Raw genomic sequence first — 89,842 nt, 5'->3', positions numbered from 1 at the left:
CCCAAGTCCGAGACCGGTTCCTTCTCCCTGATCCTTTGTGGTAAAAAAGGGATCCCAAATCCGATCTTGAATTCTAATCCCGGTAAAACCGTATTCCGTGTGGAATTGCCGATCGATCCGGAAAAAATCGCGTCTACAAATACTCAAGACTAGATCATGCCTCGAACATCCAAAATCCAACAAAGACCGCATAACGTAAAAAAGAAGGAAGACAACTCCGAAATCTCCTTCTTTAAAAACGTCTACACACTCGTTAAAAAAGTTCCGAGAGGAAAGGTTACTTCGTACGGAAGAATCGCCGCGCTTCTCGGAAAACCCAGAGCCGCGCGCGCGGTAGGTTACGCGTTAAACGCTCTTTCCAAAGATCAGGAACAAAAAGTTCCTTGGCAAAGAGTGATCAACAGTCAGGGGAAAATTTCCTTCCGCGGAGATACCGGCCGATCCATTCTTCAAAAAAAAATACTCGAAGACGAAGGAATCAAATTCAATTCGGCGGAAACGATAGACTTGAAAATATTCGGATGGCCCGATACGATATCGGATAAGGTTCCCCGCAAAAAAAGAAGATAAGAATTCTTATCTCCGATCGAATCAATCTCCTTTGGTAAAACGTTATGACTGAAAAAATAAAACCGGTTACTCTTACAATCGCAGGCTCAGACTCGGGCGGGGGCGCGGGAATTCAAGCCGACTTAAAAACATTTACCGCTTTAGGTACTTTCGGAACCTCTGCGATCACTTGTTTGACTTCCCAAAATCCATCCGGCGTTACCGGAATCTTAGAAGTCGACGCCGAATTTTTAGAAAAACAAATTTTAGCCGTTCTCGATTATTTTCCGGTTCAAGCGATCAAAACGGGAATGTTGTTTTCTACGGCGATCATCGAAAAGACGAGTTCGCTTTTATCCGCTCGAAAAAAATCGGAAAAAACATTTTCACTCGTGATCGATCCCGTTATGGTTGCGACAAGCGGAGCAAAACTTTTACAAGACTCGGCGATCGAAGCGTTGTTGTTTAAGCTGATTCCGATCGCGGATTTGATCACTCCCAATTTGGACGAAGCGGAAATTCTTTCCGGAAAAAAAATCGGAAAGGCTGATGAAATGCCCGATCTCGCAAAAGAAATATTCGAAAAATTTAAAGTTCCCGTTTTATTAAAAGGCGGTCATTTGCAGAACGAAAAGATCGCGCTCGACATTCTTTACGACGGAAAGGCTTTGTATAAATTCGAAAAACCGTTCGTAAGCGGATTCTATCCACACGGAACGGGTTGTACGTATTCCTCGGCGATTACTTCTTATCTGGCTCTGGGAGAATCACTTCCAAAAGCCGTATTACACGCAAAAGAATATCTTCACGCGGCGATCGAACAAGCCTACACGGCCGGAAAAGACAAAACCTTAAATCATACTCCGAAATTTTGAACGGGAGAATTTCCCGTTTTCATTTCTTGTCGCTTAACAATTCTTCGTTTACGAGACGTTCTAAAATCGTAAGGGGTAAGGAGCCGCTATCCAAAACGACCGAGTGAAATTTCCGAATATCGAATTTGTCTTTTTGTTTTTCCCGAACCTTTTCTCTCATTTCGAGAATCTTCAACATACCGAGTTTATAAGAACAAGCCTGTCCCGGATAAACGATATATCTTTCAATTTCCGAGGTGACATCCTTCGGCGCCATTCCGGTATTCTGCATCATATAAGAAATCGCTTGTTCCCTGCTCCACCGTTTGTAATGCAAACCCGTATCGACCACAAGACGAACTGCGCGAAAAAGCTCCGCTTGAAGTCTTCCCAGATCCGAGTAAGGATCTTGAAAGAATGCGTAATCCTTCGCCAAACGTTCCGAATATAAGGCCCAGCCTTCTACGTACGCCGTAAACGTGATCGTATTTCTAAATCGAGGCAAACCCTTGAGTTCCTGCATGATCGCGATCTGGAGATGATGACCCGGAATCGCTTCGTGATACGTTAGTGTAAACATACCGAATTTCGGAATCTCCTTCGTGTCGCGAAGATTGGCGTAAAAAATTCCCGGTCTTGAACCGTCTAACGCGGGTTCGTCGTAATACGCACCCGGTGCCGTCTTTTCCTTAAAGACCGGAATTCTCTCCACTTCCACCTTACTTTCCGGCATTCTTAAAAAAAGAGGTTTTGTTTTGTCTTCCGAGTCCTTTAGAATTCTTTTATATTCTTCGAGGGCTTGAAGTTTTCCTTCTTCCGTATCCGGAAATAAAAAGCGAGGATCTTTTCGAAGTTCGGCCATCGCGAGCGGAATCGGTTGATTCTTCCCTACACTTTTCAGAATGTTTTTCATCTCGTTTTGAATCCGTGCAACCTCGGACAAACCGATCTTATGAATTTCTTCCGCGGACAATTCGGTCGTCGTATGTTTTTTCAATTCCTGAGAATAATACAAATCACCGTCCGGTAGTTTCCAAACACCAGCTTTTGAATCCGAATGTTTTTTTTGTTCCAAAAAGAGATTTAGCAATTTTGAATATGCAGGAAAGATCCCGGACTCGATCGATTGTTCGACTCGGGCCAGATAACGATTTTTGGAATCCGAAGAAATCGAATCCAACTTTCCGATCTTCCTTTCGAAAGCGGCGTACAAAATATTTTGTTTGGCCGGAACTTCGACAAATCCCTTTACCTCTGAGATCAATCGATCCAAAATAAAGTCGGGAGGAAGAATTCCATTCTTATCCCTATATAAAATTCCTTCAATAAGCTGATCGATTTTTTTGGGAACGGCCTCGAGTCTTGTGACGTAATCTTCAACGTCTTGTGATGAAGAAATCGGGTGTTGAGTCGCTAAAAAAGTGGGGAGTTGACTTTGCACTCCGAACAACTGATTGGCCGGATAATCGTGGAATAAAAATCGTTCTCCGGAAACCTTCAAACGATAAGACCATTCTAAAATTTCAAAAGATAAAAGATCCTGTCCGGACAATCCTTCCTTTCCATAAGACAAAAGAGTTTTTAGATTCTCTTTCGTTTTTCCCAAATCCCGTTTTTGTTTTTCTATGGAAATGTCGGTCAGCTTTTTTTGATAACCCGTAAATCCGAATCGATTGAGTATTCCGAGCGAAGTAAGATATTCCGGATCGTCCAAAACGGATTCCCAGAACATCTTTTCATAAAATAAACCGAGAGTGAGAGGTTTAAAAAAGATCGTGTGTAACAAAAGGGAGAAAGTTAAGGAGAACAGGACCAAGATCCCCAAAAGAATCTTTTTAAAAAGGGAAGAGTTCGACATAGTGGGACAAAATATGAAAGGATCGAGAAGATGAAAATTCTAATTTTGAAAAAGAGGAATCGGAATCGAAAATTTAAGAAGGGATCTGAATCGAGATTACGGTCAAATCGTCCTGAAAGTTATTTCCATCCGTAAAAACGCGCAGATCGTCCAAAATTAAATCCACGATTTCGCGGGCGTTCTTTAAGACGTTTTGCTTCAATAGATCGTGAAGCCGGTCCTCGCCGTAAAATTCTTTCCTGCTATTGAGTTCCTCGAATAAACCGTCCGAAAACAAAAAGATACGATCGCCCCGTAAAAGTTTTAAGATCTTATCCTTGTAAATGGACGCGGGAGAAAGCCCGATCATTCTCTCCGTTTTTTGAAGAGTATGAAACTCGGAATCGTGAAGCAGAACCTGTTCCGGATGACCCGCGGAAGAATACCGCAAAACCCCTTTGTTCAGATCCAGATCGACGAGTATACAAGTATAAAAAAGATTCAAGGATTTGAATTTGGAAATGAAATCTGTATTCAAAATTTCTAATATTTCTCCGGGACGTTTTTCGCTTTGTTTTACGAATTCGTAGGCGACCTTGATCGCCATCGTAATCAAAGCTCCTTGAACCCCGTGCCCCGTCGCGTCCGCCAAAAACAATCGATACGTTCCGAAACCGGTTCGAGTTATATCGAAAAAATCGCCGCCGACTTCGTCCTTGGGAATGTATTCGGCTCGAATTTCCAACTCGGAATATTCTTCGTAACCCGATGGGAGCATACTCTTCTGAATTCTTTTGGCGGTGGATAAATCCTTTTTAATGATATGAAAGGATTTGTTCAATTGAGCCATCAGCTCTTCGATCGTCTTTCTTTCCTCCGAAAGTTTTCGTTTGTCCTTTCTAGATTCTCTCAAAAGTTTTTGAACGGTCGCCGTTTGCGTTTTTAAAAATCCCGAAGTTACGCTCATCCAATAAAAATAAAGAAGAACGGAGAATACAAAAACTATAAAAAATATGACTAGGGTTTTATCGGAAAGGCGAATCGGTGAAGTTCCCGCGATTCCGGTAAAGTAAAAGACGAATAACGCGAACGCATAGATCAAGGCTCCGAAGATGAAATATCTTCTTTCCATAACTCCGAAGGAAGCGAGATAACCCGCGTAAAGAGTCGTAATCATAACGACTAAAAAATCGGGAACCTGAACGGTTAACCAAGCGTTGCAAAGTAACATCGGAACATACCAGAAATAAAAGGAAAACTTCATCCATTTTTGAAGATTCCATTTTCCCCTCGCCAACTGATAGTTGAGAGGAATCGCAGTAGAGATATTGAGAACGACAAGGAGTGAAAGTTCGAGATAGGAGACTTTCTCCAGACCTTCCGTGCCGAAAAATTTTAGGATCGAAAACAGAATCGATACGAACGCGCCGCCGAGAATCCAGTTGAGCGTAACCGGAAGCCGAAAGGTTCTTTTTAGATTTGAGAAATTCATAAATTTCTAAACTAAGGGAACGATGACTAAAGAAATAAAGGAAATCAACAAGGTCCAAATGCTCGCAGAGGAAAGGGAGAACCAAAGAGAATTCTGCCATTGAATCAACGGAGTTGCAACGAACAAAATCATCCCCAAATAAGAAAGATACGGAGAACGGTTATAAAGATGTTTCTGCCATTCGATAAAACCTTCTTTAAAGTCCTTCACATCCCCGTGAAATTTCAGATCCAGGATCAATTCTCCGATCCAACCCGAAATCGAAAAGATCAAGGTCCATAAGAAGAATAAGATCGGAACCGATACCGGAAATTTACCGAGCCAAAGAAAGATATACGCGACGGAAAACAATAAACCGAAAACGGGAAGAGACGGATAAAGAATCTTGGTTCTGAGAAATTTGCTTTCGGATAAGAAACGAAAAAAGGGAATCGAACCCCGAGATTGAAACGATCCGCAGAATACGCACTGAACGGACTCCGCTAAGATATGCGTGCCGCAGTTCCTGCAGAATCGTTTCTCTGTCTCCATCTTCGACGATAAACTATCAGCTTTGGCTAATCAGCTGATTGATCAGTTGACGGAGAAAATCCACATCCGGCGTTCCGCTCTTTGGAAGAGGTTTGTTATTGATGAACAAAGTCGGAGTGGAATTGATCTTGAGCTTATCCGCTTCGTCCACTTCACGACTAATCTGATCGCGGATCTTCGGTGAACTCATACAAGAACGGAATTGATCCATCTTCAGACCGTTCTTCTCCGCAAGACGACTTACTGTCACCGCAGTGTGCATAACACCCGCTTCGTTGTCGTCGTAAAGTCCGGTATAAACCGGATAGAATTTATTCTGTTGATTCGCACAAAGCGCGGCGCTCGCCGCTACACAAGAACTCGCTTCGGGAGATTTTCTTCCCACGAGGCGATTGCAATTTCCATCCAAAGGAAAATTCTTATAAGCGACCTTGATGATCCCGTCGTATTCGCTTAAGAAAGATTTCAAAATCTTACTCGTATGCATACAATGACCACAGTTGAAGTCCGCGTATTTTACGATCGTGATCGGAGCGTTCGGATCGCCTACAACGGGAACGTCTTTTAGATCGATTTGAACCGTTGGAGTCGTCGCAAATTCCTTCAATTGTTCAGGAATGGATTTTTCTCCGTTCGCCGCGCCGGAAACAAGTCTTGCGCCGCCCGTTGAAATTCTTCCACCATAAAGTCCTAATACGAAAAAGGAAAGAACCACGATCAGAAGATTCAATACTTGTCCGTTTAGAGAACTTTGAACCGCCTTGATCGATTTATCGGAAAGGGATTTAAAATCGATAAAATTTACCGCGATCAACGCGATCGTTACAACGTAAGTCGCCGCGCAAAGACCGCATAACGCCTTGATGACTCCCACGGAAATGAAGAACAATCCGAGGTCCGCGGCCAAGCCGAGAACTAAAACATAAAAAGCTAATCTAAGATTCTTCTCCGCAGTTTCCTTTTTGATTTCGGATTGAACAAAAAGAAAACCGATAAAACCGTAAAAAACGAAACCGAACAATGCGATCGGAAGATCGCCCAAACCGGGAACGTTTCGAATCGCGGAATACGCGCTCTCCGAAACCTTATCACAGGAACCGGATTCGCTCAGAGCGTTGCAAAGAGATTCACCGATCGAACTCGGATCGCCGTAATATTTTTGAATGAGTAAGAAAGAAAGAATCAGCCCCAAAGCGGAAAGAACGATCGATATTTTATTTTTAGACAATTGGTTCATGAATATCCCCGATCCTGTGAGATCGATTTACCTTTATGTATGGTTCCTTTTCAAATGAAAAGAAAAATCTAATTCTATTTTCGGTTTCCTCAGATGGAAGAGATCGCTTCCGCTAGATCCAGTTTCCCTTCGTACAACGCCTTGCCCGTAATCACACCGTAGAGCGGGATTTTGGTTTTGAGAGAGGAAAGATCCATCAGATCCTTTAAGGAGGAGATCCCGCCGGAAGCGATGACTTGAAACGGATAAAAATTTAGAATTTCTTCGTAAGCGTTCAGGTTCGGACCTGCGAGTGTACCGTCCTGAGCGATGTCCGTAAAAACTACGTGAGAGATTCCCGCCTTTGCAAGACGTTCCATCAGATCCCGATAATGAACGCCGGAATCCTTTTCCCATCCCGCGATCTTTACGATCCCGTCTCTCGCGTCTACGGCAACGACCACTCTTTCTTTTCCGTATTGATCCAACGCGAATTTCAGAAGATCCGGATCGGTTACCGCGGCCGTCCCGAGAATGAATCGATCGATTCCGATCTTATCATAATAAGCCAACTTTTCCTTGTCGCGAATTCCTCCGCCTAACTGCACTTTGAGGGAAGTCGTTTCTCTGATCTTAAGAATGGAATGTTCGTTGACTCCGAGCTGATTTCTCGCTCCGTTCAGATCGACAAGATGAAGCAGGTTCGCTCCATTCTTCGCAAAACCTTCCGCAAGTTTCCAGGGTTCGGAAGAATAGATTTTCTTTTCTTCGTAGTTTCCCTTAAACAAACGAACTGCACAATTATCCAATAAATCTATAGCTGGAATGATGATCATACGGAATGAATGAAATTCTCCAAAAGTTTTAGTCCATGTGTATGCGATTTTTCGGGATGGAACTGAGTCCCGAAAATATTATTTTTTTCCACGACTGCGGGAAATCTTTCCTGATAGTAATCGCAAAGTCCGGTGATCGCGTTTCCTTCCGCATCGGTCGGTCTGAAAGAATGGATAAAGTAAAAGAAGGATTGATCCGGAATTCCTTTTAACAAAATGCTTTTATCCTTTTTGCGGATTTGAAGGCGATTCCATCCGATATGAGGAACCTTAAAATCCTTTCCGTGGAATTTTTTGATTTTTCCTTTGATATAGCCTAGACCTTCGATCTGTTCTTTTTTCGTGCCTTGAGCGATCTCTTCGGACGATTCGAAAAGAATTTGAAAGCCGATACAAATTCCGAAAAGAGGTTTTCCGGACTTTACGAATTTATCGATCGTTTCCCGAAGACCGGTGGAATTCAAATTCTCCATCGCCTTATCGAAATGACCGTCGCCCGGCAATATTAGAGCTTTTGAATTTTCGATTTTCGTTTTATCGTTCGTAAAAACGAAATCCTTCGTATAAAGTGATACCGCCTTGATACAGGAATGAATGTTTCCCATTCCGTAATCGAGAATGGCTATCACTCCAAAACTCCTTTTGTCGAAGGAATCGCTCCTGCCGCCGCGGAATCTTGAGCAATCGCCATTCTTAATGCTTTGCCCAAGGCTTTGAAAATCGATTCATGAATATGATGTCTGTTGTCTCCGTAGTGAACGACCACGTGAAGATTCATCTTTGCGTTCAACGCAAGCTTCTGTAAAAATTCCAAAGAAAGTTCGGCGTCGTAAATTCCGAACTTACCGGTAAGTTCAGGGCCGGTGTATTTGAAAAAATATCTTCCACCGAGATCGACAGCAACCGTAGTCAAGACCTCGTCCATCGTAAGAGTAAAATGTCCGTATCTAAAAATTCCGGCCTTATCTCCGAGCTGTTTGTGGATTGTGTTTCCCATCAAGATGGCCGTGTCTTCCACCGAGTGATGACAATCGATTTCGATATCTCCTCTTAACCACAGATTCAAATCGATCAATCCGTGTTTGGAGATATGTGAAAGCATGTGCTCGAAAAAAGGAATCTCGGTATCGAATTGATACTTGCCGGTTCCGCGGAGATTCATCTCCAACTTGATCTCTGTTTCGGAGGTTTTTCTTTCTGCTTTCATTCTAACTGGATCATAGAATCCGATCGACCTCCGTGTCAATGAATTCCAAAATAATGGATGACGGAAAACCCGAACCTAACGAGATTGTAAGAGCAGTTTCTCACTGCATTCCACCTCGCCGAAGTGGCGGAATTGGTAGACGCACTGGCTTCAGGTGCCAGCGATCGCAAGGTCGTGGGGGTTCGAGTCCCTTCTTCGGCAGAATAATCATCACAACAAAACACGGACTCGAAGCGAGAACTTGAAAGCGTTTTGAGCTTTCGCAAAAAGCGAAAAACGCGACCGAAGCACAGGAAGTGCTGAGGCAAGTTCGAGACGTCGTGGAGCTTAAATCGCTACGATGGCGATTTGCGTAACGACGAGTCCCTTCTTCGGCAAAATTAAACATTAAAAACTTAACATGGACTCTAAGCCTTTGAGCGAACGCGTCTTGAGCTTATGTTGCAACCCATAGGGAGCAACATACTGAGTTTTACTAAGCGAACTTCGATTTTAGTTCAGCGAATTCTCAAAAATCTAAACGGAACAATTCATTTTTGATGGAATACTTTTCTTGAATTTATCCAATCAAATCTATAAATGGAGTCAAATCGTCTAAACGGCGGAGATTGGAATTGATTTCAAAAAAAACAATCAAACCGAAGAAAGTTATCAATAGCGAATCCGGGAAAGATCCGTCTCTTCTCAATCCTAGAAAAGAACCTTCTCAAAAAAGATCGATCGATCGGGTTCAGAAGATATTAGACGTAGTCGCCGTACTTCTAGAAAAAAACGGAGCCGAAGCGATCACCACCAATATGATCGCGTTGGAAGCGGAAATTCCGATCGGATCCTTATACCAATACTTTCCGAACAAACATGCGGTCTTAAACGCCGTCGGACAAAGACATTTGGAAAGAGTGAACCTGATGCTCTCCGCAATTTTTCAGTCGGACTTATCCGGAAAAACCTGGGAGGATTTGATCGACTCCGTGATCGATTCTTTCGCGAACTTTTATCTTACCGAACCCGGCTTCGCTCCGCTTTGGTCTTCTATGAAACAGGATCCCGAACTGATCGAAATCGATCGTGAGAATAATTTGAAAATCTCTCAAAATGTTTCGATGATTCTTTCTCAATTTAACGTGGATCCGGTCGAAAATAAAATTATCTCAAGAATTATCGTGGAAGTAACGGATGCGATTCTTAACCGTTGGATTCGCGAGCAAAAAGATAAGGAATTCTCCGATCGAATGATCATCGAGTTGAAGATCATTCTTAAATCCTATCTGATTCGATATTTTCCCGGAGGACAAGAAGCGCTTTGATTCGGATTCTTCTTTTTGAATTTCCCCTAACCACCTTTTTCGTTTTTTTGATGATTGCGACTTTCTTTCTCGCAAACATCTTTCTTCCCGAACATGTGATTCGTCATTATTTTCTAAATCATCCCGGAAAGTTCGATCCGGTTTCCTGGATCGGTGCGGTATTCTATCACGGAAGTCTAATACACTTATTCGGAAATATGTTTTATCTTTTTTTTCTGGGTAGAGCGGTAGAATACAAAGCGGGAAAAGGAAGATGGCTTTTATTCTTTTTTATGGCCGCGTTGATTTCGACTTTGTTGGACTCGTTTATACGAGGAGTAATTCTTCACGATTCGACTCCGGTGGTCGGCGCGTCGGGAGCGATCTCCGGAATCGCGGCCGTTGCGGCTTTGCTTTCTCCATTCTCCCTTCGTTTTAATCAGAAGAACATTCCATTCCCCGTTTTCCTCGTGGCTTGGATCATGGTTTATTCCGATATCACGAACGTCTTCACCGAAGACGGGGTCGCACGTTGGGCGCATTTGGGAGGATTTATCTCCGTAATATTCGCGGCTTATTTTTTGAAACCGACGGAACGCAAACAACTTCACTCCGGTTTTATTCTCAACTTGATCTTTATCGTTTTGACTTTGATCCTCGCGTTCTTTTATACGAATCGTTGATCCTTCCGAAGATAAAAATGATTGTCAGCCCGTAAAAAGTATAAGCCCCTGTAGGAAACTCGGAGAACGAATCATCCTTGAGCAAACACGGCTTTTTTCAAATTACTCAAAAACTTTTCTTGAGAAAAGGGGACGAACTTCTAATTCTCAGAGACCGTAAATCCGGTTTAGGCGATCTTCCCGGCGGAAGAATGAACGAGGACGAATTCTTCGAAGACTGGAAACTCAGCATGGAACGGGAAATCGAGGAAGAATTGGGCCCGAACGTTCAAGTCAAAATTTCTCCGAAACCGTTGTTCGTTCACAAACACAGAGTGAACGAAGGAAATTTTCCCTGTATCATCATCGCATATCACGCCGATTTTATCGGAGGTGAGATCGTTCTTTCCGACGAACACGATTACATCGCCTGGGAAAACGTTCATTCCTATCGCCCGAGTCCTTTGTTTACGGAATACATGCTCGACGCGATCAATCTGTATCTTAAGGAATATGCCTCTTTAGTGCATTAGAAAAAAAGAATATGACTCCATTCTGGAAAAACGCAATCGCATCCCTAATTTTGATTCCGATATTTTTCGGGATCGCTTATATCTTTTCGGGAAAGGGAATTTCCTCCGAACAATACAACGCGCTTTCCCAAAAAGAATATCAGATTCTCAGCAACGGGTTTGATCGAAACGCGGGAAACGTTCTGGTGATTCAACCCGAATGGAAACTCGAAGACTTTTCTTCGGAAGAAAGATTCTTAAAGTCCCTGGAAACCCCGCTCAAACAAGCAAAACAAAAAGGTCTTTTAAAAAAGAATACCTTGGTGGTGTTCCCCGTTCATACGGGAAGTTTTTTGTATTTTTTAAATTCCCGGAAGGAAATTTTTAAACAGAATACGATCGAAGAAGCCTTTCAATTTATTAAATTAGAAATTCTTTATAGAGGTGTAATCGATTCGATCACCGGTAAAAAAACGGACTTATACGCGGATACCGCTTCGACGTATTTAAGAATTTTTTCCAATTTATCCAGAACATACGGCGTTTATATTCTACCGGGTTCGATTTTGATCCAAAACCCCGTGGTCGATTCCGAAAATTCGGATCGATTCTCTTGGAGAGAAGTCGTTTATATCTTCGATCCGAGTAAACCGATTTCTCCGAAGGATTTTGTTCTGGATCGAACCCCGACTTCAATTTGGAAAAAGAATTTGATCGCGCTGAAATCACCGAACTCGGAAACAAACGCGTCTAACGCGATCGAGGAAAAAACATTGGCAACTTTCCAATTTCCGTTTGCGCGGTTCGGAATTTTTTATCTCGAAGAATTCAAAAACGCCGAGTTTCAGGAAAAGGTAAAGAAAACTTTCGTATCAAGATTGATCGCGATCGGGGAAGATTCTTCCGAAACTCAACTGAAGGAATGGGCGACAAAGTCCAATATCGAATCCACGATTCGTACGGTTCCTTCCGGATCTTTATTGGATCAAAATTACGGAGGAGGAAGTTTTATCAAAACCAGATACGGCGCTCCAACTCCGGGTGTGAACAGTAGAGAACCGTTGATCTTAAACTTATTCTTATAAAAGCGCGAACGAACTCCCGCTTATTTACTACGAACTTCTTCGTAAAGTTTCCAGACGCTCCAATCTTCCGGTTGAAAGTCCAGTTTGCTAAGAAGCAAATGACCCGGCTCGGTCTCACAAACGATTCGGTCGTCACCGGATAAAAATGCGCGCTCGCAAAGAATCGGAAGATTCTGACTTTTTTTAGCCGGTCCCCAAAGATGAACCTTGCCCGAGTAACCGGATAGGAATTCATTCTTCTTGGAAAGTTTCCAAGGTGTGATTTCTTTCCGACTCACGGTAAAAAGTTTCGTGATCGCAGGTTTGCCTTTGGAGGAGAAGTTGATTCTTCTGAGATGCAGTTTGCCGATTTCACCGCCGACGTAATATGCGCTTTCTCCGTTTCCATAATATAGAATCGGACTCAGAATATCCTTATCGATTTTTTCCACGGTCTTTTGAGACGGATGAAACCAATAAAGATTATATGCGCCCGCGTTTCCGGAAAAGATCAAAAAGGAATTTCCGGAAGGATACATAAGAAAACGGGTTTTTAAATTAGGAAACGGTGATACGATTTTTTCCTTATTCAAAACCAAAACCGGTTTTCTAGGTTCTACGGTTTTTTCCTCGTAGAGATTATCATCCACGAAGTAATAAATTTTCGAACCGTCCGGAAGAATCGATCCGCGGCTTTTGCAGGAAACTTGCGCGCCCGCTTCATACGAAAGGCTGGAATCTTTTAAGGAAATCGCAACGTAACGACAACCCCCCGAAGCCTGCATTGTATATTCCACAAGTGCGTAATTCGCATTTTGAGAAAGCGAAAGGTTGGAAGGAACCTGATCCAAACTTCTGGAATTATTTTCACCCGCCGCAAGATCCTGAAAGAAAATCTTTTGATCTTCGGTCCATACGAGTTTTAAACGATCGTTTGAAAATTCTATGATACGGGGAGAATCGGGAGCTTCGGTCGAAAGAACATCGTCCCTGTCCTTCGGAGATTGAAGTTTTTCCTTCAGCTTTTCCGAAGCCTTTTCGTATTTTTCCTGTTCTACGAGTTCCTGAATCTCTTCGATAAAAGTTTCGTGACTGCTTTTGCAAAGATTGAAAAAGGAAATCGCAAACAAAACCAGGATCGTATTCTTTTTAATAAAGGAGGATAACGCGATTTTATTTTTCAAAATGGATTCAAGTTTCATAATATAATTAAGATTTCTTCCAGACCTATTCTTCTCGGACGCCCGTAAATTCCAATTCCTTTTGAAAGAGTTCCGAGGCTCTTCTTCCGGTGGTTTTCGTATCGAGGAAAGAGATTCCCCCGTTTAAGATCGCGCCTATGTACGGAAGCCATGCGAATTTCGCAGATGAATTTCCGCCGTTCTTTCGGAACAATTTCCATCCGAGATGAAAACCGATCGAACGAAGAATTTCCAACGAAGCCGGTCTAACTAATACGCGGCTTCCGGTGTCCCTTACGATCGAACGGATCAAAGCGTGATTCTTATCCGGAAAAATGCAATAACTCATGATTTCCGGTGATACCTGGGATTCTTTTCCGTAGAGTGCGGCGATATCCTTAACCAGATGACCTTGGATTCTATAGAATAAAATCATTTCGGGTAACAACGTAAGATAACCGAAATGTCTTTTCGGAATCGAAAGCCCTAGGCTGATCGCACCGGCGCGGATCGACGCCTTTTGAACGCATTCTTCAATCAGATCGGAAGGATCGCCCACGGTTTTGCCGAACGGACTCCGGTAACCCCGAAGATCGGTCAGTAAGGATAAGAATTTTTCAGAAAAAGCTTCTGCGACGGAAATATGGTTTTCCATAGAGTGCGTTGATTTACAAAGGAAAGGTCGAGTTCATTCAATGATAGATAGACTTGAAAAAATACAAGAAAAATACCTTCGAATCAGCGAAGAGTTAAATCTGGCGAAGGATCCTTCTTCACTGAAGAATCTCTACAAGGAAAGATCCAGACTTACCCCTCTTTATCTCAAAGTGGAAGAATATCTTAGAATCCACAAAGACAGAAAAGACGCCGAAGAATTGATTCAGTCCGAAAAGGACGAAGAAATGCATTCCATGCTTAAGGAAGAGATCCGCCAAGCCGGTGAAAAACTGGATTCTTTGGAAAAGGAACTTGAAATTCTTCTTTTACCTCCCGATCCGAACTCGGGAAAAAATATTCTTATGGAAATCAGAGCCGGAACCGGCGGTGAAGAAGCCGGTCTTTTCGTAGCCGATCTTTACAGAATGTATTCCCGATTTGCGGACAAACAAAAGATCAAAAGCGAGATCATCGATTCATCGCCGACCGGAATCGGCGGTTTGAAAGAAATTATTTTCGCTCTGGAAGACGATCGCGCTTACGATTTTTTCAAATTCGAAGGCGGAACACATCGGGTTCAAAGAATTCCGAGCACCGAATCCGGAGGAAGAATTCATACGAGCGCGGTGACCGTAGCCGTACTTCCCGAAGCGGACGAGGAAGAAATTGAAATCAACGAAAACGATCTTAGAATCGACGTTTATCGTTCTTCTGGCGCGGGCGGTCAGCACGTAAACACGACCGACTCGGCGGTTCGGATCACACACATTCCGACCGGGGTTGTAGTCGCTTGTCAGGATGAAAAATCCCAGCATAAAAACAAAGCAAAGGCTCTGCGAATTTTGAGCGCGAGAATTCTCGAGAAACAAGCGGAAGACAAAAAACAAGCTTCGGACGCGATCAAGAAACAAATGGTCGGAAGCGGAGATCGTTCCGAACGTGTGAGAACTTATAACTTCCCGCAAGGAAGATGTACGGATCATAGGATCGGATTTACGAGCCACAACCTTTCAGCTATCATGGAAGGGGACTTGGAAGAATTGATCGGAGCCTTAACCGAAGAGGATCGAGTTCGGAAAATTTCCGAAACCCAGGCTCATTAAAATTTCAATCGAATTTACGGGTTGAAAAATCCGAGATCGATCAGCGACTGGAATCAATAGAGATGTTAAAAGAAGTCAGCGAACCCCATCGAACTCTTTGCGGAGAAAGAATTCCTTTCGAGAACATTCACGCGGTTTCCGTAAGCCTTCCGCAATTGGCGGACGTGATCGGTTACGAAGAAAAAAGAACCGAGACTCTTTCCCGATTGAAATCGGGTTATCCTAGATTCGTAGCGCATTCTTACATCGCGAGAATTTTGGATTATAACCGAGAAGTTAAAAAAATAAACACGCCTCAGTTCGTCGTTTCATCCAGAAAGGCCGCGGATACGATCGTACAAAAATTCTCCATCGAGAAATATGAAACCATAGAAGACGAAGGAATCATAACCTTGGTCATCCCCGAGCTTAAAGAATTGGAAAAGGAAATTCTTTCCTTTATACAACATACGGGATGTCTCGCCTCTTCGAGAATGGCGGAGGATTTTCTTTTAAAGAAAGGAATCCTTCAGGAAATATTCCGCGAGAAAGTCGAAAAAGAAAATCCGGTCGGGAAAATTCTTTCCCAACTTTCTTCCTTTTACGGAAATCTAAATCCGGAAATTCTACTTTCCGTTTCCGGCATGAACGGAGTTTATTCCGCGTTCGAAGCCTTCGATGGCGTTCGGAAAAAAGAAGGAAAAAAAATCTGGATTCGACTTGGTTGGCTCTACGTAGACAATATTAGAATATTAGAAAAATATACTGCAGATTCTTACGTGATCCACAACGCTACGGATCTCGAGGAACTGGAGAATTTTCTAAAACAAAACTCGGATTCCGTTGCGGGGATCATCACCGAATGTCCCACGAATCCGCTTCTATTGGTTCCCGATTACGAAAAATTAAAATCCATTATCGATCGATACGAAGTTCCTTTGATCGCCGATATCTCGGTCGCCGGTTCTGCGGTGATCAACATTCTTCCTTACGTGGACGTGGTCGTGGAAAGTTTGACCAAGTTCGCGTGTGGAAACGGGGACCTCATGATGGGCGCGATCGTGTTCAACAAAACATCGCGTTGGTTCCGAGAAATTTTTCCGATCTGCAAAGAATGGATCGAAGAACCGTATCTTCGAGATTGTGAAAGACTTGCGTACGAAATCAAAGACTACGAAAAAAGAGTTCTCAAGATCAGCGAGAACGTAAAAAAATTAGCCGCGTTCTTTTCGGAACAACCGGGAATTCGAAACGTATTTTGGACGGGATCGGCCGATTCTTCCAAGAACTTCGAGAAGATCACGAGAATTCCAGGAATTCAATCCGGGGTTTTATCAATCGAACTTTCCATTCCTTTGGAAAAGTTTTACGATCGACTCGCCCTACTCAAAGGACCGAGCTTCGGAACCGAATTCACGCTCAACATGCTTTATGTTTATTTGGCGCACTACGAATTGGTGACACAAGAAGAAGGAAGAAAGTTCTTAAAGGAGAATGGATTGGACCCGAATCTGATCCGAATCTCGGTAGGAACCGAAAATCCGGATCTTTTGATTCAGGAATACAAGAAGGCCTTGGAAGTTTAAGCGCGCGCTCCTGCGGGAACTCCAGATGCGGAAATCGAATTTCCTTTCAGATGAAAAATTCCTTTGTAGAAAGCGAACAAGATTCCATATTTAGAAATTCCTAATACATAAAGAACTCCCAAACTCAAAGCGCCTCCGAAGATCCAACCCAAAGCGTGAATCAACAAACTGCAAACGATCGCAAGACCGAGCGCGCCTATAAAAACCGAACCGAGAAAGAATAGAATTCTTTGAACCGGACTTCCTTTTCCTTCCTTGGTTTCTTGACCGAGAGAATTATCTTGAATTTCAAGACCTTCTTCCAACCAGCTTGACATGATGGAAATCATGATCGGAATCATAACGATTCCCATGACATACAACGTGATCGCAACGTCCGAAGTTAACCAAGAAAGCGCGGTGTTCCAAGTCCAGTTCGTGAGATATTCTTCCCTAGTTGCGGAAAAAAATCTTTTGTATCCTTCTCCGTCCCAACCGTGAACGAGGATGAAAAACATTCCGAAGTAACCGAGCATCGCTTGCAAAAATCCTAAGAAAGCTTTGGACTTTTCGAGTAATTTCCAAACTACCCAATACGCGAGAATCCCCTGGGAAACATTCGTAAAACCGAATAGAGTTACGAGCCATCCCGGCATCGACTTATCCAAGGCCTGCATCGTTTCCCAGTTCGTGAACTGCCAAACAAGATACAAACCCGAAGGACCGAAAACCAAAGATAGGAACAACACGTTGATTAGAAAATACGTGGTTTTCCAAAAGGGAGTTTTTTCCGTCGGATTTTTCGCCTTAGCGTCTTTCAAAGATGCCGCGTTCGTAGAATCCGAAGAAGATTGAATTTTTTTGATCTGACGAGAAGCCGCCATTGCAAACCCTGCGCCCAATCCGTAGGCCCAGAAAACATCCACTTGTACCATTTTTCAATTCTCCTAATTTCTCAAATCTAATAATAGAATGACATATCATTCAGTTTTTTCAAGTAAAAAATGTAGGAACTACTACCTCTTTCCGGGAAAACTTTGATTAAGAACCGGCTCGCATCCCGTCCAGCATCAAGTCTGGGACGGCTTTCATCCAACGAGCGGCATATTCTTGGTTGGATTTGTGGGAAATCGACTGGCGAATCCCCTCGAACATCATGGAATTGATCGCTTTGGAAGCGACATCCGTGTCCAAATTCTTTCTTAAAAAACCCTTTTTAACCCCGTTGACGAGATACAACTCGGTGACCCGAGCCGAAAGATCGTGAATCTTGCGGATTTTTACGGTGACGGATTCGTCGATTCCCTGAGTTTCAAAAAAGAAGACCTGACCGATCCGAGTATCCTTTCCGAAAAGTTCAAAAAGGCCGACGCCGATGTCTCCGATTTGCGATCTATATTCTTCCAAAGAATTGGATTTGTCGGGACTTTGACGCGATATAACTTCCGCAAGACCGCTTTGCACCTGATCCAAAAGCGCGTGTAGGATATCCAACTTATTCTTAAAATAACGATAACAGGTTCCATGTCCTATGTCCAATTTTCCGGCGATGTCCGCGATTCCCGCGGCGTGATAACCTTTCACCGAAAAAATGTCTAGAGCCGCGTCTAAGATTTCCTCTCGACGCGCTTGGATCTTTTCTTCCTTTTTCATCTTCGGGGAGAATGTTTTGAATCGGAGTTTTTTTGTAAACCGGAAGATTCTTAGATCAGATCCACGGATAGAGGAATCAAAATCTTGAACTGAGTTCCTTTTTTAGAATCGGAGGAAAATTCTATCTTCCCCTTGAGTTGTCTTACGAGAATATTCACGAGTTTTAAACCGAGCGAGTTGGAATCGTCCAAATCAAAACCGAAAGGCATTCCGATTCCGTTATCTCCGATCTGCAATTCCAGATTTTCATCCAGTTTGGAAAGGGAGATTTTTAACTCGGGTTTTGCGATCGCGAATTCTCCCTCGGGAAAAGCGTATTTTAAAGAATTGGAAACTAGTTCGTTGATGATCAGTCCGATCGGAATCGCACGATTGATCGTTATGTCCAAGGACTCCAACGCGGTTGTCAACGTAACCGAATGAGATTTACCGTACACTTGAAAGAGTTGGTTCAAAAGTTTTTCGATATAAATAGAATACTGAATCTTACCCAAATTTTCGGATTGATAGAGTTCTTCGTGAATCATCGACATCGTTCTCAATCGATTCTGACTTTCCATAAAAACGGAAAGGCTTTGTTTATCCTGAACGTAATCGGATTGCATCGATAAAAGAGAGGAAATCACCTGAAGATTGTTTTTTACTCTGTGATGAATTTCCTTCAACATTACTTCCTTCTCTTCCAAAGAAAGCTGTAGTTTTCTTTCGACGGATTTGATATCCGTAAAATCAAGCAACGTTACGATGACGCTGGAAAGAGAGGATTCGAATCCGGGCGGAACGGACCAACGTATCTTGATATCGAGTCGAGTGTTGTCTTGAATTCTAAAACCGACTTCGACTTCGTAAAAATAGGATTCTTCCCTGATCTTTCTTAAAACTCTTCTGAAAACCTTAAAGTTATCCTGACTGAAAAAACGTTTCCAGTTTTTGAAAACCGCGTCCAAAGATTCCACTCTTAAAAAGTTAACGGTCTCTTGATTGACTCCGACGACTTGAATCGAATCGTAACAAAGCTGAACGAAATCGGGATGTGTTTCCACGTATTCGGAAAACGCGTCGCCTTGAAGATCGGACGGAAGACTATCCAACACTTGTTTCAGTTTGGAATAATCCGCTTCTATGATCGCAACGGGAAGATGTTCGAACAAACCCATATAACGGGTCTGACTTTTTTCCAAAGCGGCTCTTGCTTCGTTTTTTTCCTGAATTTCCTCGCGGAGAATTTCGTTGGAACGAAGAAGCTCGTGTGTTCTTTCCTTTACCTTTTCTTCCAAACTCTGATGTGAAATTCTAAGTTGATTCTCCGCTTCCTTTCTTTCGTTCACCATACTTGCAACGAGCAAACTCGTGATCGATAAAACCGCGATAAAAAATTGAAGAAGAATATAGGACGCGTTCATCGATTCCGCGTAAAACTGAGGAGAACCGGAAACCGTTCCCAAAATCGCGATGATCGAAGAAAGGACCACCGCTAAACTACTCGCTCTTTCGCCCAATCGAAACGCGGACCAAAGAATCAAGGGAATGAGAATATAACCCAAGGGATAACTGAAGGAAACGATCGGAGTCACCAGATCGAAGGACGCAAGCGAAAAGAATACGATCAAAAGAAGTAGTACGGTGGATTCCAAAAATTCTTTCCACTGCGGAGTTTTATAAGCTCCTCGAAACCAAAAAAGAATGAAAGGCGCTCCGATATAAATTCCGAGCGCGTCTCCCGCCCACCAAGTCAACCAACTCTGTCTTACGGAGAAAAGCTCGATTTCACCGAGAAGATACATTCCAGCTACGGAACCCGTGGAACTGATCAAACAAACGATCGCTTCCAAAGAAATGAATAAAAATACGAATTGGGTTTTGTCCGAAATTTTACAGCCGGGAATTTTATAAGAAAGAACGACCTTTCCTATGTAAGATTGAAACGCAGAAAAGAACGCGATCAAAAAACTAAGATATAAGTTTTTTCCGGTATCGATCCAAATCCCGGATAAAAGATCCGTTCCTGAATTGGCGAGAAAGGAAGCGATAAAAACTCCGACGATGGAGTAATTTCCGAAGAGTAAGGTAAGCCCGAGCGCCGCACCCGATGCGGGCCATATCGCCGAAGCATAACCGGGATAAATCGCGGTATTCCTTCCGATTTGCGCGAGGATATAATAAATAAAACCGGAAATAAAAATGATTCCCGATATCCTTATTATTTCTTTGAAACGAAGAGACAAAATCATCAATCCCAATTAAGTTTGCTCTAAAATGAGAATTGAAGAGCTCCTATTCTCTGGCCAGCCTTTTATGATTTTTGACGAAGGATTCCATCCTTTCGGAAAAATTATCTTTCACAATTCGATAGAAATTATCGAAGCTCGTAATCCCGATGAATTACTGCATTCTCTTAATAAAATAAACGATTATCTTAAACAAGGTTATTACTTAGCGGGTTTCATTTCGTATGAGGCAGGATATTTTTTTTCCGATATGAATTGGAAAAAAACTGAAACAGTTTTACCACTTTTACATTTTGAAGTTTATTCCAAGCCGGAAAAACTTTCGGAAATTCAAACCGAACCTTTACAAAATTACGGCTTTTATATTTCTTCGATGCCGAATCGTGAAAGTTACTTTCGAAGTTTGAATACGATCCGTGAAAAACTTTATCAAGGCGAGATCTATCAGATCAATCACACTGATAAAATCTCTTTCGATTTCGAAGGGGATATATTATCATTTTATAAAATACTATCCTTAAGACAACCGGTTTCCTACGGCTCTTGGATTCGTCTTCATGATTCCGACATACTTTCCTTTTCACCGGAACTCTTCTTTGAAAAGAAAGGAAAAACATTAATCACCAAACCGATGAAAGGAACTTATCCGAGAGGCAAGTCCGAACAAGAAGACGAAGAGAACGCGCGCATCCTCATCAATTCGGAAAAGGAAAAAGCGGAGAATCTGATGATAACGGATCTAATGCGGAACGATCTCGGAACGATCAGTAAAGAAGGAAGCGTTCATGTCGACGCGTTATTCTCCGTTGAAAAATACAAGACGATCTTTCAGATGACGAGCACGATTCGATCGGAACTGGAAGATTCCGTGGACTGGAAGGATATATTCGGAAAACTTTTTCCGGGCGGATCGATCACCGGAGCGCCGAAACTCAGAGCCATACAATTGATTCAACAGTTGGAAAATCCGAGAGGAATTTATACCGGCGCGATCGGAGTCATCCAGCCGAATCAAGACGCTGTGTTCTCCATCGCGATCCGAACTTTAGAAATCGCGAATGGAAAAGGAACTATAGGAATCGGTTCGGGAATCACCTGGGATTCCGATCCGGAAAAAGAATGGCTCGAAATTTTGGAAAAGGCCAAATTTTTCACCGAGGCTCCGCGAAACGTTTCCGTTTTTGAAACCATACTTTATAAAAATAAAATATTCTATTTTTTGAAAGAACACAAAGAAAGAATCGAATCGTCCGCGAGAACGCTCGGATTTCCTTTTTCAACGGAAGAATGGAATTCTTCCTTGAAAAAGGCCGCCGCAAGTTGTTCCGATATTTCCAAATCGTATCGGGTTAAGATCAGCTTGGATTCTTTTGGCAAACCGAGTTTTGAAACCCAGGAACTCGCGCGCTTTCAAAAAGAAGGTTCTTTGGAAATTTCCAACGTAGAGATTGATTCTTCCTCCGAATTTAGAAAACACAAAACGAATCTGAGAAAAGTCTACGATCGGGAAGGAAAACGTTCGAGAGAACAAGGCAATCTGGAAGTTCTATTCTTAAATGAAAAAAAAGAAATCGCGGAAGGAAGTATCAGCAACGTTTTCGTAAAGATAGGAAATTCTTATTTTACTCCGCCGCTTTCCTCCGGAATTCTTCCCGGTGTTTTTCGAAATCGTCTTTTAAAACGAAAAGGTTTTTCGGAAAAAATTCTTACCTTAGACGAATTGAAAAAATCGAATTCTATTTTTATCTGCAATTCTCTACGTGGAATTTTAAGGATCAAAAAAGTTCACGGTCCCGCTTCAAGATGAATCTCGGAATCTAGTTGCGGAAATCGCAGGGAGTTCTAAACTTTTAAGCATGAGAACCTTTCTCGGTATCGCCGTTCCCGACGAAGTGAAAGAACAACTAACTTCGATTTGTTTCGGTCTTCCGGACGTTCGTTGGGTTCCGAAGGAAAATTTCCACGTTACCTTGGTCTTTTTGGGAGAACAATCCGAAGAACAGTTGGATGTTTTGTCCGAGTTCTGTTCTCAGGTTTCCTTTCCCGAATTTCGATTAAGTTTAAAATCCGTGGGCACGTTCGGAAAACAAAAATCACCTTCGATTCTTTTTGCGGACGTAAATTCATCTCCGGAACTTTTACAACTTCAAAAAATTTTGGACTCGGGGATTCGCAGAATCGGTTTACAACCGGATCGACAAGACTATCATCCTCATGTTACCGTAGGTCGCTTTAAAAATTCCAACGGAACGCGGGTATTGACGTATTTGGAGGAATTCTCCGATTTTGTCTCTTCCTCGTTTCCGGTTTCGAAATTTCATATCTATTCTTCCAAAACTTTCTCGGAAGGACCGATCTATTCCATTGAAGAATCTTTTTCACTTTTACCGTCTTACAAGAATTATGAGAATCTCGGATCTTAAAACATCGGAACGTTTTGAAATGGGGAATTGGCTTTGAAAGATTTTTCCGATTTTTTTCGAAACCCGCACGTTTGGGATCGCGAGATCGTCGCGGTCGGAGGTGATCTTTCTCCCGAAAGACTTTTGTACGCGTATAAGAACGGAATCTTTCCTTGGTCCGATCATCCCATTCTTTGGTATTGCCTGGACCCGAGAGGAATTTTTGATCTCAATAAATTGCACGTTTCCAAAAGACTCAAACGTAAAATCAATCAGAAACATTATACGATCACTTTTGATCGAGCCTTCGAACAAGTTATGCGCTGTTGCGCCTATCGTCCCGGCGAAGAAACTTGGATCACCGATCTTTTTATCAAAGGTTATACGGAATTTCATAGACTGGGATACGCACATTCCCTGGAAGTTTGGGATGAAAATGGAAAACTCGGAGGTGGGGTTTACGGAATCGCGATCGGAAATTTTTTCGCAGGCGAATCCATGTTTTCATTCATTCCAGATTTCGGAAAAATAGGACTCTTTCATTTATTCGAGGCATTGAAAAAAGATCAGTTCACTCTGTTCGATACCCAGCAACTAAACATTGTTACTCTGGGACTCGGCGCGTATCAGATTCCCAAAAAAGAATATCTCAAACGTTTGGAATCCGCGGTCGCTTCCGGCAAAAAATGGAACCCTCCTCGTTTCGTTCCTTAAAAAAACGTATTTACTTTTTTACTAAGGGTGTTGCACTTCTCCAATCAATCACTCTATTCAATAGGAAACTTTACAATGACCCTTTTTAAGAAAATTCTTGTTCAACTTTTAATTGCCGCAATGGCTTTGACCGGATTCTCGGGACTCGTAGCGGAAGAACCTACTACTGACGCTCCTGCTGAACAAACTGAAAGCCCGAAAGAAACTAAGTCCGAAAAAAAAGGAAAGAAATCTAAGAAACACAAAAAGGCTAAAAAAGCAAAGAAATCTAAGAAAAAGTCTAAGAAGGAAAAAGCAGAATCCAAAAAAGAAGAAGCTCCTGCTTCCGAGTCTTCTGCTCCAGCCGGCGAAGAGCAATAATATCTTCCTTCCGTCTATCTCCATCGAGATAGACGGACTTTCTTCTCTCCTTTTTGCACCGCACCCCCTGATCTCCTTTCTAAAATTTGATTGACTCTCTCAATTTTCCTCTTAGCTTTATTCAGCCTTTACCCTACCGGAAATCATTCCGGTAAAACTCACTAAAGAGGAATTGGAAATGTATAAAAACCTCGCGGATATGTTAATACAATCCACCGAGAAATTTGGAGATCGACCTGTATTCTGGAGCAAGGGAGAAGATAAAGAGTTCCACCCTACTTCTTATAAACAGCTATACGACATGGGAATTGCCCTTGCCGAAGCTCTCATTGACATGGGATTGAAAGCAAGAGAACACGTCGGAGTGTTGGCTGACAACAGACTCGAGTGGATGATTACGGACTATGCGGTTCAGTTTTCCGGTGCGGCTAACGTGCCTCGTGGAACGGACGTAACAGAATCCGAATTAGAATACATCCTTCATCACTCGGAAGCAAAGATCGTTTTCATCGAAAACGATAAGATGCTGGAAAAGTACAATAAGGTTAAATCGAAACTTCCGAAAGTCGAAACGATCATCGTTATGGACAAGGCTTCCACTGCAAAGGGAAAGAATATCCATAAGATTCACGATCTGATCGAGGAAGGGAAAGCTCTTAGAGCGAAAGGAAGTAAAAAAGCTGAAAAAAGAATCGAGGACATCAAACCCGAAGATCTTTTTACGCTGATTTATACTTCCGGAACTACGGGAATGCCGAAGGGCGTTATGCTCATGCATTCCAATATGATTCACCAGATGATTCACGTCGTTCCGATGCTTTTAACGGACATCAAACCGACCGATAGTATGCTTTCCATATTACCGATTTGGCATATATTCGAACGAGTAAACGAATATGGCGCCATCTCGAGCGGAATTCAAACCTACTATACGAAAGTGTCCGATCTCAAAAACGATTTGGCGAAAGCAAAACCTTCGTTTATGGCTTCCGCTCCCCGCGTTTGGGAAAGCGTTTACACCGGAATTTACAACAAAGTAAACGATCCGAAACAAACACCTCCGCTTCGCAGAGGATTGTTCAAACTCGCTTACTTCTTCTCGAAACATTACAACGCTTCTAGAAGATTTTTAAACGGTTTGGAAGTGGATTACGAGAAAAGAAACATTCTCCAGTCCCTTGCAATCGGAACAAAATCTCTGATCGTTCTTTTGTTAACGGGTCCTTTTACCGTCAGTGCGATGGCGATTCTCGCTTATTTAGCGCTACCTTCTTATGGAGTTCATCTGCCGAACGGTCTTCTTTTTACGATCGCCGGTTTGGGATTGATCTTCAACGCGAAGACGTTAGACACCATTGTTCTTTCCAAAATCCGCGCGGCGACGGGCGGAAGATTGAAAGGATCGATGTCGGGCGGAGGCGCGCTTCAATCTCATGTGGATAACTTCTTCAACGATATCGGAATGTTGGTTTTGGAAGGTTACGGAATGACCGAAACCGCACCCGTGATTTCGGTAAGACCTTTCGTAAAACCGATCATCGGTTCCGTGGGATTTTTAGTTCCTAAATCCGAACTGATGATCAAAGACGATAACGGTCACGTACTGACTCACATCAATGATAAGTACGAGGTCCTCGCAGGTAAACTGGGACAAAAAGGTGTCGTCTTCGTAAAAGGTCCTCAAGTAATGAAAGGGTATTACAAGAACCCGGAAGTTACCAAAAAGACCATCGTAGACGGTTGGATGAACACCGGAGATATCGGGTTTATCAATTATAAGAAAACTCTTACCTTAACCGGAAGAGCGAAAGACACCGTTGTCTTGTTAGGTGGAGAAAACGTCGAGCCAGTTCCTATCGAGAATAAAATGGACGAATCCCCGTTCATCAAACAATCCATGGTGATCGGTCAGGATCAAAAAGTCCTCGGCGCGATCATCGTTCCCGATGTGGATCAGTTGGCGAATTGGTGTAAGGAGAATGGAATCGATTCTTCTAAAGTGGAAGAATTGATTAAGAATCCGAAAGTAATAGACTTCTATAAAAAAGAAGTTCGTAGCTACAACAGCACGAAAACCGGATTCAAATCCTTCGAGCAGGTTCAACATGTGATTCTTACCAAAAAACCTTTCGAAGTTGGCGACGAGTTGACCAACCTTCTCAAGATGAAACGTCACGTGATCACCGAAAAATACAGTAAGGAAATTAAGAAAGTCTACGATAAAGACTGAGCTTAAAATTCTATCGTATTGAAACGAAAAGGCTCGGGTTTTTACTCGGGCCTTTTTTATGCCCTTTATACCTTGTTGTTTTGCTACTTAAAAAGAATCTAATATTCTTACGCCGGGAACAAGCTCTTCGCCTTGCGTCAAAATCGAAGGATCGTGAAGGGTCAAAATTTTGGTTCCCTTCCCGTCCAAAACCCGAACGTAATCGATAAAATCACGATTTCGTTTTAAAGAAAACGCCGCCTCTTTGGGAAGACCGATTCCGTTTTTACATTCTTCAATGAAGTAACATTCGTCGCCCGTGATTAAGAATTGTTTTTTATCGGAGGCAACCCATTCCAAGGCCTGAGATCCGGGCGTATGTCCGCCCGTGAATAATATTTGCAAACCTGGTGATAATGAAAACGTTCCGTCAAAAGAATGAAGACGATCGGCTTTACTCAATGCGTTCAGATAAGAAGGTTGATTCGGAAAGTAGGTTTGTTTTTTTAAAAGATCATAATCATGATTTTGAATATGAACTACCGCAGAAGGAAAAAGAAAAATTCCGCCCGCGTGATCAAAGTGAAAGTGTGTAAGGACGATATCGGTGATTTCCTTAACGTCCATTCCACATCTTTTTAGAAGTTTATCCGGACTTTCAAAACCCACGAAACCGAATTTCTTTTTGTACGAATCGTTGAAAAAACCCGAATCGATCAGGATATTCTTTCCCGGAATTCGGATTAAATAAAAAAGATAAACGATCTCACGATTTCCCTTATCTTCTTCAACGTTCAAAAAACGATCGGGGTATAAACTTTTTCCGTATTCGAAAACGTAAAGCCCGAGATTCGATTTGCAATTTTTGGAAACGATCGAGTTCGAACGATCCGCGGGCCCGGTTCGATTTTCGGAAACACATCCAAAGAACAAACAAAAACACAGAAAGAATTTCCATCCTGCGAATTTGAATCCTTCAAATTTCATTTTAAGGCTTCTACGGGTTCGCTTTTGATCGTTGAAAATCCTTTTTGAATCGGGGTTCTAAACTGCATTAGAATTCCCTTATGAAGATGACCGGATAACAACATCCAATCTTGGAGATTCTCCAGAGCTTGAACGTTGTAGTGCAAAGGATAATCTACCGGAATTTTTTCGCCGTCCGGCGATCCGTATTCTTCCTTGGTTCCGTTTTGCATCGTTCTGAGTACGATTCCTTTTTCGTCCGTGGGCAAGCTTAGGAGGTTATCTCTGAAACCGGGCGTATAAGAAAAATAATCTTCGATGTTTGAAAGATATACAACTCGAATCGGAACGTTCAGTCGCGCGGCTCTTTCGCCAACGGATCTCATACTTTTTTCGGCGTTGATATCACCTTTAAGAATTTGAATTCTCCCTTGAAGAACCATGTTTCGAACATACTCGTATTCTTCCTTGGAATGAATGAAAGTCTTTAGACCGAATCTCTGAGAAGTACGATCGAGTTCGTTCCATCTTTGTGGAATATCGGATTTTCCCCTATGTGCCACTTCCCAAGCCTCGCGAATCAAAGGCCATTCGGGATCTTTTTCCCATTCTTTCTTGATCAGTTCGAACGATGTCTGTTTATTTTTGCGAGACCAAAGTTCGCGGTAAGAATCCGGATCGGGTGCGAGTTTAAAAAATAAAAGATGAATCCGATTGATTAAACAAATCGTGTAATCGAAATCCATCAACCATGCGTATTTACTTTTTGCCCATGCAATAAACGTAAAGTTTTGATCGGTACCCGCTCCTAAATAACCGCCTTCCAGATTTTCGATGTAAGGTTTGAAAAGATCGATTCTAAGTTCGTTGGATGCGGGATAATGTCTTCCCCCCAAATCCTTCGAATCAAACTCATCGACGATCAAAGGAGCGAGAAAAAGTTTTTTATCCTCTTCGATAGGAGGAACCATCCACGGATCTTTTGGCGGAGGAGTTTTACAAGATAAGGTAAGAATGATACATCCCGTTAACACGAACGGGATCATTTTGGAATGAAACATAAACCTGGTTACTTCGAGTTGAGTTTATACCAGTTCAACCATTCGTTCCTAGAGTAAAAGTTCTTTCCTGTGATCGATGCGAGAGAAGCCATTAAAAGTTTGGAACTTTCCGCCCGATTGCCTTCCAAAATCCGAATCAGAATAGAAACACTTGCCTTATCCTTTCTTTTACCGAGTTCGGAAATCGAAACCTGTTGTAAGGAAACGTTTTCCTTTTGGGCAAAATTCTCCAGAACCTTTCGCGATTCTTCGCCTGGAATCGAAGCGATCGCCGGAACAACGACCGAAGCCGAATTCGGATTGTTTTCGGCGATTTCCACAAGGGTTGAAAGCGCTTTCGGGGATCTTAGAAGCCCGAGCGATTCAACCGCCAAAGAAGAAAGTTTTGGATCTCTCGATTTGGATGCGGCGATCAAATCGTCCAGAGCCTCGGACGCCTGAAGAATTCCGAGCGACCACGCGGCCCCGTATCTTCCTTCTCCATCCGATTCCTTAAGGACGTTTAATAAAATCGGAATGCTTTTTTTATCACCGAGATAACCCAGGGACCGCGCTATAATTTCACGATCCGGTAATTTAGAATTTTCTAAACTCTTTTCGATCGGAATGCGCGCTGGATTAAAACGAATTCTTCCCAAAACCAAAGCCGCAGGCGCAACCGAGTCCGGATCTTTATCTTCTAAAATTTTCAAAACCTTCGGTCCCGTTTCGGAGGAAGGAATTTCGGAAAGAACGTTTACCGCACGATAACGAATTTCGTAGTTCTTGTTTTTTAGAACGGGAATCGCCAAGGGAATCGCGGACGAACTTTTGATCTCGATCAAAGCGATCATACAATTTTCGCTTCCTTTGTCGAAATCTCCGGCAAGCCCTCGAACCAGAATCGGAACCGCGTTCTTACTGGAAATTCTTCCCAACGCAAGATAAGAAGCGGCTAACGTTGGAGACGGTTCGGTCGTTTTTGCAAGTTCGATCAAATATGGTTCTGCCGAACGTACTTTCAATTTTCCTAATGCCATTGCGTACGTTTTGGCAAGTTCGGGATCACTGTTTTGACGAGCCAAGTTTAGAATCGATTCTCCGGAAGAATAAGCTCCGATTCGAACCAAAGTATCGACCGCAATCAATCTCAAAGTCGAATCCTGGGATTGCAAGAAGGGAAGAATTACTTTCGCCGAATTGGGATCCTGCATTCTCGCGAGCGCTTCCAATACGATGTCGGTCGTTACGCCGGACTTAACGTCGAATAATTTTACGATTTCGGATGTGGAGATTTTATCCTTCCAAGTTCCGAGTGCGATCGCCGCGGTTCCTTTAACCGCTGGATTGGAATCTTCCTTAAGAAGATTTCGAATTCGATTCAGAGAAGGTCTATGATCTCTATTAGAAAGTTCTAAAATGGCTTGCGCTCGTATCTGAGGATTTTGAGAATTCAATTCTTCTTGGAGTTGCTCCAAAGGAATTTCTTTTTTTTCATCGGCGACTGGCAACATATCCGGTCGAGGCGGGCCGCCGCAGTTTCCTAAAATCGATAGAGTTAAGATCAAAAATAAAAACGATCGCATAATATCTCCTGAATACATTTTCGATCCGAGTTTCAAAAAAAGAATCAAGATCCGGGAATCTGACTTTGAACCTGTCTTAAATCGGTAAGTTCCTTTTTCCAAACGAGAAGATCTTGATTGGCGGTTCCGACCTGATCCGGATTGAGCTTTCCCTGTTGAATCGTATATTCAATCAATTGAATTCTCGATTCCAACTCGTCGATCTTATAACTGATATAGGCGCGCTGTTCCTTAGGATTTACGCTGGATTCGGTGGGTGCCTTCGGTTCGTTTCCGGGTTCGGCATATTTTCCCAAGGAACGGGAAATCGCGTTCCTCGATTCCATGTCCGTAACCGCGTCCAATCTGTCCCTCGCTTCCTTTTCTTCACTTTCGGAAAGAGCGGGTCGGAACTCCGATGGAATGTAAAGATTTTTCGGATATCTTGCGACAAAGTCCGTCCATTCCTTTCGAATCTGTTCTTTTTCTTCGGGAGTTTTTCTGGGTTTAAACGCCTCGGGCCAAAGTTTTTTGGCCTGATCTTCGAGTTCGGGATCTTCGTTAAAAGGATGAGGAGCGTCCGGGAAATACGGATCCATTTCGGAATAATATTTAGTTTTTAATACGGCGTCGCTTTCTTCCGCGATGGAAAGCGATTGTTTCTTAAGATCGTCCGGCCAAAAGGCCAGAAATAATATTAGTAAAAATGCAAGTAGAATGGCTATAAAGACGAGTTTCTTTTTGAATTCCATAAAGGCCTATGTTCTAAAATAAAAAACGCCGCCCTATAGAAAGGCGACGTTCTTATTCCACTTTCTTCTTCCGTTAAGAGGAAGAATTCTCTTAAACAAAAATACCGATTACCCAAGAAATGAACTGTCCGAAAATATTTTCGGTCAGGAATTTCTTCAAGTCCACCGGATTTCTATTCAAGCTGTCGTAGTACCATGCGGTGTATTCGCTGACTTGAGCGATGTTCAAACCGTAACGTGCGTTAACGACTTTGATCAACTCGTTTGCGAAAACCGAATGTCCGAACATGTTCGGGTGTACTCCGTCCAGACCGAAAACTCCTGGTTGGTTAGGCAAAGGCCAGTTTGCACGGGCATAACCTGGGCTCCAACCGGAAGGGCTTTTTACGATACGTCCGTTCTCCTTGATATCATCAAAGACAACTTTCAGATCCGCGACAGCAAATCCCATCGCCGCACCTTGAGCCTTAACTTCGTTGTTCAACATAGCTAAGAAGTTGGTGATGGTTGCGACTTCACTCGCATCTAAAACTTGATTCGGGTCGGATACGGAATTACGGAAAAATGCTTTTAAGCCTGTGTAATTCGCTCTTCCTTGAGGATCTTTATAAGGTTCCAAGAATGCGATCGCGGTTACGTTTGGAATCGTAAACAGGACCCCACCTTTTAAGCTTCCAATCGCGGCCAATCGTCTCATTACTTCACGAATGTCTCTCTTATAACGAGCCTCGTCCAAACAAGCTGTAGTGGTGGAAAGCGCAGTACAAAGAACATGGTTCGCGGCTACGGTTCCGAAAAGAAAGCTCGGTCTGACTTTTTCCATAATCTCGATCTGAGTTCCGGAATCCCGGAGACCGAATTTATGAAACTTATCAGGTTCTTTACAATCCTGAACTTGTACCCAACGATAAGTATACCAATACCATGTCGCCCAATACCATTCTTTATCCCACTTAGTTGCGGTAACATCTTCGCATTTTCCGGAAGTTCTTAAAACGGAAGTGTATTCGGCGCCAGTGATTCCCGCATGAGTCGGAAGGCTAACGGTGGAACCGTTTCCCCCGATGATGGAACCCGCGATGCAGAAAACACCACAATCTCCTTTTAGAACGTCTTCCAAGTTTATATAAGGTCCGGTAAGAACGTTATACGATACGGAAGACCCGGCTTGTTTGCTGACCAGAACGGGGTAAGCCCAATCCTGAGTTTTTTTCTCGACCGTTGCACCAAAGAAACCGTGACTCAAAGAATCACCGATAACTCCAGGCTTCGCAAAAAGCTGGGCCTGAGATTGAGCGGATAAAGTTCCGGCTCCAAATCCGAGCACAAACAGAAGAGTCGCAATCCAATTAGCTTTTTTCATCTTTCACTATTCTCCATTTTCATATAGGCCTGGAGAACGACTTGTCCCAAAGAAGGGACCCCATCTCTCGTTCTTCTGTTGGCCCGGGTTTTTTACCCAATGTAATCCTAAGTGTGTAGCGAACAGTCAGTCAACAGGAATTGTGGTATATCTCCTAACGCGGAAAAAATTTTTGCACTTTGCCGTAACGTTCGATATAAAAACGTTATGACAGAAGTTTGTCTAAAAGATATTTTCAACTGTTTGATATAAAAGTTTTTAAGAAATCAGAAGCGATTGAGGAAGAATTTTCGGTTAGACTGTTCTTTTAATTGGATTGGTGCTTCAAAAATTAAAATTTTGCAAAATATAACGTGAAAAACTATCTCCTAAGTAAGCAGAATTAATTTGGAAAAGTAAGCTCTTCATTTTTTCATGAAAGAATGAAACATTCTTTCTATCGATTGTTCATCATCCACTTCCTATTTATACTTCCATTTGCTTCATTGCTATCCGTGCAGATCGAAACCGTCGGGGGAAAAACTTTTAAGAAAGTTAAAATCATCAAAGAGAACACCGTAGAGATTCAATTCGAGGACGAAGACGGAATCATATTAAGAATTCGTAAAGAAAAGGTAAAAAAAGTTTCCGCCGATCCAATCGAAGAGGCTCCTGAAATTTCTTCGGACGAAAGTCTTCCGTCTCCAAAAATACCCGAAGAAAAATCACCCTTACCCGAACATTCTTTTCAATTCACCCAATTCCTTTCCAATGACGGAGCGTTTCAAGGCTCCAGTCTTTTCGGAGAAAGACAGGCTCGAAGAAATAATTCGAAGTATAAGGATTACTACGAAGCGTATTACCTTACGACTTCCGTAAATTTGATAGGACTTCCTCCTCAGATAAGAATCGGTTTTACAATGATGAATCCCGTTGTGGATCGTACGAATACGGACGCCGACGGGGTATTTCAGAATACTCCGGGCGGCGTAGATCAATCGGGTTTGATCAATCAATTTCTTCAAACCAACGAGTTGAGATTCGATCCGAATCAAACGAAACTTCGTAAGGAAAAAAACGGCCTAAGCGATTATCTTTTTACAAGCGCCGCGTATGAACATCTGACTCGCATGGGAGCTTTTTCTGTGGGGTTCCTATTTATCAACGTGGACGATCCTACGTTTTTGATGAGAGGTTATTTTCAGATTTCCTGGAAACCTTCGTTCCTTCAGTATCTGAATCCCCAGGTCACCCTTAACAATAAAATGTTATCGGAGAGTAACGGAATTTATCAAGGAACGCATAACGTTCGTCTTTCCTTGAGTCACGAATTTTTCAAGGGGCAACTCATTCAAGTGACTCCGAGTTTGGTTACCGGTTATCAGGACGTAAACGATAACATCGATCGCAAAAAAGGAATCAGCGACGTAAGTCCTAGAATTCAATTCAATTACACTGATTTTTTTATCGCGGTCAATTGGATGTATCGAGCCACCCCGGCCTTGGTCGACAATCAATTTGCAACGCCGGGTTCCGGCGTTTATCAGGACACGAATGAAACGGACGGAAAAACAACCGATCCATCCAAGGTAAACGGATATATGAATCACGCCGTCATCAATGCGATCACGAATTATTCTCCGAACGAATTCGTATCCAGAGAACTGATTCAACACTATCAGAGCCAACATATCGTAAGAGGAATTTATTTTTTCAACGTAGGATATTCGATTCGAATCTGAAGATTTTTCGTTTCAAATTCCGAATTTATACAATTTTTGATTTCGAGGAAATGTTACTCTTTCTTTATGAATTCCGTAACACAACCCCCAACCAGAATGGAAGTTTATGATTTCCCTCACCGAGGTCTCCGAAACGCGCTTTCGATTTGGATTTTAGAAACGGGAAAAACCGATTTTCAAAATCAAGAAGAATGGAATCTGCTTAAAGAGCTCAGCTCTGAAGTTCTCAGACTTTTAGAAATTCACGCTCGAGACGAAGAAGCAGTCAGCCTAAAACATTTGGGAAAAATCGATCCTTCTTATTCTGCAAAGGACATTCAAACTCATGCGGTTTTGGAAAAGGAGATTCGGAAGATCCAAGAACATCTCAAACGAGTGGAACTTTCCGAAGTTTCCGCCAGAAACGAGATCAAAAAAGAACTTTATAAAAGTTTAATTCGATTTCAAACGCATTATCTCGTTCACATGGAAGAGGAAGAAACCGAAACCCAATCCAATCTTTGGAAAGAATTCAGCGACACGGAACTGGAAAATCATCGAAAAGAAATCATGACTTCCTTGGCAGTGGAAGATTTACGACTCTGGGTTCGTTACGTGACTCCGACCTTACCATCGGAAGAAAGAAAACGATTCGAGTCCATGACCGAAAAAATTCTTTCTCAAGACCCGGGAAAGAATTGATCTTTCTCCTCTAAAGGAATAGATTAAAACGACTTTCCACCATGAACTTGAATACAATTCAACACGACTGGATTACTCAAAAGGAAGAATCCAGTTATTCCGTAATCCCGAATGAATACTGCGTTCTCGGAATTCAAGTGCGAGGTCGGATTCTTTTAGAAAAGGAAAATTCCTTTCAGAAGTTGAATGTTGTCGGGATCACGGGAATGATGACCGGTTCTAAAACTTTTAAATCGGCCAAAAATACCGTTTCTTTTTTAATCCGAATTCCTCCCGTAATTCTCGCAAAATACGTCGACCTTCCGTTAACCGAAATCACAAACCAAAGTGTTTCTCTCGATTTTATTTTTCCCGAGAATGTGGTGCGCCGGTTGCAGGAAAATTGCATTCGCGAATACGAAGAGGGTTTGGAATCGGGTTGGGCTTGGAAAAAATTTCAATCGGAATTGAAACCTCTTAAATCGGAACCGAAATACATCGCCGAATCGATGCAAAGAATCCGTTTTCAGGAAGGTGAATCTTCGATTTCTTCTCTCGCGGCGAATCTCGGAATCAGCCAGAGTAAATTAGAAAAAGATTATAAAGAATTTCTCGGTTTTTCTCCGAAAGACTATGCTTGTTTGATTCGATTTCGAAAAGCGCTCCTTTTAAAAAACGAATCCTCGAACCTGACCGACCTGGCGTATCGTTCCGGTTATTACGACCAAGCTCATTTCATTCGTGAATTTAAAAAAAGAACCGGACAAAGTCCGAAACGATGGTTTCGATCGGAAAAAGAATCGGCCCATTCTAAAACCAAATACATTCTTAAATTTTAATATTCTTGAGGACCAAGGTCTCGAAAATAAAAAAGCCGGAACAAGTCCGGCTTTCTGAAAGAACATCGAGCTGAGGATTCCGATCTCAGTCCTTATCCTTTTTCTTCTTCTTTTTTGATTTCTTCTCGGACTTATCGTCATCATCGTCTTTGTCTTTTTTCTTCTTAGACTTTTTCTTTTCGTCTTTATCGTCGTCCTTATCTTTCTTCTTAGACTTATTCTCTTTCTTTACGTCGTCACCGTCGTCTTCTTTATCTTTTTTCTTTTTCTTGGATTTTTTAGAATCGTCGTCTTTGTCAGAGTCGTCTTCGTCTTTATCCTTCTTTTTGCGTTTGGACTTTTTATCGTCATCATCGCCGTCTTCTTTGTCTTTTTTCTTTTTGGATTTCTTTTCCTTTGTTGCGGAAGAATCGTCGTCATCGTCCTTATCTTTCTTTTTAACGGGTTTACGATCTCCGTCGCTATCGCCTTTTCCCGGTTTAGCCCTGCAATACGCGTCTACGGAAACTCCGTCTTGTCTCGTATAACCGCTTACCCAAGTACAATCATCGTTGGAATTACAAGAAGAGGACGAAAGTCCCTGACAAGCGCTATCCGCGGAAACGGAAGTCGGTCCAAAAAAGCCGAACACAGCGGCAATCACGAGCGCCCATAAAAGGCGGAAAATTCGATTCGAACGCATAATATCTCCTACAAGACCCTTATTTAATTTTGGTCAAAAGTGATATTTACGAATCCGCGATGTTTATCAATAAATTTTCGTATGGAAAATTCTTAATTTTGAATTCGTCAATTTCTTTCAACCCGCACGATCACTTCGAAATGTTTCGTACGCGGAAAAAAATCAACGAGGGTTATATTAGAAATTCTATAATTTCCGTTTAGAATCAAGGAAAGATCCCGTGCAAGAGTGGTGTGATTGCAACTGGAATATAAAAATCCGTCCGGTCCGCGATCGCTCAGAGTTTGGGAAACCTTCTTCGATAAACCGGCTCTCGGCGGATTCATGATCCAAAAGGAAGAATCAAGAACATCCGCAGAATCGATCGAGTCCGTTTCCAGGTTTAAGGTTTTGAACTCGAAAGACGAAATTCCGTTTTGAGAAACATTCTTCCTCGCCTGTTTGACGGAATCGGATGAAAGTTCGTAACCAATCCAATGTTTCGTTTTGGATCGAAGTGCGATCGAAATCAATCCTGATCCACAATACAATTCTAATATTCTATTTTGATTGTCCGGCACCAACTCGAATATTTTTTCGAGCCAAGGCGCGATCAAAAAGCGATTGATTTGCGAGAATCCGCCCGCAGGAATTTCCCAAACGATTTCCTTAGAATCTGGAATCGAAACGGTTTCTCGAAATTCAACGGATTCTTTTTTATACGGAACGACCCGATTCTTTTCCAATCGGAACGAAAGAGTTTTCGATTTTGAAATCGGAGCCGATCCGTTTTTTTCCTTTTTCAAAAACTCGAAAAATGCCGAGTTCATTTCGTCGGGAAGATTCTTACATCCCTCTTCGGGAAAGTTTACGATCGAGTGCGAGAATTCTTCGTAAAAACCGGCGATTCGTTTTAATCCGGCAAATCCCAATTGAATTTGAGCCGTGTTTCTATATCCGTTCGGTTCGCCGGAAAGAATTTCAATTTCAGGAATTTGAATATGATTTTTTGAAAGAGATCGTTCGAGAGTTTCTCGAAGAAGAAACTTTTTGATTTCCAATTCTTTCTCGTAAGTAACATGACGATAGGAACAACCGCCGCATCTCGGAAAGACGTTGCAATCCGAAGAAATTCTTTCCTGAGAAACGTCTTCGATTTCGGAAGCGACTCCCCAAAATAAAGAACCCGTTTGTTTGAGCGGAACGGTCTGAACCGATTCGCCGGGAATCGCGTTTTTAAGAAAGAATGTTCCTTCTTCCGAGTTCGCGATCGAATAACCCAGATTCACCCAGGAACGAGGTCTGAGCCGAATTTTCTCCGTAAATTTTTTTCGAGTTTGTTTCGCAGAACGATTTTTATGTCCCTCGGAATCGCTTTTCATCTCTTTCAACAACTACTTCCAGGAAATACCAAGAACCGGAAGCGCAAAGAACATTTCACCTTGACACAGGGGGGTTTTCTCACGGTAAAGTAATTCCGTCAGGAGAAGTGGCTGAGTGGTCTAAAGCAGCGGTCTTGAAAACCGTCGTGGTAATCCCACCGTGGGTTCGAATCCTACCTTCTCCGCTGACAACCTTTGGAGACGTGCCTGAGTGGCCGAAAGGAGCAGTTTGCTAAACTGTCGTACGGGTAACTGTACCCAGGGTTCGAATCCCTGCGTCTCCGGATTTTGCTTTCATTTTACTCTATCTTCGGAATTCTCATCCTATGTCCTCTGAGCGGTTCAAAACCCAGGAATTTATTCAGGAAATGTTGAGAATTCTTAAAAGCGAAGAACTCCCTGGTTTAGTCGCCGCAATTTCCTACGTTCCATTTTTCGGTTGGTTGTTCGTTTGGGTTTTTCGTAAGGCTCAAACCTTCGCCGCATTTCATATCGTTCAAGCTCTGAAACTCAACATCGGTTTTATCGGAATTTATTCCGTTGTTTGGTTTCTTCGGGAATTTCCCGTTATCAGCTGGATCTTATCTTTAATTCGAGTCAATCCGATCGTTACGGATTTTATCAGCTATGTTTCATGGATCGCTTTCTTAGGTTATAGCGCGCTCGGCGCTTGGAACGCGTATCAAGAAAAAGAATTCACACTGCCTTTTTTCCCGGAGATAGAAAATGAAATTCAAAGAATATTTAAAAAAATACGAACCGGTTCTCCGTAACCTTCCCGAAACTTCGAATCGTTTTCTTAGATCGGAAAGATTCTTAGTTTACTTGGTTTCTTTACCTCTTTTCGGAACTTGGTTGATCGGTTTTACTTTCTATTGGGAAAATCCTACCGTTAAAAAATATTCGGGACTTTCCTTTATTAACTTTCTCTACTTCTTAGGATTTCTTTTAGGAAGCGTCCTCGTTTCTTGGATTCCCGTTGTAGGACCGTGGCTTGGTCATATCGTTCATCTCGCTGGAATTTTGATTTATCTTGGAATCTCCGGTTTACTGCTATACAATTACACTAGTGCAAAAAAGATTGCTCTCAGGATTCCGGAAGAGCATCTTTCTCGTTTGGAATCTTATATCCATTAAACCCGCGCCCATAGCTCAGCTGGATAGAGCGTCTGACTACGGATCAGAAGGTCGGAGGTTCGACTCCTTCTGGGCGCACCAATTTCTTTTTCATACGTTTCGATTTTCTTACCTTCCCTTTTAAACTCAGCATAACGTCGCTTCAAGGAAGAATGGAAATATCCATTCTTTCCAATTTTAGAAAACTTCATTTTAAGGACGTAGTTCCGACCTTTTCCGAAAAGAATTCAATGGGCGGTTAAATTATGTTCCTTTCTACCGAAACGGCCTGTCGCAAAAATTTAGATTTTTCTCCAAAAATTCTTTAGAAAGCCGGTGTACGATTTGACACTAAGACTGAGTCTCATTTCCATTGTATTGGAACGCTAATAGAGAAGAGTTGGATTCAAATGGATAAATGCCACTGCGCACAAGTAGCCTTCGAAACGATCGTAGAAACCGCCAAATCCGAAGGTGTAGGTTATCAGGAAATAATGGAAAGAGTCAACGCAGGAAATACTTGCACAGCTTGTAAGTCGTATCTTATTGAGTACTGTGAATCCAGACTCGAACTCCAAACCGCATAAACAATTACTTACAGATTCTCTTTTTTCCGAGGTATTGGAAAAAGCCAATACCTCGCCCCGCAAAAGGGCCAATCACAACTTTCACGAACTCTCAGAAGTATACCAAAGATTTTTAAACGTTCTTACCAAAGACACGTACATCCAAGCTCACAGACACAAATCTCCTCCGAAACCCGAAACATTTCTCGTTCTGAAAGGAAGTTTAGGTTTTATTCTTTTTAACGAAGACGGATCCATTCAGGAAACACACCGACTCAGCTCCGACGGTCCGGTATATGGAATCGATATCGCACCGGGAGTATACCACACTCTCGTATGTCTTTCCGAAAATGCGATTTGTTTCGAAGGAAAATCAGGACCTTACGAACCTACAACGGACAAAGATTTCGCTTCTTGGGCGCCATCCGAAGCGGATTCAAACCGAAACGAATATTTAGAAACGCTCCGTAAACTTTTTTAAGCGAAGTTGGTTTTTTATTCCGAAGGCGTTTTTTTACTTTCCTATCCGAAATTGAAGGTTTCTATTTTTGAGATCCCGATCGTCGGATTAAAAAGATTCCGAAAACGTTATGAATTATCCTGTCAAATACGGTCATTACAACCTAATACCTGATTCTCTTCCTTCCGAAAGTGAATTCACGTTAAGACTTAGGCCGATGGATCTGCGCATTCAATGGAAGCGTTGTTCTCTTACGGCGGACTACGTCTCCAACTATTGCGCGTTTCAGGAAAAAATAGATCCGGATTCGGCGAACACAATCTCGATCGTGTTAAACGAACTGATAGAAAACGCGGCGAAATTTTCAAAGGACAGAAAGGGAGAAATTCTTTTAGATCTGAAATACTATTCTGAAATTTTAAAAATAGAAATTAAGAATTCAACGGATGAAATTTCCAAGAACAAATTGGAGAATTCCATTGCGGCTCTCGTAAACCGAAACTCCGATGAAATCTATATTCAAAAATTAAAAGACGATGGGGGCGAACCGAATTCCGGAATCGGCTTGCTTCTTCTTTCCAAAGATTTTCCCGTTCGTTTGGGATTTTTAATCAACGAAGTTTCTTACGGAACCTACGAAGTGATTGTAAGAGCTTATTTGGATTTAAACGAAGTGGAAAGAACGAAACTCAAAGCCTTGAAAGTGAAACCTATTCGAGACTAGTTTTAATTTCCGCTCTGAGTTTTTTGAGATTTTCCAAAAACTTAATTTGCCAGTATCGATCCTTGTTGCCTTTGATCTCCACGTTGTTGATGTTCTTTTTATCGTAAGCGGCGACGAACCTCGAAAGACTTGCGATCCCCGCGCTGTTCAAAAAATCCAAATTCTTAATATCGATGACTGCTTTCCCTCTTCCGGAATCGTCCAACATGTTTTCTATGAGTGAGATGATCGGGTCGTATTCTTCCACGTTCAAGAGACGTAGAGTTCCGGAGATTCTGATTCTTCCGCGATTTTTTTCCGTTTCGACGGAATAATCCTCTTTTGAGATTTCCATTCTTTCCATTACAGCGAAGGGCCGTTTTCCCTTGTAACAAGATCATATCCTAACTCTCTAAAAAGTAGGAAGGCATTTCTTATATTTTTAAAAAAAAGACAAATCTTTCCGTTCTCGTAGCGGCGAGTCATTACTGAAAGAACAACTTCTCACAAAGTTTTCTAATCTTTTCCGCATTCCAAATTCTAGTTTTTGGGAATTCTAGGATTCTACCTCTTTCGTTCTTTTTTACACTTTCATTTTGTTTCACTTCCCCGTTTTTTTGATTATGTCGTTTTACGGAACCACTCTCTATCTTCTCCATTAGTATTACTTTCGGAATCGAGAGAGGTGATCTTCAGAAGCCGCGGACAAAAAACAAAAACTTAGTTCTAAATTATTCTCGGATTATTTTTTCTCTCAACGGAGTTCTCGAGATTAAAACGCATTTTTTAGAACCAACGATATGAAAACTCTTGCAACATCGCTCCCCTGAGAAGACTATATGAGATTGTGGGAATTTTAACCATTTACATAAATAAACCTGGAAAGAAGCTCTATGCCCGAGTTTGATTCGATTGATCTTATGAATTATGCAGTTTACGGGAACGAACAAGATCCCGAGTGGGCCGATATAAGAAATTATATCAAGTCCAGCGCTTCCGCTCAAAGAGAATTGGAAGAATTAAGACGTACTGTTCCGCAGAACGCCAGAAAAAGAAGAGACCCTGTTCGTCCTCAAGATCTCGGAAGAGAAAGATCTTACGATTCGGGCTCCGCTTCGGATTCGAGAAACGCAAATTCTCCGGAAGAAAAAAAGAAATGGTGGTCTATTTTTACTGGGGAGTAAAATAGCCGCCCTCATCGCAACGACTTGAGGGAGTAAATGATGGAAAAGGAAGCTCAAACATATCTCAGACTGAAACAGTTTGTGGCTCCTTTCTTGGGTTTTGCCGTTAACATTAACGCTTATGGAACGGAACATATCACCCAGGAAGGTAAGCTAATCCTTGTTAGCAATCATAGATCCGATATGGATCCGTTTATCCTTTCCTATACTTTTCCAAGATATATTTCCTGGATTGCGGCGGATTACACGTTTCGAATTCCCATTTTCAAAGACTTAGCCAAGTTAGCCGGAGGAATTCCAATGGCGATCGATGGAAAGATTTCCATGGCGAGCATCAAGATGGTGCAACAGGTCTTTAAAAGAGAAGGGGTTCTCGGAATTTTTCCCGAAGGCCATGATTACATGGTCAAAAACGATTTCTCGGGTCCGATGGTGAAGTTCCACGACGGGTTCGCGGCGTTTTCGATTCGAAATAAAGTAGATATTCTTCCTTCGGTGATCGTTCCGATCGAAGAAAGTTATTCCGATATTCCGATTCCTTCTTTGGTTCGTTCTTTTATGGGAATGCCTAAGGAAGTTTGCGACATCAAACGAAGATCGATTTATAAAAAGGTCCGCGTTCTCTACGGACCGAAAATTGATCACAGACCTTATTTGGAAGGAAAACTCGAAGACAACCTCAAAAAACTTTCGAACGAGGTTCGAGTGAGAATGGAAAACCTACAAAGAACCGAAGTGGCCTAAAACCCTCGCACCGCGAAGAAAACATTCGTAGTTTAGAAAATTCTAAACTACGATTTTAACTTTATACTTCAATTTCTCCCGAAAAAATTTCCCGAGCCGGTCCGGTCATCAAAACGTTTCCGGATTCCTGCCATTGAATTCTGAGAGTTCCGCCGCGCAGATCGATCTGAACGTCCTTTCCGGATCTTTCCGTTAGATTCCCCGCAACCATCACTGCACAAGCTCCGGTTCCGCAAGCGAGGGTTTCACCCGCTCCTCTTTCCCAGGTTCTTTGATAGAGATGATCTTTTCCGCGAACGGTAACAAATTCAACGTTCACTCGTTTCGGAAATATAGAATGGTGTTCGATCAAAGGTCCGATTTCTCTTACGGGAAACTGATCGCTATCGTCGACAAAAATTACGCAGTGTGGATTTCCCATGCTGACCGCGGTGAACTTTAAATTCTTACCCGCAACTTCGAGAACTTGATCGATGATCGTATCTTCGTTTTTCCAAACTACCGGAACTTTCGAAGGAACCAAGATCGGTTTTCCCATATCGACGCTTACGAGATCGACCTTATTTCCGGAACCGACTTTCAAATCCACTTCGAGGATTCCCGCTCCGGTTTCTATCTTCGGATTTTTAGAATTCGTTAAACCGTGATCGTAGATGTATTTAGCGACACAACGAATTCCGTTCCCGCACATCTCCGAGGAACTTCCGTCCGAGTTGTACATATCCATCATAAAATCGCCTTGTTTAGAATTGCGAATAAAGATAACGCCGTCGCTTCCGATTCCGAAATTACGATCGGATATTTTTTGAATCTGTTCCGGCGTCAGACGAATGTCAGTCTTGGTCGAATCGATATAAACGTAATCGTTACCGATTCCTTCCATTTTTGTAAATTTAAGCGAAGCCACGAGAACTCCTGATATGAATTGAATTCTATATTTTCTTAGACTGGTTTCGGGGAAATTCAAAAACAAGAAAAAGCCGCTTACTTTTTTCTGGCTTTTCCCGCTTCACCCGGAGACATTGAAAATCCGGCGCTTTGCCTGGGGGCTTTTTTGAACCGAACCTGTTATCTTTGCTCAAGCACACAAAATTCCACTGTTTTTGTGGAGAATGGAATCGACATCGTCCGTTGCGCCTCTTGTGGTCACGTTTTTTCGACATACGAACAAGAAGAGCACTACGAAGGATATTGGGACGATGATTCTTCTTACGATCTCGGATGGTGGGACAACGCGCACCGAGAAATCTATCAGGACTTCATTCAAGAATTCTTAACTGCGCCTTCGGGAAAAATTTTAGACGTGGGTTGCGGTCTCGGTTTTTTTGTGAAACGAATCGGAAATCAAAAACCCGGTTGGGAAGCGATCGGGTATGAGATCTCCGAAAAAGCGGTACAGTTTGCAAGGGACAAAAACGAATTGAAAAACGTTTTTCCGGGAATCGTTCAAAACTCCGGAATCGCAAAAGAATCCTTGGACATCATCACCCTTTGGGATGTGATCGAACATATTCCGAAGCCGCATAGTTTATTAGAATATTTGCATTCTCTTTTAAAACCGGGCGGAATTCTTTTTTTACAAACTCCGAACTTTCCGATCCAACTCTTCAAAGCGAATTTGAAAGTCGCATTAAAAGGAATGAAACCGGACGGTCATTATCTTGAAGCGAAAGATCACATCAACGACTACACCGAAAAAACGATGAAACTACTCGCGAAACAAACCGGTTTTAAGGATTGTAAATTTACGATTCTCAAACCGATCGCATCGGTTTCCGGAAGCGGCGGAGGCGGCCTCGGTTCTCTCTTTAAAAAAGTGTACTACTACGCGACAAAAACTCTTTGGTTATTCACATTCAAAACTTTGAATCTAAATAACACGTTGTTTGCCGTTTTAAAGAAATAATTTCAAAGCCGTCCGGAGATCGTCCGTTTCCATGTAAGAATGGTCCTGCTTGACGGATCTGATTTCCAGAACGATTTTCTTTTTTTCGGCCGTTTTCGGTTTTTTAGAAAAGATAGAAGTTACGTGAACGGCCGGAATTCCGTAACGAAGAAAACCTTCCACGTCGTCCTTTAAGGAATCTCCGATCATCGACAAAACTTTTTCTCCGTTTACGAGTTGATTCGCCGCGTTGAAAAATTCTTCCGAAGGTTTTTCCTTTCCGACTTCCTCCGAAGTTAAAATCGCGTACGGAAACGTTTTCGGAAAAAGAAGATTCAGTTTAATCAACTGCGTTCTTAGATTCTCGTTCGTACAAAAAAGAAGTTTTTGTTTTTCGGAAATCGTTTTCAAAATCGAAAAAACTTCCTTATATTCCTTCTCGTTTTTCTTTTTACGAAGTTTGATTCCTTCCTGGAAATAACTAAAGTAATCCTTCTCCATTTTTAAAATCCATCTCGGATCCAACGTCTTCCACTTCGCCAAACAGATTTTTTTAAAATAGATCAACCGAAGTCGATTTGATGGAGAATCCCTTAATTCGGACTTCGCTTCTTTTCTTGCGACTTCGTAGAATTGTGAAAATTCTTTACTCGAAGAAAATCCGTATTCTTTGGCGTTTTTATAAAGTTGTTCAATCGTGGATTCGTAAATTCCGATCGAATCCAAGAAAGTATTGTCGAAGTCCAAAAATAGAGCCATTCCTTGCAAAAGAATCTTTCCGATTGCAAAGGCAATTCTTTTACTCCATTTTTCCTTGCATGATTTCGAATTCCCTTAAATCTTCCCAACAAGCATGAACGAAAACCAAGAATCAATCTCTCGCAGATCCTTTCTCGCAATCATGGGACTTTGTTTCTCCGCGCTCGCAGGCGGAATTTGGTTTTTGAAATTTAGGCAAAAAATTTCCGGAAAAATTCTTGGACCCAATCATGAGCTCGGTCATAGAATTCGACAAAACATAAAATCCGACCCGAGCGCAAACGTTCAACTTCCCGTTTCCGAAAAAGTAAACACTTTGATTCTCGGCGCCGGAGTTTCCGGATTGAGCGCGGGTTACTATCTTCATAAATCCGGATTTGAAGAATTTAAAATTATAGAACTCGAAAACGACTCCGGTGGCAATTCGAGATCGGGTAAAAATTCGATCGGTTCTTATCCTTGGGGAGCGCATTACTTACCTCAACCCGGAGAAGAAGCGGTTCTCGTCCGCAAGTTTCTCGAAGAGAATCGAATTATCATCGGAAAGGATAAAAACGGAAAACCGATCTACGACGAAAAGTATCTTTGTTTCGATCCCGAAGAAAGAATCTTTTATCAAGGACGTTGGAACGAAGGTTTGTATCCGACCGGAACTCCGGGATCTCCTTCCGCAAACGAAGAGGAAAACTTCAAAAAATTAATCCGAAGTTGGGGATCCAAAATCGGAAGGGACGGTAGAAAAGCGTTTTCGATTCCGATCGATCTTTCTTCGAGAGATTCCGAAATATTAAAACTGGATAAAATTACCTTTTTTGAATATATCAAAGAACAGGGATTTCAAACCAAGGAATTGTTCTGGTTTTTGGATTATTCCGTCCGGGACGATTTCGGCGGGTCGATGGATACGATTTCGGCTTGGATCGGATTGCATTATTTTTGTTCCCGTCCCGTGGATGAACACGGAGAGGATCTAACTCTTTTGACATGGCCGGAAGGAAACGGATTTTTAGTCGAAAAATTGCGAACGCCGATTCGAAACAAAATCATAACCGAAACACTCGTTGAAAAAGTAAAACGATCCGATTCGAAACAGGCCCGGTTCGAGGTTCGAGTTTACGATTCCAAACTGAAGGAACAAAAAATTATTCTCTGTGATTCCATCGTTTACGCATTGCCCTCCTTCACACGAAAATACGTTCTCGACGAAAAATCCGGGGTCACAGACGGATTGGTTTATTCTCCTTGGATCACCGCAAACCTTTCCGTGGACAGAGTTCCTACCGGCAAAGGAATACCCCCGTGTTGGGACAACGTGATTTATCAAAGTCCTTCCTTGGGTTATATCGTATCCACACATCAGGACTTACGCGCGAGCAGGGAAGAATCCGTTCTCACCTATTACAGAGCCTTCGGCGAAAAAGATACGGTGAACGTTCGCAAAACGATGATGCGAACCTCCTGGTCCGATTGGAAAGAATCGATTTTATCCGATCTGAAAAAAGCGCACCCCGACATCGAAAAAAGAGTACAATCCTTGGAAGTGATGACCTATGCGCACGCGATGATTCGTCCCGTTCCGAATTTAATCTGGGGAGGACAAAGGGAAAAACTTTCTCTTTCATATCCGAACCTCCACTTTGCACATTCCGATCTGAGCGGAATTTCTATATTTGAAGAAGCGCTGGTGCGCGGTTACAACGCGGCCAACAAAATTCTCGGAGAACAAAAAATATGAGATCGAGCGGATGGATCTTTAAACCGTCCTTGGATCTGACGTTTATCATTCTTCCCGGAATCGTTTCCGTATTGTCCCTTTTTATATTCAAAGAATGGAATATTCTTCCTTCCGAAATCAATCCCTGGACTTGGTTTTGCACCGTTTTATTAATCGACGTCGCGCACGTTTATTCCACATTATTTCGTTCTTATTTTAACGCCGAAGAATGGAGGGAGAAAAAAACTCTTTTGATTACGGCGCCCATCGTCTGTTTTTTATCTTCCGTATTTTTGTATTCGTTCGGAACGATTTGGTTTTGGAGGGTGATGAGCTATGTCGCGGTTTTTCATTTCATACGGCAACAGTTCGGCTTCTTAGCCCTTTATCGAAAGAAAACTATTTCACAACAAGTTCCGTTTACGATCGATAAAATCACGATCTATCTGATGGGAGGAATTCCGATTTTGTATTGGCACCTGACCGATCGAAAAAGGGATTTCTCTTGGTTTATGGACGGCGATTTTTTAACGTATCCCGTTCCGACGTTGGCTAACGTTTTGCTCTGGTTTCAAAAAGGTTGGCTTTGTCTTTATATTCTCACTCACTTATACTATTACGTAAAATACCGTTCGTTTCCTTTGGGAAAAATCCTTCTCGTGATCAACACTTGGATGGTTTGGTATTTCGGAATCGTTTTCTTTAACTCCGACTTTTCCTTTACGATCACGAACGTAATCAACCACGGCGTTCCTTATATATTCTTACTTTTTTATTACACGTTTCAAAACGTTTCGGAGATCAAAATAGAATCCTTTCGATCCGGTTCTTGGCTGAAGATTCTTGTGTTCTTTTTAGGCATTTTATTCGCATTCGCTTTCGTTGAAGAATGGATTTGGGACAGTTTTATCTGGAAGGACCATTCTTCCCTTTTTATGAATTCCAGTTTTTATTCTTTCGAACTTCCCGAATTTGTTTCGGCTCTTTTGGTTTCTATTTTGTTTCTTCCTCAATTCACTCATTACATTTTGGATGCGTATCTCTGGAAGATCGGAAAACCCAATCCAAGGCTTTTTGCCTTTTTCAAAATCGGGGAAAGAACCTAAAAGATCGCGCTGATTTGAAATTCTAACACATTCGAAAGCGGTTTTCGTTTTTAAATAGACAATCCAGGTTTTCCTTTCATAATGACGAAAAAGTTAAACAGGAATTGATCCATGATTATCGTTGAAGGAATCGACTATTTCTTAATACCTGCGGAGAACCCGGAAGCCTCTGCGAAGTTTTATTCTGATATATTCGATTTTGAATCCGTGGACGAAAAATCAGGCGAGTATGTCGTAATGGGACTCGATTCGATTAACATCAAACTTCAGAAAATTTCCGGTTTCAAAAACTCTTTAGGGGAAAGCAAAATTCCCGTTCTCAGTTTCGTTCTTGATGTGGACGATTTTACCGAAGCGATCGCGGAACTGGAAGAAAACAAAATTTCCATCGTTCGTGGACCTGAAACAAACAGCGGTGGAGAATTTTTACATTTCTTAGATCCGTCCGGAAACGTTTTAGAGATCAGCTATAAAGACTGATTCCGACTCGAAAAACCTCCGTACACAAAAAAGCCTCTCTTTGAGAGGCTTTTTTATTCTTTAAAGTTCAAAACCGTTTTCTCCCGATTCAGCCAACTTTATCGATAAATGTACCCTTAACTTTGTAGAAATCCCCATTTTGACTGGCTTCAACCGCAAAAGCTTTTCTGTCTGAAACGTTAGCCTGTTTATTTTCATAAGGCTCGACGCGAACCATCCCATCTTCTTTAGGGATTTTTCTTGTATCTTTGACTCCTTTTTCTGGAAGCCCTAGCTGAACCGAGGAAACTACCTTCATGATACAACTCCTATCTGAACTCTAACAGATTTGGAAAAAAATCCAAACATTTTTTGGGAAGAATTATTCCTGAAATCACCATTCTATAACTTTGTTTTCGGAATATAACGAACTTATTGAAAGCCGATCTTACAACTTCCCTTGGCCGTGGTAACCAGATATTGAACCGCATAGTTATCGGTAAAATTGATCGTAGGATTGTAAACCGGGGCGGCCAAAGTCCCCTGTTCGGTCACGACACATTTCGTGGAAAAATACTTAATCGAGACAAGGTTATCACATTCAAAAGTTAGAATGGTCCCTCCGGTCTCTCTCAGATTCGAACGGAACGCCTTCGTGGAATAATCCTCAGTGAACTTAACCGTTTGCGAATCCGGGTAATTGATCGCGGTTTCGTCTCCGTAAATATTACTATACGCCTTATAACAATCCACGTAGAATCTTCTCGCTGAACAATTGTAACCGTCGGTTCCGTAAACCGTGTCGCAGAAACCGTCCGCTTTGGAGACGGTCACAAAACCCGCGCTCGCTCCGGTCGGCACCGTAGTAATGATTTCCGTAGTAGTAACCGAAAAAATCGTCCCTACGAGATCGTTGAATTTTACGATCGTATCCGTTGAATTCGGGGCGAAATTTCTTCCTTTGATCGTAATCTGAGTTCCCGTATAAGAAACTCCGTCCGCTTGCGGAGGAGAACCTCCCGGAGGATCGATCGAAGTAATTACGGGACTTCCCAAACCGAGTCCTGTAAATAAGTCGTTATTCGAGCTACTTTCTTTGCACTGAAAGAAAATGGATAAAAGTAGGAATGTCAAAAAAATTGGATTCGATTTATGTAGCATAACCTTACTTGGCTTGAAAAATTTACGACGGGCATCTAGTTTATCGGAACAAAAAGGTTTCGGCAAGAATTATTCTGCCTGAAAAATGGTGCATTGAAATGAGCGAATCAACCACAGTACTTTATACGACGGAACAAGAAATCTCGGTCATACTTTTAAATAGACCGGAAAAAAGAAATGCGATCAGTAAAGAACTTTTATCCACACTTCATGCCTCGATTCTAAAGGCGAAAAAGGAAACCTCCGTACGAGCTTTGGTTTTAGGAGGAATCGGACCTTCTTTTTGCGCAGGCGCGGATCTAAAAGAAAGAACGACGATGTCTCCGAAAGACGTAACGCGCTTCTTAGAAGATCTTAAAAATTGTTTTTTGGAACTCGAGAATTTTCCGTATCCGACAGTCGCCGCATTGGACGGAGATGCGTTCGGAGGCGGATTGGAACTCGCACTTTGTTGCGACTTCATTCTTCTTAAAAACGACGTACGAATCGGACTTACGGAAACACGTTTAGGAATTATTCCCGGTGGAGGAGGAACACAAAGACTTCCTCGAAGAATCGGAGTTCCGAAAGCGAAAGAGATGATTTTTACAGGGAAGACCATCGACGCGCAAACCGCTTTGAGTTACGGACTTGCAAATTCCATCTGGCACGATTCTTCTTTACCCGCGGCAAAAATGTTGGCGGAAGAAATCGCATCACATTCTGCGCCTATCGCACTTCAGCTTGCAAAGAAAGCAATCGCGGAAGGTTATGGTCAGGATATACAAACGGCTCTCAAAACCGAGAGTAAATACTACAACGAAACCTTAAAGACGGAAGATCGGTTGGAAGCTCTTAAAGCGTTTCAAGAAAAACGAAAGCCGATTTTTAAAGGAAGATAAATGATTCTTACAGGAAAAGAAATTCAAAAACGAATCGGTCAAGACATCGTAATCACTCCCTATTCTGAAAAACAACTCAATCCGAATTCTTACAACTTAAGATTACACGAAGAACTTTTGGTTTATACCGAACTTCCTCTGGATATGAAAAAACCGAATCCTTCGGAGAAATTGATCATACCCGAAACCGGACTTCTGCTCAAACCCGGAGTTTTGTATTTGGGGAGAACCTTGGAGTCCACCGAAACGCATAACTTAGTTCCTATGCTCGAAGGAAGATCTTCCATCGGAAGATTAGGAATGCTCGTTCACGTTACTGCTGGATTCGGCGACGTCGGGTTTAAAGGATTCTGGACTTTGGAAATTTCCGTGATTCAACCTCTAATCGTATACCCGGGCGTCGAAGTTTGTCAGATTTTTTATCATACGGTCGAAGGACAAATAACGGAATATTCTTCGGGAAAATACCAGGCGAATCAGGGAATCCAACCTTCGTTGTTATATAAAGATTTCGAGAAGTAGAATCTTTTTCTTTTTTGTTGACTTTCTTCGTATTCTCTCGAGAATTTTGACCGCAAAACACTTTTTGGAGAATGGAATGAAGAAGTTTAGAATGATCGCAATTTTTCTCGCGTTCGCATTTATTTCTGCACCGGCATTTGCGGGCGAGGATGATGCAATTCTTGGAAAATGGTGGAACAAAGAAAAAGACGCACAGGTCGACGTACACAAATGCGGCGCGAAGATTTGCGGAAAAATCATCTGGTTAAAAGAACCTGTTTATCCTGCAGGAAGCACTGAAGGAACTCCAGGAAGTACAAAAGTAGACGTAAATAACAAGGACGAAAGTCTTCGTACTCGTCCGATTATGGGAATGGTGTTTCTTACCAATTTCTCTTACGACGGCGAACAAGTATGGACCGGTGGAAGAGTTTACGATCCGAAAGGCGGGAAAACGTACGACGGAAGACTTACTTTAAGAAATGCTGATACTCTCGATCTCAAAGGCGGTTACAAAGTAGGCTTTATGATGATCGGAAAAGAATCCACTTGGACTCGAGTAAAATAAATTTAAAGTATTTCGATTTCCATCAATAGGATGATTCAAGATCCTTTGTTGCAAAATTAAAAACAGAAAATCTCTCCGATCGAAACCGACGGAGAGATTTTTTTTGCCTATCCGTTATTCTCTATTCTCTTAAGAATCTTTTTCGCGTTTTCGTTCTGCGGATCCAGATCCAAGGCTTTGATCGCAAACTCTTTCGCTCTTTCATATTCATGTTGAAGTCTGTATAAATCCGAAAGGTTCACAAGATTGTTCGCGTTTTCCGGTTGTTTTACGATTACTTTTTCGGAAGCCGAAATTGCTTCGGAAAATCTTCCCAGTTTTTTATTCGCAACGGAAAGATAATACCAATACTCGCTGAGTTCCGGATCCAATTCGAGATACTTTCCTAATATCTCGACGGCCTTCACGTAATCCTTGTCCTTAAAACTCAAAAGACCGAGTAACTTAATCACTTTGGAATCTTCCGGTGTTTTGGAATAGAGATCGGCGAGCTCGTCGATCGCTTCCTTTACGTTTCCGTCCTTGTATAACTGTCTAGCATGAGAATAGGATACGCTCCAATCCTGAGTTTCCTCGTTGAAGGAAAAGACGGCCGACTTATCTACGTCGAAAGAATTTTGAACCTGATTCGTTTGTGCGACTCCGTATTCGATTCTCAAAAGAGAAAGGTCATCCGTGATTTCTCCGTTCTTGTAAATCAAATGTTCGATTTGTTCTATGTTTCCTTTTCCGGCTTCCACGGTTTTTAAAAATAAGGTTTCGTCTTCGTTGATCGATCTTGTATCCCGATCCGGAGTTAAATCCAAATCATCCTTACCGTCCGAGCCTATGATCAACACATCGTCTTCCCGCAACGTAGTCGTAAAAACTTTGAACGGATATTCCGACTCCAATCCGATTTTACGAAGCATCAGGGAAGAATCCAAAAATGTCGCTCTTTCATCTCGATACAATACGGTAAAAGGGTGTTCCGCGTTGAAGTAAAAAGTTTTACCCGTTTCCTCTTCGATCAAAAAACAAGAAGCGGAAATCACCATACTGCCGTTAAACGATTTGAATACCGCGTTCACTTCCTCGTAAGTTTCCGTAAGCCACTGCTCCGGAGAAATATTCAGGATTCGATTGTCCGCCGCGGAACGAGCGAGAATAGAATTGATAACGACTCCCATTACAAGAGAGCCGCCCGCACCCTGCATGGATTTACCCATAGCGTCGCCGTTCATTGCAAAGACATAACGTTTAAAATCGGAAGGAGTTCCCAAACGAAGATTTCCGGTAACGCAGATATCGCCGCCGAGATCGGCCTTCTTGCCTTTGAATTCGAATTGTTTCTTTTGTCTCAATAAGAACTGAGTGGAGATCCGACTCGACTTACTCGCGTTATAGTTCAACGGTTTCGCAAGAAGAGATGTAAGAAAGTAATCCCCGTCCTGTTGAATTTTAAGTCGTTGAAACTCTTCGATCTTCTCGGACAATTCTTCGGTTCTGAGTTTAACCTTTGTGGCGAGGTGCTCCGCGTAATCCTGGAGTTCCTTTCTCGCGTCACGAATCGAAGAAACCATGTTGTTAAACGAATCGGCCAAGAATCCGATTTCGTCCTTAACCCGAATCGGAACTTGAACTTCCAAACTTCCGTCGTTCACCTTTTCCACACCGCTTAACAAGTCGTTCAACGGAGATACAAGACTTCCTCTGAAGAATAAAGGAAATAAAAGAATGATCACTACGATCACGACGCCGAGTACGATGATTTGTTTCAGCGCGGTAGGATGCATGAACTCGCGATAGGCTCTATAAGAAAATCCTACTTCGCTTACGTTATCTTTTTCGCGATCGTATTTGATAAATCCGATGTAGTGGAAACTTTGATTGTCCACGTCTTTTTTACGATAGTATCTCGTTAAAGAAGGAACAAAGGGACGGAAATAATTTAGGACTTCTTCCTTTAACTTTGTGGGAGTTACCGTTTTACCGTCCCATTTACAGAAGTTCCAACGATATTCCAAAGAGATTCGGAACATCTTCACTTCTTTGGCGCCGTCCAAATAACTTCTTCCCTTTGCGCAAAAATCCTCGGCAAAAATATTATCGAGTTTGTTCGAAGCGACGAATACGTAAAGGCCCAATCTGGATAATTCTTTGTTCAACGCGGTCTTAAGAGCCTTGTCTTCCAGATCCGGATTTTCTTTTAAAAAGTTTACGATGGAATATCTATAACCGCCGAAATTCTCATGTGAAGATTCAACGAGTTTAACAAGGGATTCTCTAAAACCTTCTTCACGAAGATTGAATATTTCCTCGTATAAAAGTGTATTCTTAAAATCGATTTCAAGTTGTTCCTGATTCGGGTGGATATTGGAATCGTATCTTTCTTGATCGAAGGTGTTCTTGGATTTATTCCATTTGATTACGTAGGAAATTCCCTCCTCCACACTTCCGCCTTCCAACGCTCTTTCCATATGGATCTGGCTGAGCGTATCATACTCGGATTCCTTGTCTTGGTTCGAGATATACACCAAGGCTTGCATGATGATCAAAACCGTAACGAAAGTGATTCCGACGATTTTGAGCATGAAGGAAGTTTTTTCGACCGAGAAATTCAAATATAAGATAAGAATGATAAAGAATGCGGCCATAAACAAAAGAACGATCGAAGTCAGATAAATCGATCTTTCAATATAACCGTCTCGACTTAAAAGATTGGCTACCACGGGAACGGTTCCGCCGATCAAAAAGGACATCATAAATCCGAAAATGATCCAACGCGTTTTTCCTTTGAGTAGCGTCATTCTCCAGATCGGAATCGCGACAAAATTGATGAACACATAACTGAAGATGATAATCGCAATCGTTCTACTTACGTTCTCCGCGTTGAAGTCCCAGTGATGCGCGGTGAAGTGATATTTAACGGACGCGTTCCAAGTCGAAAAACAAAAGTAAGCAACCGCAAGCGTCGCAACGATCCAAAGTACGATCGTGGTTATTTTATTGAATCTGGGAAAATCATTCTCGGGATAACGAGCCACGAATTGCCCGATATGAAGAATCGCGGGAAGAATCAATCCGGCTGTGATCCAACGATGATAAGCCGCAAATGGATGATAAAGAACGGCCGCAAACACATAACCGAATTGGAATATTCCCAAAAGGAAGGCTCCGAATGCGAGATGTTTGGTGCTCGATACTTTTTTATCGATAAAAAGAAATACACCGGAAATGAGCATGGAAGTTAAAAACGATAACAAACTTCCGAACGAATAATAATTGAGAAGTATATTGTTCCAGATCGATCCAGTTTCGCCCATAGTCTTACAAACCTTACTTTTAAAAATCTTTCAGCGATTCCGAGGGAGAATCGCATTTCTCTTTTTTTCCGAACAGACGTTACTCTATTGGTGGGAATCTTCTTTTCAATGATAAAATAGGAATTGTGTCGATTTAACGAATCATCGCGAAACCTCGACGTTCATTTCGACCGTTGGAAATAAATTTATGTAAAACAAGCGTTCGCTTTTAATCTTATTGAGCGAAGGTTCTGAGAATGGATTCTTTTTGAAAGGATTTCCAGGTATAAACCTCGTAAGGTCCGGGAGTCACCCAACCTCGCAGTAAACTGGACCAATTCTTATCTCGAATGGATTTTAACGTTAGGATCACTTCCCCCGTCGTTTTGGGCGAGTTCTCGAACACTAATTTTTTGACAAAGTCCCTGTATCCGTTCGGACCCAATTCCTTATAAAGAATGTATTGAATCTTCAAAGCTTTATTGTAAAAGATAGGCGTTGCAGAAGGGTATTTTTCCCGAAAGTCCGGATCCAAGGGAAAATCTTTGCCGCCTTGAAGTCCTTCCTCCGTGCTCCATTCTTCCGCGATGGAAATGAGTTCTTCTTTTGTGAGTTGGATTTTCTTTTCTTTGTAAAGAACGAGAGGTAAGAATGAAACCAATCCCTCGCTCAACCAGGGTATGTCCGAAAAGTAAAAATGGCCGAGCTCATGAAACAAAAGCGCGGGATAACCTGCCGGAGAAAGATCCGGCTCCATAAAAATTCCGCGAGCCGGCCCAAGGTCGCCCGAGATATTATTGTAACCTCCGACCCGAGTTCCGTTTAAAAGAATCTGATCCTGAACGACCAAAAGAACTTTGTATTTTTCCGAAGCTCTTTGTCCTTCAAAAACCGAAGCGCTCGCTTCGTGAAAAGAAATTCCGGAATACGATTCCAGCGCTCTGAATAGATCCGCGGTCTTTCGATACGCGAATTCGTTCCATTCCTTATCCTGGGAAGAATTACGAATTTCTAATACGAGATCGCCTCGGTTCAAAGGAATCCTTCGAACCCAAGCGCTCTTATCAGAGTAGATACCGACGGAGATAAAAAAAAGAAATCCGAATAGAAACTTACGCACGATCTCTTTCGATGAGTTTTAAAAGTCTTTCCCCGTTTTGATTTCCGGGATCGAGATGCATCAGTCTTCGAGCCACTTCTTCGGCTAAATCGAATTGATCGGTTAAACGATAGATATCGGAAAGATTGATGAGGTTCGATAAATTCTCGGGTTGAATGTCTTTCAGTTTCAAACTCGCTTGTAGGGCTTGTTCGTATTTACCGACTTTTTTATTCGCGATAGAAAGATAAAACCAGTATTCGTGCAAACCTGGATCCGTTTTGAGATAGTTGTTCAAAACTTCGATCGCGGTCGTATAATCTTTTCCTTTAAAGCTCAAAAGCCCTAAAAGTTTATTGATCTTTTGATTTGCGGTGTCGTGTGTATAACCGGTCTTAAGAAGTTCAAGCGCCTGATCCACCTTACCGGTTTTATAAAGTTGTTTTGCATCCTCGTAAATCACGTCCGGATTTAATGCGACTTCGATTCTATCTCCGCCGGTAAACATCTCGTCGAGTTCGTCTTTTTTCCTTTCGGTTTGGAATTCGATTTTCAATAAAGAAAGGTCGTCCGTCAATTCTCCGTATTTGCGGATTTCGGTTTCTATGTCTTCGAGAACGCCCTTTCCTTTTTCGACGTTTCTTAAAAATAGATTCTCATCTTCGTTGATGGTTCTTACGGTTTCTTCCGGAGTTAAGTCGATATCGTCGCGACCGTCCGATCCGAGAATCAGAGTATCTCCTTTTTTAAGTTCGAAAGTTCTCACTTCAAAATCGAACTCCGAATCCAGACCGAGTTTTCTGAGTTGAAGACCTTCTTCCAAAAAGCTCGCCTTACCGTCTCGATATAGAACGCTGAAAGGGTGTTCCGCGTTGAAATAAAAACACTTTCCGGTTTCTTCTTCGATCAAAAAGATCACTGCGGAAATCACCATACTTCCGTTAAACGATTTGAAAACGGAGTGAATCTCCTGATAAACCTCGGCCAACCATTCGGAAGGGGTTTTTTCAAGAATTCTATTGTTTGCCGCGGAACGAGCCATAATGGAATTCATTACGACCCCCATCACCAACGCACCACCGGCGCCTTGCATGGATTTTCCCATCGCGTCGCCGTTCATCGCCATCGTATAACGTTTATAACTTTCAGGCGTTCCCAAACGCAAGTTTCCACTCACACAAATATCGCCGCCGAGATCCGAATGTTTTCCGCGGAACTCGAATTGTTTCTTCTGCTTCAAAGTGAATTCCGTATGAACCAACTTCGATTTGTTAGCGTTGTAAAAAAGCGGTTTTGCCAAAAGGGAAGTTAGGAAGTAATCCCCGTCCTGCTGAACTTTCAGCCTTTGGACTTCTTCCATCTTTTCTTGAACCTCTTGGGTTCTTTCCTTTACCTTCTCTTCCAAATTCTCCGCATAATCTTGCAGTTCTCTTCGGGCTTGTTTGATCGAAGAAACCATCGAGTTAAACGAATCCGCTAAGAACCCGATTTCATCCCGTACCTTTACGGGAACCTGAACATCCAAATCCCCTTTGTTTACTTTTTCCACCCCGGACAAAAGATTGTTCAAAGGATCGACGAGACTGCTTTTGAAGAATAAAGGAAATAAGACAAGAACGACAAAGATCACCGCAAAAAGAATGATCGTTTGTTTTACGGAAGTCGGGTGCATAAACTCGCGATATTTTTTATAAGAGAATCCGAGCTCGACGACTTGTTTCTTCGAAGGAATGTATTTCATGAAAGCGACGTGGTGACCGTATCCGTCCAAACTTCTACGATAGTGTCTTGTTTCCGCGGGCTTAAAATAACTGAAGTATTTCAAAAACTCGGCTTTGAGTTCCTTGCCGGAAATATTCTTCCCTTTCCAAACACATCCTTCCAAATTTTTATAAATTCCGTTCTTAAAGGATTCCAGTTCCTTGCTCTTTTCGAGATAGGATTTACCTTCTTCACAAAAAGAATCGGGGCTGATTCCTTGAAGTTTGTTCGTATTCACAAAGGCGTCTTTATTTAGCTTTTCCGCATGTTTCAAAAGAGCCTTTTTTAAATCTTTGGAATTTAGGGAAGAATTCTCCTTAACGAACTTATAGATCGCGTCCTTATAACCGGCGAAGTATTCTGGAGATCCGTCGAGGATGATTTTCAGATTTTCGCGGAAGTTGTCCTCTTTGAGCGCCGCGATTTCCTCGTAAATCAAAGTGTTCTGTAAATCCACTTTTACGAGCGTGAGATCCAAACCGTATTTTGAATCGTAATCGGTCGTGATCAATTCTCCCGTTTTTTCATCGTAACGAAGAGTGTATTGAACGTCGTTATTCGTTCGACCGCTTTCCAAAACACGTTCACTATTTACGAGGTGTAAACTATCGTATTCGGATTCCTTATCTTGGTTCGAAATGAATACTAGGGCCTGCATAATCAAACAGATCGTAAATAAAGTGATACCTACGATCTTAACCATGAAGGTGGTTCTTTCCGTACTGTTGTTGATGAAGACAATCACCACAACCGAGAACGCCGCAATGAAGAAAATGACGTTCGAGGTCATGTAAGTGGATCTCTCCATATAACCGTCTCGACTCAACACGTTGGAAATGTTCGGATAAAAAGCGGCGATCATAAACCCGATGGAAAAGAGGAAGATCGCAAATCTCTTTTTCTCCTTATCGGTTACGATTCTCCAAGCCGGAACTACGATAAACGCAATGCTACAGTAAAATGCGATGATGAACGCGAGATACTTACTCGCGATCAACGCGTTAAAATCCCAGTGATGGGCGGTGAAGTGATAAATTTTTTCCGAAATAAAAGTGAGATAGATGAAGAAACAAGCCACGATAAACCCGAGAACGTGTTCGAAGATCATCACCCAAAATCCGATCTTCTTATTAACGTTACCCGGATAACGGATAAAAAACTGGGTAAAGTGAGTTACCGCCGGAAGAATCAAACAACCGGTCATCCATCTGTGATAGGCCGCGATGGGATGATAGTAAAATGCGGCCATAAAATATCCGATCTCAAAAAGACCGAATACTAGAAAAGCGATTCCGAGATGATAGGTGGCAACCGTCTTTCGCTTTAGGCTGATAAAGAAAGCGGCGAGGAAGAAGGTAGTAATCGTTACTAAAAGACTTCCAAAGGAATAATAGTTGAACAGAATCAAATCTGATCTCAGAAAATCTAATCCCATAATCTCCAGGTCCGTCTTTCTAATTCTTTATTTTGTTCGAAAAAAGCACGGCATCGTCAAAAAATCTCGAAAACGGTTTCAATAATTCATACCAAAACTAAAAAGCAATAGAAAAAATAAGGAATCAAAAGAGTTTTCCATTATGCCGGTCTTTGAGAAACTAAATTCCCTCAGCACGAAGATTCTAAACCACTTAAAAGAAAAACTCTGGTTAAAAATCTTAATCGGAATGAACGCCGGAATTTTTGCCGGAATTTTACTCGGTTCTGATTTATCTTTGGTGGAGCGCGATGTCGCTCAACTTATTACTTCCTGGCTTGTTACACCCGGACTTATCTTCATCGCCCTTTTACAGATGATCATGGTGCCTTTGATCTTCTCTTCTATTATTCTCGGAATTTGTTCCGCAGAAAATATAGAGAATGTCAAAAAACTCGGAATTAGAACCTTAATTTATTTTGTTTTAACCACCTTCATTGCGGTGGCGATCGGAATCGCTTGGGCGCTTTGGTTGGAACCCGGAAAATCCACGATTCAGATTAAGAATGCTTTGGGCTCCAAAATCCCCGCACCGACTACGATTCCGACTTTGGACAAATATCCGGAATTGTTTATGTCATTCTTTCCAAAGAATCCGTTCCTTTCCGTCACTCAGGGGGAAATGTTAAACGTAATCGTGTTTTCCATTCTGATCGGAATCGCGATTCTTTCCGTGTCAAAAGATCTTTCCAAACCGATTTTGGAACTCCTGAATTCCGTTTTTCAAATCAGTATGAAAATCGTGAACTGGGCGATGGCTCTGACCCCGTTTGCGGTCTTCGGTTTAATGGCGAAGGCGATATCTTCAATCGGAGCGGAACTTCTTCTTACCCTCGGAGTTTATATGAGCACGGTTTTGCTCGGATTGATTTCGGTGATCGTTCTGTATTCGATCATTCTCATTTTTTTAGCGAGAAGGAACCCGATCGACTTCTTTAAAAAAATCGCAGGTTTACAATTACTCGCGTTTTCTACTTCGAGTTCCGCCGCGGTCATGCCCGTTTCCATCAAAACCGCCACGGAAAATCTAAAGGTTAAAAAGAATATCGCGGAATTTATCATTCCCGTCGGCGCAACCGTGAACATGGATGGAACCGCCCTTTACCAAGCGGTCGCTACGATTTTTTTAGCGCAGTATTACGGAATCGAATTGGCTCCGACTCAACTCGTCTTTCTTCTTTTTGCAACGGTCGGCGCCTCGATCGGAACGCCGAGTACTCCCGGAATTGGAATCGTAATCTTAGCGACGATCCTAGCTGGACTCGGAATCCCCACCGAGGGAATCGGAATTATCTTAGGGGTGGATCGTTTTCTGGATATGTGCAGAACCACAATCAACGTAACCGGAGATATTACCGCGTCTTGTGTGATGGACAGGTTGAGTTGATTGAGATCCAGATTTTATAGACTTACTTTTTACAACATTCTCGCGAACATCACGGTTCCTCTTACGGGTTTGGCCGACACGGCTATATTAGGAAATCTTGATACTCATATCTTTATGGCCGGAGCCGCGTTATCCGGTATTCTTTTCGATTTTATCTTTTGGATGTTCGGTTTTCTAAGAATGGGAACCACCGGATTGACCGCTCAGGCTTCCGGTGAAAAGAATGAAAAAGAATCCCTTATGATTTTGGTTCGATCCTTAGGGTTGGCTTGTTTTTTCGGAACGTTGATTCTTCTTTTTTCTCCTTGGATTCGAGAATTCGGATTTCAAATTTTACAAGGGGATTCAAACGTCAAAGCGGCTGGACTTTCTTACTTTGATTCGAGAATCCCGGGTTCCATCGCGGTTCTTTGCAATTACGTTTTTACGGGTTGGTTTTTAGGGCGGGAGAGAAGTTCCTATGTTTTGATCGCGACCATCGTTGGAAACGGAATCAACGTCGCGCTCGATGTTTGGTTCATTCTCGATTTGGGCTGGGAAGCGTACGGAGCCGGTTTGGCGACGAGCATCAGTCAATTCGGAATGTTGGCGGTTTTTGTTTTTCTATTTTTCAGAGAATGGAAATTGATACCCGACTTAAAGTTGTCCTTCCTTCGGGACAAACATCTATTTTCGTTTAGCGGATTTTCATCCCTCCTTCACTTGAATCGGGATATTTTTCTAAGAACCTTGTTTTTGATTCTTACGTTCAGCTTGTTTCGAAATTTCAGTTCGGAAGCTGGCACAGAAATTTTAGCCGCGAATTCGATTCTACTTCAGTTGATTCTTGTAAGCGCGTATTTGGTAGACGGTGCGGCCTTTGCTACCGAAAGTTTAGCCGGAAACATTTACGGCGAAAAGAATTGGAAACTTTTGAAGGATCTTCTTTTTCTCGCGCTCTATGTGAGCCTTGTTTTCACATCCGTCTTTCTCGGGTTCCTGTATTTGTTTCCCGGCCTTACTCTCGGAATGATTACAAAAAGCGATTCGGTTTTGTTTTTGTTAAACGAATACAAGATTTGGTTAATTCCCGTTTTGGAAATCGGTGCCGTCGCTTTTATCCTAGACGGATTTTTTATCGGGCTTACGAAAGGGAGAATTCTCCGCAACTCTATGTTGATCAGTACCGCACTTTTCTTTTTTCCGATGGCGTATCTCGGTAGGATCCAAAAGGACAATCATCTTCTTTGGCTTTCGTTGGCTCTTCTTATGTTCGGAAGAACTTTGACCTTATCGATTCAAGCGAGAAAATTCTTTCTGAATTCTTCGCTACGAACATCCATCGAAGCGGAACCGAACGCAAATTAACGGTTCGTTACGCCTTCTTCCAAAACGACTTGGATCTCTGCGGGAATATTTTTCCATTCTTCGGAGTTGCGACTTTTATAAAAAACCGGAGATTGAATTTCGTCCCAGTTCTCCGCACGAAAAAGATCGATACTTTCCTCTCCCTTTTTAAAAACGCGGGAAGATTCATCCGATGCGGGTTTTACGTTTTGAACGGGGGCCCATCCGAACCCGGGAACATAAACGTCCATCGTATCCTTAAACGAAACCGAATTCGGTCCGGTAATCGTCGCCGTGTATTGCGAACGAACGGGAACGCCGGAATCCAAAAGACTTTTTTTCAAAGCGGGCATACTACTTCGGAACAATCGAGCATCGAATATCTTATCCACGTAATAGGAATTTTTTTGAACTCCTAAGGGCGGTCCTTTGAGGAACGGTTTCAGATCTTCTCCTATACTTTCCTTCTTTTCCAAAAAGTCGTCGGTCACGTAATAACGAATGTTTTGAGTTCGAGCTTCGAAAGAATATTCTAATGTTTGTTTTCCCTTTACGTCGTCCACGCCGAGAACTTTGACGAAGGCCCGTCCGTTTCCGATAAAGTCCTGTTTAAATCCCGCGTCGGTCATTTTTAAATTTCGAATTCTTTGATGTTCCGTAGTCGGTGGTTGAAAAATTCCGAGCGAACCGCCCGCGACGGAAAGTTCGTTCAATGAAAAAGTGATTCGAACCTTCATGATATGTGTGGTTTCTCCGGAAGCGATAAAACGATCCGTTTCGACGAAGGAAACCTTTCGAACTTCTTTTCCGGTTCGGTCGACGACGAAGATTCTACTTCCTAAAAAAACCATTCCTCGAATTTCCTTCGAAGGAGTTTTGATCGATCCGGTAATCGATCCGTTGTTCGGATTGTAGCGATAAATATTTCCGTCGGAAGAATCGGAAACCCAGATGGAATCACGCGCGAAAACCAAGTCTCTAGGTTGCGCGCGGTCGGTTAAAAATCCGCCGATCAATTTGCCCGTCGCCTTATCCAGAATGGAAATTTTTCCATTCTCTTGATCGAGAATATACAACAAAGAATCCTGACTTGCGATTCCTCCGATCTTTTCGATCGGCACGGAAATTCTTTCGGTGACTCCGCCCGTGTTCGGTTCCACCTTTAAAACGAGTTTTCTCGCACCTACAAAAATTCTCCCTTCACGCGGATCAAAACTGATCCCGCTTAAAAAAGGAATGTTTAAAGAAAACGATTCTTGTCTTCCGCTCGGATCGACTCGATACAAAGAACGATGTGCGGAATCGATATACCAAAAATTCGTTCCGTCGTACGTAAAGCCGTACGCGTTTTCCGTAAGTTTGATTTCCTGATCCTGGGAAAAAATCGGAATCGAAAAAACGAAAAGGAACGCAACTAAATACCTGAAAAAACTGACTTGAGTGAAATCCATAGCTCCTCTGCAAGACCGGGTCTGTGTATATCAGTTCCAATTTGGATAGGCGAAGGTACGAAGATAAAAATCAGCGCGAATAGAATCAAAAGGCCGCCGACTTTTCGAACTCGATCCAAGGGAACCACCGGGTCAGGGACAAAAGGGTGTTCTACTTTTATGATGAAATAAATTAGGAAACCCCACAGTAACCATGAAAAATTCCATAAACACAAAAGTAAAAATCCTATAAAAAGATAATAAATCCAGTTTCTATATTTTTCACCAAAAATGGAATAAATTACGTGGCCTCCGTCGAGTTGTCCGAACGGAAGAAGATTGATTGCGGTCACAAGAAGGCCGACCCAACCCGCTTGTGCCAAAGGATGAATCCAAACGTCTTGAATCCGAGGATCGAAAGGTCCTAAGATCCATTGATTGATCGTAATCGTAAAAATGGATTCACCAAAAGAGATGACTCCGGGATTTCCTTGAAGACTTTCCATCGGAACCAAAGAAGACCAATAAATTCCTAAAACGTAACAAGGAACGGAGAGAATCAAGCTCATCAAAGGTCCCCAGATTCCGATGTCGAAGAGTTGTTTCTTATTTCGGATCGGTTCGAGAATCTTAATCACCGCGCCCATGGTTCCGATCGGAGCGAACGGAATCGGAATAAAATAAGGCCATGTCGCTTTAACGCCGTAATATCGAGCCGCTAAAAAATGTCCCATTTCATGAGCCAAAAGAATTACGATCAAGGAAAGGGAATAAGGCAGTCTAAGAAAAAATAATTCTTTTAAATATTGTAAGGGCAAGAAGGGAATTTCTAAGAATTCGCTCTGAAACGTAAGAGTCAAAAAGGTAAGGATAAACAAGATTACGTGTGTTGAAAATCGGGACTGTTTCAATCGCTATTCTATTCTTATCGGAAAGAATCCTCTTTACATCGTATCGTGAATTTTTAGCCTTTTACTTACACAGTTTGACGAAGACCGGAGAATAAAATTTGTTCGAGAACATTAAATTCATAAAGAAGTATGATCCCGCCGCAAAGTCCTATCTGGAAATCATACTCTGTTATCCGGGTCTACACGCGCTCTGGTTTCACAAATTGGCTCATTTTCTTTATCGGATGAAACTTCCCCTAATCCCGAGGATGATCAATACTTTTTCCAGATTCATTACTGGAATCGACATTCACCCCGGCGCGCAGATTGCAAACGGGATCATGATCGATCATGGACACGGAGTCGTAATCGGCGAAACGGCAACCGTCGCAAAAGGATGTTTGATTTATCAAGGTGTTACTCTCGGCGGAACCGGAAAAGAATCGGGGAAACGTCATCCGTCTTTGCTGGAGAATGTGGTCGTCGGCGCGGGCGCTAAAATTTTAGGAAACATCACGATCGGAAAGAATGTTCGAGTCGGAGCGGGTTCCGTCGTAATGAGAGACGTTCCGCACGATACGACCGTGGTCGGAATTCCGGCGAAAGCGGTTCGTTCCAAAATGCCGATCGGAGAAGAAGGCGAACACATGCTGGATCACAACGAGATTCCGGATCCGGTCGCGAAGGTTTTTTCTCTCCTCCTCGAAAGAATCGATTCTCTCCAAAAAGAAGTGGATTCGATGAACAAGGATGGATTTCACAAAAACGTTTCGAGAAAAGAAAAAGACAATCTGGAAGAAATTCTGGATGAGTTTATCCACGGCGGCGGAATCTAAAAACAAAAGCCCCGTTTCCGGGGCTTTGCTACGAGGGAACTTTCTCTCTAATTCAATCGATTATTTTTTTGGAATAAAACAATCGATCCCGTCGGTTTTCAATTTTGATTTTAAAGACTCGGCTCCGGTTCTACTGCCGAAATCACCCAACTGAATTACGAACAAACCGTCTCTGGTAAACACGAAGGTCTTTTCTCCGTATTCTTGACCGATGCTGGATTTATACGCTTCGGCTCTTGTTTGATCGCGGAAAACTCCGACTTGAACCGTATAACCTTTCGGAGAGCCTTTGATATATTTTCCACCGGCAACTGGTTTGTTTGGATAATCGGATTTCTGCGGATTTAATTTTTCCGGCTTTCCGTTTTCGTCTCCGAGAAGCGCGTCTTCATCGTCGTTATTTTCGAGATCTTCGGATTCTTCACCGCCAGCTCCTCCGCGTTTTACGACTTTGATTCCTACTTTAGCGATACCATTGTCTTTGAATTCCAGAGTATCGGCGGCTTTTTCGGAAAGATCGATGATTCTATCTTTTACGAAAGGTCCTCGATCGTTGACGCGAACCAAAACTTCTTTTTGATTTTCAAGATTCTGAACTCGAATGATGGAACCCAAAGGAAGAGTCGGGTGCGCGGCAGTTAGTTTCGTTTTGTCGAACTTCTCGCCGCTTGCGGTCGGTTTTCCGTGAAACTTCGCTCCATACCAAGAAGACATTCCGATTTCGTCGAAATCTCCGTTGGAGCTGTTCGTTTTTTCGGGCGGTTGAGCCTTTGCGTATTTTTCAACGTTCAATTCTTCTTCGAACGATCTGCGTCCCGGTTTTTGAGAAGCGGTGTTCGAACCGGATTCACGATCCATCGGAGCGATTTCTTTTTCAAAGAAAATCTCGGACGGATCTCCGGATGCGCTGATGCTTCGTTTGGATTCAACGGATGCGCAAGACGTAAAAATAATCAGGGCAACTAAGATTGCTATTTGTTTCATGTTTCCCTCGGGTCCTAGTGATTCCTTTATCAAATCGGTAGAATCGAAAAAAATCATTACAACTTTTTCGGTCGCCCAAGTTCGAAATAATTCCGATAGTTGTTTTATGACCGGGACAGACATCAGCAAGATATTCAATCAGGCTTTGGCCTTGGAAAAAGAAGGCAAACACCCGGAAGCGATTCAACTTTACGAAAGCCTGATCCAATCCCAACCAAAGTACCAAAAATCGTATCTGAATTTAGGCGCGCTCTATTCCAAACTCGGGAATTCCAGAAAAGCGATCGAGGTTTATCAAAAAGCTCTCGGGATCGGAAAAAACCCGGAACTCTACTACAATATCGGTGTGGAACTTTATAGAACCGGAGAAGTGGAAACCGCCGTTCGATCTCTCAAAAAATCTCTCGAACTCGAAAAGAGATTTTTGAAATCCCATATTCTTCTCGCGTACTGTTATCGCCAACTTGAGAAGGACGACAAAACCGAACTGTATCTCACGAACGCGATTCGACTCGATCCCGAAAATCGAATGGCCCTCACCGCTTTGGCGACTTTACATTTCGAAAAAGAACGTTGGAAAGAATGTCTCGAAACCGCAAACAAGGTAAACAAACTTTATCCCGGCGACTCGAGAATGCAGGTACTTCTTTCGGAAGTTCATACCCGTCTCGGAAACTTTAAACAATCGTTTGAAATTCTAAAACAAGCGACTTCTCAATCGAAAGGATTTACTCGTTTTGCGGATGCGGTCGAAGAATCCAAAAAGAATCCGGAAGAAGCCGCATTCTTCGATTCGTTGGAAAAACTCACCAAAAACAAACTGGATGAATTCCGTTCCAAATTCGAAATGAGTAAGGAAAATCCCGAAGACTTCGCTCCTCCGAATCCTCAGGATGCACTTGATCTTTCACTCATGTATTTATTCCATGGTGATAAAGAACGGGCTTTGAAGTATATGCTTTATGCCCAGAAACAATTGGAAGAATCCGGTGCGCAAGAATCGAGCGATGGATAAAGGGCGAAATCATTCGCTCGCTACTATAAATCTCAAAACTTTTTGGATTCGATCTTTAATCGTATTATTCATCGCGTTTACCGTGAACGTCTGCATTTATCCGATTCGGGAAGCGGAAGTTTTAGAAAATGACATTTCATTCATCTATCTTAACTCAGCAGAATTCTCAGAAACGGAACTCGAAAGGATAACTTCGATCTGGAAAGTAAGGGGCTTACGAGGAAAAGGAAACAACGCCGAAGATAAAAACAATCTCGGAGTTTTATTCGCAAAAAATTCCCTATTGGACGACGCGGAAACTTCTTGGAAAGAATGTATGAAACTTTCGGATTCAAATCCGATCTGTTTCTCAAATCTGATCCGTATGCACTATCTCATCGACGAGTACGAGACCGCTAAAGATGAAATCGCTTTATATCTCAAAAACGCGAAGAAGGATCAAGTTCAACAGGTTCGCAAACTTCTTACTTCTCAAAACCGAAGAGAAGAAACCGTTCTATTACTCGACGTTCAATCCAAAATCCCAGGAATGGAAGTCGTTTCTTGGGAAGAATTGAGCGCGTATTTTTTGGAAAAACAAGATTACGAAAAAGCCTATTTCTATTTGGAAAAAATCCTACAGATCAATCCTTATCACAAGAATGCGCGCGCTTCCATGGTCCTGTTGGCTCACGATTTGGAGAAATGGGACGATCTTTTGATGTTCTCGATCAATCTCCATTCTACGGACGACAAGATTCCCGATCTGAATTATTATATTGCGAAAGCATATTATGAAAAACGCAATTACTCCGAAGCTCTGGATTGGATCCGGAAAGCGCCCGAGTCCGAAAAGGAAACACTTCCGTTTATAGAACTTTGGAAAAGAATTCTTCTTTCTGTGAATCCCAACTCCGATTTACATCCAATTCTTCCTTACGTCAAAAGAATGCAGGCCAAAGGTTTGCAGATTCGAGAAGAGGACATTTTACCGACATTAAATTCTTCCGGAAAAAAAACGATCGAAGACATCAAAGTCGGGCGTTAGATCAAATTTCGTCTAACGCAATAAATTCCAAATTTGTAACGCCTGTTTGAGATTTTTCGCTTCGTGTGTTCGAATATATTCCACTTTTTGAATGGAAAGATACAATTCCGCGATTACCGTCGCGATTTCCCTTTCGGAAACGTCCAAACCTCCGAGTGCGTTTCCTAAAAAAGATTTTTTAGTCACCGAAACCATCATCGGAGAAAATTCTTCTTTGAGACTTTCGATTCGTCTTAAAACTTCGAAGCTCACTTGAAAATCGGGACTCAGAAAAAAACCCATTCCCGGATCAAAGATCAATTGCTCCGGAGAAATTCCCGCGTTCAACAATGCCTTTTTTCTTTCACGAAAGAATTTTACGATTTCGGAAAGTACATTCTCCCTTGTGAGATGAGATTGAACATCGGGACGATTTGCATGATTGTGAGAATACATCAAAACGAACTTTCGATCGGTTCCCGAGAATTTTGAAATTTCTCGGATCGAAGCTTCGTCCACAAAGCCGCGGATATGATTGATAAATTCCGCGCCGGCGGCCAAAGAATTTGCGATTACCGCGGGTTGAAACGAATCCACAGAAATGCGAATTCCTTTCGCGATCAGATCGGGGATCAGATTTTTCATTCTTACCCATTCGATTTCGGGTCCGACCAGACCCGCTTGGATATTGGAAGACTGAGCGCCTATATCGACCACGTTCGCGCCTTGGCCGATCAGAGAATCCGCCTTTTGAAAAGAGGCGGAATGAGTGAGATATTTTCCACCGTCCGAAAACGAATCTTCCGTGATATTCAGAACGCCGAAGATCGTCGGAGATTGCGCCGAAGAATTCGAGTCGAGCTTAGTTTCCATCTTTAAAAACTCCGATACAAGGCCGATACTTTAAGAGAGATCCTGGAATTAAACTAAAAACGGCGATTCTTCTACATTCTTTTTGGAGTGATTCATGCGTCCTTTTACTCAATCGATTTTCTTTTTGTTTCTTTGTGTTCTTTCACCCGTTTTTGCTCAGCCCTTACCGGATCTTCCCGAAAAACAATTCGGGCAACCGCTCAACACGCAGAACGACGAATACAATCCATTGATCAGCCCGGACGGCCGTTATATCGTCTTTCAATCCAATCGTCCCGGCGGAGAAGGTGGGATGGATATTTGGATCTCGGAAAACGTTCGATTCTTGGATAAGGAAAGTCCGGCGGAATGGACCAAACCCGTAAACATGAATCAAAACATTCGGGAAGAATTAAAACGACCTTCCGTTCAAGGCGTTCGTAAACCGAACCTGTTTAACTCGAACGCTTTCGAAGGAGGCGCTTCGATTTTATTCGATTCGAACAACGCCCCTTCTGAAATTTATTTCACGTCCACGATCAATCCCGCAATCGGTCGCGCAGGTTTTGAAGGTCTGAACATCTACAGAACGATCAAAGATAAAAAAACGGGAAGATGGAGCGACCCGGAACATCTGAGCGAAATCAATTCCAACTTCAACGAAAAGATGCCCGCGATTTCACCGGACGGAAGTTTTTTGATCTTCTCATCCGATCGTCCAGGTGGTTACGGAGATTTCGATCTTTGGATTTCGGTGCGAAACACAAAAAACGGAAGTTGGTCTCAACCTAAAAATTTAGGCTCTCCTCTCAATTCTTCGGAAAGTGAAATTCTTCCATTTATTCATCAGGACGGGGAGCAACTTTATTTCAGTTCCAATCGGGAAGACGAACGAAAGAAATTTAAGGTTTTTAGAATATTCTTAAGATATAAATCCGCGCTCGATAACATGCTCGAAGACGAAGAAGAAACGGAGGAAACCGCTCCGACGAAAACGAGCGAAACTTTAGTTCCAAAAGTCGATCAATCCTCTTTGTTACTTCTTCCAAAACCGTTTAACACGGATAAGTGGGAAGGACACGATAGCGAAGGAATCAGTTTTGATCGGGACGGAATCTGGGCTTATACATCCTCCAATCGCGGAGGAGGAGAAGGCCAATTCGACATCTACCGTTTTCAAGTTCCGGAATCGCTTCGTAATTCCTATACTCTGAATTTCAAAGGTCTCGTTTTGGACGGTTCAGAAAAAACGATGATCGGTTTGGATTCCACTTTGAAAATTTACGACGGTAACAAACCCGCAAACGTGATCACTTCGAAAAGAATCGGCGGTGATCTTACAAAAGGGAAACCTTCCAACTTTGCGACAACACTACAAACGGGAAGAGTGTATAAAGTCGAAATCAGTTCTCCGGGTTTTCATCCTCAAGAGGATATTTTGGATCTTCGGGGAAACATCGGTAAAAATAGAAAGGTTTATCGGACCTATGTTCTGTTCCCCGTAAAAACCGGAGAAGGAAAAACGGAAGAAACCAAAGTGGAACAACCCGTTGACAACCAAACTCCTACTTCCGCGGCGATGAAAGTGGTTGTAGCGGATGCCACAACGAAACAAATTATTTCCGATGCAAAAATTACACTTTTTACACCGATTAACCGCAAAGGAGAATCGCTCCTTCAGGAAGCGGATAAAAAATCCTTTTTAGTCAATAAATTGCCGGATAGCGATTTTGAATTATTTGCGACCGCTCCGAAATATATTTCCGAAAGCGTAAACGTTATTCAAAAAAATATTTCCAAAAACGGAACCGTGACGATTTTTCTTAAAGCGGAGAAGGACGTAGATCCGATCTATAATCTACACGTTTACTTCGAATTTAATAAAACAAAAATCACGGACGAGAACAAAAAGTTACTAGCCCCTCTTGTAGAGTATCTTGTTAAAAATGCGTCCGATAAAATTGAAATCGGGGGACATACGGATAACGTAGCCTCCAAGGAATACAATACGAGATTGAGCGCCAAAAGGGCTCGTAACGTTTACGATTATCTTCTTTCCAAGGGGATTTCCGAAAAACGGATAAAAGCGAGAGCTTATTGGTATTCACAACCGGAAGCAGAAAATGAAACAGAGACCGGAAGAGCAAAAAATAGAAGAGTGGGTTTTAGAAAACTCTAAGGAGTTTTCATGACAGTACAATACCAAAAATATCTGCAAGCTCCGAGGTCTTGGGAAACGATCCAGGACCTCAACAAGATCAAGTATATTCTAAAGGAATACATTCACTTTCAAGGCTTACTCGTTAAGGAATCTCCTTTCCATCAGGAATTAAAACCCATGGAGATCAGAGAGGACGGCACTTTTGTTTTTCCGATCGACTCGACTCTGACGAACGTAAACGACGAACTTGTTCTTTACAGAACCCTTTCCAAACATATTGAAATCGGTTTCGAAGTGATCGAAAAAAACGACGCTCAGATCATCTGCAAACCCGTTTTTGCGAAAATCGCAAAAACACAAAGAATGTCCCCTCGTATAGAGGGTCTCATCGGAAAAGTTGTCTCGCATAAGTTTTTGATTCCAAGAAAAGAATTAGAAATCAATAAAGTACTCGGAACCTCGGGCCAAATCATTCTCAACGATTTGAACCGCAAGGTGAAACAAATTTATCCATCTTCAAAACTCATATTCACTTCTTCTAAAGATCTTTCTCCCGAAGAAGAATTGGTGAAGAAGTTCAAAAAACCGATATATATCAGCGATACTTCCCTTTTGGATTCCGTCGCCGAGGGCGAATTCGAAGGCTTGGATCTGATTCCGATCAAAGAAGCCCTTCAAGAAGAATTGATTCTGGAAGAAAGAATGCGATTTTTCAAAGGAAGCAAGACCCGTTCTTTGCTTATTTATCCGATTCTATTCAAGAATGGAGAAGGCGATCAAATTTTTGCGATGGGTGTGATCGAATCCAGTGAAGGACCGATTTCGGACAAAGTTATTCCTCTCTATAAAGAGATGGAGGAAATTTTCAACTCGAGAATGGGAGATTCCAACACGAAGGCCGTGGACATTAGACAAAATGTTCTCAATATTTCGGAAGGTGGAATTCTTCTTGAAGTAACGGAATCCGAGTTGATCGAATCGTTCTTACATAAACCCGTTTTTACCGCGGACATTACGTTTAAGATGCAAGCTCCTTTACGATTCGCATTCCATATCCGACATATTTCCCAGGTCGGAGAAATCTATCACGTAGGCGCAGAAATAGTTGGCTCCAATGATGCTAAGGCAAATATGACTCTATTGAAGAAAAATATGAACTTCATTAAGACTCAGTAATTTGCCTTGGAAAATCAGAAAAACTTTTTAACCACAGCCCCTTATAAGGGAACTAGAGACTTTTATCCGGAGGAAATGCGCCTCCGGAATTGGATGTTTTCCGTAATGCGCGAGACCGTTTTGTCTTTCGGTTACGAGGAATACGACGGACCTATCTTAGAATCTTTCGATTTATACAGAGCAAAAAGTGGAGAAGAAATCGTAGAACGGCAGTTATACGATTTTATCGATAAGGGAGAAAGACGCGTTGCGATTCGTCCCGAAATGACTCCCACACTTGCAAGAATGGTTGCCGGAAATCTTCGCAATCTTCCTCGTCCGGTTCGCTGGTTTTCCATTCCGAATTTATGGCGTTACGAACAACCTGGCAAAGGAAGACTCCGAGAACACTGGCAATTGAACGTGGATCTTTTCGGCGTCGATACACACCGAGCCGAACTCGAAGTTCTTTTGATCGCAGATTCGATTCTAAAAAAATTCGGAGCACCCGCGGGAAGTTATCAAATCAAGGTTTCTCACAGAAAACTTCTCGATAGCTTCTTAAAGAATTCTTTAAAACTCAACGAGGATCAGATTCACGGAGTTTCTAAACTCCTGGATAAAAAATCCAAAATTTCTCCCGAGGCGTTCGAAGCGGAAATCAAACCGCTTCTCAATAATTTCGAAGAACAATTTGCGCTCATTGAAAAATATCTCGCTTCCGATTTGGAAACCGTTTCTTCAATTTCGGGAATTGATCCGGATTCCGTTTCTTTCATTCGCAATTTATTCAAAGAACTTGGAGAGCTCGGAGTCGACAAACAACTCGTATTCGATCCTTCCATCATACGCGGTTTCGATTATTATACCGGTTGTATCTTTGAAGTATTCGATACCAATCCTGAAAACAGAAGATCTTTGTACGGCGGCGGAAGATACGATAACCTAATCGGACTTTTTTCTAAAGAACAACTTTCCGGGATCGGTTTCGGTTTAGGAGACGTGACTCTCAAAAACTTTTTAGAAGGTCACAAACTCATTCCGAACCTAAGTCGTGAAACGACTCTTTTTCTTCCGATCATGGATGATTCTCTTTTTGTGGAAACTTTCAAACTTTCGAAAGAACTTCGAGAAAACGGAATCCTCACCGAAACGATGTTAGATTCCGCAAAAATCGGAAAACAAATTCAGGCCGCGGAAAAAAAAGGTTATCGCTACGTATTGTTTCTTGGAGAATCGGAAATCCGTACGGAAACCGTTCAAATCAAAGACCTCGTTTCCGGTGAACAGAAAAGCCTTCCGAGAAAAGGGCTTTCCGATATTCTTAAAAAAGATTTTCAACTTTGATACAAATCGTAGACCAAATCGATTTTTCATTCTCCACTTGGATTCGGACGAAACTCCACAATCCCAGATTGAGCCATATTCTTTCCAAGATCAATCGTGGTGAGGTATTCCTCATCATTCTTCTTCCGTTTTTGTATTTCAAAAACGATCTGCCGTTCGCTTGGTACTGGGTTCTTTTATTTACGGGCCTAGTGACTTATGCAAACGATCGGTTCGTTCTTTTTTTAAAGAAGCTCATCGCGAGAAAAAGACCTTTGATAACGGTTGCGGGAAAAGTGGATTCGAATCCGGATATGAAACATTCGTTTCCGTCCGCACATGCGGCGAATTCGATGACTGCAGTTTTGATTCTTGTGCTTTTGTTTAAATTCTCTCCGGCCTTGATTCTGATTAGTTTCTTAGCCGGAGTGGGAAGGTTGCTTTCTCTACATCACTTTGTAAGCGACGTGATCGGCGGTTGGATCATCGGAACGATCTTCGGTTTTACGGGCTTATTTCTTGGAAGCGCTCTTCTTAGCTTTTGCTGTTCCTGACTTATTTCCCAAAGCATCCAACGTAAGTTTATGACGGACTTCTCCTTCGTGAGTAATCGAAGTGGAAGAAAGAACTTCGTCGTTCAGATCCAAATTGATCTTTTTGTCCTTAATCAACAGCTTTAGAAAATTGAAAACGTTCTTGCTGAACATTTTAGAAGCGTCCGCGGGAATGGAACCCGCAAGATTTTTATGACCGATCACGGTAATTCCTTTCGGAGTTACTACGTTTTGTCCGTGTTTCGTATATTCGCAGTTTCCACCCATAGAGGAAGCGAGATCCACAACAACGGAACCCGATTTCATGTTATCTACGATTTTTTTAGTAATCAATAACGGAGCTTTTCTACCCGGAATCAAAGCGGTTGTGATGATAACGTCCGCTCTTTGCGCGTATTTATCGATCGCTTCTTGTTGGCGTTTTTTGTATTCTTCGGTTTGTTCAACCGCGTAACCACCTGCGGCCGCGGAATGAGACGCACCCTCGACTTCCACGAACTTAGCGCCAAGAGATTGAACCTGCTCTTTCACTTCAGGTCTTGTATCGAATACGTCAACCACCGCGCCCAATCTTCTGCTGGAAGCGATCGCTTGTAGACCGGCAACACCGGCTCCGATGATCAGAACGGAAGCGGGAGTGATCGTTCCTGCCGCAGTTGTAAGCATTGGAAAGAACCTCGCTAAGTGAGAAGCCGCAAGCAGAACCGCTTTGTATCCCGCAACGGTAGCTTGGGAAGAAAGAACGTCCATAGACTGCGCTCTTGTGATTCTCGCGATCGCATCCAAGCTTAAAACTTCCACTTTTTTCGCGGCGAGTTTTTGGATGGTAGGCGCGTTCATAGCAGGCTGAAACATTCCGAGATAAATCGTTCCCGATTTTATCTTCGCTAATGTCGCAGGATCGGCAAGGTGAATGCTCACGATGATATTGGATTTGCTGAGAACATCCTGACGAGAAACCAGACTTGCTCCGGCTTTTTTATAATCTTCGTCGTGGTAGTATGCTTGTTCTCCGGCGCCCTTTTCTACAAGGACGGTTGCTCCGATTTTCTTCAATGCATCGATGATGTCTGGAGTTACGGATACTCTTGTTTCTTCTTTAGCTTCTTTTAAAATTCCAATATTCATAATTTATTCCCGGTAAATAGATAAATAGCGTGTTTCCGGACGCGTTTCGGTAAAGTACGTCCAGAATTTCTTCGCGTAAATTTAATCCAAGTTATTTTTAAAGTATTCGATGGTTTTCCGAATTCCTTCAACAAGAGGAACCTTCGGCTCGAATCCAAGGTGTTTTTTTGCAAGAGTTAAGTCCGGCTTTCTACGAGCGGGATCATCCTGAGGCAACGGCTTATGAATGATTTTAGATGAAGAACCGGTTTCTTTTAAAACCAACTCCGCTAATTCACGAACCGTAAATTCTCCATCGTTTCCGAGGTTCACCGGTCCGTTAAAATTTTCTGTGTTCATCATACGTATGATTCCGTCGACGAGATCGTCCACGAAACAAAAGGAGCGGGTTTGATCGCCTTCTCCATACAATGTTATGTCTTCTTTTTTGAGAGCTTGCACGATAAAATTGCTGACCACTCTTCCGTCGTCCGGCAACATTCTCGGGCCGTACGTGTTAAAGATTCGAATCACTCGAATGTCCACTTTATGATTTCTCAAATAATCGAAACAAAGAGTTTCAGCGACTCGTTTTCCTTCATCGTAACAACTCCGGATTCCGATCGGATTTACGTTTCCCCAATATGTTTCCTTTTGAGGATGCTCCAATGGGTTTCCGTAAACTTCGCTTGTGGACGCTTGTAAAATTCTCCCCTTTACCCTTTTGGCAAGACCGAGCATGTTCATCATTCCGAGAACGTTCGTCTTAACCGTTTTGATTGCATTGGATTGATAATGAACGGGACTCGCAGGACAAGCCATGTTGTAGATTTGATCCACTTCCAACTTAATCGGATCCGTGATATCGTGTCTGATAAATTCGAACTTAGGATTTTTGAAAAGTTCTTGGATGTTCTTTTTTCTTCCCGTGTGAAGATTATCCAAACAGATAACTTCGTTGCCTTCTTTCAAAAGCCTTTCACACAAATGAGAGCCGATAAATCCGGCGCCACCGGTGATCAATATTCTTTGTTTACTCATGATTCTTCTTTTTCCAAAAATTCTGCGGGTAATGGTTTTCCGTTTAGGTCGAGTCCCTTGCTGAAAAACCATTCCATAACTTCGGGAGTTACTTCTCCGGGGAATGGAGCTTCCATATTTCCATTCTCGGGAAAGTGGAATGGGTCTTCGTCTTGCGGAAATTCCTGTTCAGCAACACCCGATTGGAATACCTTTTTAACCGATACGAATATGATGGATAAGCTAAAAAAAGACCAGAGGAGGGCAATCAAATATCCCAAGACTATCACCGATTTCGGGACGTCTTTAGAAGGATTGGCGCCGGTTATCCATGTCGCCATGATTCCCGCATCCGTGTATGCGATGTTTCCCGTAAAATCAAGAAGATCGTATAAACTATAAAGAGTAATGCTTGTTCCGATAAAAACGAGAAGGAGACGATTCAATTTTAGATTGAAGAAACCGAGTAAGACAAATCCCAAACCCCAAAGAATTCCAGTGTACTGCGCGAGGTTTCCCGGCTTAGAATAAGAGATCGTCATCAGTAAAAGAACAGCGCCGAAAGAAATCAAAGTCGGTCTCACCATTCTCCCCGAAAAACCGCGATTGAGTAAAAATCCTCCGATCAAACAAGAACCAAGATATCCCGCCGAAACAACGAAGATAAAAGAACCCGTTCCCGAATTCGGAATGGCGATCGTTTCTCCCGATTCGTTTCCGTGAAGTTCGATCGCGTGGACGGAGCCGCCCGTCAACAACGCGGCGATCGCATGACCGATCTCGTGAATGAAAACGATAAAGTCTTTTAGATAACTGACAAGGTGATGATCCCAAAAAGAAAAAAGCGTGATCGCTATGGAAATAAAAATCGTCAGCCTGAGAAATCGATTCTCCATCGATCTAATTATCGGCAGAATTTTTATTTCCGAGAGAATTTACGGTCTTTTAGGACGTTCTAAAATGTCTTAAAATTTCCTGTAGTTTTGCCGCTTTTAAAACCGATTCATCCACGACGTGTTTGATTTCTTCCGAAGTTCTCGCAATCGATTCGGAACTATCGGCAATACTTTGCATCGAATGAGAAATTTCGTCGGAAGCGGTTTTCTGAAATCCGGAAGATTCGTTCACAGTTTCTCCAAGTCGATTGACTTGATCGGTGTTTTTTCTAATTTCACCTAACTTCTCCGCTTGAGCCGATAGGGAAGCGGTTACGATCGTCGCCGAAGAATTTACGTCTCCGATATAATCGGTGAGTTCTTTGACGATGGATAACGATTCTTGAAATTTTTCCGCGCCGAAATCGACTGCCTTCGTTGTGTTGCTGATAAGAGTTACGATATCCTTGATGGAGTTTCGCGTTTGATCCGCGAGTTTTGAAATCTCTTCCGCGACGACGCTAAATCCTTTGCCAGCTTCACCTGCTCTTGCCGATTCGATTGATGCGTTTAACGCCAATAAATTCGTCTTTTCTGAAATGGAAGTGATGATGCCGATGATTTTTGAAATCCCGTTCGAATATTCTTTGATTTCATCCATCGCGACGATCGCTCTTCCGAAAGTCTCCTCGCTCTGCGACGCCTTTAGTTTTACTGAAGAAGTTTGATGCGAAAGATTGTCCATCGATCTGGAGACATTTTGAATCGATTCGTTCACCGTTCCGATACCGTCGTTGATCGCAGTCAATCCCGAAGACTGAAGATGAATCGATTTTACGATTTCGTCTAATGTAGAAGATAATTCTTGAGAAGCCGACGCGGTTTCTTCCACGGATGCGGCTTGTGTATGAGTTCGCGATTGAAATTGCTCCGTTGACTCGGAAAGATATTGATAGAGTTGTTTGTTCTTTTCAAAGTTTTCTTTGATTTGAACGAGCAAACCCCAAACGCTGATTACAAGTACACGAAGACTTGAATGTATTTCAGTGACTTCCGAGTTTCCTCTTCTGGCCGGTATTTCGGTTAAAAAATTTCCTGAAACGATTTCTTTCTGAATCGCTATGATTTCCCGAATCTCTTTTCGATAATTCAAAATCGTTCGCATCAGAAGAAGAATGCCGAACGTTCCACAAACCACTCCTAGAATGGGTAAGAATATCAAACCGTTTTGAATCCATTCGTAATTTGCAAACAACAAAGGAACGAAAACAAGCAACGCATACGTGATGATTTTTCCGGAAAGTCCGAGCTTCTTAAAAAAAGCGCGAACCGCAGATTTAAGTTTCCAAGATATGGAATCGGTATTTCTCAATTCGCGAAAAAGAATCTCGGCTCTTTCGATTTGCTTTCGAGTCGCTTTTTTACGAACCGACATATAACCCGCGACGGCGCCTTCGCTCATTACCGGAGTAATGGTCGCGTCGACCCAATAGTGATCTCCCGACTTTGCGCGGTTCTTGACGACTCCGTTCCAGGGATTTCCGTTTTGAATCGTTTCCCACATTTCTCGGTAAACTTCGGAAGGAACGTCGGGATGACGAATGAGATTGTGCGGTTCGCCTAACATTTCCTTTTCGGGAAAACCGCTGATGTCAGCAAAATCCTGACTTACGTAGGAAATTCTTCCCTTTATATCGGTTCGGGAAATTAAAACCGCGTTGAAAGGAATCTCCAATTCTTTGTTTGTAACGGGGAGATTTTTTCTCATGGAAACCTCTATCAATTACATCCGAAAATAAGGCCCAAGAGTTAAAAGAAAAATTTTGAATCACGATCAAAAAGACGTTATCTTCTATCGTTCGATCATATTATCAAAAATCAACGAGCGACGTTCAATAAAAAACTAATATAAGCCTTTGTCTTTACGATTGCCGGAGTCTAAGTAGGGCAGAATGATTATTCTGACTCTTAAAGGATAAGAATCTATATTATAAATTTATGATGCAATTCTTTGAATTCTAATCCGATTTCCTATCTTGAATGAATTAAGACATAAAAACGAGATACGCTTGAATCAAACCTACAAATCCGCCCAACAATGCTCCGAGAACGATCAAAGTAGTTTTGTCCTCTTTGAAAACGGAATGAAGAAGCGATTCGAATTCTTCCGGCGGTAAAACGCTCAAGCGATCCGCTACGGTTTTTTCGATTTGCAGACTATCCGTCAGATAGCCTTGAATGCGGTCTGCGACTTGAGGAATGATCCAGATCAATCGATCCGCAATTTTTACTTTGAGTTCGTTTATTTTTTGAGATCCTAAAAACATCGGAGCGAACGGGGCTTTTTCTTTTAATTTCGATTCCGTCATTGTTTTTGCTTTTTCGATTACCAGTTGAATGATAAGATCGCCGCCTTTTCCTAAAAAGATAAGTCGGATTAAATTTTCAGCGTTAAACACACGGGAAGAAATCACTTTTGCGAATTCCTTTGAAACTTCCTTTTGTCTTTTTAAGAACAACCCTTGATATTTGAAGAATAAATATTTCTTAGGTTGCAAAGGACGAAAGATCATTAGAATCGCGAGCCAATTCGTATAATAACCGACTAAAACTCCCATAATCGGCATCGTCCACCATTGATTGAAAAAACCGATAAAGGAAACTTGAATCAATCCGATTAAAAATCCGAAGTAGATGCCGGATCTTATGATAAAGGAGAATTCGGGTCCCCCACATCGAACGAACATTTCGACCAGAAATTTTGTATTTCTTCCGCTTAACGAAATTCGAATGATCTCTTCCAGTTCCAAAACGGAATCCAATTCTTTTCCGAAGGATTGATAAATCTGTTCGATTTGTTTCGGGATTTCGATTCTAATTTCTTTTTCCAAATCGTCTTTGATCGTATCGGGAAGCAAAGACCAAAGTGTTGGATTCTCCGCCACGAGAATATCGTGAACGATCTCTCTTGATTTTTCTTTGATGATGTCGCGAACCGAATCATTGATTTGATGCGGGTCCACTTTTTCGTACAACTCGTATGGGCGAACCACTTTCGAAGTTAAAACTTTTGCGATCAGAGAACTCATCTTGATCGCGTGATTCGGTATAATTCCTTTCCATCCGAACCGACCGATTCCGATAAACTCATTCGGATAAAAGATCATCTGAACGGCTATGTAATTGGTTATCCAACCCACAAAGGAACAAGTAAATAGAATGGAAATAATTTCGGTGAGTTGCCTATGTGCGTGAATCCAGTCCATCGTTTCCGTTCCTTATAACATCCCTTAAGAGTTTCGATAACGTGAAACTCAAAAGGAAAACGGACAATCTCTTTTTATTCCGCGCGTTAGGTTATAAAACGCTAATGATCTTTCAAAAGCTCGAAAACTTTATTCCGCTTTTCTTTGGGATCGAATTGCCCTTTTAAAAGAATTCAAAAGAATGGGTTTGTGAGTGTTCGGCTTTCGTTTCTCATTTCCGGTTTCCTACATATTCTAATATTCCTTTTTGTTTTTATTCCATTCTTCGATTTTTCTCAATGGAAGGATCTTAAGATTTTTCTGAAAAAGGGAAACGTTCCGAACGTCATTTTGAGTTTTGCCCAAGATGGATCCGGTGAAAATTCCGATCCGACCCTTTCCGAGAAAGCGAACTCGGAAGGAACGATCGAAAGAGAAATCGAAAAATTTAAGAATGAAATCCACTTTCCACAAGGAGCTTTGGATCAAAGACTGGAATCGGATTGTTCTTGGGAAGTGAGAATAAATTCTGGTGGAAAGGGAGAAATTCTAAGGACAATTCAACCTTGCCGATATTCGATCTTTGAGGTCGAATTTCATAGGGCGCTGAAAACTTGGAAATTCGATTTGAACGAGGGAACAAACCTGATCATTCCGGTTTCCTTTAAAGTAGATGAAAGAGAATTCTGAAGAAAACGAATGGTATGCTCTTTATACCAATCCAAGAGCCGAAAAAAAGCTCAAACGATTGTTTCAAGAAAGAAAGATCGAATGTTTTCTCCCCTTGATCTCTAAAAAGAAAAAGTGGTCGGATCGCTGGAAGGTAATCGAAGAACCGATGTATCCTTCGTACATCTTCGTAAAAATTTCCTTCATCAAGGATAAGATCCGAGTTCTTCAATTGCCCGGCGCACATCATTTCGTTTTCTATGTTGGAAAACCATATATAATCCCGGACGAAGACCTAAGTCTTGTGAAAAGTTTTTTGGAAACGTATCCGGATCGAATTCAAGTTCAGATTCAGGAAAAACTTCTTCCGGGCAAAAAAGTTCTCATCAAAGAAGGACCTTTTACCGGATTTAAAGCCGAGATCATTCAAAGAAAAAATGAAGAACAAATCGTCGTTAAATTTCCGGGAATGAATTTGATGACTTCAGTGACACTCGATGTAAAAACGTTAAAACTGGAGGAAAACATTGGATCCAATTTTTGAAAAGATAGAAAAGGCGATCGATACGGAGATAGAATCCATTCTTCATTTCAGAAAGAATTTGGATCCTTCGATCAAAAACGCGATCGAACTCATTCTCCAATCCAAAGGAAAACTGATCGTAACCGGTGTCGGTAAATCCGGCGATGTCGGTAAAAAAATCTCCTCCACATTATCATCCACTGGAACACCTTCGGTTTTTTTACATCCCGCAGACGCGGCACACGGTGACGCTGGAATCATTTCCGGCGAGGACGTAGTGATCGCCATCGGTAAATCGGGAGAAAGCGAAGAGTTACTCAATCTGATTCCGACGATCAAAAACATCGGAGCGAAATTGATTTCGATGACGGCTAACGTAGAATCCAGACTCGCCAAAGAATCCGATGTCGTATTAATTACCCCGGTTTTAAAAGAAGCTTGTCCTCTTGAGCTTGCCCCTACTTCAAGCACAACGATCGCATTGATCCTAGGCGATGCCATCGCGATGTGTTTGATGGAATTGAAGGATTTTAAAAAAGAGGACTTTGCTCTTTATCATCCTGCTGGAAGACTCGGAAAACGTCTGAGTTTGAAGATCGACGACGTGATGAGAAAGGACAAGGATCTCGCAAAAGTTTCTCCGAACACGAAGTTGGAAGACATACTCACGGAAATCACCGTTAAAAGACAAGGCGCTACCGGAGTTACGGATTCTTCCGGTAAACTTTTAGGAATCATTACGGATTTTGATATTCGCAAAAAATTGAAAGAAGGAAAACTCGATTCCTCAATCACCGCGGAACAATTGATGAATCCGAATCCTACCGCGTTCCAAGCGGGTACCAACGCTTATGAAGTTCTAAAACAGATGGAATCCAGACCGAATCCGATTTCAGTGGCGCCGATCGTCGACGATTCGAAACGTTTGATCGGAATCGTTTCCATCCACGATCTTTTACAAAAAGGTCTTTAAGATTTATGAGCCCGCGGGAATTTAAAATCGTTCTTACAGTAAGTGAGAATGAATTTTTTTCTCTCGAAGAACATCCGAACTGCGATTGGATCGAAATCCGTTTGGATCTTTTTTCTCCCGAAAGCATCGCTCAAAAACTTCCCGATAAAATCAAGGCCCTAAACGCTCGTTGTGTTTTCACTTATAGACAAGCTGGAGACACGGATCAAACCGCGTCCGCGAAAGAAAACGAATTCGATTTTAACTCGATTGTTTCGCAACTCGATCCTAAAGATCATTATCTCGATTTGGAATTGAATCGCCCCAACGGTATATTCGATTCTCATACGGAGAAAGGTTTCGGTTTAATCCGATCCGTTCATAAGTTTGACGGAATTTTATCGGAATCGGAAGTCGAAGATTGGATTCGAAAAGATCCGTATTTAGCCGGAGCCAAAAAATACGGAGGAACCCTTCCTTTGATTTATAAATTTGCGGTTTATCCGAATTCTATTTTTGAACTTACCGAATTTCTTTCCTCTTTTAGAAAGATTGCGAACGAATTCAAAAAATTGAATGTGTTTTTAACCGGAATTTGTATGGGTGAGATGGGCGTAATTTCAAGAGTGTTTCCCGATTCCTTCGGTTCTATCTTTACGTATTGTTGTTTAAGGGAACCGAAAGCGCCGGGACAAGTCGATATAAACTCTCTACTCGAACTTAGAAATCAAGATTGATGTAAAAATTCAGGTTTTGTCCGAAGCCTGAGAATCCTGATGTTTTTCCTTATCGGAACCTTTGGATTCTAAAAAAGATTTGAACGAGGATTTTTCCTTAAATCGATCGAATTCTTTTTCTTCGGCGGCCGCGGCCCAGATTGCGGGTTTCATGTTTGCGGCTTTTCGAATGTATTCCATGGTTTTTTCGAGATCGTCCTTATTCGCATAACATTTTGCTAATAGATAGTACGCTCCCGAAGAACCTCCGACTTTCTCTAACAGAAGAATCGCCTGATCGATCTTTCCGGTGTAATAGTAAGCTTTCCCGAGATAAAAACGATATTCTCTTTCTTCTTCTTCGGAGGATTGAACCGAATGAAAATAACGAAGCGCTTTTTCGTATTCTCCGTGATTGGTATAATAACGAGCGAGTTTCAAAATTCCGTCGTTGTAAACGTCCGGAAGATTTTTAAAATCGGGATTCTCCCTTTCAAGCTTGGAAGCGATTTCCTTTAAAATCGTATAACCTTCGGTTTCTTCCTTGTTCTGAATTTTACAAAGGGCCAAATACATCCGGATCTCGTGCGTTTTTTCTCCGAATTCAAGCGCCTTCTCCGCCGTTTTGATCGCGTTCTCACAATCCTTTACTTCGTATTTGAGTTTTGTCAATCCGATCAAAGGTTGAACCGTCGTGTTCGCGGCGTATGATTTTCTGTAATACTTCGCGGCCTCTTCGTAACGTTTCATCTTGTGATACGCAACCGCTTGGTTTAGATTTGCATAATATAACATTTTCGTACTATTTGTTCCGATCTTGTCTTCGAGTTTGTCCAAAACCTGCAAGGCTTCGGAATATTTTTCGATTCTGATAAGAATCACTCCGTACTTGTAAAGATAATCCTGCTTTTCGGGAAAATCCTTAACAAGTCCTTCCAAAAGCGTTTCCGCTTTTTGAAACTCTTTTCGATTCGCGTAGATCAGAGAAAGATTCCAACGAGCCGATTCGTCCGTTGGATCTTTCTTGAGAATTTTCAGATAATCCTCTTCCGAATCGGGACCGGAACTTTCCGGTTCTTCGACTTGTTTCTTCGGTTTATGATGAACCACATGACCTGAAGAAAGTCTTTCCTCGGCGGTGGATCTGATTTTTTGAATATGAGAAAGATCGGGATCGATTCTCAACAAACGATTGGAATACGCGATGACCTCGTGATAATCCCTTTGATAATTGAAATAGAGAATGATCTTTTGATAGCAGTTAACTAAATCTTTTTTCGGTAAGTTTAGCCCGACCGCTTTTTTAAAACTTTGAATGGATTTCGGATAATCTCTTCTGTATTCGTAGATGTAACCCATGTACATCCACGCTTCTCCCGAAGACGGATTTGCATCGTTGAACTTTTGGAATTCATCCATGGCCTTGGAAAAATCCTTTCTCGCATAAGCCTTCTTACCTTCCTTCAAATCCGCGTACAACGAAGTTGTGGAAGAATACAAAAGAACCGAAAAAAGGAGAATCCTGAAGCGCATAGGACCAGTTTTGGAGAGGAAGTCTTTTTTAAAAGTGAATTTACAACTCCTCTCCAAACCGGTTTATAATAAATTTCCTAATTTTTCCTGCCTTTTTGATGCAAGCACTTCCGAAGCCCGAAGCGCCAAACTCATGGTCGTAATCTGAGGATTGACCGAAAGACCCGTTGGGTATACGGAAGCATCGATCACAAAAATATTTTTGTGTCCATACAATTCCAAACTCGGATCCACAGCTCCTTTTTCGGGAGAATCCGCCGCTTGAATCGATCCGTGCGGATGCGCCGAACCTACGAGTAAACTTCCCGGATTGAATTTCTTTTCGAGAATCCAATCAAACTTAGAATTACGATCCACCGCAAGGGGAGTTTCCATATCGGGGAACGGAAAGATCAATTCTTTTGCGCCCGCGGCTACTTGTACCTCGGCCAACATTTTTAAACCGCGAAGCATATTCTTTCCGTCGCCTTGTGTAAGTTCGAAATAAACCTTTCTTCTTCCCAAGGACCATTTGACGGATGCGTTTGCTTCGCCGTCCGCACCGTCGCGAACCAAAACGATTCCCGCGCTCATGTTCGAATACCTTTCGATCTGTTCGAATTGTTTCTTTCCGTAAAAAGGAATCAAAGAAGCGGCTAACGTAGGACGGAACGGAGCGACTTCGAGCCAAAATCCATAACCCGTGTTGTCTTGATTGTGACCGTCTTTGATCACAGCGGATTGAGGAGGACCGGAGAACATATTGATCTTCTCGTCAAAAATGGCGAAGATCGTACTTGTAGGATGTACTTTTAAATTTCTTCCCACCCAATCGTTGCCCAAGCCTGATCTTTGTAAAAGAGCCGGACCTTCGATCGCACCCGCACTTACGACGACAACCTTCGCGGAAACCTTTAACTTCTTGATGACTACATCGGGAGCCTTTTCGTAAGGATCGGGAGTAAAATCCGCGACTACAACTTTCGTAGTTCCGTCGTGAATGACCTGAGCCTTCATGTTGGCGATCACCGTCGCACCCGATTCGATTGCGTCCGGGATGTAAGTCAAAAACATCGATTGTTTTGCGTTGATCGGACAACCGAGTCCGCATCTTCCCAAACCGATACAACCCCTGTTGTTATTATTGAGAACTTCGGGATGAAGTCCTAAGGCCTTTCCGCCTTTCATCAAAGTGTTGTTATTCGCGTTGATCAGATTCTGTGGAACCGGATGAACTCCCAATCTTTCATGAACGGAAGAAACGAACGGATCCATTTCTTGTCTGGAATATCCTTTCAAACCGAATCGTTTGTCCCATTCCGCAGTTACGTAATCGGGCGGATATAAGGAAGTCTGCCAGTTCACTGTAGTCGAACCGCCGACCGTTCTTCCCTGAAGAATACTCAGAGTTTGTTCTTCCGAAATGATAAAGCCTGCGTCTCGATACAATCTTGCCGAAGACATAAATTCTTCCCCGGTAAATTGAGCCGGAGTAAAGTAAGAACCTTCCTCGATCAAAACGACGTTCCATCCCTGTTTCGCAAGAGTCGCCGCCGCAACCGCGCCGCCCGCACCGGAACCGATTACGACCGCGTCGGCCTTCAATTCCCAGGTTCCGTTTTTGATGTTTTCTCTTTCTATAATTTCCTTATGCTTTTTCGGTGTGATGATCTTATCATTCGCCGCTGGAATTCCGCCCATCTTATCCCTCGTATCCCGCTAATTTTTGAATTCTTTTATCTTTTGAAACGAGGAAGAATGCGATCTGTCTCATGATCGAATACGCTCCCCGTTTCAAACCGAGTGAAGAAGTTTTCCAAGACAATAAACGTTTCTCTCTTTCTTCCACCGTTAACGAAGTCATAGGCTTGAAAGAAAAATCGAGCGCGAGTGCCGCAAGACTGGAGGAAGGAATCATTCCGAGTAAAAGAAGAACGTCTTCCGTATCGATCGGAGTCGGATGACCGTAGATATAATCATCGACTGCGACACCCAAATCGAAATCGGGAAGAGGATTGTCTTTGAGGAAAACCTCTCCTAAGGATTTGAAGGAAAGATAATGATCCTCTTTCAAACCTCTCAGTCGAGGGATGGGACCGCTTGAACACGCGTTGATTCCAGGAAGAACAAACGCGGTTACGGCTAAGAATTTTAAACCTAGTTTAAGAAAACGACTCCGAGGAATCGGCTCCTGCAGAAACAAATCCAAGTTCACCTCCCGCTTGCCGCTTAAAACGACTTCGGTTTTATATATAACAACTGTTCTGCAGGAATATAGGAAATGAATTTCTTTGTCTATACTTTCTTCTGGAATTTTTTCATTTTCACAAAGATCTTGATCTCTTCGTAATCGATTCGATCAAGTTCTACTTCGATCTTATCTCCCAAAGTATAAATCTTGGAATACTTTTTCGAATAGAATGAAAAGTCCGTTTCCAAACGAATCTCACCTTCGTCCGTAAATTCGGAAGAAAGTAAACAAGCATCCACCATCGGATTTTCCAAATCCACAAAGATCAAGAACGGCTTACAACCCGTAATCGTCGCGGAGAATTCTTTGATTCCGGTTTTCTCCAGATAACGACAAGCCTTGAGTTTATAATAATCTCGTTCCGCATCCGTTGCTTTTCGTTCCTGATGAGAACAATGAAGACCGGACGTGACCATTTCTTCCGGGGTATAAACCGGTTTTTTGCTCAAAAGAATGTTTTGTAAAACCCGATGACAAACCAAATCCGGATATCTTCGAATCGGAGAAGTGAAATGACAATAATCCTCGAAACCCAATCCCCAATGTCCGAGATGTTCGCCGGAATAATACGCCTGCATAAAGGTTCTCAACAGAAACATGTTGAACAATCTTTCGGCCGGTTTTCCTTCCAATTCTTTCAGAACGACGCGAATCGCTTCGTAGCTGGAATCCTTGAGTAAGGTTTTGATTCCGTTGAGTTGTAGGAAAGCGTTGAGAGATTCGAGTTTTTCCTCGTTCATCGGTTCGTGAACCCGATAAAGGGTAGGGTGTTTTTTCTTTCGGATATATTCAGCAACCTTAATGTTCGCAGAAAGCATAAACTCTTCGATCAGAATATGCGCCTGCAAACGGTCTTGAACGGCGATTTCGACGACATTGTGTTCCGAATCCGTGACGACCTTGTTTTCTTTTAAGTTCAGGTCGACCCTTCCATCTTCGACGCGTTTTGCTCTCAAGACCTTCGCGAATTCGTTCATTCTAAAAATCCAGTTTTTAGAATCTCCGGAAAGAATTTCGGATTCGGCGCGATTGTAAGTATATCGTTCCGTCACCTTAATTACACTTTTATAATACTTTGCGTGTGTGATTTTACCTTTCCAATCCGCTTCCATTTCGACGGTAAAGGCGAGACGGTTTTTACCCGCAACGAGAGAACAAAGATTCTCGGATAACTCCGGTGGAAGCATTGGAACGACCCGGCTTCCTAAATAAACCGAAGTCGCGCGGTTATACGCTTCTTCGTCCAAATCCGTACCCGGCCGAACGTAATGCGAAACATCGGCGATGTGAACGTAAAAACGAATTCGGTTTTTTTCTTCTACGAAGCTAATTGCATCATCGAAGTCCTTCGAATATTCTCCGTCGATCGTGATACACTTTAAATCCCTAAGATCGACCCGGGAAGCCCAATCGTCCACTGTGTTCTCTTCCACTTCTTCGGGAAGATCGAGAGTAATGTTTTCCGGATAAAGAATGCTGTAATTGAATTTCATCAGCATTCTCATCAGATCCAAATCCTCTTTGGTATCCGATTCGAAACGAAGGAATTGAACCTCGTATAAATTTCTTTCGTGTTCCGTTTCTTCCTTAAGTTTTACCACAAGAACGTCGCCCGATTTTATTTCGTCTTGCAGATCCGTAAGAATGGTTTTGCGGAGCAAATAACCTTCTTTCTCTTCACCGTCGATATCCAAAAGTTTTCCGAAAATAAATTTCGGATCTTTTTCCGTTACGATCATACGATACAAATCGCGACCCCGTCTGAGAATCTCTGTGACTTCTCCTTCGAGTCTTCCTTTTTTACCGATTCCGTACGGTTGAACTTCGACAAGATCGCCTTGAATCGCGGATTGTGCGAACTGACCCGGAACGAATATTTCCATACCGGAAGGAAGTTTTACGAAACCGTCTCCACGTTTGCTGATGGAAATCGTTCCTTGTAGTTTCTGACTCGGATTGACGATGATATTCTTTTTTTCTAATTCGATCAAACCTTCGGTTTCAAGGATTCGCAACGTTTCGGAAATTTCCCTTTCCTTTTCTTGAAACTGCCACTTCTCCCTTTTTTTACCGTAAGAATTTTGATTCTCCTCTCTGAGAATTTTAGCGCTGAGATCCTTGAACTGAATTACGGAACCCGCTCTGGATTGGAGATATTTCAGGATTTTTTTTCCGATTTCGTTTTCTCGAAATCCTTCGGATCTGCCGGAGTTTCTATCGTTTCTGCTTCGATCGGATTTTTGAAAGGTTTTCTTTGATGTTGTTTGAGGTTTTGAAGTCTTCTTCTGTTTTGTTTGTTTTTTCTTTATATTCATAATTGCTAAACCGTTGACTTATCGTCGACGTATGTTCCACGTATGTAGTTCGGCGCGAGTTTCCAAAATGGAAATCGATCCGGAAATTCCAGAGCTTCCCGAATCGTATCGATGTTTCGATTCAGAATCGCCGAAGCGGAAGGAAGATTTTCTAATATTAAATTTCCCGAAAAGAATTCCGGATTATCCGAATACTTTTGCGAGGTTAAGAAAGCTTGTAAACGATCTTCCGGAATTTTCTCCAAGAGCTCGTTCGGTTTTACATCGATAGATCCGAAAAATCCCCGCGTATCTTCCATTCCGAAATAAATTTTTTTTTGTTTCGCCTCGATTCCGACGAGCACCGGATCTCCGACCTCTTCGTAATAGAACGAAGTATAAACGTTCAAGCTGTCAAAACCGATCGCGGGAATTCTCCAAAGCTGGGAAAGATTTCGAGCGGTCGCAACCGCGATCCTAAGACCCGTAAAAGAACCGGGACCAAGCGCGCTTACGATCAAATCGGGTGATTTCCAATCCGATTTTTGAAGAACGTTTCTCAATTCTTGGATGAGGAGTTTCGAGGATTCCCTGGGATGAATTCCGGAATACGAAGCAACCGTTTCGAGCTCGTTCGTTTCGTTTAGAGAAAAGGATTCTACGATAATCCACTGATTTGTCGCGTCGAAGAATAGAATCTTTTTCATACCGGATTTCCTTTTGATTCTTTCCAAATACTTTTTAGTGCCGGAAATTTTTCTATATCGGAACTTTTGAATGTGATATTTCTTTCTTCCTCGGAAACCGTTTCGAACACGGCTTCGATTTTTAAAGGAAGAATTTCCAAATCTTCCTTTGCGATTTGCCACCATTCGATGATGGAAACTCCGGCCTTCCCCCAGATTTCCTCGAATCCTAAATCTTCCAGCTCGCCGGGCGATTTCAGACGATGAAGATCAAAGTGATAGAACTTTAATTCTTCCGAATTCGATTCTGTATTCGATGAAGAATCAAATCCGGAAGAATTCCGATTCGCATTCAAAGGAATCGGATATTCGTTGATCAAAGTGTAAGTGGGAGAATTGACATTTGCGTTTGGTGAGATTTTTTTCACCAATCTCGAAGTAAACGTTGTCTTACCGGCTCCCATCAAACCCGTAAATAAAAAAATGGGATGAAGATTTTGCTCCAAAGAGGAGACGATCAAAGACGCAATAAAATCGGCGGGTTTATCTAATTCTTCCAGCTTGAGATTCTGAAATTCTATTTCCAATTCTTCCTCAAA

84 protein-coding genes, 4 tRNA genes and 1 pseudogene (1 of these 89 cut by a window edge) are annotated in these 89,842 nt (G+C 42.2%); 46 read left to right on the top strand and 43 right to left on the bottom strand.

Features of this window, described 5'->3' with window-relative positions; all coding sequences use genetic code 11:
• The first annotated feature begins 156 nt into the window (after positions 1-156).
• On the top strand, positions 157-570 hold the full coding sequence (locus CH367_RS16545) for an MGMT family protein (RefSeq protein ID WP_100763585.1): 414 nt from the start codon (positions 157-159) through the stop codon (positions 568-570).
• A 44-nt stretch (positions 571-614) separates the two neighbouring features.
• Positions 615-1,424, top strand: a complete 810-nt coding sequence (gene thiD, locus CH367_RS16540; protein ID WP_100763584.1) for a bifunctional hydroxymethylpyrimidine kinase/phosphomethylpyrimidine kinase — start codon at positions 615-617, stop codon at positions 1,422-1,424.
• A 19-nt stretch (positions 1,425-1,443) separates the two neighbouring features.
• Here thiD and CH367_RS16535 read toward each other — a convergent pair whose 3' ends face one another.
• The 7 genes from CH367_RS16535 to hisB form a co-directional block, all read right to left on the bottom strand.
• The gene (locus CH367_RS16535) at positions 1,444-3,261 is read right to left on the bottom strand and encodes a DUF885 domain-containing protein (protein WP_100763583.1); all 1,818 of its coding nucleotides are present in this window, start codon (positions 3,259-3,261) and stop codon (positions 1,444-1,446) included.
• Positions 3,262-3,334: 73 nt separating this feature from the next.
• On the bottom strand, positions 3,335-4,732 hold the full coding sequence (locus CH367_RS16530; RefSeq protein WP_100763582.1) for a PP2C family protein-serine/threonine phosphatase: 1,398 nt from the start codon (positions 4,730-4,732) through the stop codon (positions 3,335-3,337).
• Positions 4,733-4,738: 6 nt separating this feature from the next.
• On the bottom strand, positions 4,739-5,263 hold the full coding sequence (locus CH367_RS16525; protein ID WP_100763581.1) for a zinc ribbon domain-containing protein: 525 nt from the start codon (positions 5,261-5,263) through the stop codon (positions 4,739-4,741).
• A gap of 16 nt (positions 5,264-5,279) precedes the next feature.
• Positions 5,280-6,500, bottom strand: a complete 1,221-nt coding sequence (locus CH367_RS16520) for a vitamin K epoxide reductase/DsbA family protein (RefSeq protein WP_100763580.1) — start codon at positions 6,498-6,500, stop codon at positions 5,280-5,282.
• An 89-nt stretch (positions 6,501-6,589) separates the two neighbouring features.
• The gene (hisA, locus tag CH367_RS16515) at positions 6,590-7,315 is read right to left on the bottom strand and encodes a 1-(5-phosphoribosyl)-5-[(5-phosphoribosylamino)methylideneamino]imidazole-4-carboxamide isomerase (protein WP_100763579.1); all 726 of its coding nucleotides are present in this window, start codon (positions 7,313-7,315) and stop codon (positions 6,590-6,592) included.
• A complete protein-coding gene (hisH, locus tag CH367_RS16510; protein ID WP_100763578.1) occupies positions 7,312-7,944 on the bottom strand; it encodes an imidazole glycerol phosphate synthase subunit HisH in 633 nt (210 codons plus the stop codon). Before hisH ends, hisA begins: the two co-directional genes overlap by 4 nt.
• Positions 7,941-8,561 (bottom strand): imidazoleglycerol-phosphate dehydratase HisB, encoded by a 621-nt coding sequence (hisB, locus tag CH367_RS16505; protein ID WP_100763577.1) that lies wholly within the window; start codon positions 8,559-8,561, stop codon positions 7,941-7,943. Before hisB ends, hisH begins: the two co-directional genes overlap by 4 nt.
• A gap of 78 nt (positions 8,562-8,639) precedes the next feature.
• On the opposite strand from hisB, the gene CH367_RS16500 reads away from it, so the two are divergent.
• From CH367_RS16500 to CH367_RS16480, 5 genes and pseudogenes are all read left to right on the top strand, one after another.
• Positions 8,640-8,723, top strand: a tRNA-Leu gene (locus tag CH367_RS16500).
• Positions 8,724-9,136: 413 nt separating this feature from the next.
• Positions 9,137-9,848 (top strand): annotated as a pseudogene (locus tag CH367_RS16495) (TetR/AcrR family transcriptional regulator).
• A gap of 31 nt (positions 9,849-9,879) precedes the next feature.
• Complete coding sequence (locus tag CH367_RS16490; protein ID WP_240631105.1) at positions 9,880-10,491, top strand: rhomboid family intramembrane serine protease; 612 nt, start codon at positions 9,880-9,882, stop codon at positions 10,489-10,491.
• 77 nt (positions 10,492-10,568) lie between these two features.
• Entirely contained in the window at positions 10,569-11,003 is a 435-nt protein-coding gene (locus CH367_RS16485) for an NUDIX hydrolase (protein WP_100763576.1), read from the top strand.
• 11 nt (positions 11,004-11,014) lie between these two features.
• On the top strand, positions 11,015-12,067 hold the full coding sequence (locus CH367_RS16480; protein ID WP_100763575.1) for a hypothetical protein: 1,053 nt from the start codon (positions 11,015-11,017) through the stop codon (positions 12,065-12,067).
• A 20-nt stretch (positions 12,068-12,087) separates the two neighbouring features.
• Here the strand turns inward: CH367_RS16480 and CH367_RS16475 are convergent, their stop codons facing one another.
• Both CH367_RS16475 and CH367_RS16470 read right to left on the bottom strand, forming a co-directional pair.
• Entirely contained in the window at positions 12,088-13,248 is a 1,161-nt protein-coding gene (locus tag CH367_RS16475) for a TolB-like translocation protein (RefSeq protein WP_100763574.1), read from the bottom strand.
• Positions 13,249-13,273: 25 nt separating this feature from the next.
• Positions 13,274-13,882, bottom strand: a complete 609-nt coding sequence (locus CH367_RS16470) for a hypothetical protein (RefSeq protein ID WP_100763573.1) — start codon at positions 13,880-13,882, stop codon at positions 13,274-13,276.
• Positions 13,883-13,922: 40 nt separating this feature from the next.
• Here CH367_RS16470 and prfA point away from each other — a divergent pair, with 40 nt between their 5' ends.
• Both prfA and CH367_RS16460 read left to right on the top strand, forming a co-directional pair.
• On the top strand, positions 13,923-14,987 hold the full coding sequence (prfA, locus tag CH367_RS16465) for a peptide chain release factor 1 (RefSeq protein WP_100763572.1): 1,065 nt from the start codon (positions 13,923-13,925) through the stop codon (positions 14,985-14,987).
• Positions 14,988-15,049: 62 nt separating this feature from the next.
• Positions 15,050-16,552 (top strand): aminotransferase class I/II-fold pyridoxal phosphate-dependent enzyme, encoded by a 1,503-nt coding sequence (locus CH367_RS16460; protein WP_100763571.1) that lies wholly within the window; start codon positions 15,050-15,052, stop codon positions 16,550-16,552.
• Here CH367_RS16460 and CH367_RS16455 read toward each other — a convergent pair.
• From CH367_RS16455 to CH367_RS16445, 3 genes are all read right to left on the bottom strand, one after another.
• A complete protein-coding gene (locus CH367_RS16455; RefSeq protein ID WP_100763570.1) occupies positions 16,549-17,466 on the bottom strand; it encodes a hypothetical protein in 918 nt (305 codons plus the stop codon). The two genes, CH367_RS16460 and CH367_RS16455, sit on opposite strands and share 4 nt — an antisense overlap.
• Positions 17,467-17,572: 106 nt before the next feature.
• On the bottom strand, positions 17,573-18,184 hold the full coding sequence (locus CH367_RS16450; RefSeq protein ID WP_100763569.1) for a TetR/AcrR family transcriptional regulator: 612 nt from the start codon (positions 18,182-18,184) through the stop codon (positions 17,573-17,575).
• A 50-nt stretch (positions 18,185-18,234) separates the two neighbouring features.
• Positions 18,235-20,409, bottom strand: coding sequence for an MASE1 domain-containing protein (locus CH367_RS16445; protein WP_100763620.1), 2,175 nt, complete (start codon positions 20,407-20,409; stop codon positions 18,235-18,237).
• Between the two features lie 31 nt (positions 20,410-20,440).
• On the opposite strand from CH367_RS16445, the gene pabB reads away from it, so the two are divergent.
• From pabB to CH367_RS16420, 5 genes are all read left to right on the top strand, one after another.
• The gene (gene pabB, locus CH367_RS16440; RefSeq protein ID WP_100763568.1) at positions 20,441-22,219 is read left to right on the top strand and encodes an aminodeoxychorismate synthase component I; all 1,779 of its coding nucleotides are present in this window, start codon (positions 20,441-20,443) and stop codon (positions 22,217-22,219) included.
• Between the two features lie 49 nt (positions 22,220-22,268).
• On the top strand, positions 22,269-22,835 hold the full coding sequence (thpR, locus tag CH367_RS16435; RefSeq protein ID WP_100763567.1) for an RNA 2',3'-cyclic phosphodiesterase: 567 nt from the start codon (positions 22,269-22,271) through the stop codon (positions 22,833-22,835).
• 33 nt (positions 22,836-22,868) lie between these two features.
• Positions 22,869-23,528, top strand: a complete 660-nt coding sequence (gene aat, locus CH367_RS16430) for a leucyl/phenylalanyl-tRNA--protein transferase (protein WP_100763619.1) — start codon at positions 22,869-22,871, stop codon at positions 23,526-23,528.
• Positions 23,529-23,603: 75 nt separating this feature from the next.
• Positions 23,604-23,888 (top strand): hypothetical protein, encoded by a 285-nt coding sequence (locus CH367_RS16425; protein WP_100763566.1) that lies wholly within the window; start codon positions 23,604-23,606, stop codon positions 23,886-23,888.
• Between the two features lie 178 nt (positions 23,889-24,066).
• The gene (locus tag CH367_RS16420; protein WP_100763565.1) at positions 24,067-26,118 is read left to right on the top strand and encodes an AMP-dependent synthetase/ligase; all 2,052 of its coding nucleotides are present in this window, start codon (positions 24,067-24,069) and stop codon (positions 26,116-26,118) included.
• A gap of 87 nt (positions 26,119-26,205) precedes the next feature.
• On the opposite strand, the gene CH367_RS16415 is transcribed toward CH367_RS16420, so the two are convergent.
• The 5 genes from CH367_RS16415 to CH367_RS16395 form a co-directional block, all read right to left on the bottom strand.
• Positions 26,206-27,084, bottom strand: coding sequence for an N-acyl homoserine lactonase family protein (locus CH367_RS16415; protein ID WP_244284598.1), 879 nt, complete (start codon positions 27,082-27,084; stop codon positions 26,206-26,208).
• Positions 27,081-28,124, bottom strand: a complete 1,044-nt coding sequence (locus CH367_RS16410) for an LIC_10091 family lipoprotein (RefSeq protein WP_100763564.1) — start codon at positions 28,122-28,124, stop codon at positions 27,081-27,083. The genes CH367_RS16415 and CH367_RS16410 overlap by 4 nt, the downstream gene beginning before the upstream one ends.
• Positions 28,125-28,132: 8 nt before the next feature.
• Positions 28,133-29,617: a HEAT repeat domain-containing protein gene (locus CH367_RS16405; RefSeq protein WP_100763617.1), complete on the bottom strand. Its 1,485-nt coding sequence runs from the start codon at positions 29,615-29,617 to the stop codon at positions 28,133-28,135.
• A gap of 116 nt (positions 29,618-29,733) precedes the next feature.
• A complete protein-coding gene (locus CH367_RS16400) occupies positions 29,734-30,420 on the bottom strand; it encodes a hypothetical protein (protein WP_100763563.1) in 687 nt (228 codons plus the stop codon).
• Between the two features lie 91 nt (positions 30,421-30,511).
• On the bottom strand, positions 30,512-31,783 hold the full coding sequence (locus tag CH367_RS16395; protein ID WP_100763562.1) for a hypothetical protein: 1,272 nt from the start codon (positions 31,781-31,783) through the stop codon (positions 30,512-30,514).
• 422 nt (positions 31,784-32,205) lie between these two features.
• Between CH367_RS16395 and CH367_RS16390 the strand changes: the two genes are divergently transcribed.
• The 3 genes from CH367_RS16390 to CH367_RS16380 all read left to right on the top strand — a co-directional run bounded on the left by CH367_RS16390 (position 32,206) and on the right by CH367_RS16380 (position 35,003).
• Positions 32,206-33,504 (top strand): hypothetical protein, encoded by a 1,299-nt coding sequence (locus CH367_RS16390; protein WP_100763561.1) that lies wholly within the window; start codon positions 32,206-32,208, stop codon positions 33,502-33,504.
• A gap of 66 nt (positions 33,505-33,570) precedes the next feature.
• Positions 33,571-34,185: a hemerythrin domain-containing protein gene (locus tag CH367_RS16385; RefSeq protein WP_100763560.1), complete on the top strand. Its 615-nt coding sequence runs from the start codon at positions 33,571-33,573 to the stop codon at positions 34,183-34,185.
• 41 nt (positions 34,186-34,226) lie between these two features.
• Positions 34,227-35,003, top strand: a complete 777-nt coding sequence (locus tag CH367_RS16380) for a helix-turn-helix domain-containing protein (protein WP_100763559.1) — start codon at positions 34,227-34,229, stop codon at positions 35,001-35,003.
• Positions 35,004-35,088: 85 nt separating this feature from the next.
• Here CH367_RS16380 and CH367_RS16375 read toward each other — a convergent pair whose 3' ends face one another.
• Positions 35,089-35,685, bottom strand: a complete 597-nt coding sequence (locus CH367_RS16375; RefSeq protein WP_208862009.1) for a hypothetical protein — start codon at positions 35,683-35,685, stop codon at positions 35,089-35,091.
• A 107-nt stretch (positions 35,686-35,792) separates the two neighbouring features.
• Positions 35,793-37,046: a class I SAM-dependent RNA methyltransferase gene (locus CH367_RS16370; RefSeq protein WP_100763616.1), complete on the bottom strand. Its 1,254-nt coding sequence runs from the start codon at positions 37,044-37,046 to the stop codon at positions 35,793-35,795.
• A 101-nt stretch (positions 37,047-37,147) separates the two neighbouring features.
• On the opposite strand from CH367_RS16370, the gene CH367_RS16365 reads away from it, so the two are divergent.
• The 7 genes from CH367_RS16365 (at position 37,148) to CH367_RS16335 (ending at position 39,912) form a co-directional block, all read left to right on the top strand.
• Positions 37,148-37,231: transfer RNA gene (locus CH367_RS16365), tRNA-Ser, on the top strand.
• A gap of 12 nt (positions 37,232-37,243) precedes the next feature.
• Positions 37,244-37,330, top strand: a tRNA-Ser gene (locus tag CH367_RS16360).
• A gap of 42 nt (positions 37,331-37,372) precedes the next feature.
• Entirely contained in the window at positions 37,373-37,819 is a 447-nt protein-coding gene (locus CH367_RS16355; protein WP_100763558.1) for a hypothetical protein, read from the top strand.
• Positions 37,773-38,183, top strand: coding sequence for a hypothetical protein (locus CH367_RS16350; RefSeq protein ID WP_100763557.1), 411 nt, complete (start codon positions 37,773-37,775; stop codon positions 38,181-38,183). Before CH367_RS16355 ends, CH367_RS16350 begins: the two co-directional genes overlap by 47 nt.
• 4 nt (positions 38,184-38,187) lie before the next feature.
• Positions 38,188-38,264: transfer RNA gene (locus tag CH367_RS16345), tRNA-Arg, on the top strand.
• Between the two features lie 444 nt (positions 38,265-38,708).
• Positions 38,709-39,209 (top strand): WbuC family cupin fold metalloprotein, encoded by a 501-nt coding sequence (locus tag CH367_RS16340; RefSeq protein WP_100763556.1) that lies wholly within the window; start codon positions 38,709-38,711, stop codon positions 39,207-39,209.
• A gap of 109 nt (positions 39,210-39,318) precedes the next feature.
• Complete coding sequence (locus CH367_RS16335; RefSeq protein WP_100763555.1) at positions 39,319-39,912, top strand: slr1658 superfamily regulator; 594 nt, start codon at positions 39,319-39,321, stop codon at positions 39,910-39,912.
• Here CH367_RS16335 and CH367_RS16330 read toward each other — a convergent pair.
• On the bottom strand, positions 39,899-40,246 hold the full coding sequence (locus CH367_RS16330; protein WP_100763615.1) for a slr1659 superfamily regulator: 348 nt from the start codon (positions 40,244-40,246) through the stop codon (positions 39,899-39,901). The two genes, CH367_RS16335 and CH367_RS16330, sit on opposite strands and share 14 nt — an antisense overlap.
• A gap of 538 nt (positions 40,247-40,784) precedes the next feature.
• On the opposite strand from CH367_RS16330, the gene CH367_RS16325 reads away from it, so the two are divergent.
• The gene (locus tag CH367_RS16325) at positions 40,785-41,075 is read left to right on the top strand and encodes a hypothetical protein (RefSeq protein ID WP_100763554.1); all 291 of its coding nucleotides are present in this window, start codon (positions 40,785-40,787) and stop codon (positions 41,073-41,075) included.
• Positions 41,076-41,114: 39 nt separating this feature from the next.
• A complete protein-coding gene (locus CH367_RS16320) occupies positions 41,115-41,819 on the top strand; it encodes a lysophospholipid acyltransferase family protein (protein WP_100763614.1) in 705 nt (234 codons plus the stop codon).
• A 61-nt stretch (positions 41,820-41,880) separates the two neighbouring features.
• Here CH367_RS16320 and dapF read toward each other — a convergent pair whose 3' ends face one another.
• Positions 41,881-42,726, bottom strand: coding sequence for a diaminopimelate epimerase (gene dapF, locus CH367_RS16315; protein ID WP_100763613.1), 846 nt, complete (start codon positions 42,724-42,726; stop codon positions 41,881-41,883).
• 147 nt (positions 42,727-42,873) lie between these two features.
• Here dapF and CH367_RS16310 point away from each other — a divergent pair, with 147 nt between their 5' ends.
• On the top strand, positions 42,874-43,725 hold the full coding sequence (locus CH367_RS16310) for a class I SAM-dependent methyltransferase (protein ID WP_100763553.1): 852 nt from the start codon (positions 42,874-42,876) through the stop codon (positions 43,723-43,725).
• Here CH367_RS16310 and CH367_RS16305 read toward each other — a convergent pair.
• The gene (locus tag CH367_RS16305; protein WP_100763552.1) at positions 43,714-44,463 is read right to left on the bottom strand and encodes an HAD family hydrolase; all 750 of its coding nucleotides are present in this window, start codon (positions 44,461-44,463) and stop codon (positions 43,714-43,716) included. The two genes, CH367_RS16310 and CH367_RS16305, sit on opposite strands and share 12 nt — an antisense overlap.
• A 94-nt stretch (positions 44,464-44,557) precedes the next feature.
• On the opposite strand from CH367_RS16305, the gene CH367_RS16300 reads away from it, so the two are divergent.
• The 3 genes from CH367_RS16300 (at position 44,558) to CH367_RS16290 (ending at position 47,763) form a co-directional block, all read left to right on the top strand.
• Complete coding sequence (locus CH367_RS16300) at positions 44,558-46,198, top strand: NAD(P)-binding protein (protein WP_100763551.1); 1,641 nt, start codon at positions 44,558-44,560, stop codon at positions 46,196-46,198.
• Positions 46,195-47,283 carry a hypothetical protein gene (locus CH367_RS16295; RefSeq protein WP_100763550.1) on the top strand — a complete coding sequence of 363 codons (1,089 nt, stop codon included), beginning with the start codon at positions 46,195-46,197 and terminating at the stop codon, positions 47,281-47,283. Before CH367_RS16300 ends, CH367_RS16295 begins: the two co-directional genes overlap by 4 nt.
• Before the next feature lie 111 nt (positions 47,284-47,394).
• A complete protein-coding gene (locus tag CH367_RS16290; protein WP_100763549.1) occupies positions 47,395-47,763 on the top strand; it encodes a VOC family protein in 369 nt (122 codons plus the stop codon).
• Between the two features lie 88 nt (positions 47,764-47,851).
• Here the strand turns inward: CH367_RS16290 and CH367_RS16285 are convergent, their stop codons facing one another.
• Positions 47,852-48,061 (bottom strand): hypothetical protein, encoded by a 210-nt coding sequence (locus CH367_RS16285; RefSeq protein WP_100763548.1) that lies wholly within the window; start codon positions 48,059-48,061, stop codon positions 47,852-47,854.
• 113 nt (positions 48,062-48,174) lie between these two features.
• Positions 48,175-48,903, bottom strand: a complete 729-nt coding sequence (locus CH367_RS16280; RefSeq protein ID WP_425268857.1) for an LIC10067 family putative lipoprotein — start codon at positions 48,901-48,903, stop codon at positions 48,175-48,177.
• A 98-nt stretch (positions 48,904-49,001) separates the two neighbouring features.
• Between CH367_RS16280 and CH367_RS16275 the strand changes: the two genes are divergently transcribed.
• The 3 genes from CH367_RS16275 (at position 49,002) to CH367_RS16265 (ending at position 50,853) form a co-directional block, all read left to right on the top strand.
• Complete coding sequence (locus tag CH367_RS16275; RefSeq protein WP_100763546.1) at positions 49,002-49,784, top strand: enoyl-CoA hydratase/isomerase family protein; 783 nt, start codon at positions 49,002-49,004, stop codon at positions 49,782-49,784.
• A complete protein-coding gene (gene dcd, locus CH367_RS16270) occupies positions 49,785-50,306 on the top strand; it encodes a dCTP deaminase (RefSeq protein ID WP_100763545.1) in 522 nt (173 codons plus the stop codon). It abuts the gene before it with no gap.
• Between the two features lie 76 nt (positions 50,307-50,382).
• Positions 50,383-50,853, top strand: a complete 471-nt coding sequence (locus tag CH367_RS16265) for a DUF2147 domain-containing protein (protein ID WP_100763544.1) — start codon at positions 50,383-50,385, stop codon at positions 50,851-50,853.
• A 107-nt stretch (positions 50,854-50,960) separates the two neighbouring features.
• On the opposite strand, the gene CH367_RS16260 is transcribed toward CH367_RS16265, so the two are convergent.
• The 3 genes from CH367_RS16260 to CH367_RS16250 form a co-directional block, all read right to left on the bottom strand.
• Entirely contained in the window at positions 50,961-54,158 is a 3,198-nt protein-coding gene (locus CH367_RS16260; protein WP_100763543.1) for a SpoIIE family protein phosphatase, read from the bottom strand.
• Positions 54,159-54,372: 214 nt separating this feature from the next.
• Positions 54,373-55,257, bottom strand: coding sequence for a gluzincin family metallopeptidase (locus tag CH367_RS16255; protein ID WP_100763542.1), 885 nt, complete (start codon positions 55,255-55,257; stop codon positions 54,373-54,375).
• Complete coding sequence (locus CH367_RS16250) at positions 55,250-58,432, bottom strand: SpoIIE family protein phosphatase (protein ID WP_100763541.1); 3,183 nt, start codon at positions 58,430-58,432, stop codon at positions 55,250-55,252. The genes CH367_RS16255 and CH367_RS16250 overlap by 8 nt, the downstream gene beginning before the upstream one ends.
• Before the next feature lie 142 nt (positions 58,433-58,574).
• On the opposite strand from CH367_RS16250, the gene CH367_RS16245 reads away from it, so the two are divergent.
• Positions 58,575-59,858: a dicarboxylate/amino acid:cation symporter gene (locus CH367_RS16245; protein WP_100763540.1), complete on the top strand. Its 1,284-nt coding sequence runs from the start codon at positions 58,575-58,577 to the stop codon at positions 59,856-59,858.
• The gene (locus tag CH367_RS16240) at positions 59,859-61,205 is read left to right on the top strand and encodes an MATE family efflux transporter (RefSeq protein WP_100763539.1); all 1,347 of its coding nucleotides are present in this window, start codon (positions 59,859-59,861) and stop codon (positions 61,203-61,205) included.
• Here the strand turns inward: CH367_RS16240 and CH367_RS16235 are convergent.
• Positions 61,202-62,635 carry an NHL repeat-containing protein gene (locus tag CH367_RS16235; protein ID WP_100763538.1) on the bottom strand — a complete coding sequence of 478 codons (1,434 nt, stop codon included), beginning with the start codon at positions 62,633-62,635 and terminating at the stop codon, positions 61,202-61,204. The genes CH367_RS16240 and CH367_RS16235 overlap by 4 nt on opposite strands.
• Positions 62,599-63,492, bottom strand: coding sequence for a site-2 protease family protein (locus CH367_RS16230; protein ID WP_100763612.1), 894 nt, complete (start codon positions 63,490-63,492; stop codon positions 62,599-62,601). Before CH367_RS16230 ends, CH367_RS16235 begins: the two co-directional genes overlap by 37 nt.
• Before the next feature lie 131 nt (positions 63,493-63,623).
• Between CH367_RS16230 and cysE the strand changes: the two genes are divergently transcribed.
• Positions 63,624-64,340 (top strand): serine O-acetyltransferase, encoded by a 717-nt coding sequence (gene cysE, locus CH367_RS16225; protein ID WP_100763537.1) that lies wholly within the window; start codon positions 63,624-63,626, stop codon positions 64,338-64,340.
• A 60-nt stretch (positions 64,341-64,400) separates the two neighbouring features.
• Here the strand turns inward: cysE and mpl36 are convergent, their stop codons facing one another.
• Entirely contained in the window at positions 64,401-65,324 is a 924-nt protein-coding gene (gene mpl36, locus CH367_RS16220; protein WP_100763610.1) for an RlpA family plasminogen-binding lipoprotein MPL36, read from the bottom strand.
• Positions 65,325-65,430: 106 nt separating this feature from the next.
• On the opposite strand from mpl36, the gene CH367_RS16215 reads away from it, so the two are divergent.
• Positions 65,431-66,339 (top strand): tetratricopeptide repeat protein, encoded by a 909-nt coding sequence (locus tag CH367_RS16215; protein WP_100763536.1) that lies wholly within the window; start codon positions 65,431-65,433, stop codon positions 66,337-66,339.
• A complete protein-coding gene (locus CH367_RS16210) occupies positions 66,332-67,366 on the top strand; it encodes a tetratricopeptide repeat protein (protein ID WP_244284597.1) in 1,035 nt (344 codons plus the stop codon). Before CH367_RS16215 ends, CH367_RS16210 begins: the two co-directional genes overlap by 8 nt.
• 12 nt (positions 67,367-67,378) lie before the next feature.
• Here CH367_RS16210 and folP read toward each other — a convergent pair whose 3' ends face one another.
• Positions 67,379-68,218, bottom strand: a complete 840-nt coding sequence (gene folP, locus CH367_RS16205; RefSeq protein WP_100763535.1) for a dihydropteroate synthase — start codon at positions 68,216-68,218, stop codon at positions 67,379-67,381.
• Between the two features lie 94 nt (positions 68,219-68,312).
• On the opposite strand from folP, the gene CH367_RS16200 reads away from it, so the two are divergent.
• From CH367_RS16200 to CH367_RS16185, 4 genes are read left to right on the top strand one after another with little or no spacing between them, the layout of a single operon-like run.
• Positions 68,313-70,376 carry an OmpA family protein gene (locus tag CH367_RS16200; protein WP_100763534.1) on the top strand — a complete coding sequence of 688 codons (2,064 nt, stop codon included), beginning with the start codon at positions 68,313-68,315 and terminating at the stop codon, positions 70,374-70,376.
• 9 nt (positions 70,377-70,385) lie between these two features.
• On the top strand, positions 70,386-71,534 hold the full coding sequence (locus CH367_RS16195; protein WP_100763533.1) for a DUF1577 domain-containing protein: 1,149 nt from the start codon (positions 70,386-70,388) through the stop codon (positions 71,532-71,534).
• Between the two features lie 6 nt (positions 71,535-71,540).
• Positions 71,541-72,860 (top strand): histidine--tRNA ligase, encoded by a 1,320-nt coding sequence (gene hisS, locus CH367_RS16190; protein WP_100763532.1) that lies wholly within the window; start codon positions 71,541-71,543, stop codon positions 72,858-72,860.
• The gene (locus CH367_RS16185; RefSeq protein WP_100763531.1) at positions 72,857-73,393 is read left to right on the top strand and encodes a phosphatase PAP2 family protein; all 537 of its coding nucleotides are present in this window, start codon (positions 72,857-72,859) and stop codon (positions 73,391-73,393) included. The genes hisS and CH367_RS16185 overlap by 4 nt, the downstream gene beginning before the upstream one ends.
• Here CH367_RS16185 and CH367_RS16180 read toward each other — a convergent pair.
• The 5 genes from CH367_RS16180 to CH367_RS16160 form a co-directional block, all read right to left on the bottom strand.
• A complete protein-coding gene (locus tag CH367_RS16180) occupies positions 73,352-74,521 on the bottom strand; it encodes a Re/Si-specific NAD(P)(+) transhydrogenase subunit alpha (protein WP_100763530.1) in 1,170 nt (389 codons plus the stop codon). The two genes, CH367_RS16185 and CH367_RS16180, sit on opposite strands and share 42 nt — an antisense overlap.
• A gap of 81 nt (positions 74,522-74,602) precedes the next feature.
• Positions 74,603-75,541 (bottom strand): UDP-glucuronic acid decarboxylase family protein, encoded by a 939-nt coding sequence (locus tag CH367_RS16175; RefSeq protein WP_100763529.1) that lies wholly within the window; start codon positions 75,539-75,541, stop codon positions 74,603-74,605.
• Positions 75,538-76,416 (bottom strand): M50 family metallopeptidase, encoded by an 879-nt coding sequence (locus tag CH367_RS16170; RefSeq protein ID WP_100763528.1) that lies wholly within the window; start codon positions 76,414-76,416, stop codon positions 75,538-75,540. Before CH367_RS16170 ends, CH367_RS16175 begins: the two co-directional genes overlap by 4 nt.
• Positions 76,417-76,465: 49 nt before the next feature.
• Positions 76,466-78,163, bottom strand: coding sequence for a methyl-accepting chemotaxis protein (locus CH367_RS16165; protein WP_100763527.1), 1,698 nt, complete (start codon positions 78,161-78,163; stop codon positions 76,466-76,468).
• 277 nt (positions 78,164-78,440) lie between these two features.
• Positions 78,441-79,661, bottom strand: coding sequence for a DUF445 domain-containing protein (locus tag CH367_RS16160; protein WP_100763526.1), 1,221 nt, complete (start codon positions 79,659-79,661; stop codon positions 78,441-78,443).
• Positions 79,662-79,850: 189 nt separating this feature from the next.
• Here CH367_RS16160 and CH367_RS16155 point away from each other — a divergent pair, with 189 nt between their 5' ends.
• The 4 genes from CH367_RS16155 to CH367_RS16140 are packed head-to-tail and all read left to right on the top strand — an operon-like array spanning position 79,851 to position 82,521.
• Positions 79,851-80,330: an LIC_10042 family TonB-like protein gene (locus tag CH367_RS16155; protein WP_100763525.1), complete on the top strand. Its 480-nt coding sequence runs from the start codon at positions 79,851-79,853 to the stop codon at positions 80,328-80,330.
• Positions 80,314-80,853, top strand: coding sequence for a UpxY family transcription antiterminator (locus tag CH367_RS16150; protein WP_100763524.1), 540 nt, complete (start codon positions 80,314-80,316; stop codon positions 80,851-80,853). Before CH367_RS16155 ends, CH367_RS16150 begins: the two co-directional genes overlap by 17 nt.
• The gene (locus CH367_RS16145; protein ID WP_100763523.1) at positions 80,837-81,805 is read left to right on the top strand and encodes a KpsF/GutQ family sugar-phosphate isomerase; all 969 of its coding nucleotides are present in this window, start codon (positions 80,837-80,839) and stop codon (positions 81,803-81,805) included. The genes CH367_RS16150 and CH367_RS16145 overlap by 17 nt, the downstream gene beginning before the upstream one ends.
• Positions 81,806-81,810: 5 nt before the next feature.
• Positions 81,811-82,521: a type I 3-dehydroquinate dehydratase gene (locus tag CH367_RS16140; RefSeq protein WP_100763522.1), complete on the top strand. Its 711-nt coding sequence runs from the start codon at positions 81,811-81,813 to the stop codon at positions 82,519-82,521.
• Between the two features lie 9 nt (positions 82,522-82,530).
• Here CH367_RS16140 and CH367_RS16135 read toward each other — a convergent pair whose 3' ends face one another.
• The 7 genes from CH367_RS16135 to CH367_RS16105 all read right to left on the bottom strand — a co-directional run.
• Positions 82,531-84,033 carry a tetratricopeptide repeat protein gene (locus CH367_RS16135; RefSeq protein ID WP_100763521.1) on the bottom strand — a complete coding sequence of 501 codons (1,503 nt, stop codon included), beginning with the start codon at positions 84,031-84,033 and terminating at the stop codon, positions 82,531-82,533.
• Positions 84,034-84,096: 63 nt separating this feature from the next.
• Positions 84,097-85,713 carry a GMC family oxidoreductase N-terminal domain-containing protein gene (locus CH367_RS16130; RefSeq protein WP_100763520.1) on the bottom strand — a complete coding sequence of 539 codons (1,617 nt, stop codon included), beginning with the start codon at positions 85,711-85,713 and terminating at the stop codon, positions 84,097-84,099.
• Position 85,714: 1 nt separating this feature from the next.
• Positions 85,715-86,221 (bottom strand): hypothetical protein, encoded by a 507-nt coding sequence (locus CH367_RS16125; protein WP_100763609.1) that lies wholly within the window; start codon positions 86,219-86,221, stop codon positions 85,715-85,717.
• A gap of 86 nt (positions 86,222-86,307) precedes the next feature.
• Positions 86,308-88,578 carry a ribonuclease R family protein gene (locus tag CH367_RS16120; RefSeq protein WP_100763519.1) on the bottom strand — a complete coding sequence of 757 codons (2,271 nt, stop codon included), beginning with the start codon at positions 88,576-88,578 and terminating at the stop codon, positions 86,308-86,310.
• A 5-nt stretch (positions 88,579-88,583) separates the two neighbouring features.
• Entirely contained in the window at positions 88,584-89,264 is a 681-nt protein-coding gene (gene tsaB, locus CH367_RS16115; RefSeq protein ID WP_100763608.1) for a tRNA (adenosine(37)-N6)-threonylcarbamoyltransferase complex dimerization subunit type 1 TsaB, read from the bottom strand.
• Positions 89,261-89,830 carry a tRNA (adenosine(37)-N6)-threonylcarbamoyltransferase complex ATPase subunit type 1 TsaE gene (gene tsaE, locus CH367_RS16110; RefSeq protein ID WP_100763518.1) on the bottom strand — a complete coding sequence of 190 codons (570 nt, stop codon included), beginning with the start codon at positions 89,828-89,830 and terminating at the stop codon, positions 89,261-89,263. Before tsaE ends, tsaB begins: the two co-directional genes overlap by 4 nt.
• 7 nt (positions 89,831-89,837) lie before the next feature.
• Positions 89,838-89,842, bottom strand: the end of a protein-coding gene (locus CH367_RS16105; RefSeq protein WP_100763517.1) for an Hsp33 family molecular chaperone HslO. The gene runs 853 nt beyond the window's last position; only the last 5 of its 858 coding nucleotides appear in the window; its start codon lies beyond the right edge, outside the window; its stop codon occupies positions 89,838-89,840.

This window comes from Leptospira barantonii (genome assembly GCF_002811925.1).
Taxonomy (GTDB): domain Bacteria; phylum Spirochaetota; class Leptospiria; order Leptospirales; family Leptospiraceae; genus Leptospira; species Leptospira barantonii.
The sequence above is the reverse complement of the archived record's forward strand: the minus strand, read 5'-3'. Positions and strand labels throughout refer to the sequence as shown.

Excerpts from the sequence above, each read along its gene's own strand:
- CH367_RS16545 (WP_100763585.1), top strand. The coding sequence starts at position 157 with ATGCCTCGAACATCCAAAATCCAACAAAGACCGCATAACGTAAAAAAG.
- thiD (WP_100763584.1), top strand. The coding sequence starts at position 615 with ATGACTGAAAAAATAAAACCGGTTACTCTTACAATCGCAGGCTCAGAC.
- CH367_RS16535 (WP_100763583.1), bottom strand. The coding sequence starts at position 3,261 with ATGTCGAACTCTTCCCTTTTTAAAAAGATTCTTTTGGGGATCTTGGTC.
- CH367_RS16530 (WP_100763582.1), bottom strand. The coding sequence starts at position 4,732 with ATGAATTTCTCAAATCTAAAAAGAACCTTTCGGCTTCCGGTTACGCTC.
- CH367_RS16525 (WP_100763581.1), bottom strand. The coding sequence starts at position 5,263 with ATGGAGACAGAGAAACGATTCTGCAGGAACTGCGGCACGCATATCTTA.
- CH367_RS16520 (WP_100763580.1), bottom strand. The coding sequence starts at position 6,500 with ATGAACCAATTGTCTAAAAATAAAATATCGATCGTTCTTTCCGCTTTG.
- hisA (WP_100763579.1), bottom strand. The coding sequence starts at position 7,315 with ATGATCATCATTCCAGCTATAGATTTATTGGATAATTGTGCAGTTCGT.
- CH367_RS16490 (WP_240631105.1), top strand. The coding sequence starts at position 9,880 with ATGATTGCGACTTTCTTTCTCGCAAACATCTTTCTTCCCGAACATGTG.
- CH367_RS16480 (WP_100763575.1), top strand. The coding sequence starts at position 11,015 with ATGACTCCATTCTGGAAAAACGCAATCGCATCCCTAATTTTGATTCCG.
- CH367_RS16475 (WP_100763574.1), bottom strand. The coding sequence starts at position 13,248 with ATGAAACTTGAATCCATTTTGAAAAATAAAATCGCGTTATCCTCCTTT.
- CH367_RS16470 (WP_100763573.1), bottom strand. The coding sequence starts at position 13,882 with ATGGAAAACCATATTTCCGTCGCAGAAGCTTTTTCTGAAAAATTCTTA.
- prfA (WP_100763572.1), top strand. The coding sequence starts at position 13,923 with ATGATAGATAGACTTGAAAAAATACAAGAAAAATACCTTCGAATCAGC.
- CH367_RS16460 (WP_100763571.1), top strand. The coding sequence starts at position 15,050 with ATGTTAAAAGAAGTCAGCGAACCCCATCGAACTCTTTGCGGAGAAAGA.
- CH367_RS16455 (WP_100763570.1), bottom strand. The coding sequence starts at position 17,466 with ATGGTACAAGTGGATGTTTTCTGGGCCTACGGATTGGGCGCAGGGTTT.
- CH367_RS16450 (WP_100763569.1), bottom strand. The coding sequence starts at position 18,184 with ATGAAAAAGGAAGAAAAGATCCAAGCGCGTCGAGAGGAAATCTTAGAC.
- pabB (WP_100763568.1), top strand. The coding sequence starts at position 20,441 with ATGAGAATTGAAGAGCTCCTATTCTCTGGCCAGCCTTTTATGATTTTT.
- thpR (WP_100763567.1), top strand. The coding sequence starts at position 22,269 with ATGAGAACCTTTCTCGGTATCGCCGTTCCCGACGAAGTGAAAGAACAA.
- CH367_RS16425 (WP_100763566.1), top strand. The coding sequence starts at position 23,604 with ATGACCCTTTTTAAGAAAATTCTTGTTCAACTTTTAATTGCCGCAATG.
- CH367_RS16420 (WP_100763565.1), top strand. The coding sequence starts at position 24,067 with ATGTATAAAAACCTCGCGGATATGTTAATACAATCCACCGAGAAATTT.
- CH367_RS16415 (WP_244284598.1), bottom strand. The coding sequence starts at position 27,084 with ATGAAATTTGAAGGATTCAAATTCGCAGGATGGAAATTCTTTCTGTGT.
- CH367_RS16410 (WP_100763564.1), bottom strand. The coding sequence starts at position 28,124 with ATGTTTCATTCCAAAATGATCCCGTTCGTGTTAACGGGATGTATCATT.
- CH367_RS16405 (WP_100763617.1), bottom strand. The coding sequence starts at position 29,617 with ATGTTGCCAGTCGCCGATGAAAAAAAAGAAATTCCTTTGGAGCAACTC.
- CH367_RS16400 (WP_100763563.1), bottom strand. The coding sequence starts at position 30,420 with ATGGAATTCAAAAAGAAACTCGTCTTTATAGCCATTCTACTTGCATTT.
- CH367_RS16395 (WP_100763562.1), bottom strand. The coding sequence starts at position 31,783 with ATGAAAAAAGCTAATTGGATTGCGACTCTTCTGTTTGTGCTCGGATTT.
- CH367_RS16390 (WP_100763561.1), top strand. The coding sequence starts at position 32,206 with ATGAAACATTCTTTCTATCGATTGTTCATCATCCACTTCCTATTTATA.
- CH367_RS16385 (WP_100763560.1), top strand. The coding sequence starts at position 33,571 with ATGAATTCCGTAACACAACCCCCAACCAGAATGGAAGTTTATGATTTC.
- CH367_RS16380 (WP_100763559.1), top strand. The coding sequence starts at position 34,227 with ATGAACTTGAATACAATTCAACACGACTGGATTACTCAAAAGGAAGAA.
- CH367_RS16375 (WP_208862009.1), bottom strand. The coding sequence starts at position 35,685 with ATGCGTTCGAATCGAATTTTCCGCCTTTTATGGGCGCTCGTGATTGCC.
- CH367_RS16370 (WP_100763616.1), bottom strand. The coding sequence starts at position 37,046 with ATGAAAAGCGATTCCGAGGGACATAAAAATCGTTCTGCGAAACAAACT.
- CH367_RS16355 (WP_100763558.1), top strand. The coding sequence starts at position 37,373 with ATGTCCTCTGAGCGGTTCAAAACCCAGGAATTTATTCAGGAAATGTTG.
- CH367_RS16350 (WP_100763557.1), top strand. The coding sequence starts at position 37,773 with ATGAAATTCAAAGAATATTTAAAAAAATACGAACCGGTTCTCCGTAAC.
- CH367_RS16335 (WP_100763555.1), top strand. The coding sequence starts at position 39,319 with ATGAATTATCCTGTCAAATACGGTCATTACAACCTAATACCTGATTCT.
- CH367_RS16330 (WP_100763615.1), bottom strand. The coding sequence starts at position 40,246 with ATGGAAATCTCAAAAGAGGATTATTCCGTCGAAACGGAAAAAAATCGC.
- CH367_RS16325 (WP_100763554.1), top strand. The coding sequence starts at position 40,785 with ATGCCCGAGTTTGATTCGATTGATCTTATGAATTATGCAGTTTACGGG.
- CH367_RS16320 (WP_100763614.1), top strand. The coding sequence starts at position 41,115 with ATGGAAAAGGAAGCTCAAACATATCTCAGACTGAAACAGTTTGTGGCT.
- CH367_RS16305 (WP_100763552.1), bottom strand. The coding sequence starts at position 44,463 with ATGGCTCTATTTTTGGACTTCGACAATACTTTCTTGGATTCGATCGGA.
- CH367_RS16300 (WP_100763551.1), top strand. The coding sequence starts at position 44,558 with ATGAACGAAAACCAAGAATCAATCTCTCGCAGATCCTTTCTCGCAATC.
- CH367_RS16295 (WP_100763550.1), top strand. The coding sequence starts at position 46,195 with ATGAGATCGAGCGGATGGATCTTTAAACCGTCCTTGGATCTGACGTTT.
- CH367_RS16290 (WP_100763549.1), top strand. The coding sequence starts at position 47,395 with ATGATTATCGTTGAAGGAATCGACTATTTCTTAATACCTGCGGAGAAC.
- CH367_RS16285 (WP_100763548.1), bottom strand. The coding sequence starts at position 48,061 with ATGAAGGTAGTTTCCTCGGTTCAGCTAGGGCTTCCAGAAAAAGGAGTC.
- CH367_RS16280 (WP_425268857.1), bottom strand. The coding sequence starts at position 48,903 with ATGCTACATAAATCGAATCCAATTTTTTTGACATTCCTACTTTTATCC.
- CH367_RS16275 (WP_100763546.1), top strand. The coding sequence starts at position 49,002 with ATGAGCGAATCAACCACAGTACTTTATACGACGGAACAAGAAATCTCG.
- dcd (WP_100763545.1), top strand. The coding sequence starts at position 49,785 with ATGATTCTTACAGGAAAAGAAATTCAAAAACGAATCGGTCAAGACATC.
- CH367_RS16265 (WP_100763544.1), top strand. The coding sequence starts at position 50,383 with ATGAAGAAGTTTAGAATGATCGCAATTTTTCTCGCGTTCGCATTTATT.
- CH367_RS16260 (WP_100763543.1), bottom strand. The coding sequence starts at position 54,158 with ATGGGCGAAACTGGATCGATCTGGAACAATATACTTCTCAATTATTAT.
- CH367_RS16250 (WP_100763541.1), bottom strand. The coding sequence starts at position 58,432 with ATGGGATTAGATTTTCTGAGATCAGATTTGATTCTGTTCAACTATTAT.
- CH367_RS16245 (WP_100763540.1), top strand. The coding sequence starts at position 58,575 with ATGCCGGTCTTTGAGAAACTAAATTCCCTCAGCACGAAGATTCTAAAC.
- CH367_RS16235 (WP_100763538.1), bottom strand. The coding sequence starts at position 62,635 with ATGGATTTCACTCAAGTCAGTTTTTTCAGGTATTTAGTTGCGTTCCTT.
- mpl36 (WP_100763610.1), bottom strand. The coding sequence starts at position 65,324 with ATGAAACAAATAGCAATCTTAGTTGCCCTGATTATTTTTACGTCTTGC.
- CH367_RS16215 (WP_100763536.1), top strand. The coding sequence starts at position 65,431 with ATGACCGGGACAGACATCAGCAAGATATTCAATCAGGCTTTGGCCTTG.
- CH367_RS16210 (WP_244284597.1), top strand. The coding sequence starts at position 66,332 with ATGGATAAAGGGCGAAATCATTCGCTCGCTACTATAAATCTCAAAACT.
- folP (WP_100763535.1), bottom strand. The coding sequence starts at position 68,218 with ATGGAAACTAAGCTCGACTCGAATTCTTCGGCGCAATCTCCGACGATC.
- CH367_RS16200 (WP_100763534.1), top strand. The coding sequence starts at position 68,313 with ATGCGTCCTTTTACTCAATCGATTTTCTTTTTGTTTCTTTGTGTTCTT.
- CH367_RS16195 (WP_100763533.1), top strand. The coding sequence starts at position 70,386 with ATGACAGTACAATACCAAAAATATCTGCAAGCTCCGAGGTCTTGGGAA.
- CH367_RS16180 (WP_100763530.1), bottom strand. The coding sequence starts at position 74,521 with ATGAATATTGGAATTTTAAAAGAAGCTAAAGAAGAAACAAGAGTATCC.
- CH367_RS16175 (WP_100763529.1), bottom strand. The coding sequence starts at position 75,541 with ATGAGTAAACAAAGAATATTGATCACCGGTGGCGCCGGATTTATCGGC.
- CH367_RS16170 (WP_100763528.1), bottom strand. The coding sequence starts at position 76,416 with ATGGAGAATCGATTTCTCAGGCTGACGATTTTTATTTCCATAGCGATC.
- CH367_RS16165 (WP_100763527.1), bottom strand. The coding sequence starts at position 78,163 with ATGAGAAAAAATCTCCCCGTTACAAACAAAGAATTGGAGATTCCTTTC.
- CH367_RS16160 (WP_100763526.1), bottom strand. The coding sequence starts at position 79,661 with ATGGACTGGATTCACGCACATAGGCAACTCACCGAAATTATTTCCATT.
- CH367_RS16150 (WP_100763524.1), top strand. The coding sequence starts at position 80,314 with ATGAAAGAGAATTCTGAAGAAAACGAATGGTATGCTCTTTATACCAAT.
- CH367_RS16140 (WP_100763522.1), top strand. The coding sequence starts at position 81,811 with ATGAGCCCGCGGGAATTTAAAATCGTTCTTACAGTAAGTGAGAATGAA.
- CH367_RS16135 (WP_100763521.1), bottom strand. The coding sequence starts at position 84,033 with ATGCGCTTCAGGATTCTCCTTTTTTCGGTTCTTTTGTATTCTTCCACA.
- CH367_RS16130 (WP_100763520.1), bottom strand. The coding sequence starts at position 85,713 with ATGGGCGGAATTCCAGCGGCGAATGATAAGATCATCACACCGAAAAAG.
- CH367_RS16120 (WP_100763519.1), bottom strand. The coding sequence starts at position 88,578 with ATGAATATAAAGAAAAAACAAACAAAACAGAAGAAGACTTCAAAACCT.
- tsaB (WP_100763608.1), bottom strand. The coding sequence starts at position 89,264 with ATGAAAAAGATTCTATTCTTCGACGCGACAAATCAGTGGATTATCGTA.